The organism is Rossellomorea marisflavi, assembly GCF_022170785.1.
GTDB lineage: Bacteria > Bacillota > Bacilli > Bacillales > Bacillaceae_B > Rossellomorea > Rossellomorea marisflavi_B.
Genome location: NZ_CP081870.1, coordinates 2,941,839 through 3,057,181, shown reverse-complemented (window position 1 = coordinate 3,057,181; position 115,343 = coordinate 2,941,839). Strand labels below are relative to the sequence as shown.

General features: G+C 49.4%; 109 protein-coding genes, 2 tRNA genes, 1 riboswitch and 4 other annotated features (1 of these 116 only partly in view). Of the genes, 95 read left to right on the top strand and 16 right to left on the bottom strand.

Translation table 11 applies throughout. The features are described 5' to 3' along the window. Positions 1 to 334 precede the first annotated feature (334 nt). Together K6T23_RS15990 and K6T23_RS15985 are read left to right on the top strand one after the other, a co-directional pair. Positions 335 to 1,528, top strand: coding sequence for an acetate kinase (locus K6T23_RS15990; RefSeq protein WP_079516619.1), 1,194 nt, complete (start codon positions 335 to 337; stop codon positions 1,526 to 1,528). Positions 1,529 to 1,746: 218 nt separating this feature from the next. After that, complete coding sequence (locus K6T23_RS15985; protein WP_238281720.1) at positions 1,747 to 2,580, top strand: EcsC family protein; 834 nt, start codon at positions 1,747 to 1,749, stop codon at positions 2,578 to 2,580. Between the two features lie 37 nt (positions 2,581 to 2,617). Here the strand turns inward: K6T23_RS15985 and K6T23_RS15980 are convergent, their stop codons facing one another. Continuing rightward, a complete protein-coding gene (locus tag K6T23_RS15980) occupies positions 2,618 to 2,917 on the bottom strand; it encodes a hypothetical protein (protein ID WP_238281717.1) in 300 nt (99 codons plus the stop codon). Between the two features lie 172 nt (positions 2,918 to 3,089). Here K6T23_RS15980 and K6T23_RS15975 point away from each other — a divergent pair, with 172 nt between their 5' ends. Both K6T23_RS15975 and argH read left to right on the top strand, forming a co-directional pair. Continuing rightward, positions 3,090 to 4,304: an argininosuccinate synthase gene (locus tag K6T23_RS15975; RefSeq protein ID WP_056534915.1), complete on the top strand. Its 1,215-nt coding sequence runs from the start codon at positions 3,090 to 3,092 to the stop codon at positions 4,302 to 4,304. Then, complete coding sequence (argH, locus tag K6T23_RS15970) at positions 4,301 to 5,680, top strand: argininosuccinate lyase (protein ID WP_079516618.1); 1,380 nt, start codon at positions 4,301 to 4,303, stop codon at positions 5,678 to 5,680. The genes K6T23_RS15975 and argH overlap by 4 nt, the downstream gene beginning before the upstream one ends. A 40-nt stretch (positions 5,681 to 5,720) precedes the next feature. On the opposite strand, the gene K6T23_RS15965 is transcribed toward argH, so the two are convergent. Continuing rightward, entirely contained in the window at positions 5,721 to 6,176 is a 456-nt protein-coding gene (locus K6T23_RS15965; protein ID WP_238281715.1) for a universal stress protein, read from the bottom strand. Positions 6,177 to 6,281: 105 nt separating this feature from the next. Here K6T23_RS15965 and K6T23_RS15960 point away from each other — a divergent pair, with 105 nt between their 5' ends. After that, complete coding sequence (locus K6T23_RS15960; protein WP_159640757.1) at positions 6,282 to 6,425, top strand: hypothetical protein; 144 nt, start codon at positions 6,282 to 6,284, stop codon at positions 6,423 to 6,425. 12 nt (positions 6,426 to 6,437) lie between these two features. Here K6T23_RS15960 and K6T23_RS15955 read toward each other — a convergent pair whose 3' ends face one another. Then, the gene (locus K6T23_RS15955) at positions 6,438 to 7,751 is read right to left on the bottom strand and encodes a purine-cytosine permease family protein (protein ID WP_238284452.1); all 1,314 of its coding nucleotides are present in this window, start codon (positions 7,749 to 7,751) and stop codon (positions 6,438 to 6,440) included. A gap of 144 nt (positions 7,752 to 7,895) precedes the next feature. Between K6T23_RS15955 and ald the strand changes: the two genes are divergently transcribed. The 3 genes from ald (at position 7,896) to K6T23_RS15940 (ending at position 10,864) form a co-directional block, all read left to right on the top strand. Next, complete coding sequence (gene ald / locus K6T23_RS15950) at positions 7,896 to 9,014, top strand: alanine dehydrogenase (RefSeq protein WP_238281713.1); 1,119 nt, start codon at positions 7,896 to 7,898, stop codon at positions 9,012 to 9,014. Between the two features lie 200 nt (positions 9,015 to 9,214). Beyond that, positions 9,215 to 9,445 (top strand): hypothetical protein, encoded by a 231-nt coding sequence (locus K6T23_RS15945; RefSeq protein WP_079516614.1) that lies wholly within the window; start codon positions 9,215 to 9,217, stop codon positions 9,443 to 9,445. Between the two features lie 99 nt (positions 9,446 to 9,544). After that, positions 9,545 to 10,864, top strand: coding sequence for a DRTGG domain-containing protein (locus K6T23_RS15940; protein ID WP_056534925.1), 1,320 nt, complete (start codon positions 9,545 to 9,547; stop codon positions 10,862 to 10,864). Between the two features lie 43 nt (positions 10,865 to 10,907). On the opposite strand, the gene K6T23_RS15935 is transcribed toward K6T23_RS15940, so the two are convergent. Beyond that, on the bottom strand, positions 10,908 to 11,210 hold the full coding sequence (locus tag K6T23_RS15935) for a YtpI family protein (RefSeq protein WP_056534927.1): 303 nt from the start codon (positions 11,208 to 11,210) through the stop codon (positions 10,908 to 10,910). 85 nt (positions 11,211 to 11,295) lie between these two features. On the opposite strand from K6T23_RS15935, the gene K6T23_RS15930 reads away from it, so the two are divergent. Next, positions 11,296 to 12,234 (top strand): DHH family phosphoesterase, encoded by a 939-nt coding sequence (locus K6T23_RS15930; protein WP_238281710.1) that lies wholly within the window; start codon positions 11,296 to 11,298, stop codon positions 12,232 to 12,234. Positions 12,235 to 12,268: 34 nt separating this feature from the next. Here K6T23_RS15930 and ytrI read toward each other — a convergent pair whose 3' ends face one another. Both ytrI and ytrH read right to left on the bottom strand, forming a co-directional pair. Then, positions 12,269 to 12,772 carry a sporulation membrane protein YtrI gene (gene ytrI, locus K6T23_RS15925; protein WP_053426352.1) on the bottom strand — a complete coding sequence of 168 codons (504 nt, stop codon included), beginning with the start codon at positions 12,770 to 12,772 and terminating at the stop codon, positions 12,269 to 12,271. Continuing rightward, complete coding sequence (gene ytrH / locus K6T23_RS15920) at positions 12,769 to 13,104, bottom strand: sporulation membrane protein YtrH (protein ID WP_048006342.1); 336 nt, start codon at positions 13,102 to 13,104, stop codon at positions 12,769 to 12,771. Before ytrH ends, ytrI begins: the two co-directional genes overlap by 4 nt. A 132-nt stretch (positions 13,105 to 13,236) precedes the next feature. Here ytrH and dnaE point away from each other — a divergent pair, with 132 nt between their 5' ends. The 8 genes from dnaE (at position 13,237) to K6T23_RS15880 (ending at position 24,140) form a co-directional block, all read left to right on the top strand. Beyond that, positions 13,237 to 16,575: a DNA polymerase III subunit alpha gene (gene dnaE / locus K6T23_RS15915; protein WP_238281708.1), complete on the top strand. Its 3,339-nt coding sequence runs from the start codon at positions 13,237 to 13,239 to the stop codon at positions 16,573 to 16,575. A 139-nt stretch (positions 16,576 to 16,714) separates the two neighbouring features. Further along, positions 16,715 to 17,953 carry an NADP-dependent malic enzyme gene (gene ystJ / locus K6T23_RS15910; protein WP_053426354.1) on the top strand — a complete coding sequence of 413 codons (1,239 nt, stop codon included), beginning with the start codon at positions 16,715 to 16,717 and terminating at the stop codon, positions 17,951 to 17,953. Then, positions 17,950 to 18,615 carry a FadR/GntR family transcriptional regulator gene (locus tag K6T23_RS22215; protein ID WP_056534934.1) on the top strand — a complete coding sequence of 222 codons (666 nt, stop codon included), beginning with the start codon at positions 17,950 to 17,952 and terminating at the stop codon, positions 18,613 to 18,615. The genes ystJ and K6T23_RS22215 overlap by 4 nt, the downstream gene beginning before the upstream one ends. A gap of 129 nt (positions 18,616 to 18,744) precedes the next feature. Beyond that, complete coding sequence (accD, locus tag K6T23_RS15900; protein WP_056534936.1) at positions 18,745 to 19,614, top strand: acetyl-CoA carboxylase, carboxyltransferase subunit beta; 870 nt, start codon at positions 18,745 to 18,747, stop codon at positions 19,612 to 19,614. Beyond that, positions 19,608 to 20,588: an acetyl-CoA carboxylase carboxyl transferase subunit alpha gene (gene accA / locus K6T23_RS15895; protein WP_238281705.1), complete on the top strand. Its 981-nt coding sequence runs from the start codon at positions 19,608 to 19,610 to the stop codon at positions 20,586 to 20,588. The genes accD and accA overlap by 7 nt, the downstream gene beginning before the upstream one ends. A gap of 306 nt (positions 20,589 to 20,894) precedes the next feature. After that, positions 20,895 to 21,854, top strand: a complete 960-nt coding sequence (gene pfkA, locus K6T23_RS15890) for a 6-phosphofructokinase (protein ID WP_053426358.1) — start codon at positions 20,895 to 20,897, stop codon at positions 21,852 to 21,854. 30 nt (positions 21,855 to 21,884) lie between these two features. Continuing rightward, entirely contained in the window at positions 21,885 to 23,645 is a 1,761-nt protein-coding gene (pyk, locus tag K6T23_RS15885; protein ID WP_238281702.1) for a pyruvate kinase, read from the top strand. A 108-nt stretch (positions 23,646 to 23,753) separates the two neighbouring features. Further along, on the top strand, positions 23,754 to 24,140 hold the full coding sequence (locus tag K6T23_RS15880; RefSeq protein WP_053426360.1) for an FxsA family protein: 387 nt from the start codon (positions 23,754 to 23,756) through the stop codon (positions 24,138 to 24,140). Between the two features lie 252 nt (positions 24,141 to 24,392). Here K6T23_RS15880 and ytvI read toward each other — a convergent pair whose 3' ends face one another. After that, positions 24,393 to 25,505, bottom strand: a complete 1,113-nt coding sequence (gene ytvI / locus K6T23_RS15875) for a sporulation integral membrane protein YtvI (RefSeq protein WP_238281699.1) — start codon at positions 25,503 to 25,505, stop codon at positions 24,393 to 24,395. A 109-nt stretch (positions 25,506 to 25,614) separates the two neighbouring features. Here ytvI and K6T23_RS15870 point away from each other — a divergent pair, with 109 nt between their 5' ends. The 27 genes from K6T23_RS15870 to K6T23_RS15735 all read left to right on the top strand — a co-directional run bounded on the left by K6T23_RS15870 (position 25,615) and on the right by K6T23_RS15735 (position 52,577). Next, positions 25,615 to 26,100, top strand: coding sequence for a DUF441 domain-containing protein (locus tag K6T23_RS15870; protein WP_056534944.1), 486 nt, complete (start codon positions 25,615 to 25,617; stop codon positions 26,098 to 26,100). A 367-nt stretch (positions 26,101 to 26,467) separates the two neighbouring features. Further along, on the top strand, positions 26,468 to 27,586 hold the full coding sequence (gene citZ / locus K6T23_RS15865) for a citrate synthase (protein ID WP_056534946.1): 1,119 nt from the start codon (positions 26,468 to 26,470) through the stop codon (positions 27,584 to 27,586). A gap of 117 nt (positions 27,587 to 27,703) precedes the next feature. Continuing rightward, positions 27,704 to 28,972 carry an NADP-dependent isocitrate dehydrogenase gene (gene icd, locus K6T23_RS15860; RefSeq protein WP_056534948.1) on the top strand — a complete coding sequence of 423 codons (1,269 nt, stop codon included), beginning with the start codon at positions 27,704 to 27,706 and terminating at the stop codon, positions 28,970 to 28,972. 61 nt (positions 28,973 to 29,033) lie between these two features. Further along, positions 29,034 to 29,972, top strand: a complete 939-nt coding sequence (gene mdh / locus K6T23_RS15855; protein ID WP_048006330.1) for a malate dehydrogenase — start codon at positions 29,034 to 29,036, stop codon at positions 29,970 to 29,972. Positions 29,973 to 30,415: 443 nt separating this feature from the next. After that, complete coding sequence (locus K6T23_RS15850) at positions 30,416 to 30,892, top strand: MaoC family dehydratase (protein WP_148984684.1); 477 nt, start codon at positions 30,416 to 30,418, stop codon at positions 30,890 to 30,892. A gap of 246 nt (positions 30,893 to 31,138) precedes the next feature. Then, the gene (locus K6T23_RS15845) at positions 31,139 to 31,858 is read left to right on the top strand and encodes a response regulator transcription factor (RefSeq protein ID WP_238281698.1); all 720 of its coding nucleotides are present in this window, start codon (positions 31,139 to 31,141) and stop codon (positions 31,856 to 31,858) included. Next, a complete protein-coding gene (pnpS, locus tag K6T23_RS15840) occupies positions 31,855 to 33,642 on the top strand; it encodes a two-component system histidine kinase PnpS (RefSeq protein WP_056534952.1) in 1,788 nt (595 codons plus the stop codon). The genes K6T23_RS15845 and pnpS overlap by 4 nt, the downstream gene beginning before the upstream one ends. Before the next feature lie 226 nt (positions 33,643 to 33,868). Next, positions 33,869 to 34,834, top strand: a complete 966-nt coding sequence (hflK, locus tag K6T23_RS15835) for an FtsH protease activity modulator HflK (RefSeq protein WP_079516787.1) — start codon at positions 33,869 to 33,871, stop codon at positions 34,832 to 34,834. Then, positions 34,827 to 35,762 carry a protease modulator HflC gene (hflC, locus tag K6T23_RS15830; RefSeq protein WP_053426366.1) on the top strand — a complete coding sequence of 312 codons (936 nt, stop codon included), beginning with the start codon at positions 34,827 to 34,829 and terminating at the stop codon, positions 35,760 to 35,762. The genes hflK and hflC overlap by 8 nt, the downstream gene beginning before the upstream one ends. A 226-nt stretch (positions 35,763 to 35,988) precedes the next feature. After that, the gene (gene polA, locus K6T23_RS15825; RefSeq protein WP_238281696.1) at positions 35,989 to 38,619 is read left to right on the top strand and encodes a DNA polymerase I; all 2,631 of its coding nucleotides are present in this window, start codon (positions 35,989 to 35,991) and stop codon (positions 38,617 to 38,619) included. 15 nt (positions 38,620 to 38,634) lie between these two features. Then, the gene (gene mutM / locus K6T23_RS15820) at positions 38,635 to 39,462 is read left to right on the top strand and encodes a DNA-formamidopyrimidine glycosylase (protein WP_238281694.1); all 828 of its coding nucleotides are present in this window, start codon (positions 38,635 to 38,637) and stop codon (positions 39,460 to 39,462) included. Between the two features lie 63 nt (positions 39,463 to 39,525). Next, positions 39,526 to 40,161 (top strand): sporulation membrane protein YtaF, encoded by a 636-nt coding sequence (gene ytaF, locus K6T23_RS15815; protein ID WP_056534960.1) that lies wholly within the window; start codon positions 39,526 to 39,528, stop codon positions 40,159 to 40,161. Positions 40,162 to 40,192: 31 nt separating this feature from the next. Next, a complete protein-coding gene (gene coaE / locus K6T23_RS15810) occupies positions 40,193 to 40,795 on the top strand; it encodes a dephospho-CoA kinase (RefSeq protein WP_056538352.1) in 603 nt (200 codons plus the stop codon). Then, entirely contained in the window at positions 40,796 to 41,095 is a 300-nt protein-coding gene (locus K6T23_RS15805; protein WP_238284497.1) for a hypothetical protein, read from the top strand. Continuing rightward, positions 41,019 to 42,047, top strand: coding sequence for a glyceraldehyde-3-phosphate dehydrogenase (locus K6T23_RS15800; protein WP_056534962.1), 1,029 nt, complete (start codon positions 41,019 to 41,021; stop codon positions 42,045 to 42,047). Before K6T23_RS15805 ends, K6T23_RS15800 begins: the two co-directional genes overlap by 77 nt. A gap of 443 nt (positions 42,048 to 42,490) precedes the next feature. Continuing rightward, the gene (gene speD, locus K6T23_RS15795; protein ID WP_048006319.1) at positions 42,491 to 42,871 is read left to right on the top strand and encodes an adenosylmethionine decarboxylase; all 381 of its coding nucleotides are present in this window, start codon (positions 42,491 to 42,493) and stop codon (positions 42,869 to 42,871) included. A gap of 135 nt (positions 42,872 to 43,006) precedes the next feature. Continuing rightward, on the top strand, positions 43,007 to 43,387 hold the full coding sequence (locus K6T23_RS15790; protein WP_238281692.1) for a cytosolic protein: 381 nt from the start codon (positions 43,007 to 43,009) through the stop codon (positions 43,385 to 43,387). Positions 43,388 to 43,459: 72 nt separating this feature from the next. Then, on the top strand, positions 43,460 to 43,915 hold the full coding sequence (gene nrdR, locus K6T23_RS15785; RefSeq protein WP_056534966.1) for a transcriptional regulator NrdR: 456 nt from the start codon (positions 43,460 to 43,462) through the stop codon (positions 43,913 to 43,915). Positions 43,916 to 43,978: 63 nt separating this feature from the next. Continuing rightward, positions 43,979 to 45,364: a replication initiation and membrane attachment family protein gene (locus K6T23_RS15780; protein WP_316247365.1), complete on the top strand. Its 1,386-nt coding sequence runs from the start codon at positions 43,979 to 43,981 to the stop codon at positions 45,362 to 45,364. Positions 45,365 to 45,373: 9 nt separating this feature from the next. Then, positions 45,374 to 46,300 carry a primosomal protein DnaI gene (gene dnaI, locus K6T23_RS15775; RefSeq protein WP_056534968.1) on the top strand — a complete coding sequence of 309 codons (927 nt, stop codon included), beginning with the start codon at positions 45,374 to 45,376 and terminating at the stop codon, positions 46,298 to 46,300. A 637-nt stretch (positions 46,301 to 46,937) separates the two neighbouring features. Further along, the gene (gene ytxC, locus K6T23_RS15770; protein ID WP_056534970.1) at positions 46,938 to 47,786 is read left to right on the top strand and encodes a sporulation protein YtxC; all 849 of its coding nucleotides are present in this window, start codon (positions 46,938 to 46,940) and stop codon (positions 47,784 to 47,786) included. Positions 47,787 to 47,853: 67 nt separating this feature from the next. Next, positions 47,854 to 48,086 (top strand) — a binding site (T-box leader). Between the two features lie 83 nt (positions 48,087 to 48,169). Then, complete coding sequence (gene thrS / locus K6T23_RS15760) at positions 48,170 to 50,104, top strand: threonine--tRNA ligase (RefSeq protein ID WP_056534972.1); 1,935 nt, start codon at positions 48,170 to 48,172, stop codon at positions 50,102 to 50,104. A gap of 159 nt (positions 50,105 to 50,263) precedes the next feature. Next, positions 50,264 to 50,396, top strand: a sequence feature (ribosomal protein L20 leader region). 81 nt (positions 50,397 to 50,477) lie between these two features. Continuing rightward, positions 50,478 to 50,981: a translation initiation factor IF-3 gene (infC, locus tag K6T23_RS15755; protein WP_053426373.1), complete on the top strand. Its 504-nt coding sequence runs from the start codon at positions 50,478 to 50,480 to the stop codon at positions 50,979 to 50,981. A gap of 22 nt (positions 50,982 to 51,003) precedes the next feature. Continuing rightward, entirely contained in the window at positions 51,004 to 51,204 is a 201-nt protein-coding gene (gene rpmI / locus K6T23_RS15750; RefSeq protein ID WP_032087387.1) for a 50S ribosomal protein L35, read from the top strand. A 30-nt stretch (positions 51,205 to 51,234) separates the two neighbouring features. After that, positions 51,235 to 51,594, top strand: coding sequence for a 50S ribosomal protein L20 (gene rplT / locus K6T23_RS15745; RefSeq protein ID WP_048006313.1), 360 nt, complete (start codon positions 51,235 to 51,237; stop codon positions 51,592 to 51,594). Positions 51,595 to 51,656: 62 nt separating this feature from the next. Continuing rightward, a complete protein-coding gene (locus tag K6T23_RS15740; protein ID WP_056534974.1) occupies positions 51,657 to 51,929 on the top strand; it encodes a DUF1294 domain-containing protein in 273 nt (90 codons plus the stop codon). Between the two features lie 78 nt (positions 51,930 to 52,007). Beyond that, on the top strand, positions 52,008 to 52,577 hold the full coding sequence (locus K6T23_RS15735) for a TVP38/TMEM64 family protein (RefSeq protein ID WP_079516599.1): 570 nt from the start codon (positions 52,008 to 52,010) through the stop codon (positions 52,575 to 52,577). Between the two features lie 38 nt (positions 52,578 to 52,615). Here K6T23_RS15735 and K6T23_RS15730 read toward each other — a convergent pair whose 3' ends face one another. Next, entirely contained in the window at positions 52,616 to 53,005 is a 390-nt protein-coding gene (locus tag K6T23_RS15730) for a sigma-w pathway protein ysdB (protein ID WP_079516598.1), read from the bottom strand. 129 nt (positions 53,006 to 53,134) lie between these two features. On the opposite strand from K6T23_RS15730, the gene K6T23_RS15725 reads away from it, so the two are divergent. Together K6T23_RS15725 and K6T23_RS15720 are read left to right on the top strand one after the other, a co-directional pair. After that, on the top strand, positions 53,135 to 53,620 hold the full coding sequence (locus K6T23_RS15725) for a dUTP diphosphatase (protein WP_056534980.1): 486 nt from the start codon (positions 53,135 to 53,137) through the stop codon (positions 53,618 to 53,620). Between the two features lie 68 nt (positions 53,621 to 53,688). Further along, on the top strand, positions 53,689 to 54,774 hold the full coding sequence (locus K6T23_RS15720; RefSeq protein WP_056534982.1) for a M42 family metallopeptidase: 1,086 nt from the start codon (positions 53,689 to 53,691) through the stop codon (positions 54,772 to 54,774). 44 nt (positions 54,775 to 54,818) lie between these two features. On the opposite strand, the gene K6T23_RS15715 is transcribed toward K6T23_RS15720, so the two are convergent. After that, the gene (locus K6T23_RS15715; RefSeq protein WP_056534984.1) at positions 54,819 to 55,367 is read right to left on the bottom strand and encodes a cysteine hydrolase family protein; all 549 of its coding nucleotides are present in this window, start codon (positions 55,365 to 55,367) and stop codon (positions 54,819 to 54,821) included. 129 nt (positions 55,368 to 55,496) lie between these two features. Then, positions 55,497 to 55,712, bottom strand: a complete 216-nt coding sequence (sspI, locus tag K6T23_RS15710) for a small acid-soluble spore protein SspI (RefSeq protein WP_053426380.1) — start codon at positions 55,710 to 55,712, stop codon at positions 55,497 to 55,499. A 123-nt stretch (positions 55,713 to 55,835) separates the two neighbouring features. On the opposite strand from sspI, the gene K6T23_RS15705 reads away from it, so the two are divergent. The 3 genes from K6T23_RS15705 to pheT all read left to right on the top strand — a co-directional run bounded on the left by K6T23_RS15705 (position 55,836) and on the right by pheT (position 60,442). Further along, entirely contained in the window at positions 55,836 to 56,603 is a 768-nt protein-coding gene (locus K6T23_RS15705) for a TrmH family RNA methyltransferase (protein WP_238281688.1), read from the top strand. Positions 56,604 to 56,640: 37 nt separating this feature from the next. Beyond that, positions 56,641 to 56,873: a binding site (T-box leader), on the top strand. Between the two features lie 74 nt (positions 56,874 to 56,947). Continuing rightward, positions 56,948 to 57,985: a phenylalanine--tRNA ligase subunit alpha gene (gene pheS, locus K6T23_RS15700; RefSeq protein ID WP_048006304.1), complete on the top strand. Its 1,038-nt coding sequence runs from the start codon at positions 56,948 to 56,950 to the stop codon at positions 57,983 to 57,985. 45 nt (positions 57,986 to 58,030) lie between these two features. Next, positions 58,031 to 60,442: a phenylalanine--tRNA ligase subunit beta gene (gene pheT / locus K6T23_RS15695; protein ID WP_238281686.1), complete on the top strand. Its 2,412-nt coding sequence runs from the start codon at positions 58,031 to 58,033 to the stop codon at positions 60,440 to 60,442. Between the two features lie 718 nt (positions 60,443 to 61,160). On the opposite strand, the gene rnhC is transcribed toward pheT, so the two are convergent. Continuing rightward, the gene (gene rnhC / locus K6T23_RS15690; RefSeq protein WP_238281684.1) at positions 61,161 to 62,084 is read right to left on the bottom strand and encodes a ribonuclease HIII; all 924 of its coding nucleotides are present in this window, start codon (positions 62,082 to 62,084) and stop codon (positions 61,161 to 61,163) included. Positions 62,085 to 62,212: 128 nt separating this feature from the next. Here rnhC and zapA point away from each other — a divergent pair, with 128 nt between their 5' ends. From zapA to trxA, 11 genes are all read left to right on the top strand, one after another. Beyond that, a complete protein-coding gene (gene zapA, locus K6T23_RS15685; RefSeq protein ID WP_048006300.1) occupies positions 62,213 to 62,473 on the top strand; it encodes a cell division protein ZapA in 261 nt (86 codons plus the stop codon). Between the two features lie 7 nt (positions 62,474 to 62,480). Beyond that, entirely contained in the window at positions 62,481 to 63,020 is a 540-nt protein-coding gene (locus tag K6T23_RS15680) for a CvpA family protein (protein ID WP_053426387.1), read from the top strand. Between the two features lie 105 nt (positions 63,021 to 63,125). Then, positions 63,126 to 64,859: a DNA polymerase/3'-5' exonuclease PolX gene (polX, locus tag K6T23_RS15675; RefSeq protein WP_420493479.1), complete on the top strand. Its 1,734-nt coding sequence runs from the start codon at positions 63,126 to 63,128 to the stop codon at positions 64,857 to 64,859. 15 nt (positions 64,860 to 64,874) lie between these two features. Next, positions 64,875 to 67,229, top strand: a complete 2,355-nt coding sequence (locus K6T23_RS15670; protein ID WP_238281681.1) for an endonuclease MutS2 — start codon at positions 64,875 to 64,877, stop codon at positions 67,227 to 67,229. Between the two features lie 24 nt (positions 67,230 to 67,253). Continuing rightward, entirely contained in the window at positions 67,254 to 67,661 is a 408-nt protein-coding gene (locus K6T23_RS15665) for a DUF350 domain-containing protein (RefSeq protein ID WP_056534996.1), read from the top strand. A 290-nt stretch (positions 67,662 to 67,951) separates the two neighbouring features. After that, positions 67,952 to 69,649: an AMP-binding protein gene (locus K6T23_RS15660; protein ID WP_420493478.1), complete on the top strand. Its 1,698-nt coding sequence runs from the start codon at positions 67,952 to 67,954 to the stop codon at positions 69,647 to 69,649. Positions 69,650 to 69,782: 133 nt separating this feature from the next. Further along, positions 69,783 to 70,388: a fatty acid metabolism transcriptional regulator FadR gene (locus K6T23_RS15655; RefSeq protein WP_056538360.1), complete on the top strand. Its 606-nt coding sequence runs from the start codon at positions 69,783 to 69,785 to the stop codon at positions 70,386 to 70,388. A gap of 2 nt (positions 70,389 to 70,390) precedes the next feature. After that, positions 70,391 to 71,161, top strand: a complete 771-nt coding sequence (locus K6T23_RS15650; protein WP_056535000.1) for an enoyl-CoA hydratase — start codon at positions 70,391 to 70,393, stop codon at positions 71,159 to 71,161. A gap of 128 nt (positions 71,162 to 71,289) precedes the next feature. Next, the gene (locus tag K6T23_RS15645) at positions 71,290 to 72,063 is read left to right on the top strand and encodes an electron transfer flavoprotein subunit beta/FixA family protein (RefSeq protein WP_053426392.1); all 774 of its coding nucleotides are present in this window, start codon (positions 71,290 to 71,292) and stop codon (positions 72,061 to 72,063) included. A gap of 37 nt (positions 72,064 to 72,100) precedes the next feature. After that, positions 72,101 to 73,081 (top strand): electron transfer flavoprotein subunit alpha/FixB family protein, encoded by a 981-nt coding sequence (locus K6T23_RS15640; protein WP_238281679.1) that lies wholly within the window; start codon positions 72,101 to 72,103, stop codon positions 73,079 to 73,081. A gap of 226 nt (positions 73,082 to 73,307) precedes the next feature. Then, complete coding sequence (gene trxA / locus K6T23_RS15635; RefSeq protein WP_053426394.1) at positions 73,308 to 73,622, top strand: thioredoxin; 315 nt, start codon at positions 73,308 to 73,310, stop codon at positions 73,620 to 73,622. Between the two features lie 625 nt (positions 73,623 to 74,247). Here trxA and K6T23_RS15630 read toward each other — a convergent pair. After that, positions 74,248 to 75,620, bottom strand: a protein-coding gene (locus K6T23_RS15630) for an IS3 family transposase (protein ID WP_420493477.1) whose coding sequence is annotated in 2 segments (ribosomal slippage) — positions 74,248 to 75,158 and positions 75,158 to 75,620 — 1,374 coding nt in all. Because the reading frame shifts where the segments join, the coding sequence is not laid out codon by codon here. Between the two features lie 309 nt (positions 75,621 to 75,929). On the opposite strand from K6T23_RS15630, the gene uvrC reads away from it, so the two are divergent. Continuing rightward, entirely contained in the window at positions 75,930 to 77,732 is a 1,803-nt protein-coding gene (gene uvrC / locus K6T23_RS15625) for an excinuclease ABC subunit UvrC (protein WP_273546583.1), read from the top strand. Between the two features lie 43 nt (positions 77,733 to 77,775). Next, positions 77,776 to 77,954, top strand: a riboswitch (Lysine riboswitch). Positions 77,955 to 78,142: 188 nt separating this feature from the next. Next, the gene (locus K6T23_RS15620; protein WP_238281677.1) at positions 78,143 to 79,381 is read left to right on the top strand and encodes an aspartate kinase; all 1,239 of its coding nucleotides are present in this window, start codon (positions 78,143 to 78,145) and stop codon (positions 79,379 to 79,381) included. Positions 79,382 to 79,431: 50 nt separating this feature from the next. Here K6T23_RS15620 and K6T23_RS15615 read toward each other — a convergent pair whose 3' ends face one another. Next, complete coding sequence (locus K6T23_RS15615; protein ID WP_056535008.1) at positions 79,432 to 79,872, bottom strand: YslB family protein; 441 nt, start codon at positions 79,870 to 79,872, stop codon at positions 79,432 to 79,434. Between the two features lie 330 nt (positions 79,873 to 80,202). Here K6T23_RS15615 and K6T23_RS15610 point away from each other — a divergent pair, with 330 nt between their 5' ends. The 23 genes from K6T23_RS15610 (at position 80,203) to K6T23_RS15500 (ending at position 102,039) form a co-directional block, all read left to right on the top strand. Further along, positions 80,203 to 80,814, top strand: a complete 612-nt coding sequence (locus tag K6T23_RS15610) for a succinate dehydrogenase cytochrome b558 subunit (RefSeq protein ID WP_056535010.1) — start codon at positions 80,203 to 80,205, stop codon at positions 80,812 to 80,814. Between the two features lie 62 nt (positions 80,815 to 80,876). After that, positions 80,877 to 82,640: a succinate dehydrogenase flavoprotein subunit gene (gene sdhA, locus K6T23_RS15605; protein ID WP_056535012.1), complete on the top strand. Its 1,764-nt coding sequence runs from the start codon at positions 80,877 to 80,879 to the stop codon at positions 82,638 to 82,640. Continuing rightward, positions 82,640 to 83,407 carry a succinate dehydrogenase iron-sulfur subunit gene (gene sdhB, locus K6T23_RS15600; protein ID WP_053426397.1) on the top strand — a complete coding sequence of 256 codons (768 nt, stop codon included), beginning with the start codon at positions 82,640 to 82,642 and terminating at the stop codon, positions 83,405 to 83,407. The genes sdhA and sdhB overlap by 1 nt, the downstream gene beginning before the upstream one ends. A 115-nt stretch (positions 83,408 to 83,522) precedes the next feature. After that, positions 83,523 to 83,990: an acyl-CoA thioesterase gene (locus tag K6T23_RS15595; RefSeq protein WP_056535014.1), complete on the top strand. Its 468-nt coding sequence runs from the start codon at positions 83,523 to 83,525 to the stop codon at positions 83,988 to 83,990. A 132-nt stretch (positions 83,991 to 84,122) separates the two neighbouring features. Then, on the top strand, positions 84,123 to 84,347 hold the full coding sequence (locus K6T23_RS15590) for a helix-turn-helix domain-containing protein (RefSeq protein ID WP_048006283.1): 225 nt from the start codon (positions 84,123 to 84,125) through the stop codon (positions 84,345 to 84,347). A gap of 206 nt (positions 84,348 to 84,553) precedes the next feature. Further along, complete coding sequence (locus K6T23_RS15585; protein WP_238281674.1) at positions 84,554 to 85,006, top strand: MarR family winged helix-turn-helix transcriptional regulator; 453 nt, start codon at positions 84,554 to 84,556, stop codon at positions 85,004 to 85,006. A gap of 9 nt (positions 85,007 to 85,015) precedes the next feature. Then, on the top strand, positions 85,016 to 85,810 hold the full coding sequence (gene racE / locus K6T23_RS15580; protein ID WP_079516584.1) for a glutamate racemase: 795 nt from the start codon (positions 85,016 to 85,018) through the stop codon (positions 85,808 to 85,810). 119 nt (positions 85,811 to 85,929) lie between these two features. Beyond that, positions 85,930 to 87,009: a GerMN domain-containing protein gene (locus K6T23_RS15575; RefSeq protein ID WP_238281672.1), complete on the top strand. Its 1,080-nt coding sequence runs from the start codon at positions 85,930 to 85,932 to the stop codon at positions 87,007 to 87,009. Between the two features lie 134 nt (positions 87,010 to 87,143). Continuing rightward, positions 87,144 to 87,881 (top strand): ribonuclease PH, encoded by a 738-nt coding sequence (gene rph / locus K6T23_RS15570; RefSeq protein ID WP_056535020.1) that lies wholly within the window; start codon positions 87,144 to 87,146, stop codon positions 87,879 to 87,881. Between the two features lie 15 nt (positions 87,882 to 87,896). Beyond that, the gene (locus K6T23_RS15565; RefSeq protein ID WP_238281671.1) at positions 87,897 to 88,493 is read left to right on the top strand and encodes an XTP/dITP diphosphatase; all 597 of its coding nucleotides are present in this window, start codon (positions 87,897 to 87,899) and stop codon (positions 88,491 to 88,493) included. An 11-nt stretch (positions 88,494 to 88,504) separates the two neighbouring features. Further along, the gene (locus K6T23_RS15560; protein ID WP_238281669.1) at positions 88,505 to 89,008 is read left to right on the top strand and encodes a metallophosphoesterase; all 504 of its coding nucleotides are present in this window, start codon (positions 88,505 to 88,507) and stop codon (positions 89,006 to 89,008) included. A 139-nt stretch (positions 89,009 to 89,147) separates the two neighbouring features. Continuing rightward, positions 89,148 to 89,221, top strand: a tRNA-Arg gene (locus tag K6T23_RS15555). A gap of 231 nt (positions 89,222 to 89,452) precedes the next feature. Continuing rightward, on the top strand, positions 89,453 to 90,121 hold the full coding sequence (locus tag K6T23_RS15550; protein ID WP_238281667.1) for a hypothetical protein: 669 nt from the start codon (positions 89,453 to 89,455) through the stop codon (positions 90,119 to 90,121). A gap of 135 nt (positions 90,122 to 90,256) precedes the next feature. Further along, a tRNA-Arg gene (locus tag K6T23_RS15545) sits at positions 90,257 to 90,333 on the top strand. Between the two features lie 162 nt (positions 90,334 to 90,495). Beyond that, positions 90,496 to 91,485 carry a tetratricopeptide repeat protein gene (locus K6T23_RS15540; protein ID WP_238281665.1) on the top strand — a complete coding sequence of 330 codons (990 nt, stop codon included), beginning with the start codon at positions 90,496 to 90,498 and terminating at the stop codon, positions 91,483 to 91,485. A gap of 157 nt (positions 91,486 to 91,642) precedes the next feature. Next, positions 91,643 to 92,929 (top strand): trigger factor, encoded by a 1,287-nt coding sequence (tig, locus tag K6T23_RS15535; protein WP_056535036.1) that lies wholly within the window; start codon positions 91,643 to 91,645, stop codon positions 92,927 to 92,929. 374 nt (positions 92,930 to 93,303) lie between these two features. After that, the gene (gene clpX, locus K6T23_RS15530) at positions 93,304 to 94,575 is read left to right on the top strand and encodes an ATP-dependent protease ATP-binding subunit ClpX (protein ID WP_056535038.1); all 1,272 of its coding nucleotides are present in this window, start codon (positions 93,304 to 93,306) and stop codon (positions 94,573 to 94,575) included. Positions 94,576 to 94,724: 149 nt separating this feature from the next. Continuing rightward, positions 94,725 to 96,368: an ATP-dependent protease LonB gene (gene lonB / locus K6T23_RS15525; RefSeq protein ID WP_056535040.1), complete on the top strand. Its 1,644-nt coding sequence runs from the start codon at positions 94,725 to 94,727 to the stop codon at positions 96,366 to 96,368. Between the two features lie 132 nt (positions 96,369 to 96,500). Next, the gene (gene lon / locus K6T23_RS15520; RefSeq protein WP_238281663.1) at positions 96,501 to 98,825 is read left to right on the top strand and encodes an endopeptidase La; all 2,325 of its coding nucleotides are present in this window, start codon (positions 96,501 to 96,503) and stop codon (positions 98,823 to 98,825) included. After that, the gene (yihA, locus tag K6T23_RS15515) at positions 98,822 to 99,406 is read left to right on the top strand and encodes a ribosome biogenesis GTP-binding protein YihA/YsxC (RefSeq protein WP_048006270.1); all 585 of its coding nucleotides are present in this window, start codon (positions 98,822 to 98,824) and stop codon (positions 99,404 to 99,406) included. The genes lon and yihA overlap by 4 nt, the downstream gene beginning before the upstream one ends. A 431-nt stretch (positions 99,407 to 99,837) precedes the next feature. Continuing rightward, positions 99,838 to 100,572 carry a transporter substrate-binding domain-containing protein gene (locus K6T23_RS15510; protein ID WP_156450663.1) on the top strand — a complete coding sequence of 245 codons (735 nt, stop codon included), beginning with the start codon at positions 99,838 to 99,840 and terminating at the stop codon, positions 100,570 to 100,572. Between the two features lie 72 nt (positions 100,573 to 100,644). Continuing rightward, positions 100,645 to 101,292, top strand: coding sequence for an amino acid ABC transporter permease (locus tag K6T23_RS15505; RefSeq protein WP_048006267.1), 648 nt, complete (start codon positions 100,645 to 100,647; stop codon positions 101,290 to 101,292). A 12-nt stretch (positions 101,293 to 101,304) separates the two neighbouring features. After that, positions 101,305 to 102,039: an amino acid ABC transporter ATP-binding protein gene (locus tag K6T23_RS15500; protein WP_079516503.1), complete on the top strand. Its 735-nt coding sequence runs from the start codon at positions 101,305 to 101,307 to the stop codon at positions 102,037 to 102,039. Positions 102,040 to 102,556: 517 nt separating this feature from the next. Here K6T23_RS15500 and K6T23_RS15495 read toward each other — a convergent pair. Continuing rightward, positions 102,557 to 103,042 (bottom strand): LiaI-LiaF-like domain-containing protein, encoded by a 486-nt coding sequence (locus K6T23_RS15495; protein ID WP_056535050.1) that lies wholly within the window; start codon positions 103,040 to 103,042, stop codon positions 102,557 to 102,559. Positions 103,043 to 103,345: 303 nt separating this feature from the next. Here K6T23_RS15495 and hemA point away from each other — a divergent pair, with 303 nt between their 5' ends. The 7 genes from hemA (at position 103,346) to K6T23_RS15460 (ending at position 110,675) form a co-directional block, all read left to right on the top strand. After that, positions 103,346 to 104,698 carry a glutamyl-tRNA reductase gene (gene hemA, locus K6T23_RS15490; protein ID WP_238281662.1) on the top strand — a complete coding sequence of 451 codons (1,353 nt, stop codon included), beginning with the start codon at positions 103,346 to 103,348 and terminating at the stop codon, positions 104,696 to 104,698. A 15-nt stretch (positions 104,699 to 104,713) separates the two neighbouring features. Then, the gene (gene ccsA / locus K6T23_RS15485; protein WP_048006263.1) at positions 104,714 to 105,547 is read left to right on the top strand and encodes a cytochrome c biogenesis protein CcsA; all 834 of its coding nucleotides are present in this window, start codon (positions 104,714 to 104,716) and stop codon (positions 105,545 to 105,547) included. Between the two features lie 18 nt (positions 105,548 to 105,565). After that, positions 105,566 to 106,498, top strand: coding sequence for a hydroxymethylbilane synthase (gene hemC / locus K6T23_RS15480; RefSeq protein ID WP_238281660.1), 933 nt, complete (start codon positions 105,566 to 105,568; stop codon positions 106,496 to 106,498). Beyond that, positions 106,498 to 107,283: a uroporphyrinogen-III synthase gene (locus K6T23_RS15475; protein WP_079516499.1), complete on the top strand. Its 786-nt coding sequence runs from the start codon at positions 106,498 to 106,500 to the stop codon at positions 107,281 to 107,283. The genes hemC and K6T23_RS15475 overlap by 1 nt, the downstream gene beginning before the upstream one ends. Positions 107,284 to 107,305: 22 nt before the next feature. Then, positions 107,306 to 108,286, top strand: coding sequence for a porphobilinogen synthase (hemB, locus tag K6T23_RS15470; RefSeq protein WP_238281658.1), 981 nt, complete (start codon positions 107,306 to 107,308; stop codon positions 108,284 to 108,286). A gap of 22 nt (positions 108,287 to 108,308) precedes the next feature. After that, the gene (gene hemL, locus K6T23_RS15465) at positions 108,309 to 109,601 is read left to right on the top strand and encodes a glutamate-1-semialdehyde 2,1-aminomutase (RefSeq protein ID WP_238281656.1); all 1,293 of its coding nucleotides are present in this window, start codon (positions 108,309 to 108,311) and stop codon (positions 109,599 to 109,601) included. A gap of 414 nt (positions 109,602 to 110,015) precedes the next feature. Beyond that, entirely contained in the window at positions 110,016 to 110,675 is a 660-nt protein-coding gene (locus K6T23_RS15460) for a peroxiredoxin (protein WP_238281654.1), read from the top strand. A gap of 135 nt (positions 110,676 to 110,810) precedes the next feature. Here the strand turns inward: K6T23_RS15460 and K6T23_RS15455 are convergent, their stop codons facing one another. After that, positions 110,811 to 111,083 (bottom strand): DUF4306 domain-containing protein, encoded by a 273-nt coding sequence (locus tag K6T23_RS15455; protein WP_273546625.1) that lies wholly within the window; start codon positions 111,081 to 111,083, stop codon positions 110,811 to 110,813. Between the two features lie 348 nt (positions 111,084 to 111,431). Here K6T23_RS15455 and spoVID point away from each other — a divergent pair, with 348 nt between their 5' ends. Both spoVID and ysxE read left to right on the top strand, forming a co-directional pair. Further along, complete coding sequence (gene spoVID, locus K6T23_RS15450) at positions 111,432 to 112,616, top strand: stage VI sporulation protein D (RefSeq protein WP_056535069.1); 1,185 nt, start codon at positions 111,432 to 111,434, stop codon at positions 112,614 to 112,616. 76 nt (positions 112,617 to 112,692) lie between these two features. Then, on the top strand, positions 112,693 to 113,724 hold the full coding sequence (ysxE, locus tag K6T23_RS15445; protein WP_056535071.1) for a spore coat protein YsxE: 1,032 nt from the start codon (positions 112,693 to 112,695) through the stop codon (positions 113,722 to 113,724). 33 nt (positions 113,725 to 113,757) lie between these two features. Here ysxE and K6T23_RS15440 read toward each other — a convergent pair whose 3' ends face one another. Further along, positions 113,758 to 113,946: a hypothetical protein gene (locus K6T23_RS15440; protein WP_048006254.1), complete on the bottom strand. Its 189-nt coding sequence runs from the start codon at positions 113,944 to 113,946 to the stop codon at positions 113,758 to 113,760. A 163-nt stretch (positions 113,947 to 114,109) separates the two neighbouring features. Then, positions 114,110 to 114,329: a binding site (T-box leader), on the top strand. A gap of 67 nt (positions 114,330 to 114,396) precedes the next feature. Here K6T23_RS15440 and K6T23_RS15435 point away from each other — a divergent pair. Continuing rightward, positions 114,397 to 115,343, top strand: partial view of a valine--tRNA ligase gene (locus tag K6T23_RS15435; protein WP_238281650.1) — the start only. The gene runs 1,699 nt beyond the window's last position; 947 of the gene's 2,646 nt are visible here — the first part of the coding sequence; the start codon lies at positions 114,397 to 114,399; its stop codon lies off the right edge, out of view.

Here is a 115,343-nt window from a genome sequence, read left to right as displayed (position 1 = left end):
TGCCCACTATTCCCGTAGGAGTCGGGTGTCCTTCGCTGCGAGTCACTTTGTGGGGAAGAGGGAGGCTTGCCACCCTCCCCGCAGGAAAGCAAGTGCCCGTAGCGAAAAGGAACGATCCCTACACCCATTACACATCCATCCAGAACGATTTCGGCTCTTCCCACTCATTATTTAAATTTTGGGAAAATAATTAATTTAACATGTAACCGATGTCATTTCAAGCTTTTTCTTGAAATGGGGGTGGGCTAGTGATTAAATGAGGAATTGAGAGATAAAAATTCGTTCATGGAACAAAATAAATGAAGAGATTCAAACATAAAGGGAGCGATATACCGTGGCAAAAAAAGTCATTGCAATTAACGCTGGAAGTTCTTCCTTGAAATTTCAGCTTTTTGATATGCCGGAAGAAACCGTCATCACAAAAGGACTCGTTGAGCGTATCGGACTGAAGGATTCCGTCTTCACCATTTCTGTAAACGGCGAGAAAAACGAAGAAATCACCGATATCCCGAATCACGAAGTGGCTGTTAAAATGCTTTTGGACAAGCTCACTGGTTTCGGCATCATTTCTTCTCTTGATGAAATCGAAGGAATCGGTCACCGCGTTGTACACGGTGGGGAAGTATTCAATGAATCCGTCCTCATCACTGATGAAGTATTGGAGAAAATCGACGAGCTCTCAGAGCTTGCACCCCTTCACAACCCGGCGAACCTGACTGGAATCCAAGCGTTCAGGAACATCCTGCCTAATGTGCCGGCTGTTGCTGTGTTCGATACAGCTTTCCATCAGACGATGCCTGAAAGTTCATTCCTGTACAGCCTGCCATATGAGTACTACGAAAAATACGGAATCCGCAAATACGGCTTCCACGGTACATCCCATAAATATATTTCTGAGCGTGCAGCTGAGATGCTCGGTCGCCCGAAAGAGCAGCTTCGCCTGATCTCTTGTCACTTGGGTAACGGAGCAAGCATCGCCGCGATCGAAGGCGGCAAATCCATCGATACATCTATGGGCTTCACTCCACTTGCGGGTGTGGCAATGGGTACACGTTCAGGTAATATCGACCCTGCGTTGATTCCCTTCATTATGGAAAAAACCGATTCAACGGCTGATGAAGTGTTGAACGTTCTGAACAAAAAATCAGGGATCCTCGGTGTATCTGGATTCTCAAGCGATCTTCGCGACATCCAGGATGGAGTGGAAGCAGGAAACGAACGTGCTGAGCTTGCTCTTGACGTATTCGCCAACCGCATCCACAAATACATCGGTTCATATGCTTCTCGCATGAACGGTGTCGATGCCATCGTCTTCACTGCCGGAATTGGTGAAAACAGCTTGATCGTCCGTGAAAGAGTCCTTAAAGGCCTTGAATTCATGGGTGTGTACTGGGATCCTGCACGCAACACGACGCGCGGGGAAGAAACATTCCTAAGCTACCCTCACTCACCTGTAAAAGTCATGGTCATCCCGACCAACGAAGAAGTCATGATCGCCCGTGACGTTCTTGAAAAAGGCGACATCTGATCGCTCACCAGAGCCTTCACCCAGACCGGGTGAAGGCTCTTTTTTGTTCATCGGGACAAAAACTGATGGAAGAAAAAGTATGAAGATGGGATGAAGGAACGCCAGTATGTGTCAAAGGTGGAGTTGCCGGCTCATTTTCCACCGGTATTTTCAGGCTGATTTCCAAAATGAGTGTGATATACTTAGAACAAATCTAGTTTGTGCGAGGAGTGGATGGTGTGAGCTGGTCTGAAAGAGATCAACAGGTATGGGATTCTATCAAGGCTTGGAAACGTGATTTGTATGATTATGAAGCAAATGACCTGGAGTTTACATATGTGAAATGGCTGGATACGGCTTTTGCGGCGGTCCCTGAAGAGCTCCAGGAATCATTTTTTCAGCGCTTGGACGGATGGTTGTTTCAGCTTCACTCCCTAATTCAAGGGTCACAGATGCAAAACGATGCCAAAGAACGGATTTTGTCCACGGCCAGGACCTTTAACCCTGATATCCAGGTGGTGGATGATCTTGCAGCGCTGTCCATTGATCAGCTGCATTATATCGCTGAACAGCATGCGGGACGACATCGTCTCTATTCCCTTGTCCAAGGGGGGATCACCGGCACAGGGGGCTTGGTGGCGCTAGGATCTGATCTACCTGCGATGGCCGTCATCAATCTTCGTTCCATCCAGCTGATTGCTGCGTCCTATGGCTGTGACGTGCAGACGCCATTTGAAACCATGACTTCCCTGAAGGTGTTCCACGCGGCCACCTTGCCTGCAAGGCTGCAGGCCGAAGCGTGGGAAGATCTTCTTCAAGACCTGGAGAGCAGGGGTTCAACGTATTTCTTTGATGGTTCGGAGCAGCTGACGGATTATACGTGGCTTGAGGGGACGCTGAAGCAATCCATGAAGGCACTTGCGATTTCCATGTTCAAAGGCAAGAAATGGTCGGGGCTGCCCCTGATCTCCATGGCGATCGGGGCGGGATCGAATTATCAGCTGTCCCGGAGGATCACGGCATTTGCAGAGAAATATTATCAGTATCGGTATTTAAGGGTAAAGAAAAGCTAAAAGGAAAACGGCGGAGAATGGGATCTCCGCCGTTTTTTTATGCGTGGATTTCTGGGTTGGTCCGATACCAGATCCACAGATCGTTGATGGTTGAAGCGCGGTCGCTGATCCGTTCATTGATCATGCATGAGCGTTCAAAATCGTCTTCCTCCGACAGGTCGGTCAGGAGTTTTTCAATTTCCACTTCCAGTTCCTTTATGCGATCGGGGATGGTGCCGCGGATCTTTTCCCACTCCATCAGGATCTTTTCTTTCTCATGGGGAGTGTACCCGTTCCAATCCCGGGTCAGATCGGGCAGTCGGATCTTCAATCGCTCATCTGTTGAAAAGTTGATCATGATGATCCCTCATTTCGTTGATTCATTTCCATCGTACACGAATTCACTGAAGGAATCGAATAAGAATTTATACAAATTCATGAATAAGTGTTGAATAAATACACAATAGATGCTAATATTAATTCAACTTAAAGAATATTTATTCAATCGAGAAGATTTATTGGAGGGAATTATGTTGAATCAAAAAGTGGTTTTAGCCTACTCAGGTGGTTTAGATACGTCAGTTGCAGTTCAGTGGTTGAAAGAAAAAGGGTACGAAGTCATTGCATGTTGCCTGGATGTCGGGGAAGGAAAGGATCTTGATTTTGTTCAATCGAAAGCATTGAAAGTCGGCGCATCCAAAAGCTATGTGATCGATGCGAAACAAGAATTCGCGGATGAATTTGCCCTGTTGGCACTGCAAAGCCATGCTCTTTATGAAGGGAAGTATCCGTTGGTGTCGGCTCTGTCCAGACCCCTTATCGCCAAAAAACTCGTGGAGATCGCGGAGCAGGAGAATGCAACGGCAGTCGCTCACGGCTGTACGGGAAAAGGGAACGACCAGGTTCGTTTTGAAGTCTCCATTGCAGCATTGAATCCTTCACTTGAGGTTCTTGCACCGGTGCGTGATTGGAAATGGTCAAGGGAAGAGGAGATTGAATACGCAAAAGAAAAAGGGATTCCGGTTCCGATCAATCTTGACTCTCCGTATTCCATCGACCAGAACTTGTGGGGAAGAAGCAATGAGTGCGGAGTCCTCGAAGATCCTTGGGCAGCACCGCCTGAAGATGCGTATGATTTGACCGTGAGCATCGAGGAAGCACCGGATACAGCCGACACGGTTGAAATCACCTTCGACAAAGGGGTGCCGGTCGCACTGGATTCTGTTCCTTATCCCCTTCATGAGCTCATTGCCAAGCTGAATCTCCTTGGAGGCAAGCACGGTGTAGGCCGAATAGACCATGTGGAAAATCGCCTGATCGGCATCAAGTCCCGCGAGGTCTATGAATGCCCGGCTGCCATCACGTTGCTGAAAGCACATAAAGAACTGGAAGATCTGACCCTTGTGAAAGAACTTGCCCATTATAAGCCGGTCATCGAGAAGAAAATGACCGAATTGATCTATGAAGGACTATGGTTCTCACCGTTGAACAAAGCCTTGAAGGCCTTCCTCGATGAATCCCAGCAGTTTGTGAACGGGACGGTCCGTGTGAAATTGTTCAAAGGCCATGCCATCGTAGAAGGAAGAATGTCTCCGAATTCCCTGTATGACGAAAACCTTGCGACGTATACAAAAGCCGACCAATTCGACCATGATGCCGCTGTCGGATTCATCAAGCTCTGGGGTCTTCCGACGAAGGTATCATCCATGGTGAATAAACCGGCAAAGGAAAAGGTTTCTCTATGATGAAGTTATGGGGAGGACGTTTTACGAAAAAACCTGAGGAGTGGGTGGATGAATTCAATGCGTCCATTTCATTCGACCAGGAACTGGTCATGGAAGACATCGAGGGAAGCAAGGCCCATGTCACCATGCTGAAAAAATGCGGGATCCTGTCGGCTGAAGAAGCCGATCAGATCCTTGGCGGATTGAATGAACTGGAGGAGAAGGCTGCAGCAGGCAGCCTAGAGTTCTCCACCCAGTATGAGGATATCCATCTGAATCTTGAAAAGCTCCTCATCGATACGGTCGGAGAGGTTGGAGGGAAGCTTCATACAGGCAGAAGCCGGAACGATCAGATCGCTACCGATATGCATCTTTTCCTTAAGAAAAGGGTGGAAGAGGTCATCGGGCTGATCGGAGAATTCCAGGAGGCCATATTGAAGCAGGCCGAGGATAATATCGAGACGATGATTCCAGGGTATACGCATCTGCAGCGTGCCCAGCCGATTTCATTTGCCCACCATCTGATGACCTATTACTGGATGCTTGATCGTGATAAGGAGCGCCTGAGTGATTCCATGAAGCGTATTGATCTGTCCCCTCTTGGAGCAGGGGCGCTTGCGGGGACCACCTTCCCGATCGATCGGGCGTACTCGGCTGAACTCCTTGGATTCAGTGGGGTATACGAAAACAGCCTGGATGCTGTGAGCGACAGGGATTTCATCTTGGAGTTCCTCAGCAACAGTGCGATCCTCATGACGCATCTTTCTCGCCTGGCAGAAGAGTTTATCCTGTGGTCGACGGAGGAGTTCCACTTTATCGAGCTTGATGACAGTTTCACGACAGGAAGCAGCATCATGCCTCAGAAGAAAAACCCCGATATGGCAGAGCTTGTCCGCGGGAAGACAGGAAGGGTGAACGGAAACCTTCTATCGCTCCTTACCGTGTTGAAAGGGTTGCCTCTTGCCTACAACAAAGACATGCAGGAGGACAAGGAGGGGATGTTCGATACGGTGAAGACTGTGATTGGCTCCTTGAAGATCTTTACGGGCATGATGGATACGATGACGGTGAATAAAGACGTGATGGAAGAAGCGGTCGGGACCGATTTCTCCAACGCGACGGAGCTTGCCGATTATCTTGCTGCCAAGGGCATGCCGTTCCGTAAGGCACATGAGGTCGTAGGGAAGCTTGTGCTACATTGTATCGAGCAGGGCTACTTCCTGAAGGATGTGACTCTCGCTACGTATCAACAGCATTCAGAACTGATTGAAAGCGACATTTATGACATCATCGCCCCTTCTGCAGCCGTGAAGCGTAGGAATTCCTATGGCGGTACCGGCTTTGAACAGGTGAAGATTCAAATTGAAAAAGCCAAAGGTGCTTTGGTGACGAAATAAAGACATCCCCCTGAAGCGATTCAGGGGGATGTTGTATGTGTTACTCTTCTTCATCGGGCTCTTCGGTCCGGACCACAAGGACGTCGCATTTGGCGGCCCTCGTGATGTGTTCCGAAACGCTGCCGATCAGGAACCGTTCCACAGCGTTAAGACCGGTCGCCCCGCAAATGATAAGGTCTTTTCCTTTTTCGGAGGCTTTCTTCGGTATGACCACTTTGGGTGATCCGTATTCTACATAGGTGTGGATCTTGGTGAGGCCGCATCGTTCCGCATTGGTTTTATATTCACCAAGCAGCTCTTCTGCGTATTTGATGGCCCGTTCCCCGATGGTATGATCATAGGAGTCGATGGCGGCATAAGACCGAGTGTCAATGACGTGGAGCAGTGAAAGGACAGCACCATTCCTCTTGGCAATGGCAATTCCTTTTTTGAAGGCCCATTCCGCTTCTTTTGATCCATCTACAGCCACTAGAATATCACGATATTTCAAACCCATCTTCAACCCCTCCTTTTCTTTATCATACTATATTTTCCCACGTATTTCTGTAGCGAATTTTCAAACAATAAGGTGGAATTTCCTACGAATGGAGGAGGGATCATCTTGAAAAAGGATGAAAACAAACAGCTCACATATGATGAAGGAGCAAGCGAGCAGGTAAGTCAACAGATTATGGATTCATACACGAGCGGCGTTGTCGGTACTGAGGACGGACGCTATGATGCCGAGGAAAAAAAAGAGAATTAACAGGAGCCTCGATCACCCTGCCTGATGGGTGATCGAGGCTTTTTCTTTTTGGAGCCGATTCGCGAAAAAGTAGAGAGCCCCAGTACATAAGAAAGACAGGAAGCCTGGTGATAGGAAATCGGGAAGGAGCGCATACAGGGCGATGCCTGCGACCATCACGTAGATGGCTGTCTTGTTCGTTCCAGTCGTTCCTGCAGCGAGGGCGGCGAGGTCACTTTCGTGAAGACGTCCCTTCCTGAGAAGAAGGAAGTCGCTGACAATGATGGCCGATAAGGGCACCACCAGCATGCCAAGGAGGGAAATGAACCCTTCTGCCCCATAGACGAGCTGTGGGAACAGACTGAGAATGATCCCGGCGATGGAGAAGAGGAGTGCGCTCTGGATCCTGCTCAGGTGTGGAAGGGCATTGAGCAGACTGTAGCCTCCTGTATATGCATTGCTAAGGTTGATGGAAATCATGGAGACCAGGGCCGATATGGTGATGATCGACAGTAGCAACAAGGATGAGGTGAGTTCACCGGCTGTCACGAAGGGATTCAATCCCCCGTAAAGGCTGGCGCATATCCCGCCAAGAAGGGCTGTCATCATGAACCCGGTCATGTTTCCTCCAAGGACGCCCCAGAACCCCTGACGTGGACTCACGCTATATCGGGTCATATCGGATGCCGCACTCACACCGGAAATATACTGGACGAAGGCAAGGCTTCCGTAAAAGAAGAATGCTCCTGTCGAGAAGCTGCCCTGATGAACTGTTCCGCCTTGGTCTCCTGTAAGGAATAGGGCCAACAGGATGAACTGGCCGGCGATCAAGATGGGAATGAACCACTTGGTGGCACGTTTGACTGCTTCGAAGCCGACAAGGGCCAGAGCGGTCATCAAGAGGGCGAGGCCGAGTGCCACAGGGATGAACGGGATGGAGGCACCGGTCAATTTCTTGATCATGGAGGTGACGACCATCGTCCCGCCGATGGTCTGCACGCTGAACCAATAGAGGGATGTGAGGGTGCGGACCGGTGAAGCGACCCTCATGGAAAGCTTTTTACCAAGGACGGACCTGAGGACATACTGAGCCGGCAGCCCGTATCGGGAACCGGGAAGGGACAGCATGGATACGCAGAAGAAGGCCAGGAAGGCACCTAATACCGTCGAGAGGAATGCTGCATAAAAGGGAAGTCCGCCTTGGACCACGGCAAGTGCCGGTACAAGGAAGTTCCCCGAATTCACGGAAAATGCGAGCTGGATGATGAAGTATTCTTTCCAAGAGGTAGTCTTTTTAACTTGAGGGATGGATTCGAGTCCGAATCGTTCGATCATGGACGTTTTCATTTTCACATAAACTCCTTTATCTTTGGCGACACTGAACATATCTTATTGTAATGATTCCTGAGAGGAAACAGAAGCGTTTTCGTTGAATACCTTGGAGTATGGATCGAGGCTTTCGTGTTCATCAGGAAAGAAGGAGGAAGGATTATGCAGATCGGCATACCGAAAGAGATCAAGAATAATGAAAACAGGGTGGCTATGACTCCTGCTGGTGTCGTGAACCTGGTGGTGAATGGTCATGAGGTGTTCATCGAGTCGGGCGCAGGCAATGGGTCGGGCTTCGCCGATGAAGATTATGTGAACGCTGGAGGGAAAATCGTCGGCGGTGCAGAAGAAGCGTGGGCCAAAGAGATGGTCATGAAAGTGAAGGAACCGCTGCCAGAGGAATACGGATACTTCCGCGAGGGGCTGATCCTGTTTACATACCTCCATCTTGCACCTGAGCCTGCACTGACGAAGGCCCTGATCGAGAACAAGGTGGTGGGGATCGCCTATGAGACCGTCGAGGTGAACCGTTCCCTCCCGCTTCTCACTCCCATGAGTGAAGTGGCAGGAAGGATGGCGACCCAGATCGGGGCGCAGTTCCTTGAGAAGATCCACGGCGGGAAAGGGGTCCTTCTTTCCGGGGTTCCGGGAGTGAGTCGAAGCAAGGTGACGATCATCGGGGGTGGAGTCGCCGGGACGAACGCGGCCAAAATGGCTGTCGGTCTTGGTGCCGACGTCACGATACTCGATCTCAGCCCCGAGCGGTTGCGGCAGCTTGATGATATTTTTGGCCGTGATGTGACCACGCTCATGAGCAACCCCTTGAATATCGAGCATGCCGTGAAGGAATCGGATCTTGTGATCGGAGCGGTGCTCATACCGGGGGCAAAAGCTCCGAAGCTCGTGACCGAAGAGATGATCCGGTCCATGAACCCCGGCTCGGTCGTTGTGGATATTGCCATCGATCAGGGAGGGATTTTCGAGACGACGGACAGGATCACGACCCATGATCATCCCACCTATGTGAAGCACGGAGTTGTCCATTATGCGGTGGCCAATATGCCGGGTGCAGTGCCTCGCACGTCCACGATCGCCCTGACCAATGTGACCGTACCCTATGCCCTGCTCATTGCCAATAAGGGCTATAAGAAAGCCTGCATGGATCATGAGCCGCTGATGAAAGGAATCAATACATTGAACGGTTATGTGACCTACAAAGCGGTTGCGGAGGCCCACGATCTCGATTATTCCGATACCCACACCCAGTTGAAGCAGGTGTAAGGGTAAGGTAAAGGGCCTATTCCGGATCAGATGAAAAACTTTGATCCGGAGTTCTCCTACCCTCTGAGATTAGTCATAACACTAAAAGGATGGTGCCGGACCCGGCATCATCCTTTTTATATCATAAGACTTCTTCATCCTGGGACAACTTTCCCGAGATCAGTGCATATAGATGGGGTAAGCAGGAAGGAGTGGGATGAATGAAAAAGCAGCGATACGTCCTTTGTCTATTGATGACGGGGGTTTTACTCTATTATGCAGTACCGAGGCTGTCGATCTTTGCAGAGGGGATGGAAGGGTGGTTCTCCCTTTCATGGCTGATCCTTGCCATGTTCGTCCTTGCGGGGAACTTCGCAGCCGTGCTTTATTCACCGAAGAAAGGAAAGAAGGGCACGAGGCAGCCGGAGAGGAAGCGCGTACTCGGTCGATGACGGAAGGGGGAGTCGGGTATTCGATTCCCCCTGAGATTGAAACGGAGGGGGTCTTCACCTTATAATATGAATAGGACGATATAAAGAAGGGTGAACGAGTTGGCTACTAAACATGAACAGATACTAGAGTATATCGATACCCTCCCGGTCGGGGAAAAGATTTCCGTCCGTCAGATCGCCAAAGCCCTCAATGTCAGTGAAGGAACGGCATACCGCGCCATCAAGGATGCGGAAACAAAAGGCTATGTGAGTACGATTGAACGTGTAGGGACCATCAGGATCGAACAGAAGAAAAAAGAGAACATCGAGAAGCTGACCTATGCAGAGGTGGTCAATATCATTGACGGCCAAGTGCTGGGCGGGAAGACCGGCTTACATAAAATGCTGAACAAATTCGTCATCGGGGCCATGAAACTGGAAGCCATGATGCGCTATACCGAAGCCGGGAACCTCTTGATCATCGGGAACCGTTCCCAGGCGCAGGAGCATGCGCTCAGGGCAGGGGCGGCCGTGTTGATCACGGGAGGATTCGACGCAGAAGATCATGTGAAGCGACTGGCTGATGAGTTGGAACTTCCGATCATTTCCACATCCTATGATACTTTCACCGTCGCCACGATGATCAACCGGGCTATCTTTGATCAGCTCATCAAGAAGGAAATCATCTTTGTGGAGGATATCCTGACCCCCATAGAGGACACGGTCCATCTCCATATCGATGATACGCTGGAAGAATGGTATGAAAAGAACCAGTACACCTTCCACAGCCGCTTCCCCGTCGTCGATGGGAACAGGAAGGTCATCGGGATGGTTACCTCAAAGGATGTCATGGGGCAGGAAAAGCATATGGGGATCGACAAGATCATGACCCGCCATCCCATTACAGTCAACGGCAATACGAGCGTGGCCTCAGCCGCCCATATCATGATCTGGGAAGGGATCGAAGTGCTGCCTGTCGTGAATGAACACCATAAGCTGATGGGGATCGTCAGTCGTCAGGATGTGCTGAAGGCCCTTCAAATGATCCAGCGTCAGCCTCAGGTCGGGGAGACGATCGAAGACATCATCACCAACGGGGTACAAGCTGCCTCAGAGCGCAAAGGCGATAAGGAAACCTATCAGTTCGCCGTCACGCCCCAGATGACGACGGGGATCGGGACGATTTCGTACGGTGTCTTCACCACCCTGATGACAGAGGCGGCCAATCGTGCCCTCAAGCCGTATAAAAAAGGGGATATCGTCATCGAGAATATGACGATCTACTTCATCAAGCCCGTTCAGATGGAAAGCATGCTGGATATCCATCCGAAGGTACTTGATGTGGGAAGGAAATTCGGGAAAGTGGATGTGGAAGTCTATCACGATGGGGTGCTTGTCGGGAAATCCCTGATGATCTGTCAGCTCATCGATCGCCACTGATGCAACGAAAAGGGCCTGCCGGATGCCGGCAGGCCCAAAGGAATCACTGATTCAATTCTTCCGCTTCCCGCTGAGCATAGGGAAGGACATGTTTATAATAGCGGAACCCCATCCATAAACTCCCGGCTCCGATGAGGATGAAAAAGATCCCCACTACATACGTGACGGTGCCGGAGAATAGGATGAGCTGATTGATGCCGAAAAGGGCCACGAACAAGCCTAGTGCCATACTGGACTTGGCGGACAGCCATTTTTTCTCCATGGGCCGTTTTGTCCTTACCTGCTTCACCTTATAGAAGAGGTAGAAGGAAAACGCTAACACTACGAAAAATGCGAAGAAATACAAGATGGACAACCCCCGTTCAAGTTTCTCGCTCTTATTTTACAGATAATTCCCGCCATTGCCAATATAAATCACAAAGGAGATTTCCATGAAAGATCAAATCCTGAATCTTATCAAGCAATATGAAACCATCATCGTCCACCGCCATGTGAGACCAGACCCGGATGCCTACGGTTCACAGGGAGGCCTTGTGGAAATCCTCAAAGCTTCTTTTCCGGATAAAAGAATCTTTGCCGTCGGGGAAGAAGAGCCGACGCTCCATTACCTGAACCGTCTCGATGTAATCGAGGACCATGTGTTTGAAGGAGCCCTTGTTATCGTCTGTGACACGGCCAACGCCGAACGGATCTGCGACCTCCGTTACAGTCTCGGCGATCAGCTCGTCAAAATCGACCATCATCCGAACGAGGACCCATACGGAGATGTCCTTTGGGTAGACACGAGTGCGAGTTCGGTGAGTGAGATGATCTATGATTTCTATGAGTTCGGGAAGGACAAAGGACTGACCCTCCCGGACAGTGCAGCCCGTCTCTTATTTGCAGGGATCGTCGGAGATACGGGACGCTTCCTCTATCCGAGTACGACCCAAAAGACATTTGATATCGCTGGTGAACTCATACGCAAGGATTTCGACCGTAATGACCTGTTCAATAAAATGTACGAAGTCGATGCCAACGTGGTGAAACTGCATGGATACGTGCTCCAGAACTTCGAAATGGATGAGCTCGGATGCGGGAATATGATCATGACGAAGGAAATCCTTGAGGAATTCGATGTCGTTCCATCCGAGGCATCACTCCTTGTCAGCGTCCTCGGGAACATTAAAGGAATGAAGGCGTGGGTCTTCTTCATAGAAGAAGATGACCAGATCAGGGTCAGGCTCCGCTCCAAAGGCCCGGTCATCAATACAGTGGCGAAGAAATATAACGGAGGCGGCCACCCGCTGGCAGCAGGGGCGTCCATTCATTCGTGGGAACAAAAAGCCCATGTGATGGAGGACCTTCGGGACGTATGCAGGGAATCATGATAAAAAAGGACGCTTCTTTGTGAAGTGTCCTTTTTTATTCTTCGTATTTGAGGGCCAGGGTAAGGTCGGTGGTGGTGTAAAAGTAGATTTCCTTCACTTCAAGTCTGAAAGGCTTATCGTTCAGCTTGATGGTTTTGTTCTCGATGATCTTTTTGATGAGTTCTTTATTATCATGGGCTGTCTCCAGATTTTGATTTAGAAGACTCCTTAAATCCTGGCTCAAGGTTTCCTCTGCCCGGTGGAGGCTTAATAATTCCACCTTGGTTTTGGTCGGATTGAGGATCTTCACCCTCACTTCCTGGATCGTCAACTCGTCCTCATTCTCTTCATTTAATTCTTTATTTTCTTCCTGAAGATAAGATAAGGTGCTCGTCAGTTTATCGAGCTGTGTTTGCTGATCTAGTATTTTTTGAGTCTGCTTTTCATGCATGGAGCCGTACATGAAGATGAAGATCATCCAACTGACGATGCCGCCTATGACAGCACCGGCAAAGAATCGCTGAAAGGAAGGGAGCCTGTAAAAAGGCGGGATCCTCATGAGGAGACGTGCTCCTGCGTGAGCCAGCTGATGATCATGGCCCCCGTGTTGGCCCCGCCGAGTGCAGCAAGAATCAGAAGGAATTGCTTGAAGAGTTCTTTTGTCTCTCCGTTCAGGAATCCTTTTTCAAAACTGTACACCGTGTCAAAGGTGCCTCCGATGGCCGCGATGATGGCCCAGATGCGGAGGAAGTTGGACAGCCTCCACATTTCGATGAAAAGGGGCTGACCCATGGCGAATGAAGCGAGTCCGCCAAGGAGCGATCCCCCTAGAAGGACCCCCATGGCGATAAAGAAGCTTTTGAACAGTTCTGGGAAGAAAGCTTCTGTCATAACATCATCTCCCGTGCTTGTCTTTATGATATCTATATGGGATGAGGGGACAGGATATGAGGGAGAACATATTTTCTTTTTTATGTGAACATCCCTATAATGGAATTACTAAGGAATAAAGGGTGTGCAATCATGTCGTTCGTTCATTTACAGGTGGCAAGCTCCTTCAGCTTGCTTTCAAGCACGATTTCCATAAATGGACTCGTACATAAAGCGAAGGAACTCGGGTTCAAGGCCCTGGCCCTTACCGATCAAAATATGATGTATGGCGTCGTGCCATTTTATAAACAATGCCTGAAAGAAGGCATCAAGCCGATCATCGGCCTGACGGCGGATGTGGCCGTGAGCGATACGGAATCCTATCCGATGGTTCTCCTCTGTGAAAACATGCAAGGCTATCAGAACCTCATGAAAATCTCCAGCAGCATCGGAGCGAAGACCCCCGAAGGAATCCCGTTGAAATGGCTCCACTCCTATCACGAAGGTCTCATTGCCATCTCACCTGGCTTGAAGGGGGAAGTAGAGAGCCTGCTTCTGGCCGATGAAAAAGAGCAGGCCGTGGAGAAGATCCGTCTCTATCAAGATCTTTTCGGATCGTCATCCTTCTATCTCGGTCTCCAGAATCATGGACTGCCCGAAGAAGAAAAACTGCTCTCCATGATCCTAGCCGTTGCCAAAGAGACGGGAACGGAAGTGGTGGCCCTGAATGACGTGCGCTGTCTGGAAGAGGGCGAGCATTTCGCCCTGGAATGCTTGAATGCCATCCGTGACGGAGTGAAATTGGACGATGATGAACGGGTTGTTCTGAAGAGCAGCGATTATTATTTGAAGCCGAGGGAAGCCATGGTCGACCTATTCAGTGATGCTCCGGATGCCCTTGAAAACACATTGAAGATCGCGGAAAGATGCAGGGTGGACATTCCCTTTCATCAGCAGCTCCTCCCCAAATATCCCCTCCCAGAAGGTGTCGATGCCCTCTCGGAACTGACGAAACAGTGTGAAAGCGGATTGCATCGCAAGGTGGATGATGTAACGGATCTTTATCTGAACCGCCTGGATTATGAACTCAACGTCATCGGGGACATGGGCTTCAGCGATTACTTCCTCATCGTGTGGGATTTCATGAAATTTTCCCGGGAAAACGGGATCCTGACTGGACCGGGGAGGGGTTCTGCTGCAGGATCACTCGTTTCCTACGCCCTTGATATCACCGACGTCGATCCCCTCCGTCATGATCTTCTGTTCGAGCGGTTCCTGAACCCCGAACGTGTGACGATGCCGGATATCGACATCGACTTTCCCGATCACCGCCGCGATGAAGTGATTGACTACGTGGAAGGAAAGTACGGTAGCATGCACGTTGCCCAGATCATCACATTCGGTACATTCGCCGCCAAGGCAGCACTGCGTGATACGGGTAGGGTGTTCGGATTGAATATGAAGGAGCAGGAGCAGCTGTCGAAATTGCTTCCATCCAAACCGGGTTTGACCCTTGAGGGAGCGTACAAGGATTCAAAGGCCCTTCGTGACCTTATCGGAGGCTCCGACCTCCACCGCAGGATCTTCACTGTGGCCAAGCAGATCGAGGGGCTGCCGAGGCATACATCCACCCACGCGGCAGGGGTCGTGATCAGTGACGAGCCCCTTGTGAAGTGGGTCCCCATCCAGGGCAGTCCGACGGGCATCCACCTCACCCAGTTCCCCATGGATACGCTGGAGGAAATCGGGCTTCTCAAGATGGATTTCCTCGGCCTCAGGAATTTAAGCATCCTGGAGCGGATCGTCAAGAGCATCCAGCGGGGGAGCAAGAGGACATTCAAGCTGTCTACCATCTCCGACCAGGATGAGAAGACCTTTGAATTACTCTCTGCTGGAAGGACGAGCGGGGTATTCCAGCTCGAATCCGACGGGATGAGAAGCGTGCTGACAAGACTGAAGCCGAGCTCGTTCGAAGATATCGTGGCGGTCAACGCCCTCTTCCGGCCGGGCCCGATGGAGAATATCCCGATGTTCATCAGGCGGAAGCACGGGGAAGAGGTCCCGCATTATCCGATTCCCGAGATCAAGCCGATCTTGGAAGCCACCTATGGGGTCATTGTCTATCAGGAGCAAATCATGCAGATCGCTTCGAAGATGGCAGGTTTTTCACTCGGGGAAGCGGACCTTTTGAGAAGGGCCGTATCGAAGAAGAAGAAGGAAGTGTTGGACCGGGAGAGGGAGCATTTCGTTTCAGGGGCATTGAAGAAGGGATACGGAGAGGCCGCTGCCAATGATGTGTACGACCTTATCGTCCGGTTTGCAGACTATGGATTCAACCGGTCCCATGCTGTCGCTTACAGTAAGATTGCCTATCAGCTTGCCTATCTTAAAGCGCATTATCCCGCCTACTTCCTTTCCTCCCTGTTGACTGCTTCCGTTGGGAATGATGCGAAGATCGCCCACTATATCCGCGAGGCAAGGCAGACAGGAATCGAAATCCTTCCGCCGTCGATCAATTCGGGTCACTTCATGTTCCAGGTGGAAGGGGAAAATAGGATCCGATACAGTCTCGGGGCCATCAAGGGGATCGGAGCCGCTGCCCTGAAGGAGATCACAAGGGCGAGGCAGGACCGCCCATACGCGGATCTGTTCGATTTTGTCATCAGGGTATCCCTGAAAGTGATGAATCGCGGCATCCTTGAGAATTTGATCCTCGCGGGTGCCTTCGATGAATTCGGTGAAGACCGGGCCGTTCTTCTTGCAAGTCTCGATGTGGCCATCGAACATGCAGAACTCATCGGACCCGATGACGATCTATTCGCAGACGAAGAAGATTTCTTCCCCAAGCCGAAGACGGTCGAAGTGGAGGCGATGTCCCTGGACACCAAGCTGCAGTTCGAGAAGCAGGTTCTGGGACTCTACTTGTCCGATCATCCCGTGTCATCCCACCGGGAACGATTCGAAAGGCAGGGACTCCTACCCATTGCAGATGCGAAGGCAGGAGCCAGGGTGAAGATCGGTGCGTATCTGACGGTTGTGAAGACCATACGGACGAAAAAAGGAGAAGTCATGGCCTTTATTGAAATGGGTGATGAAACGGGGGATCTCGAAGGTGTGATATTCCCCAATATATATAAGAGGAATATGAATCTCCTGAAGGACGGGAAGGTCCTGATCCTCGAAGGGAATATGGAGGAGCGGAACGACCGCCTGCAGCTCATTGTGAATACAATCGGTGATGCATCAGAACTGAACGAGCCGGACGGAAAGCGTCTTTTCCTTAAAATCGGCAAAGGGGAAGATCAGGAGAGGATGCTGACACACATCAAAGGGATCGTGGCGGAACATGCGGGTGATACAGAAGTCCTGATTTACTTCGAGGAAGAGAAAAAGACGGTAAAGCTTCCCAAAGGCTTCAATCGCCGTTCCGCGGATGAAGCGATGGATTCCCTGAGAAAATTATTAGGGAATCGAAACGTCGTGTTGCAATAACGTCTTTACTTACATCTATATTTATATTATTGTTTAATAGAAAAAGGTGGTCTGACCACTAGGGTCAAGACCACTTTCTGTCCAGCACTTATTCTTTATCATTCAAACGTTATTCAATTTCTAAAGGAGATGAAGCGATTTGTCATTAAGAGAAGAAGCCCTTCATATGCATCGTGTCAACAAGGGGAAATTGGAATCAAAGTCTAAAGTGGAAGTCCGGAATGCGGAGGACCTTAGCCTTGCGTATTCTCCAGGAGTAGCAGAGCCCTGCAAAGATATCTATGATAAACCGGAAACGGTCTATGATTATACAATGAAAGGCAATATGGTTGCCGTTGTCTCTGATGGGACCGCCGTACTCGGACTCGGAAATATCGGACCCGAAGCAGCCCTGCCTGTCATGGAAGGGAAAGCGGTCCTATTCAAAAGTTTTGCAGGTGTTGATGCTTTCCCGATCTGTTTGAACACGACGGATGTCGAGAAGATCATCGAAACAGTCAAACTGCTCGAGCCGACATTCGGAGGAGTCAATCTTGAGGATATCGCTGCGCCGAACTGTTTTGAAATCGAAGAGCGTTTGAAGAAAGAAACGAATATCCCGATTTTCCATGACGATCAACATGGTACTGCCATCGTCACCGTAGCAGGTCTTGTCAATGCCCTTAAGATCGTCGGCAAGAAAATGAGTGAGATCAAGGTTGTCGCCAACGGGGCGGGAGCTGCAGGGATTGCCATCATCAAACTTCTTTATCGCTATGGGGTAAGGGATATCATCATGTGTGATTCAAAGGGTGCCATTTACGAAGGTCGCCCTGAAGGAATGAACAGCATCAAGGACGAAGTAGCGAAATTCACGAATCGTGACCGGATCGAAGGCGGCTTGAAAGAAGTCCTTCAGGATGCCGATGTCTTCATCGGTGTGTCCGTTGCAGGTGCATTGACAGAGGAAATGGTGTCATCCATGAAGCAGGATCCGATCATCTTTGCCATGGCGAATCCGATTCCTGAGATCATGCCGGATCTTGCGAAAGCAGCAGGTGCCAAAGTCATCGGGACAGGCCGTTCCGATTTCCCGAATCAAGTGAATAATGTCCTTGCTTTCCCTGGAATCTTCCGAGGGGCACTTGACGTCCGTGCGACCCATATCAACGAGAAAATGAAGCAGGCGGCCGTCGAGGCTATCGCTGAACTCATCAGTGAAGATGAGCTCAATGCCGATTATGTCATCCCGGCTCCATTCGATAAACGCGTCGCTCCGGCCGTGGCTGCAGCAGTAGCGAAAGCCGCCATGGAAACAGGCGTCGCGCGCTTGAAGGTAGACCCTGAAGAGATCCGTAAAAAAACGGAAGAGTTAGCGGTCATCGGGAAGGGAGAATGAAGTCCGACGTGAACCCCCTGAAGACCCATCCGAAAGTCTACATCGGGATCGTTCACCAGCTGAAGGAAATCATCTCGAATGACGGGCTCACCCCGGGCGATAAGCTTCCCTCTGAAAGGGAACTTTCCGAACGCTTGAATGTGGGGCGCTCCTCTGTAAGGGAAGCGCTCCGGGCACTCGAACTGTTGGGACTCATTGAGACCAGGAGAGGGGAAGGGACCTTCCTACGGGATTTCCGCGAACATCATTTGATCGATCTCCTCGGGATGTTCATCCTCGAAGATCATAAAACTCAAAATGATATTCTGCACATGAAGATCATGATTGAAAAAGAGGCCTTACGGGCCCTTTTCATTGAGAAGGAATCCTTGAAGGGGATGGCAGAGGAAGTCCAGGGCGCGGAAGATCTCTCCCTGGGTGATGTGCTCAGTGAGATCGTGCGTCATGCCCCGAATCATCTGGCTCATCGGATATGGAATATATTGAATGATTACGAAACACTCATATGCGGGAAAACCCCTCTTTGTAGCGATTTGAAAAAAGACATCCTGAGCATGCTAGAGGGTATCGGGAATCAGGACAAAGAGGCTGTGCAGGAAGCTTATAAAAAAGTGCGGAATAATGTCGACGAAGAGCTGACAGTTTCCAACATCTTTTTCTGATTCAATCCAGTAAACTGATAGACAAGCAGTTTTTTCGAATGCACGAATAGAGAGATAAGGCAGTCATCTCCTGCCCGTCACGTAGTGGTGGCCAGGGGATGTCTGTAATTGGTTAAGGAGGTTTTAGCCTTGCTGAAGGAACTATTTAATAAACCGAAAAAACGGAAATACGCAACAATCCCTTCCGAAGGTGCAAAACATGATGTACCGGAAGGAATCATGACAAAGTGCCCGGAATGCAAGAAGATCATGTACACGAAAGAGCTCCAAAAAAACCTTAAGGTCTGCCTGCATTGTGGGTATCACCATGGCATGAGCTCCCATGAACGGGTGGACAGCTTCATCGATGAAGGAACATTCACCGAACTCGATCGTGAGCTTGCATCCGTCAATCCACTCGGGTTCCCAGATTATCTGGAGAAACTTGATAAAGACCGTCAAAAGACAGATATGAACGAAGCCGTGCTGACAGGAAGCGGGAAGGTGAACGGCAATGAGATCGTCCTTGCCATCATGGATTCGCGCTTCCGTATGGGAAGCATGGGGTCTGTCGTCGGTGAAAAAATCACGAGGGCAGTCGAAGAAGCAGACAAGAGAAAGGTCCCATTCATCATTTTCACGGCTTCAGGTGGGGCTAGGATGCAGGAAGGGGTCCTTTCCCTCATGCAGATGGCCAAAACAAGTGTCGCCCTGAAGCGGTTCAGTGATAATGGAGGGCTCTTCATCTCCATCATGACCCACCCTACCACCGGTGGGGTGTCGGCGAGCTTCGCATCAGTCGGAGACTATAACTTTGCAGAGCCGGGTGCACTCATCGGATTCGCCGGTCGCCGGATCATCGAGCAGACGATCCGCGAAGATCTTCCTGAAGACTTCCAGACGGCTGAATTCCTCTTGAAACATGGCCAGCTTGATGACGTGTTGAACAGGCTGGACTTGAAAGATAAAATCGGTACGTTAGTTGATCTACATCACTGGGACGGTGACCTCTCATGGTAAATGAAATGGAATTTGAAAAGCCCGTATTCGAGCTGAAGAAGAAGATTTCCGAGCTGAAGGAGTTCACGAAAGACTCAGACGTGGATCTTTCCAACGAAATCGAAAAACTTGAAAACAGGCTTCAGAAGCTTGAACAGGATATTTATGAGAATATGAAACCGTGGGAAAGGGTTCAAGTCGCCCGCCACCCGAATCGTCCCACCACCCTCGATTATATCGAGAATCTTTTCTCTGACTTCATGGAGATGCACGGTGACCGGACATATGGGGATGATGAAGCCATCGTTTCCGGCGTCGGTCGTTTCCACGGGGTGCCCGTGACCATCATCGGACACCAGCGGGGGAAAGATACGAAGGAAAACATCAGGCGCAACTTCGGGATGCCTCATCCTGAAGGGTACCGCAAGGCGCTACGCCTCATGAAGCAGGCCGATAAGTTCAATCGTCCGATCATCTGCTTCATTGATACAAAGGGCGCATACCCCGGGAAAGCAGCAGAGGAGAGGGGTCAAAGCGAAGCCATCGCCAGGAATCTGGTTGAAATGGCCGGCCTGACCGTCCCTGTCATCTGCATCGTCATCGGTGAAGGGGGAAGCGGTGGTGCCCTTGCACTCGGAGTCGGGAATCATATCCACATGCTGGAGAATTCCACATACTCTGTCATCTCCCCGGAAGGCGCGGCAGCCATCCTTTGGAAGGATGCCACCCAAGCCAAAAAAGCAGCAGAATCAATGAAGATCACGGCACCGGATCTGAAAGAACTGGGCATCGTCGATGAAATCATCGAAGAAGTCAAGGGCGGGGCGCATAAAGATGTCCAAACCCAATCCGAGAAGATCGAGACCGTATTGAAACAATCCCTCAAAGAGCTGATCTCTATGTCTAAAGAGGAGCTCGTCCAGCATCGTTATGATAAATTTAAGGCAATTGGCGAGTATACTGTTTTAAATGATCGTATCGGGGTAAAATCATAAAGAATGCGGACTGACAAAGTGGATAAAGACTTTTGTCGGTCCTTTTCTCTTTCTGGATGGTATATGTCATAAAAAGGAATTTTAATCGGTTTCATTTAAGTGAACATTTCGTCTTTTGCATCGAGAGGGCGGAACTAGTTGAGAACGGCTATTCTTCATGGTATTTTAGAAATAAACCTTGTATCATTGGACCATAATAAGTAGGGAGATTGGCATATTTACCATTTTCCTGAATTATGTGAAAGCATTAACAAATGCGTATGTTCTTTTTACATAGATATGCATATAACTCAAGAGGTGATTGAAGTGAAAAAGATTGGTGTACTAACGAGTGGCGGAGATTCGCCAGGGATGAACGCGGCAGTGCGTGCCGTCGTCCGTAAAGCAATTTTTATGGATGTTGAAGTATACGGGATTTATCAAGGATATAACGGATTGATCAACGGGAACATCCAAAAGCTTGAGCTTGGTTCCGTCGGTGATATCATCCACCGCGGAGGAACGATGCTCTACACAGCCCGCTGTGAGGAGTTCAAGACAAAGGAAGGCCAGAAAAAAGGGATTGAACAGCTTGAGAAGTTCGGGATCGAAGGGCTTGTCGTCATCGGTGGAGATGGATCCTATCAAGGAGCCAAGGCCCTGACTGAGTGGGGTTATCCATGCGTGGGCGTTCCGGGTACGATCGACAACGATATTCCGGGTACGGAATATACGATCGGTTTTGATACGGCGCTGAATACGGTCATCGATGCCATCGATAAGATCCGTGATACGGCGACGTCACATGAGCGTACATTCATCATTGAAGTCATGGGCCGCAATGCAGGCGATATCGCCCTTTGGTCCGGTCTTGCAGGTGGTGCGGAAACCGTCCTCATCCCTGAAGAGAAATTCGATATGGATGACGTGATCACGCGTCTGAATAAAGGCCAGGAGCGCGGAAAGAAACACAGCATCATCGTCGTGGCCGAAGGCGTCATGTCAGGTAATGAATTTGCCGACCGTTTCAAGGAAGCAACCGGTATGGATACACGCGTTTCTGTCCTCGGCCACATCCAGCGCGGTGGAACCCCGACTGCATCTGACCGTGTGCTTGCAAGCAGGCTCGGTGCCAAAGCAGTGGAACTGCTCGTGAGTGGGAATGGCGGTCGTGCTGTAGGGATCGAAAAGAACCAGCTTGTTGATTATGATATCATTGAAGCATTGGCCAAACCACATCATATCGACCTTGAGATGTATAATCTTTCCAAAGAACTTTCTATCTAATAAAGAAGTACAAACCCAGGAGGTAACAAAATGAGAAAAACAAAAATTGTATGTACGATCGGACCTGCCAGTGAAAGCGTAGAGAAACTGTCACAGCTTATCGATGCTGGAATGAATGTAACACGCCTGAATTTCTCTCACGGTGACTTTGAAGAGCATGGACAACGGATCATCAACATCCGTGAAGCTGCTGCAAAAGCCGGTAAGAATATCGGGATCCTCCTTGATACAAAAGGACCTGAAATCCGTACGCACACAATGGAAAACGGCGGCCTCGAGCTTGAAAAAGGCAAGAACATCATCGTTTCCATGAAAGAAGTCGTCGGTACATTGGACAAGTTCTCCGTTTCGTATGAAGGCTTGATCGATGATGTACATGAAGGCTCTAAAATCCTTCTTGACGATGGTTTGATCGGACTTGAAGTCACTAAGATCGATAAAGCAAACGGTGAAATCCACACGGTCATCAACAACAGCGGTGCCCTTAAAAATAAAAAAGGCGTCAACGTACCGGGCGTTTCAGTGAATCTTCCTGGAATCACTGAAAAAGATGCTAATGACATTGTCTTCGGTATCGAACAAGGAATTGATTTCATCGCGGCTTCATTCGTTCGCCGTGCGTCTGACGTCCTTGAAATCCGTCAGCTCCTTGAAGAGCATAACGCATCTCACATCCACATCATTCCTAAAATCGAAAACCAAGAGGGTGTCGATAATATCGATGAAATCCTTGAAGTATCCGACGGTTTGATGGTTGCACGTGGAGATCTTGGTGTTGAGATCCCTGCTGAAGAAGTACCACTTGTCCAGAAAATGCTGATCAAGAAGTGTAACGCACAAGGTAAACCAGTCATCACAGCTACCCAAATGCTTGATTCCATGCAGCGTAACCCACGTCCGACACGTGCGGAAGCAAGTGACGTCGCCAACGCGATCTTCGATGGCACGGATGCCATCATGCTTTCAGGGGAAACGGCAGCAGGAAGCTATCCAGTCGAAGCTGTTCAGACGATGCATAACATCGCTTCAAGAGCGGAGCAGGACCTTGATTCAAGCGCGATTCTGTCTGCACGCATCAAAGATTGTGAGCACAACATGACCGATGCCATCGGACAATCTGTTGCTCATACAGCCATCAACCTTGACGTAAATGCGATTGTTGCTCCAACGGAAAGCGGACATACAGCACGTATGATCTCGAAATACCGTCCGAAGGCGCCGATTGTTGCTGTCACAAGCGATGATTCCGTTACAAGAAGATTGGCACTTGTATGGGGTGTATTCCCTACCATGGGTCAAAAGGCTTCCACAACGGATGAAATGCTTCAAATGGCAGTCGATGAGAGCATGAATTCCGGTTTGACTAAACATGGTGACCTGATTGTGATCACGGCTGGTGTTCCAATCGGAGAATCCGGAACAACAAACCTTATGAAGATTCACGTTGTCGGTGACATCGTAGCAAAAGGCCAAGGAATCGGACGCAAATCTGCATTCGGTAAAGCGGTCGTTGCTTCATCTGCTGAAGAAGCGGTAAGCAAGACAAAAGAAGGATCCGTCCTTGTGACAATCGGAACGGATAAAGAAATGATGCCAGCCCTCGAGAAATGCTCAGCATTGATCGTGGAAGAAGGCGGATTGACTAGCCATGCAGCCGTCGTGGGAATCAACCTCGGCATCCCTGTGATCGTTGGAGTGGAAAACGCTACTTCATTGTTCCAGGATGGACAGGAAATCACGGTTGATGCGACTCGCGGCGTCGTTTACAACGGTCAGGCAAGCATCCTTTAATCAATAGAAGGGCCGGAACCAATTGTTGGTTCCGGCCTTTTTGTATGGGTTCCGGCCAAACCTGTGCTATACTGGGTGAAACGACAAATCGTCTGGAGGAATCCATTCATGAAATACATTCTCGCTTCCCTCATCATCTTTCCGTTTGTTGAAATCAGCCTGTTGATCTGGTCGGGTCATCTGATCGGAGCTTTCCCTACCATCTCCCTTATGATCCTGACGGGAGTCCTGGGGGCGTTCCTTGCTAAAAAGCAGGGTCTTGATGCAATCCGGAAAGTCCAGCAGGATATCCAAAGCGGCCAAATGCCAGGTGGACACGTAACGGATGGCCTCTGCATTGCAGCAGGTGGCCTCCTCCTCATCCTGCCGGGATTTGTTTCGGACTTACTCGGTATCATCCTGTTGCTGCCGCCGACGCGCAGCATGGTCAAGCCTGTCCTCTTCAAACTGTTCAGGAGATGGGGAAGGAACCGGAATGTCATCATCTACCGCTAATCGTGTAAAAGAAGCTGGGACAAACGTGTTTTAGCCATAGTAAAACCCGAATTCAATTGCTTATCATGGGCAAATGAATTCGGGTTTTTACTTTGTTTCATGACCATCAATGTTTCCAGCGACAAGACGAGGCCTAGCAAATGTAAGACCTTGCAGGCTTGCCGGGGTGGCTCACGGACTACCATCGGAAAGCGGATCATGGGGATATAAGGAACCGATAGTGATCGTGTCCGTCAGTATCAATCCCTTATATCATTTTTCTCCGACGATGAATCGCCAAGTGTCCTTGAACACACCCGCACGGTGCAGCGTTTGGCCGATGACCAAGACGATGGGACCGACAATGAGTCCGAGGAAACCGATGAGCTTGAAGCCCACAAACAGAGCCACAAGTGTCGCAAGGGGGTCGAGTCCGATGCTTGAAGAAAGGATTTTCGGCTCCATGATCTGCCTTTGGACAATCACGACCACATAGAGGACAGATAACCCGATCCCGAGCCCCACATTCCCCGTGATGAATTCATAGGCAATCCATGGGACGAATACGACTCCTGTACCAAGGTAGGGCATCAGATCCACAAGCCCCGTTACCAGTGCGATGGTGATGGCGTAATCCACTTTCAGGATCAGCAGACCGATGAGCACCATGATAGCCGTGATGGAGATCAGGGTGAACTGAGCCCTGATGAAGCCGAACAAGGCCTTCTTCAAGTCGACAATGACCTTCCTGCCGCTCGTCATGGCTTTCCCGGGAATAAACCGTTCTGCCTTTGAGGATAATGTATACCAGTCCTTACTGATGAAGAAGGTGGCCAGTGCTGAGAAAATCAGGACAGTGGCAGCATTCGGGATCCACGAAACGAGCTGTGGGAGCCTCGTGAAGAAGTTTTGCAGAAAGTCCCCTGCAGAAGTGGCGATCCTCGTTCCTGCCGCCTGTATATTTTCCAAGACCGTATCCTGTTGTCCGGCATCGAGGTTTTTGAACAAACCGGACACCTGCTCATAGAACGGCATGACCTTGCCGGCTATAAGATCCTCCCCGTAATCCACGAGGGTTTCGACATGTTTAGGTAAAACTTCTGCCAAATAATTGGCTCCGGAGACAATTTCCGCAATCAGCAGGGTGATTAATCCTGCAAAACCTGATACAATCATGAGCAGGGAAAGGGTCACGGCCCAAATGCGCGGAAGCCTCGCCTTTTTTTCAAGAACATTGACCAGTGGGTTCATGAGGAAGGCGATTGCAATGGCAATCACAAAAGGGTAAGCGAGTTTCCATATGTAGAACAAGGCAATGAACGCAAAGCACACGATTGCTATGACAATGAGAAAGCGAATAATACGATTTAAATACTCCAGGTTCAACGTCATCCCTCCTAAAGCTATTCTATTCTATTTTAATCCAGGTAAGAACGGAAAGATAGTTTTCAACCAGGTTTGTTAACAGCTGTTGGTATGGTAGGATAACGTTTGAATGGAGACAGAGAGGAGGAAGGATGGCTTGTCCCAGCCTTTATTATTTTTACTGCTATTATTAGGGATCGGGTTCGTTGCCAAGAACCAATCCATCATCATTGCATCGGCCGTATTGATCATCCTCAGGGTCGTGGGAGCGGACGAGAAGATTTTCAGCACCATATCGGGAAAAGGGATCAACTGGGGGGTGACGATCATCACGATCGCCGTACTTGCCCCCATCGCCACCGGTGAGATCGGCTTCAAGGATCTCATTTCATCCATGAAATCCCCGTATGCCTGGATTGCGTTGATATCCGGGATGGCTGTGGCCATCATTGCCAAGAATGGCTTGACCCTCCTCGAAAACGATCCCCACATCACGACGGCGCTTGTGCTTGGTACCGTCATCGCCGTTGCCGTATTCAAGGGAGTCGCAGTAGGCCCCCTTATCGGAGCGGGGATTGCCTACCTTGCCATGAAGCTGTATGAAATGATTGTATAGAGAAGGTGTGAAAGCCCCATCCCATCAGGGACGGGGTTTTTTCTATGGTGATGAGGCGTGCCGGCACGTGGGAAAATCGAAGTGGTTTATTTTACTAGAAAAATATTTTGCACAAATTAATGCGTTTTCATTCACAAAAGTCTGAGTATTGTTTATAATAGGAAATGTAAGCGTATCCCAAGCTCACGGATCGTCATAATATGACAAAGATGTGGCGGGGAATCATTTTTTGCTGGCTGGGTGAGCAATCGCTCATTTCACGGTCAATCGTTCTTTTAAAGATCCTGAAGCCTTTCGCACGGCGATGGCTAGGGTTTTAAGCTCATAGGGAAATGGGTAGAAGTAATCAAACAAAGGAGAGATTATTATGACAGCGACTCGCGGATTAGAAGGAATTGTAGCTACTACGTCATCCATCAGTTCCATCATTGATGACACTCTTACATATGTAGGCTACAATATCGACGATCTAGCAAATAATGCTAGTTTCGAAGAGGTTATCTACTTATTGTGGCATCTTAAGCTTCCTACTGCAGGAGAGTTGGAAGAGCTATCCAACCAACTTGCAGAGAATGCAGCTCTACCACCTGAGGTGATCGAGCATTTCAAGATGTACAACACCAAGGAAGTCCACCCGATGGCAGCGCTCCGGACGGCGGTTTCCATGCTTGGCCTGTATGATGATAAGGCGGATGTCATGGATCCACAGGAAAACTACATGAAAGCCGTTCGCCTGCAGGCGAAGATCCCGACGATTGTCACGACATTCGCCCGCATCCGTAACGGACAGGAACCGATTGCCCCTCGCAAGGACTTGAACTTTGCGGCGAACTTCCTGTATATGCTGAACGGCAAAACGCCTGAGCCGGTTGAAATCGAAGCGTTCAACAAAGCCCTCGTCCTTCACGCCGACCACGAATTGAATGCGTCCACCTTCACGGCCCGTGTATGCGTTGCCACTCTATCAGATGTTTATTCTGGTGTGACGGCGGCCATTGGCGCGTTGAAAGGCCCTCTTCACGGTGGTGCGAATGAACAGGTCATGAAGATGCTCACTGAAATCGGAAGCGTCGACAAGGCTGAAGAGTACGTCCTTGATAAGCTGGAGAAGAAAGAAAAAATCATGGGCTTCGGACACCGTGTCTACCGTCAAGGGGACCCGCGTGCCAAGCATCTTAAAGAAATGTCGAAGCGCCTTACCGAGCTGACAGGTCAAGGGAAATATTACGAAATCTCCGAAAAAGTGGATGCAACGTTCACATCGAAGAAGGATCTTCCACCGAACGTCGATTTCTATTCTGCTTCCGTCTATCACAGCCTTGGGATCGACCACGATTTGTTCACGCCGATCTTTGCGGTCAGCAGGGTATCTGGCTGGCTTGCACACATCCTTGAGCAATATTCCGACAATCGTCTGATCCGTCCTCGTGCCGATTATATCGGGCCTGGAAAGCAAGAATACGTGCCGGTAAGCGAAAGAGGTTAATCACCGATATTTACAAACACTCAAAATATTGGTGTAATAGTAATAGATAAAGGGAATGACATGCTCACTGCGTTGGGCGTTGTTCCCTTTGATAATGAGTAAATGGAGGGTACATACATGACACAAGCTGAAAAAATCACGAATGAGAATGGCCAACTGAACGTCCCGAATCATCCGATCGTACCATTTATCGAAGGAGACGGAACTGGTCCTGATATCTGGGCTTCCTCTCAGCGCGTCCTTGATGCAGCCGTTGAAAAAGCGTACAACGGTGAGCGCAAGATCGAATGGAAAGAAGTATATGCAGGTGAAAAAGCATTCAACAAAACGGGTGAATGGTTGCCTGCAGAGACGCTTGACGCGATCCGCGAATATTTCATTGCCATCAAAGGACCACTGACAACTCCTGTAGGAGGCGGAATCCGCTCATTGAACGTAGCACTCCGTCAAGAGCTTGACCTGTTCACATGTCTTCGCCCTGTACGCTACTTCGAAGGCGTACCTTCACCGGTGAAGCGTCCTGAAGATACGGATATGGTCATCTTCCGTGAAAACACAGAAGATATCTATGCCGGTATCGAGTATGCAAAGGGTTCTGACGAAGTGAAAAAATTGATCAGCTTCCTTCAAGATGAGATGGGTGTTAACAAGATCCGCTTCCCTGAAACGTCCGGGATCGGGATCAAACCTGTATCAGAAGAAGGGACAAGCCGTCTTGTGCGCGCTGCTATCAACTATGCGATCACAGAAGGTCGCAAGTCTGTAACCCTTGTCCACAAAGGAAACATCATGAAGTTCACTGAAGGAGCCTTCAAAAACTGGGGCTACGAGCTTGCTGAGAAGGAATTCGGCGATAAAGTATTCACTTGGGCTCAATACGATAAGATCAAGGATGCTGACGGTCTTGATGCAGCCAACAAAGCACAAGCTGATGCTGAAGCTGCTGGTAAGATCATCGTAAAAGATTCCATCGCGGATATCTTCCTTCAACAAATCCTTACGCGTCCTGCTGAATTCGATGTTGTAGCTACCATGAACCTGAACGGTGACTACATCTCGGATGCCCTAGCTGCACAAGTCGGCGGAATCGGAATTGCTCCTGGAGCAAACATCAACTATGAATCCGGCCATGCCATCTTTGAAGCAACACACGGGACTGCACCTAAATATGCAGGCCTTGATAAAGTGAATCCATCTTCTGTCATCCTATCCGGCGTTCTTCTTCTCGAGCACCTCGGTTGGAATGAAGCAGCAGATCTGATCACGAAATCAATGGAAAAAACAATCGCTTCCAAAGTCGTAACCTATGACTTTGCCCGTCTCATGGATGGAGCAACAGAAGTGAAATGTTCAGAGTTCGGTACAGCCTTGATCGACAATATGTAATTCATTTACTGACAGGGGCAGAATTTGCTCCTGTCTTACATAAGAACAGGGGGAAGCAATGATGACAATCAAACGTAGAAAAGTTTCAGTAATCGGTGGAGGATTCACTGGTGCCACAACAGCATTGATGCTTGCACAAAAAGAACTTTCTGATGTGGTGCTTGTTGATATCCCGCAAAATGAAGATCCGACCAAAGGAAAGGCTTTGGATATGCTTGAAGCAAGTCCGGTACAAGGATTCGATTCGAACATCATCGGTACGTCGAACTATGAAGATACGAAGGACTCTGACATCGTCGTCATCACAGCTGGTATCGCGCGTAAGCCTGGAATGAGCCGTGATGATCTTGTTCAGACGAATCAAAAAGTCATGAAGTCCGTGACGCAGGAAATCGTGAAGTACTCACCAAACTGTTACATCATCGTATTGACGAACCCTGTGGATGCCATGACCTATACGGTGTTCAAAGAGTCCGGATTCCCTAAAGAGCGTGTGATCGGTCAATCGGGTGTGCTTGATACTGCCCGCTTCCGTACATTCGTTGCCCAAGAGCTAAATCTATCAGTGAAAGATGTTACTGGTTTCGTTCTTGGTGGACATGGAGACGATATGGTACCACTCATCCGCTATTCCTATGCAGGCGGAATCCCGCTTGAAACATTGATCCCGAAAGATCGCCTCGATGCCATCGTGGAGCGCACGCGTAAAGGCGGTGGGGAAATCGTCGGTCTTCTTGGAAACGGAAGTGCCTACTATGCACCTGCAGCCTCACTCGTTCAAATGGTTGAAGCGATCCTCAAAGATCAACGCCGCGTCATCCCTGCCATCGCCTATCTTGAAGGCGAATACGGATATGACGGCATCTACCTCGGTGTACCAACGATCCTTGGTGGAAACGGTCTTGAGAAAATCATCGAGCTTGAACTGACGGAAGAAGAGAAAACAGCACTCGGCCAATCGGCAAGTGCCGTCAAAAACGTCATGGAAGCATTGGTTTAAACCTAGCCCCTTAGGCTGGAACAAACATGGTTCAGTCATAGTGAAACCCGAATTTATTTGTCTGAAATAAGGCAAATGAATTCGGTTTTTTCATTTATTTCACAAACATTTTTCTATCGTTTCTAGCGGTTGATTGGAGTGCAAGACGAAGACTCCAGCGGGAAGTGTAGCTGATGTGAGACCCCTCAGGCCTGCCGAGGAGGCTCACGGGCTACCCGCGAAAAGCGAAGTCTTGCACGGAAATCATAAGCGGTATAAAGAAACTATACGATTGTGTTCGTCATTTCATGGCATCTTTTTCGTTTTGTACGACCTTTTTTCATGCACTGAATCGCTTTTGAAATTCTACTAAAAAGTCCTTTGTTTGGGCACAATAGAAATGATACTATATTAATAGACAGACTATTTAAAAATGTAAGTGTTTACATTCAGGAGGTGCGTCCATGTTACTGGGTAAAAAAAGAAAACCGGGAAGAAAAATCGAAGATATGACCATTGGTGAGAAGCTGACGCTTACAGAGAAGATCGAGGACAATGAACTCCTTCTCTATCTTGGTTTGACGAATGATGCCAATCCTTTATATATTCAGCACGACTATGCATCGCAAACGCCTTTCAAGAAGCCGATCGTCCCATCCATCATGCTGACGGGAATCATCACATCAGCTGTCTCAAAATACCTGCCAGGACCCGGCTCCCATATCACCGAACAATCGATCCAATTCCATAAGCCAGTCTATCACTATGCCACCGTCCGCTTCCTGTTCGAAGTGAAGGAGATCGATCTGAAGGCCCATTCCGTCATCATCGAAGTCACTGCAGACAACGAAGACGATGAAAGGGTCGTGACGGGAAGAATCAGCGTATGCCCGCCACATCGGTTGGAAAAGATGAATAGTCACGCGTTGGAAAATTTTTGAGCCGCTCCCTTTAGAGGGAGTTTTTTTATTCTGAGTCGCGAACCCTCCCGACACTCAAAATGGGCGCGGTCCCATTCCTACGCATCCTTTCTGAAATGCCGGATGGAAGAGGGGACATTTAGCCCGACTATTCTCTAAACGCCGAATAGTAGTGGTAACAAGACAAAATTATATTATAATAAAAGTACAATTACATAATGCTAATGGATGAAGGGGTAAATTCATTCTCTTGGAGGCCTATAATCAATGAGCAAAAACATTCTGGTAGTGGATGATGAACAATCGATCGCAACATTGTTAAAATACAACCTGGAACAATCGGGTTATGCTGTCATGACGGCACATGACGGGGAGGAAGGCTTGAATAAGGCCGTCTCTGAATCACCCGATTTGATCATCCTTGATCTGATGCTTCCATCCATGGATGGGATCGAAGTATGCAAAGAACTGCGCCAGCGCAAGATCAGTACGCCGATCCTCATGCTGACGGCTAAGGATGATGAGTTCGATAAGGTTCTGGGGCTTGAGCTCGGTGCCGATGACTATATGACGAAACCTTTCAGTCCCCGTGAAGTAGTGGCAAGGGTGAAAGCGATCCTGAGAAGGAGCCAGGCATCCGCTGCCGTGAAAGAACAATCCGAAGGCCAAGACGTGGACTACAAGGAAGTCGGAGAATTGAAAGTGTACCCCGAACAATATGAAGCGTATTTCCAAGGTGAACTACTTGAACTGACGCCGAAGGAATTTGAACTTCTTCTCTACCTGACAGACAACCGGGGAAGAGTGTTGACGAGAGACCAGCTCTTGAGCGCCGTGTGGAATTATGATTTTGCAGGCGACACGAGGATCGTGGATGTGCATATCAGCCATCTCCGTGAGAAAATCGAGACCAATACGAAGAAACCGATTTACATCAAGACCATCAGGGGTCTTGGCTATAAATTAGAGGGTCCCAAATCCTCATGACCAAGTATAGGACGAAGCTTCTTCTGGCGCTCATCACCCTCATCATCGGCGTGTTGATCGGGCTGGGCCTTCTGCTTGGACAAATCTTCAAGAATTTTTATCTGGAGACGCTGAACTCCAGGATCCAGAAAGAAGCAAGACTTCTTGCCAATTCAATAGAAGAAAACGGACCGCTCCAGGGAACGAATCCTTCCATCATCAATGAGCTCAGCGATATTCTCGATGTTCGAATCACCCTGCTGGATGAGGACGGGAAGGTCATTGACGATACGAAAAGACCGAATTCCCTCGGGAATCAGAAGCAGAAGGAGATCATCGCATCCATCAAGGATGACTGGGATGTGAAGGATCGTCACAAGAAGGTGGTCGATGAAGGCAGGGAGTTCCGTTACTATTGGTATCCCCTCAATCAGAAAGGGAATCAATCCGACGGACTCCTCATCATGAGTACCGAGGTGGATGAATTCGAAGAAGGGAATCAGCAGATTTGGCTGGTCCTGACGATTTCCCTCGTACTCGCCCTTGTTCTGATCATCATCCTGGGATCAAGGATCACCGTACGATATACAAAACCGATTGAATCGGCCACCAATGTAGCCATGGAGCTTGCGAAAGGGAATTATCGTGCCAGGACCTTCGAGGATCGACTCGATGAGACCAGCATGCTGAGTTCATCGATCAATATCCTGGCCCGTAACCTTCAGGAAATGGTCAATGCCCAGGAAATGCAGCAGGACAGACTCACCACCCTGATCGAAAATATGGGAAGTGCCCTTCTCCTCATCGATCATCGCGGGTTCATCGTATTGACCAACCGCACCTTCCGGGAATTTTTCGATTTGGAGGAAAAGGACCTGCGGAAGGTCCGCTATCATGAAGTGATCCATTTTCAAGAGGTGAATCGATTGGTGGAGGAGATCTTCATGACAGAGAAGCGGGTCCGGAAGCAGATCCTTCTTCCTTACCAGATCGAGCGGAGGCACTACGAGGTATACGGGGCTCCGATCATCGGGCATAACAATGTGTGGAAAGGGATCGTCGTGGTCTTCCATGATATCACGGAACTAAAAAAGCTCGAGCAGATGAGAAAAGATTTTGTCGCCAATGTGTCGCATGAATTGAAGACGCCGATCACATCGATCAAAGGCTTCTCTGAAACCCTCCTCGATGGGGCGATGAAGGATGAAGACACCTTGAGGAATTTCCTCGACATCATCCTGAAGGAAAGCGACCGTCTTCAATCACTGATCCAGGATCTCCTTGAGCTATCAAAAGTGGAAAAGAGCGGGTTCGAGCTCTCCCTTCAAAAGGAGTCCATATCCGGTCTCATCGAAGAGATCTTACCAATACTGAACGAGCGTGCCAGGGAAAAGGGCATCACCCTGGATGTGCACAATGAATCCCCGGTCCTCGCAGAGGTGGACAGCTACCGGTTGAAGCAGGTGTTCATCAACCTGATCAGCAATGCGATATCCTACACTCCCCAAGGCGGGATCGTGGAAGTCGGAGTGGAGGATGCAGGCAAGCAAGTGCTTGTCTCCATAAAGGATAACGGGATCGGAATCGCCCAAGAGGAGATTCCGCGTATATTCGAACGCTTCTATCGGGTTGATAAAGCAAGGAGCCGGAACTCTGGAGGAACCGGTCTGGGCCTTGCCATCGTCAAGCACATCCTGGAGGCCCATGAGGCGAAGATCGAAGTCGAGAGTGAACTGAATCAGGGGACGACATTCAAGGTCCTATTGAACAAACAATTTCATGAGGGCATCCATGAAGGGGAATGATGGTTTTTTTACAAACCATTTACAAAGTGTTAAATTCCGGTTAACATACCGGTGATACGATACTAAGTGAAACCCCTTCATCCAAGGTGTTGATGAAAAGACGAGAACCGACCCCGTTCTCGTCTTTTTGCATGGAATTTTTCCCACCATTGTAATATTCCTGAAACTTTTCAGGGGAAGGACCGTATAGATTAGTAGAATGGGTCAGACAAAATGGGGGGATTTCATGAGCTTGAAGCAAACGTATAAGGTGACGGGGATGGTGTTGGGAGCACTGATCCTCATCGCGGTACTGGTGACGTCGTGGTACACGGTGGATGAGTCGGAACAGGCGCTTGTCCTTACATTCGGGAAGGCAGGGGATCCCGTAGTGGAACCGGGCCTGCACTTTAAGATGCCTTGGCCGATCCAACAGGTAGAAACGCTATCAAAAGAAACGTTCACACTTCAATTCGGGTATGAAGAAAGCGAAGGGGAAATCAAAAATTTCCCGAAAGAAACCAAAATGATCACGGGTGATGAATACATCGTCCTGGCCGATTTAGTTGTGCAGTGGAAAATCACCGATCCCGAAGGCTATCTCTTCAATGCCGAAAACCCGAAGGAAATTCTCTATGATGCCACATCCTCATCCATCAGGAGCATCATCGGCAGTTCGCTGATCGATGATGCATTGACCTCGGGAAAGGCCAAGATCGAAGGCGATGTCAGAGACCTTCTGACCAATCTGATAGAAGACTATGATATAGGGATTTCCATCATCGGTGTAAAGCTGCAGGACGTGGAACTGCCGAATGAAGATGTGCGCTCCTCCTTCACGGCCGTAACCGATGCGCGTGAAATGAAAAATACAAAAACCAATGAAGCCAAAAAGTATCAGAATCAGCGCATGAATGAAGCACAGGGAGAGAAGAAGGCGATCATGTCCAAGGCAAAGGGCGACAAGATTGCAAGGATCGAACAGGCACGTGGGGATGTGGCCGTTTTCGATAAACTCTATGATCAATACAAAACCAACCCGGATATCACACGGAAACGTCTGGTTCTTGAAAGCCTTGAAACCGTCCTGCCAAATGCCGAGATCTACATTATGAAAGATGACGGGGAAACCCTGAAGCACTTCCCGATCCGACCGATGGAAGGGAAAGCGAAGGCGGAGGCGGAAGAAAAGGAGGCGAAGGCCGATGAGTAATCCTAACGTCTATCAATTCGAGAAGAAAGAGCGGCCTCCGACAGACTGGAAGCCTTACGTCAGGACAGGGATATTCCTGGTGGTACTCCTTGCACTTCTCCTGGTTGCCTTCACCTCCGTATATATTGTGAAAGAAGGAGAATACAAGGTTGTCCGCCAGTTCGGTGAAGTGGTGCGGATCGACGAAGAGCCGGGCCTGAAGGTGAAGGTTCCCTTCATACAATCAGTGACGACGTTGACGAAGCGGCAGATGACATCGGATGTGACAGAAGCTGAGATCAATACAAAGGATAAAAAGCGGATGCTCATCGATAACTATGCCGTATGGCAGATCACCGATCCTTTGAAGATGATCTCCAATGCACGGAATGTCATCAACGCAGAGGCGAAGATGGAGGATTTCATCTATTCCGTGGTCAGGGCAGAGCTTGGTAAACTGGAATATGAAGAGGTCATCAATGATGAGAAGTCATCGAGAGGGAGCCTGAACGACCAGATCACCGATAAGGTCAATGAACTTCTTGAAAACCAGCAGTATGGGGTGGTGGTCAAAGATGTGCGGATCAAACGCACCGACCTGCCTGAGGCCAATGAGAAGTCCGTCTATACCAGGATGATTTCGGAGCGGGAATCCAAGGCGCAGGAGTACCTTTCCCAGGGGGATGCGGAGAAACAGAGCATCACGGCCGAAACGGACCGTGAAGTGAAGGAGCTCATCGCAAAAGCAGAAACGGAGGCCAATGTGATCAGGGCTGAGGGGGAATCCGAAGCGGCGGTGATTTATAATAAATCATTCTCTAAAGACCCTGAGTTCTATGATCTTTACCGTACGCTTGAAACCTACAAAAAGACGATCGACGATGAAACTGTGATCGTCCTTCCATCCGATTCACCTTATGCCCGCCTGCTGATGGGCTATACTGAATGATCGAAAAGCCTCCTGTCCGGAGGCTTTTGTTGTGCGATGGGAGACTCCAGCCGTTAGCCAGTATGGAAGGGAGGGTCCTCACCCGTTTTCAGCACGATGGGCAGGGCCGGACACCGTGTCCCTCATGGCGGTCAGGGGTGGGGATTTTTCCTTTCAATCCCGGTCATGGTAGAATGGGTATAGAGAAGGTTCATCCTTATGTGATGAACGTACAGGAGGTACCGCCATGTCAAAAAAACTAGTCTTGATCGATGGAAACAGTATCGCATATCGCGCATTTTTTGCCCTGCCGCTGTTGAACAACGATAAAGGTGTACATACGAATGCCGTCTATGGCTTCACTACGATGCTTCAAAGGATCCTCGAGGATGAGAAACCCTCGCATATCCTGGTTGCATTCGATGCCGGAAAGACCACTTTCAGGCATGAAACATTCAAGGAATATAAAGGGGGCAGACAAAAGACCCCGCCCGAGCTATCGGAACAGTTCCCCTACATCCGGGAGCTTTTGGATGCATATGGGATCAAACGATACGAGAAGGAGAACTACGAGGCCGATGACATCATCGGGACCCTGTCACTGAGGGCCGAAGCGGAAGGCTTTGACGTGAAAGTGTTTTCGGGAGACAAGGATCTCACGCAGCTCAGCTCGGATAAAACGACGGTGTGCATCACCCGTAAAGGGATCACGGATCTTGAAATCTATACCCCTGAACACGTGAAGGAAAAGTGGGAGATCACGCCTGACCGTGTCATCGATATGAAGGGCCTCATGGGTGACAGCTCGGATAATATCCCTGGTGTGCCGGGTGTCGGTGAGAAGACGGCGATCAAACTGTTGAAGCAGTTCGGAACGCTTGAAGAGCTTCTCGCTTCCATCGATCAGGTGAGCGGAAAGAAGCTGAAGGAAAAGCTTGAAGAAAACAAGGAACAGGCCATCATGAGCAAGGAACTGGCGACAATCCTCCGTGAAGCGCCGGTGGATGTGGGCCTTGACGACCTCCACTATGATGGGGAGGAAACCCAGGAACTGAAAGCCGTTTTCAAGGATCTCGGCTTCAATTCCCTTCTCGAAAAAATGGGGGAAACCGTCGAGGAAGAAACGGTGGAACAAGAGGAGATTTCATTCGACGTACTGGACGAGATCAACGAGGATCATCTTGCACGGGAGAGCTCCCTCTATATCGAAATGCTCGAGGATAATTATCATACAGGCAAGGTCATCGGGATCGGTCTTCACAATGAAAAGGGAACCTATTTCTTTTCCATGGAAACAGCTGTTGCCTCCCCTGCGTTCAAAGAATGGGCGGAGGACGGTGAATCCGTCAAGCATGTCTACAACGCTAAAGAAACGATCGTATCCTTCTTACGGGAGGGCATCGAAATCGAGGGGATCGACTTCGACCTCTTGCTCGCCTCTTATATCATCAATCCTTCTGAATCGAGTGAGGATTTTGCCACGATTGCCAAAGGACACGGACAGGCCGGCATGAAATCCGATGAAGCCGTCTTCGGCAAAGGGGCGAAACAGAAGGTACCGGATCTTGAGGTGCTGTCTGAACACATCGCAAGGAAGGCGTTCGTTCTCTGGACCTTGAAAGGGACATGCATGGACGAGCTCGAGGAGAACAATCAACAAGAATTGTTTACCGATCTTGAGCTTCCTCTCGCCCTGATCCTGGCCGAGATGGAACACACCGGTGTGAAGGTGGACTGTGATCGTCTGAATGAAATGAAGGATGAACTCGCCGAACGTCTTGTTGAACTGGAGAAGAAAATCCACGAGCTCGCAGGGGAAAGCTTCAATATCAATTCTCCCAAGCAGCTCGGCGTAGTCCTGTTCGATAAGCTCGGTCTGCCTGTCATCAAGAAGACGAAGACCGGCTACTCCACGTCTGCCGATGTATTGGAGAAGCTGCAGTCGAAGCATGAGATCATCGACTACATCCTCCACTATCGTCAGCTTGGCAAGCTGCAGTCCACGTACCTTGAAGGGTTGCTGAAGGTGGTTCATGAGGAAACCGGGAAGATCCATACGCGCTTCAATCAGGCTCTCACTCAGACCGGGCGCCTCAGCTCGACGGATCCGAACCTTCAGAACATCCCGATCAGGCTGGAAGAAGGTCGTAAAATCAGACAGGCATTCATTCCATCAGAAGAGGGCTGGGTGATGTTCGCGGCCGACTACTCACAGATCGAGCTTCGCGTCCTTGCCCATATCGCTAAAGATGAAAAGCTGATCGAAGCCTTCCGGAACGATATGGATATCCATACAAAGACGGCGATGGACGTCTTCGGAGTGGCAAAAGAAGACGTTACATCGAATATGAGGCGTCATGCGAAAGCCGTCAACTTCGGGATTGTTTATGGGATCAGTGACTATGGTCTTTCACAGAGCCTGGATATCTCTCGGAAAGAAGCCGGTGAGTTCATCAACAAATACCTTGAAAGCTTCCCTGGGGTAAAGGATTATATGGAAGACATCGTCCAGGATGCCAAGCAGAAAGGCTATGTCACGACCCTGCTCAAGCGCAGGAGATACCTACCTGAAATCACGAGCAGGAACTTCAACCTGCGAAGCTTTGCGGAGCGTACAGCCATGAACACCCCGATTCAAGGAAGTGCAGCCGATATCATCAAAAAAGCGATGATCGATATGGCAGCCCGCCTTGAAAAGGAAAATCTGAAATCTCGCCTTCTCCTTCAGGTGCATGATGAACTGATCTTCGAAGCGCCGAAGGATGAAATCGAGATCCTGGAAAAAATCGTACCTGAAGTCATGGAACAGACAATGGAGCTTGAAGTGCCCCTCAAGGTGGACTATTCCTATGGCGACACATGGTACGATGCCAAATAGAGAGGAGTAGGACCGGTGCCTGAACTTCCAGAAGTAGAAACAGTCAGAAGGACATTGGAGGTCCTTGTAGTAGGAAAGACGATCAAAGAGGTGGCCGTGAGCTGGCCGAAGATGATCAAGCAACCATCCGAGACGGCTCAATTCACCGACTCCCTTAAAGGTCAGGAAATCCTTGCGATGGGACGACGGGGGAAGTTTTTGATCTTTTACCTGAATGATGTCTCCCTTGTCTCCCATTTGAGGATGGAGGGGAAGTATGCCCTTCATCAAAAGGATGAGCCCGTGGAGAAGCATACCCATGTGGTATTCACGTTCACGGATGGGACGGAATTGAGATACCGCGATGTACGGAAATTCGGGACGATGCACTTGTTCAAAAAAGGGGAAGAACTTCTTCATCTGCCCCTCCTGCAGCTTGGACCCGAACCGTTTGAAGAAGCGTTCACGCCTGACTACCTTCACGGCAGGTCTGCCGGAACCTCAAGGATCGTCAAGGCCGTTCTCCTCGACCAAACCGTCATGGTGGGACTCGGGAATATTTATGTCGACGAAGCGCTATTCCGTTCGGGTATCCATCCCGACCGGAAAGCATCATCCCTGACAGTTGATGAAGTCGGGAATCTGCATCAAAGCATCATCGCCACCCTCAGGGAAGCGGTGGATATGGGGGGGAGCACGATCCGCTCCTACGTGAACTCCCAGGGACAAATGGGGATGTTCCAGCAAAACCTGTATGTGTACAGCAGGAATGGCGAAGCTTGCAGACAATGCGGTACGCCGATCGAGAAGAAAGTATCCGCAGGAAGAGGGACGCATTATTGCCCCCACTGCCAGCGCCTTTAACATTTAACATCTGATAAGCCCATACCATATAGTATTGTATTGATGATTGGGAGGGCTATCAGAATGAACACACTTTTCTCCTTACTACTACTGGCATTTGCTGTAAGCCTTGATAATTTCAGTACGGGACTGACATATGGATTACGAAAAGTCAAAATACCTATAAAATCAATCACCATCATTTCCTTATGCTCTGCATTATGCTTATTGATCGCCATGTTCATGGGTCAAGCGATCTCTGTCATCCTTTCACCCGAATGGGCAGGAAGGGTCGGAGGGTTGATCCTGGTGGCCATCGGACTCGCGGTGCTTTATCAGTTTTTCAGACCGGAGAAGGACACACCCGTGGAAGAGAAAGAAAAGACCTTGATCAATGTGGAAATCAAATCGATCGGCCTCGTGATCCAGATCATGAGGCGTCCGTTGACGGCCGATTTCGACCGCTCCGGAACCATTACCGGCGTCGAAGCATTCATGCTCGGCATCGCCCTTTCCCTTGATTCGTTCGGTGCAGGGCTGGGGGCCGCGCTTTTGAATTATTCTCCTTTTCCACTTGCCATCGCCATCTTCTCCATGAGTTTCATCTTCCTCACCTGCGGATTGCAGTTGGGCGTCTACTTCTCTCATATCAGATGGATCCAGCGGGTCGCCTTCCTGCCTGGCGTCCTATTGATTTGTCTGGGGATCATGCGGTTCTAGGGAATGGTGCTGAACGAAAGGATCGATGAAAGTGGCAAACATCATTGGACTGACGGGCGGCATTGCAAGCGGTAAAAGTACAGTATCGGCATTACTACAAGAAAAGGGGTATACCATCATCGATGCAGATCTTGCAGCACGCATGGTGGTGGAAGTCGGGCAGCCCGCGTACCTCGCCATCGTCGAAGCATTCGGCAAGGGCATCCTACAGGAAAACGGCCAGATCGACCGTGCAGGTCTCGGGGCCATCATCTTCAATGACCAGACGAAACGGAATCTTCTCAATGGAATCGTGCATCCGGCTGTAAGGAGCATGATGCTCTCCCATAAAGACGAGGCCGTTGAAAACGGGAAACAGACCATCATCATGGATATTCCCCTTCTATTTGAAAGTGATCTGACATGGATGGTGGATCGGACGATCGTCGTCACCGTGGAAAAAGACGTTCAGCTCAGCCGATTGATGAAGCGGAACAAAATGACCGAAGAAGAGGCAGCGTCCCGCATTTCCTCTCAGCTCCCCTTGAGGGAAAAAGTAGAGAAGGCAGACGCAGTCATTGATAATAATGGTTCGGTGGAAGATACCTTGAAGCAGGTGGAAGAACTCCTGACTGCATGGGGATTGAAGCCGTGAATGGAAAGTCGCCGGAATTTGTCCGGCGGCTTTTCTATTTTTCCGGGGAGCTTAGTGGACTTTAACCAAGCTGTAAGAAATATGAATAAAAGAAATCGTTATCAGAATGTTACAACATTTCGACTATATGCAAAACTTGGTGGTCAATTCCGTTCAATATGTTATACTATTTTTAGAAAACAAACATATGAGTATAACATTAATATAGAGGGGAGCAGGATATATGATGGCGAGAGTGGCAATCAATGGATTTGGTCGAATTGGGAGAATGGTATTTCGGAAGGCGATTATGGAGGATGACTTGGAAGTCGTGGCCATCAATGCCAGCTATCCGGCAGAAACACTGGCGCATCTGATCAAGTATGATACCAACCACGGTACATTTCAGGCAGATGTGGCAATCGGGGAGGATTCACTGATTGTCAATGGGAAGACGGTAAAGCTACTGAGCAACCGCGATCCGGCTGCCCTTCCATGGAATGAATTGAATGTGGATATCGTCATCGAAGCCACAGGCAAGTTCAATTCTAGGGAGAAAGCTGCCCTGCATCTGGATGCTGGTGCAAGAAAAGTGATCTTGACGGCCCCGGGTAAAAATGAAGACGTTACCATCGTGATGGGGGTCAACGAAGACGCTCTCAAAATCGACGAACATCATGTGATTTCCAATGCATCATGCACCACCAATTGCCTGGCACCTGTGGCAAAAGTGCTTCATGAGCAGTTCGGGATTGAAAACGGTCTGATGACCACGGTGCATGCCTATACGAATGATCAAAAGAATATCGATAACCCCCATAAAGACCTTCGGAGGGCGAGAGCGTGCGGCCAATCCATCATTCCGACGACGACTGGAGCAGCAAAGGCGTTGGCTCTCGTCATGCCGGAATTGAAAGGCAAGCTTCACGGGATGGCACTTCGTGTCCCGACTCCGAATGTATCTCTTGTGGACCTTGTGGTCGATGTGAAAAGGGATGTAACGGTCGATGAAATCAATGATGCATTCACGGCTGCCTCAATGGGCTCCATGCACGGAATCGTTGAATTCACGACGGAGCCACTCGTGTCAATCGATTTCAACACCAATCCCCACTCTGCCATCATAGATGGTCTTTCCACCATGGTGATGGACGATCGCAAAGTCAAGGTGCTTGCATGGTACGATAATGAATGGGGCTACTCCTGCCGGGTCGTCGACCTAGTGAGGTTCACGGCATCCAAGATGGAAGCGGCAGCCGGGGTGAATGTTTGAAAGAACCAATATAAAAAGAACGAACGAACATAGGAACGCATCGAGGATGCGTTCTTTTTTCGTGCTTAAATGGCCTGCCAGGAACCGGAAACCTGCCGGGGTCCACCAGCCTTCTGACCATATCAAAACCCATAGGCACCGTCTGGGCCCTCCACACAAGAAGTACTGGTCCGTATGCAGGCTTTCACGTCGGGAAAATCCATATCCCTGCACACTGGATGCGAGATCGGACCCATGAAAAAACTTTTGAAAATTTATTGCAAATGGGGTTTAAACCAAGTATACTATTTTTCGTGAACTTCTTAACAGCAAATGATTACTGAGTTAACTACTTAAAGGGTTAGGACCTCTTCGGACTAACTTTCCCCCGTGGTGGTTAAGATTTTGCCAAGGGACTTGTTCATTTTGACGAAAAAAATTATGTCAAAGGGGGAAACGATCAAATGGAAACAATGGGTCGTCATGTAATCTCTGAACTATGGGGTTGCGATTTTGAAAAGTTGAATGATGTAGTAGGAATTGAAAAAACGTTTGTGGACGCAGCTCTTAAATCAGGTGCTGAAATCCGTGAAGTGGCCTTTCACAAATTTGCTCCACAAGGCGTGAGCGGAGTGGTGATCATCTCTGAATCCCACCTGACCATCCACAGCTTTCCTGAACATGGATATGCCAGCATCGATGTGTATACATGCGGAGATCTAGATCCGAACATCGCTGCAGAATATATAGCTGAAGCATTGGGTGCTGATACCCGTGAAACAATCGAACTTCCGCGCGGCATGGGACCTGTACAGGTTAAGAAATCACAGGCTCAGGCGCTCTAATAGTTGAATCTTCAAGAGGTGCATGACTCATGCATCTCTTTTTTTTATTTGGAGTTGTTCCCGCTTTCAATGTCTCCATTTTCAATCCTCCGTTTTTCGTGTAAAATGGGGATATACAAAGGGAGGAAAATGATCATGAGCGGAATCAAGACCTTGCTGAAACGTTTTCAATCGGAATGTGAAACATCGGATAAGCAGGAAGAAGAAGTCCTGCAGACCCATTATTATAAATCCATGCAAAGTGGGACATTCAATGCCGTCCTCGAATTGTTCTCCTCTTCCCAGTACGATATCCTGTCCGAATCAAAGGACAGGGGAGAGATCACGATCCGGAAGAACGGGACCCCGCAGCTGTTCATCGTGGCCACGGTCATCGGGGTAAGGCCCCTCGAGACGGCGGTCGATTTCAAACTGAGTACGGATAAGGGGAAGATCCTCGGTACGTATTCCGTCCTGAAGGCGCAGATCAAGAATTATTATGAAGTCCTGGACGGGAAATTAACGAGGGTAAGATAGCGAGAACTTGTGGTGAGCACCACTTTTCTATATCATAAGTGTAAATGAGTTTAGCATAACGGAGCTGATAGTATGAAATGTCCGTCCTGCCAGAATAATGGCACCCGGGTGGTGGATTCGCGTCCGGCTGATGAAGGGCGTTCCATCAGGAGAAGAAGAGAATGTGAAGTGTGCGGGTTCCGGTACACCACGTTCGAAAAGGTGGAAGAACTGCCTTTGATTGTGGTGAAGAAGGAAGGCCTGCGAGAAGAGTTCAGCAGAGAAAAGATCCTCCGTGGTCTTATTAAGGCATGCGAGAAACGTCCTGTCCCATTGGAGACGCTCGAGAAGCTTTCCCTGGATATTGAAAAGGACCTCCGCAATCAGGGGGTGTCCGAGGTCGAGTCCGTGAAAGTGGGAGAGATGGTCATGGATCGCCTGGCGCAGGTCGACGAAGTCGCTTACGTCCGGTTTGCTTCGGTATACAGACAATTCAAGGATATCAATGTGTTCATAGATGAATTAAAAGAACTGATCAAAAAAGAGTGAAAGACCGAGCTGAAGAGTCCATCTTTGGCTCTTTTTCTCTTATGTGTCGAAAGGTAGAGGTCAATGATGAAGAATCACTGGAATGAAATTCAGCCTGTGGATCATTATACGGTCTGCACCAACGGGCTCCTGCAGGAATTTGAGAGGAAGATCATCACATTCTTATATCAGCCCCTGATCGGTCCCGTTTCTTACAGCCTGTATATGAGCCTGTGGGGAGAGGTGGAAGAAAGCAGGCTATGGTCGGCACCTTCCAACCATTATCATCTCATGAATATCCTGTCCATGAATCTCCAGGAAATCCACGAAGCGCGCATGAAGCTTGAGGGGATCGGCCTGCTTAAGACGTACGCGAAGAAAGGGGAGGGCGAGCGGAGCTTCATTTATGAACTTCAGCCCCCGCTGCTGCCCAATGATTTTTTCACAGATGGCATGCTGAATGTGTATCTGTTCAGGAAAATTGGACGGTCCCACTACCTGCGCCTGAAAGAATCGTTCACTGATCGCGGGATGGAAGCGGATAGCTTTACAGATGTCACCCGATCGTTTCAGGACGTATTCTCCTCGGAGAACAGCATCGACTTCCTTCGCCATGAGGCCAATGACGGCTCATTGACGAACGAAGCGAAGGCGTATATCGGCTATGGGAAGAACGATGGCCCTCCCATGGATGATATCGACTTTGATTTCAGCCTGTTGCTCAACGGACTTTCAGAATCCATGGTGCCGAGAAGGGCTTTCACCCCTCTCGTGAAAGAGACGATCCTGAAGCTCAGCTATCTATACGGGATCGGTCCCCTTCAGATGAAAAACATCCTATTGGGTTCCCTCGATTCAGATGAAGCGATTGATGTAGAGCAATTGCGGAAATCAGCCCGTGATTGGTATCAGCTGCAAACCGGCGATGAACTGCCCGATCTGACGCCGAAAGCGAAACCAGTGAACAAAGAAGCCTCCAAACCGTTGACGAGGGAGGAGGAGCTTCTGGAGTATCTTGAAAGCACATCGCCAAAGGATGTCCTCGCTGATATCTCCAATGGAAGTGCCGCATCGAAGTCGGATCTTCAGGTTGTTGAAGAGATTGTCATGACGCAGAAACTGCCCCTTCCCGTCATCAATGTCCTCATTCAGTATGTGCTGCTGAAGACGGATATGAAGCTGACGAAAGGGTATATGGAGAAGATTGCTTCCCATTGGGCCAGGAAGAAAGTGACCACGGCCGGAGAAGCGATGGAGCTTGCAAAGAATGAACATAAGCAATACATGGAGTGGGCATCCGGTAAAAATGAAAAGCGGACCACCCGTAGGAAGCCGATCAGGACGGAGAAACTGCCTGATTGGTTCCAGGAAGATGAGAAAGTCGAGGCGAAAAGTCAGAACGGGGAAACCTATGACCTGGAAGCCGAAAAAAGAAAACTAGAAGAAGAATTGAAGAATTTTCGGAAGTAGGTGAAGGAGATGGAAAGAATCAACCATACACTCAAGAGGCTTGCTGCATCCGGTTCTTTTCAAGAGCGGTATGACGCCATGAGAAAAGAGATCCTGGCGAACCCCGATGTGAAGGATTTCGTCAGGAAGGAGGATGTACCTGGGGATGTGATCGATGCGAATCTGATGAAATTATATGAATACATCTCCCAGAGTAAGGAATGCAGCGGATGTCCTTCCCTGGCTGAATGCAAGAATATGATGGAAGGGTATGAGCCCCATCTTGTTGTGAGGGGACGTGTCATCGATATCGAGTATCATCGTTGTCCGAGGAAAGTCGTGCACGACGAACGGACAAGCTCCCAGCGTTTGATCAAAAGTTTATACGTGCCGAAAGATATCCTTCATGCCTCTTTCGATGAACTTGAGCCCGACTCCAAGGGGAGGGTGGAAGCAATCCGTCAGGCCATGGCCTTCGTACGCGATTACGAAGAAGGCAAGAAGATGAAGGGCCTTTATTTCTACGGAAAGTTCGGTGTAGGGAAGTCGTATCTCCTCGGTGCGATCGCCAACGAGCTCGCCGAGAAGAAGATCTCGTCCATGATTGTCTATGTTCCGGAGTTCTTCCGCGAGATCAAGCAGTCCCTCGGTGATCATACAACCAATGAAAAACTGGATGCCGTCAAAACGGCGCCGATCCTCATGCTCGATGATATCGGGGCGGAAACGATGTCAAGTTGGGGGCGGGATGAAATCCTCGGTACGATCCTGCAGTACAGGATGCTTGAAAACCTGCCGACCTTCTTCACCTCCAACTTCAATCATAGCGAGTTGACCCATCACCTTACCTATTCACAGCGCGGGGAAGAGGAAAAACTAAAAGCCGCGAGGATCATGGAAAGGATCAAATACCTGGCCGCACCCGTTCTGATCGATGGACGTAACAGACGGGAATAGAGTGGCTTGTGCAACCGTGTAGCGAAGAGGCTAAGACAAATATGTTTTAGTCATAGTAAAACCCGAATCGTGCCTACGATAAAGCAAATGATTCGGGTTTTAAATTCGTTTAATGAACATTTAAATTTCATCGTTTCCAGCGGTTGATCGGAGTGTAAGACGAAGACTCCAGCGGGAAGAGTAGCTGATGTGAGACCCCGGAGGCGTGCCGAGGAGGCTCACGGGCTACCCGCGGAAAGCGAAGTCTTGCACGGAGATCATGAGCGGTAGTAAGATCCTATACTGATCGTGTTCGGCATTAAAGGGGCCTCTTTTAGTTTTGTCCCATCCTCTTTTTCAATTGTCCAATGATTACAGAAGTGCCTGCGGTTGATCGGAAGACTCCAGAGGAAAGAGCAGCATGCCAGCCGACTACGATCACGCATACCCCGTCTCGCAAGGGAACGATGGGAAGACCCACATGGATTGTCTTGGTAAAAAATAATCCCTTTTCGTGTTGTCCAGACCTCCTTTGCAGAGTCCCGAAAACGTGCCCGACCCGGACCCGTCCTGTAAATTTATTCGCCCCCCACTTCTAAATTGGCCAGGCCCTCCATATACATAAAGCAGGGAAATGGCTTTAAGGAGGCGGGATCGATTGGTAGAATTGATTTTCAGACGAAAGGCTGATGCACTGCGATGTCAGAAGCATCTGTGCGCACCATCCTGGATAAAGGAAACGCAGATTCAAAGATGCAGCCACTATGCAATTTCGATAGAAGTGAAGACCGACCGTGATAGAATCAGTCTTGGAACAAGCCTGACGACCTTCATCATCAACGAGATGTGGAAGGGGTGGACGGAAGAGACCCTTAAAGCGGATTATTATTACAATGATCCGGAGGAAGTGGACCAGATCTGCGCCATCATTTCAGAAATGAGGAGCGGGGAACGACCGGAACTGACGGAATTCTTGACCGACTGGGATGAGAGTGGGCTCGTGTTGGGAGAAGTTCAGAACCTCCTCTGCCATCCGGCACCTGTCACGTTCGATTCCTTTGCGACATTCAGGTTGAAGAACCTCCATGATAAATGGAGGGAGATGCTCGGACTTGCCATTGATGAGTACAAGATGGAGCAGGAATATCAAGTGTTCATCCAGATGCTGAGGGAGTATCTCGCCATCAGGGGAGAGAGGACCGATACCATCCACTTGTATCCTTCGAGGACAGGCTTCCGTTTTTTCGATGGTCACTATACGGAAGTGACGAAGGAAGAGCTGATGAACGCCATCGATAAACGATTGTTCTTTCAGCACCCCCTGTATGTAGATTCCTCCACCATCGCTCCGTTACTGTCGCTTGCACCGAAAAGCATTTTTGTATATGGAACGGAAGAGGAGAAAATCGTCACCACCCTGAGAAATATATTTGAAGACAGACTGGATATCCTTCCGGTCAGCTACTTCCCCGATCCGTGCATCCCCCTGGATCTTGCCAACGAATAAGATAGGATGGCGCCCTCTTGCTTTTCCGGACATAACCGATTATAATACCTACATACTAAGTGCATACAAACAGGTTATGATGAGGACAACAATCTTCCGGACGGGATTACAGAGAGGGAAGCCGAATGGCTGCAAGCTTCCTATCAGCAAGGATGAATTGACCACCTCTGAACTTCGATTGCGAACGGGGCTATCCCCAGTAGTCATCGACGGCGAAACGTCGTTATCAAGACAATGAAGTCATTCCCGTGATGGGGATGAAAAGTTGGGTGGAACCGCGAGTACAACCTCGTCCCTTCGTATATTTACGGAGAGACGGGGTTTTTTGTTTTTTATTCGGCCGATTCTTGGCCAATGATGAATCATAAAAGGAGTGATATGCTATGTCAGAAGTAGTGAAAATGCAGTTCCCTGATGGGAATGTGAAGGAGTTCCCAAAAGGGACAACAACAGAGGAAATCGCAGCCTCGATCTCACCAGGTCTGAAGAAAAAGGCATTGGCAGGGAAAGTGAATGGGAATCTGATTGATCTCCGGACAGGAATTGAAAGCGATGGAAGCATCGAAATCATCACTCCACCAGGTGAAGACGCCCTGGAAATCTTGCGCCACAGTACAGCCCACTTGATGGCTCAGGCGATCAAACGCCTGTATCCCGAAACGAAACTCGGCATCGGACCGGTCATCGAAGGTGGATTCTACTATGATGTCGATTCCGAGCATACCTTCACACCTGAAGATCTTCCTTTGATCGAAAAGGAAATGAAAAAGATCACCGGTGAAAACCTCGAGGTCATCCGTAAAGAGGTAAGCCGTGATGAAGCCCAGCGCATTTATGAGGAAGTCGGCGATGAATATAAGCTCGAGCTTCTTGAAGCCATCCCTGAAGGGGAGCAGGTATCCATCTACGAACAAGGCGAATTCTTCGACCTTTGCCGTGGGATCCACATCCCGTCGACCAACAAGATCAAGGAGTTCAAACTCCTCAGCATCGCAGGTGCCTACTGGCGCGGAAACAGCGACAACAAAATGCTGCAGCGGATCTATGGTACAGCTTTCTTCAAGAAAGAAGACCTGGAAGAGCATCTCCGCCTGCTTGAAGAAGCGAAGGAACGCGATCACCGTAAAATCGGGAAGGAACTGGATCTGTTCATGACGTCCCAAAAGGTCGGTCAGGGTCTGCCGATGTGGCTTCCGAAAGGGGCAACCGTCCGCCGCATCGTCGAACGTTATATCGTGGATAAAGAGGAGCGCCTGGGCTACAACCACGTGTATACTCCGGCACTCGCAAGCGTCGAGCTTTACAAAACAAGCGGTCACTGGGATCACTACCAGGAAGATATGTTCCCGATCATGGAGATGGACAACGAAGATCTTGTTCTCCGTCCGATGAACTGCCCACATCATATGATGATTTATAAAAACAGCATCCACAGCTACCGGGAGCTGCCGATCCGTATCGCGGAATTGGGTCTCATGCACCGCTATGAAATGTCCGGTGCCCTCTCTGGCCTCCAGCGTGTACGTGGAATGACGTTGAATGATGCCCATATCTTCGTCCGCCCGGATCAGATCAAGGATGAATTCAAGCGTGTGGTCCATCTTGTACAGGAAGTATATAAAGACTTCGATATCAACGAGTATTCCTTCCGCCTGTCTTACCGCGATCCGGAAGACAAAGAGAAATACTTCGATGACGACGAGATGTGGAACAAGGCTCAAGGCATGCTGAAAGAAGCCATGGATGAGCTGGAAATCGACTATTTCGAAGCAGAAGGGGAAGCGGCTTTCTACGGACCGAAGCTTGACGTTCAAGTGAAGACTGCCCTCGGCAAAGAAGAGACCCTTTCCACTGTCCAGCTGGACTTCCTTCTTCCGGAACGTTTCGATCTCACTTATGTAGGGGAAGACGGGAAGCAACATCGTCCGGTCGTTATCCACCGCGGTGTCGTATCGACAATGGAACGCTTCGTGGCATTCCTCATCGAAGAGTACAAAGGAGCATTCCCGACATGGCTCGCACCGACTCAGGTACAGGTCATCCCGGTATCGCCGGATGTGCATTTCGACTATGCCAAAGAAGTACAGGAAAAATTGCAGGCTGAAGGCCTCCGTGTCGATATTGATGACCGGAATGAAAAAATCGGCTACAAGATCCGTGAAGCCCAGATGAGCAAGGTGCCATACATGCTCGTTGTCGGGGATAACGAAATCAAAGAAAAAGCCGTCAATGTCCGCAAGTATGGTGAACAGAAGTCAGAAACGCTTTCCTTCGATGCCTTTGCTGATATGGTGAAATCCGAAGCGAAACGCGGATAACGTCTTTCTTTTTGCCGGTTAGCATGCATCTTTCGGGAAAACCTCAAAAAAAGGTTGCACTCTACCGAGATGAATGCTATCATGAAATACGTTGTGACAAACCGGTTTGACTTTGGTATTGTCTTATGGTATAGTATCTAAGGTGAATTGAATACAGTTTGGTACAAGTAGAGGCATCCCGCTTCTCACCTGAATGACGCGTTTTGCAGTTACCAGGTAACTTTCATGATAATTAAGCGATGTGCTTTATAATCAGATGCGGGTGTTTCGACACTCGCATCTTTTTTGTTTCTGAAATGAAGGTCGGGTGCTGCAAACCGATACCGCGTATTCTTTTAAATTACCTTGGAGGTGGCTAGTTATTAGCAAAGACATGATCTTAAACGAAACGATTCGTGCCCGTGAAGTGCGTCTGATCGATCAGAATGGTGAACAGCTTGGAATCAAAACCAAGAACGAAGCCCTTGAAATCGCAGAACGCGTCAATCTTGATCTTGTTCTCGTTGCTCCAACTGCAAAACCACCCGTTGCCCGTATCATGGACTACGGAAAGTTTAAGTTCGAACAACAGAAGAAAGAAAAAGAAGCCCGTAAAAATCAAAAGATCATCAATCTGAAAGAGGTTCGCCTGAGCCCGACGATCGATGACCATGATTTCAATACGAAACTTCGCAATGCTCGTAAGTTCCTTGAAAAAGGAGACAAAGTTAAAGCGTCTATCCGATTTAAAGGCCGTGCGATCACGCACAAAGAGATCGGCCAACGTGTACTCGATCGTTTCTCCGATGAGTGCAAAGACGTTGCAACCGTTGAATCAAAGCCTAAAATGGATGGTCGCAGCATGTTCTTGGTGCTCGCACCAGTCAACGAAAAATAATCGACCCGAGGAGGAAAAGCACATGCCAAAAATGAAAACTCACCGCGGCTCAGCTAAGCGTTTCAAGAAAACAGGTTCTGGTAAACTTAAACGTTCTCACGCTTACACAAGCCATTTATTCGCTAATAAATCTACTAAAGCAAAACGTAAGCTACGTAAAGCTGCTGTTGTCTCTAAAGGAGATTTCAAACGCATTCGTCATATGCTTGACAACCTTAAATAAAAAGCAAGTAAGAAATAGGAGGGAATTATTATGCCACGCGTAAAAGGCGGAACAGTAACTCGCAGACGTCGTAAAAAAGTTCTTAAATTAGCCAAAGGTTATTTCGGTTCAAAACATACTCTTTATAAAGTAGCAAACCAACAAGTCATGAAATCATACATGTATGCTTATCGTGACCGTCGCCAGAAAAAACGTGACTTCCGTAAGCTTTGGATCACTCGTATCAATGCAGCTGCACGTATGAACGGTCTTTCTTACAGCCGTTTGATGCACGGACTTAAGCTTGCTGGTATCGAAGTGAACCGTAAAATGCTTGCTGAGCTAGCGGTTTCTGATATCAATGCGTTCAACCAATTGGCTGACGCAGCAAAAGCACAATTGAACAAGTAATCTTGTTGAGGGATCGGCCCACGGTGGCCGGTCCTTTTTGCATAGAGAGAAAGGGAGATTGCATGGAAACATGGGTCATCGCATTGAATCTGTATCTCATCGTGATCAATATCGCCGGTTTCGTCCTGATGGGTCGCGACAAAGAAAAGGCAAGGCGGGGGGAGTACCGGATCAGCGAACGGACGCTGTGGCAGGTGGCGATCCTAGGGGGGAGCGTCGGCAGTTACTTCGGCATGCGCATCCATCGCCATAAGACGAAGCATGTTGCGTTCAGGCTAGGCTTCCCATTGCTGGTCATCCTGCATGGGGGACTTTATATCTGGTTTGTCTTGTGAGTTCTGACAGGAGGGGGCGTCTCATAGGATAGAATAGCTCGTGAACATCATCAGAGGCATAGTAGGGGGTTTTGCATCATGGATGATCGTTTAGTCGCTGCATTTGCCGTCATGGAAGCGAGTGGTTTTATCGCCCCTTTCCTGTTCATTCTGTTCCACATCTTAAGGCAGTTCCTCTTCATCCCTGTCGCACTGGTCTGCATGGCGGGAGGTCTATTGTTCGGAAGTGTGTTCGGGACGATTTATTCCCTGATCGGGTTGACGCTCTTATCTGTTCTTTTCTTCTTTGTCATCAAAGGGGTTCCGACGTTTGCCGAAAGGCTCCTGAAGCTGAAGGAAAAGTGGTTCGGCCGGAATGCCGTATTGACGACCGGTCAGATCGCGGTGTTGAAGCTGATCCCGTTCGTCCACTATCAGCTCCTCAATCTGTGTCTCCTTGAGCGTCACAGGGAATTCAAACCTTTCCTCAGGGCGGCTTTCCTCTCGAACATTCCCCTGGCATTCTTTTATACGGTATTCGGTCAATACATCACCACGTTCTCCCCGCCGATCATCGTCATGATCATCCTGTCCCTGGCTGTCCTGTTTTATCTTCTCAGGGAAAAGGTGCGGGTCATTTCATGGAATGAATTCTTTCCGAGCAAATAAGAAAGGGGGCCGTCCTGGTGGACGCCCCCTTTGCTGTGCTACCGTTCTTTTTTCTTCAGGAGTTCATGTATGGGACTCTTCCAGTCGATCTTGGCGGCAGGATACCGCTCCTTGATTTCATTCTGGACGTAGTGGAAGTCTTCCGTGTTCAGCCCTTTCAGGGTCGCGATGTTCTCCGCCCATACGAAGATCGAGACCACCTCGAAGGAATGGTCGGTGGACCCCATATACTTTTCCCCTTCGAACAGGACCCCTTTGTAGGTGACATGAAAGTTCTTGTGCACATTTTCCTGATCATCCAGGAAATAAAACCTGCGCTGTTCCTTTGCCAGTTCAAGCTTTCTTTTCGGATTGAGGATATATTTCACACAGCGGTACAGAAGATAGATAATGAGCAATAAAAGGACCAGTCGGATCAGTAAAAACATGAAGATTACCTCCGTAGGCATATGGATTCTTCATGTACATACGGATGGATAAAAAAAAGGTTTCGTTTTATTTAAAATTCCTCTGAAAATTTGTCATACTAGATAGTGTAGAAAGGAAAGGTGAGCACAATGGATTGGAATCAGCTATTGAATATGCAGAATGAACTGGATCGGCACATCGAAAGTGAGCACGGACTTCAAGACGCCGACCTGGTCGATAAAAAAATCCTGGCCCTCCTCGTCGAACTCGGGGAATTGGCGAATGAAACGAGGTGCTTCAAGTTTTGGAGCAAGAAGGCCCCTTCCGAGCAAGAGGTCATCTTGGAAGAGTATGTAGACGGAATCCACTTCATCCTCTCCCTTGGAATCGACATCGGCATCCGTTCCATCGATGAGCCCGAGGTACTGGAAGAGGGGGATCCGACAGAGGAATTCCTCAAGGTGTACAGTGAAGTGAACCGATTCTCGGAGGAGCGCTCCATTGAGAACCTTCTCGCACTCTTCCAACAGTTTCTTCAGCTTGGACGGGTCCTCGGGTTCAAGTCGGAAGACATCTTTAAATCCTACCTGAAGAAGAATGAAGTGAATTATCAGCGTCAGCAAGAAGGGTATTAATGAATATTTTGATGAATCTGAAGCTTTCAAGTATAATAAAGGTGACTATTATTTAGGGGGGCGAAACAATGACGAAACTTGACGAAACGTTGACGATGCTCAAGGATTTGACCGATGCCAAGGGAGTACCGGGAAATGAACGCGAAGTGCGGAACGTGATGAAAACATACATAGAGCCATTTGCCGATGAAATCACTACGGATAACCTGGGAAGCCTGATTGCGAAGAAGACCGGTTTGGAGAACGGTCCGAAGATCATGGTGGCCGGTCATCTGGACGAAGTAGGCTTCATGGTGACCCAGATCGACGGCAGGGGCTTCCTGCGTTTTCAAACCGTCGGAGGCTGGTGGTCCCAGGTAATGCTTGCCCAGCGGGTGACCATCGTGACCGATAGCGGGGAAATCACGGGTGTGATCGGTTCAAAGCCACCTCATATCCTTCCTCCTGAAGCGCGTAAGAAGCCGGTTGACATCAAGGATATGTTCATCGATATCGGTGCTTCCAGCCGCGAAGAAGCAGCGGAATGGGGAGTCAAACCGGGAGATATGGTGGTTCCATACTTCGAGTTCACGGTGATGAACAATGAAAAGATGCTCCTTGCAAAAGCATGGGATAACCGCATCGGCTGTGCGATTGCCATCGATGTACTGAAAAACCTTAAGGATGCCGATCATCCGAATATCGTGTACGGTGTCGGAACGGTCCAAGAGGAAGTCGGACTCCGCGGTGCCCGCACATCTGCTGCGAAAATCCAGCCGGACATCGCCTTTGGTGTGGATGTCGGGATCGCCGGTGATACACCGGGAATCTCCGATAAGGAAGCATCAAGTAAAATGGGAGATGGCCCACAGATCATCCTATATGATGCGTCCATGGTTTCCCATAAAGGCCTGCGTGATGCCGTCACCAGAACGGCAGACGAACTGGGCATCCCGTATCAATACGATAGCATCGCCGGGGGAGGGACCGATTCAGGTTCGATCCATCTGACGGCGAACGGGGTACCGGCCCTGTCCATCACCATCGCCACCCGCTACATCCACAGTCATGCTGCCATGCTTCATCGTGATGACTACGAAAATGCGGTGAAACTCATCACGGAGGTCATCAAGAAGCTCGACCGTGAAACCGTCGATAAAATTACGTATGATTGATCAAAAAGAGGCGCCCGCGGGCGCCTCTTTTTGCATGCTAATGATCAGTGATTGAAATCGACCTTGTGGGAGTCGGTCAGATCTGCCCCGATCGTCTTGGTGATGATCCGGAAGGCATTATCATTATCTTCAGTCGTCTCTGAAGCGACACAGTCGGTCGGGATGGAAAGCTCATATTCTCTCATATATGCATCATTCGCCGTATACAGGACGCAGATATCCCCCGCGATCCCCGTCAGGATCAAGTGCTGGATATCCAGCTGGTGAAGGAGGATTTCAAGCTGTGTCCCGAAGAAACAGGAATGCTTCGGCTTGATGATGAAGTAATCATCTGTGTCGGGGTGAAGCCGCTCGATGACTTCTCTACCCTTCCCTTTTTTGCAGTGCTCGATGATATCGTTCATATTGTCCTGCCATAGACCATAATTATCGTTGACATAGATGATGGGGATACCCGCATCTTTCGCCTTTTTCTTCAGATCCCGGATCGGATCGACGACGTCAAGGGTATGGTCAAGCAGGTTTTCCCCTCCGTCGAAGTCGAACGTATTGATCATATCGATCACGAGGAGTGCTCTGTTATCTTTACCCATTTGGTTCCTTCCCCTTTCGAAGCTTTTAGCCTTTCTTTACCACTCACGATTTCACTCAAACGTCCACGGGATGGGGCTTTTGGAGTGAAATGAAAAACGCGCCTTCTGCATGAAGGCGCGCCATTCGTTTTAATGAGGCTGTTGAAGGGAATTCTCAAGCTTTTCAAGGACCATCTTCTGTTCGTTCGGATCAGCGTTCTGCCAGAAAACCTCGAGGAGTACACCCAGTCCTGGGAGCGTCTTCTCTTCGCCTCCCTGAATGGCGTCTACGATGGTATCTCTCAGTTCATCCTGTGAATTGCCCTGCACATTGTGTATGATCGCTTTGCGTAAGTTCAAGCTCATTATGCCCAGCTCCTTTATGGTTGATGAGGAATTCATTGTTATCGTCTCTCAAATCCCGTATATTATGTATGGAAGTTGAGGTATAATGGACATTTGAATAGAACGTTGAAGGAGCGGATACGATTGAAGTATATTCAATCCTCAAAAAACCCCATCGTGAAACAATGGAAGAAGCTGTTGACCAAAAAAGAACGGGATCTCACCCGTACCTATATCATCGAAGGATTCCATCTTGTAGAGGAAGCGTTGAAGCAGGATGGTGTCGTGCAGGAACTGGTCGTCGTGGAAGGAGTGGAGGTGCCTAGGATCTTTGAGGCCGAATCCATCACCACCGTATCAGCTGAGGTCGGAAGCCTTCTCGCCGATACGGAGACCACCCAAGGGATCTTTGCCATCTGCCGGCAGCAGGAACGGGAGGAAGACATAGTCGAAGCGAGTACCTTCCTTCTCCTGGACGGGCTCCAGGATCCCGGTAATATCGGGACCATCATCCGGACGGCTGATGCGGCAGGGATCGACATGGTCGTCCTCGGGAAGGGGACGGTGGATCCTTATAACCAAAAAGTCCTTCGCTCTGCCCAGGGCAGTCATTTCCACCTGCCGATCGTGCGGATGGATCTTGACGAGCTGATCCCGGAGCTGCAGGAGCGTGGGATCCCGGTTTATGGCACGGCCCTTGAGAACGGGGTGGAATACACAGGCGTCGAGCCTGCTGCATCATACGCCCTTATCATGGGGAACGAAGGAAACGGAATGTCCCCCCATACATTGAAGATGACGGATCAAAATCTCTACATCCCGATTTTCGGGCAGAGTGAATCATTGAATGTGGCTATTGCTGCAGGCATCCTCATGTATCATTTTAATCAGAAGACACCGAAAAGGGTTTGAATTCTCCCCGATAATTCACTATAATAGTTCTCATATACGAAAAACGTTGAAAGAGGAAAGTAGCATCTGGAATTCCTCCAGGGAGAGAGTGCCTCGACTGAAAGCACTCTTATGAAGGACAGCTGTGAAATTTCACCTCTCGAGTTGGCATCGGGACCATTGCCCAAGCAATGTAATGATGTACCGGCGTATGCCGTTATCCGAATGAAGTGAGTGGGCGAACGCTGCCTGCTTATAAGGGTGGTACCGCGATCAAACCTCGTCCCTTTCCGGGATGGGGTTTTTTTATTTGGTCAAAAAAGGACCGGTCCACTGAGACCGCAAGATAAAAAGGAGGATGTTCCATGGAGGAAACATTACGATCCCTTCAACAGGAAGCAATCGAAAAAGTAAATGAAGCACAGGATTTAAAAGCGCTGAATGATGTGCGCGTTGCCTATCTCGGCAAAAAAGGCCCCGTGACAGAAGCGCTGAAAGGCATGGGGAAACTCTCTGCAGAAGAGCGTCCGAAAATGGGTGCCCTCGCCAATGAGGTCCGCGGAGCCATCACCGAGACCATCGAAGCGAAGCAGGCCATCCTTGAGAAGGAAGCAGTGGAGAAGAAGCTCCAATCGGAAACAATCGACGTGACCCTCCCAGGACGCCCTGTGAAAAGCGGGAATCACCATCCCCTTACCATGATCGTCGAGGAAATCGAAGATCTGTTCATCGGTATGGGCTATACGATTGCCGAAGGTCCCGAAGTGGAGAAGGACTACTACAACTTCGAAGCGCTTAACCTGCCGAAAGGACACCCGGCCCGGGATATGCAGGATTCATTCTATATCTCGGAAGAAACGCTCCTCCGCACCCATACGTCCCCTGTACAGGCAAGGACGATGGAGATGGCAGATGGAAAAGGACCGATCAAGATCATCTGCCCTGGGAAAGTGTATCGCCGCGACACCGATGATGCGACCCATTCCCATCAGTTCACACAGATCGAAGGGCTTGTCGTCGATGAACACATCCGCATGAGTGACCTTAAAGGAACGTTGAATGTATTTGCCAAGAAGATGTTCGGGGAAGACCGGGAAATCCGACTACGTCCAAGCTTCTTCCCATTCACGGAGCCTTCCGTCGAAATGGATATCAGCTGTAAGATCTGTGGCGGTGAAGGATGTCGCGTATGTAAAGGGACCGGCTGGATCGAGATCCTCGGTGCTGGAATGGTCCATCCGAATGTACTGGAAATGGCCGGATTCGATTCAAGCAAGTACTCAGGGTTCGCCTTCGGGATGGGACCTGAACGGATTGCCATGCTGAAGTACGGAATCGATGATATCCGTCACTATTACACGAACGATACGCGTTTCCTCAAACAGTTCAGCGAGAAGGAATAAACGGGGGCGCATGACGCACCGGACAAATCGATAGGAGGTACAAGAATGTACGTTTCATATAAATGGCTGGAAAACTACGTGGACCTGTCAGGTGTCACACCTGAAGAACTTGCCGAAAAGATCACCCGCAGCGGGATCGAGGTAGAAGGAGTGGAGCGGATCGGGGACGGCATCAAGGGTGTCGTCGTCGGCCATGTCCTCACATGCGAACAGCATCCCGATGCGGATAAACTGAATATCTGCACCGTGGATGTCGGAGAAGAAGAACCCGTTCAGATCATTTGCGGGGCACCGAATGTCGCCAAAGGCCAAAAAGTGGCCGTTGCCAAGGTAGGCGCTGTCCTTCCCGGCAATTTCAAGATCAAGAAAGCGAAGCTCCGCGGAGAGGTTTCCCAAGGGATGATTTGTTCCCTTCAAGAGCTCGGCGTGGAAAGCAAGCTTGTCCCGAAGGAGCATGCTGACGGGATCTATGTATTCCCTGAAAGTGAAGAAGTCGGAGCCGATGCAGTGGAGCGCTTGAGCTTGGATGATTCCATCCTTGAACTCGGACTCACCCCGAACCGCTCGGATTGCTTGAGCATGCTTGGTGTTGCCTACGAAGTGGCAGCCATCCTTGACCGTGATGTGAAGCTTCCGGAACCCTCCGTAAGCGGGTCCGGCGAGAAAGCGTCAGACTACGTGTCTGTCCGCGTGGAAGCGAAAGATGACAATCCACTGTACGGAGCAATGATCATCAAGAACGTGAAGATCGGCCCATCACCAGCATGGATGCAGCACGCCCTCATGGCAGCGGGCATCCGACCGCATAATAATGTCGTCGACATCACGAACTACGTACTCCTTGAGTACGGTCAGCCACTTCATGCCTTCGACTATGACCGATTCGGATCAAAAGAAGTCGTCGTCCGCCGTGCGCATAATGGCGAGAAGATCGTGACACTCGATGATACGGAGCGCACACTGTCTGATGATCAACTTGTCATCACGAATGGCAAGGCACCAGTCGCCCTCGCCGGCGTCATGGGCGGAGCAGACTCTGAAGTCCAGCAGGACACCACCACCGTCCTATTGGAAGCAGCGTATTTCACAGGCGCCATTGTGAGGGGGGCTTCCAAGCATCACGGGCTCCGCAGTGAAGCGAGCACACGTTATGAAAAAGGCGTCGATCCCGAGCGCGTCCTGAAAGCGGGAGAACGTGCCGCCGAGCTCATGGCTGAGTATGCCGGAGGAGAAGTCCTCGAAGGCACGGTCCTCTTTGATGAAATGACCGTCCACCCGGCCCGCGTATCCATCACCCTTGAGAAGATCAACGCTTCACTCGGAACAGCCATCACCGCTGAGGAAGTGGAAAGCATCTTCCGACGTCTCGGATTCCCTGTTGAAGTAAGCGGTGATACCTTCCACGTGACGGCTCCGACAAGAAGAGGCGACATCACGATTCAGGAAGATCTATTGGAAGAAGTGGCACGCCTCTACGGCTATGACCACATCCCGATGACCCTTCCTCAAGGGGCATCCACAGCAGGAGGTTTAAGCCCATATCAGGCGAAACGTCGCGCTGTCCGCCGCTACCTGGAAGGAGCAGGTCTCCTTCAGGCGATCACTTACTCCCTGACGAACGACAAGAAAGCGACTCAATACGCACTTGATGTGAAAGAGCCGGTCCGCCTCCTCATGCCGATGAGTGAAGAACGGAGCAACCTGCGCCTGAGCATCGTCCCGCAGCTTCTTGAAGTCATTTCGTACAATAAGGCCCGTCAAAACGACAGCCTCGCGTTCTATGAAGTCGGAGCCGTGTTCCTGAACGAAGGGGAAGAACTTCCACGGGAAGAGGAGCACATTGCAGGGGCCCTTGCCGGTCTGTGGCATTCGCATCTTTGGCAGGGTGAGAAGAAGCCTGTTGACTTCTACGTGGCAAAAGGGATCCTCGAAGGAATGTTCGAGAACCTTGGCGTATCTGATGCCATCAGCTACCGTCAAGCCGTCATCGATGGATTACACCCAGGACGGACAGCGGAAATCCTCTTGAACGATGAAGTCATCGGTTTCGTCGGTGCCACCCATCCGGAAGTGGAAAAAGACCTTGATCTCGACGCAACCTACGTATTCGAACTGAAGGCCGCACCGGTATTCGGATATGATAAAGCACCACTCGGCTACTCACCGATCCCGCGTCATCCATCGATCACGAGGGATATCGCCCTCGTCGTCACACAGGATGTGAAAGCAGGAGACGTTCAAGCCATCATCAAAGAAGCAGGAGGAAAACTTCTCAAAGAAGTCTCCGTCTTCGACCTTTATGAAGGAGAGCATATGGAACCAGGCAAGAAATCCCTGGCCTTCTCCCTCAAATACTTCGACCCGGCCAAAACCCTGACCGATGAAGAAGTCGTGAAAGTCCATAACAAAGTCTTAGAAGCCGTCAAAGCGAAAGCCGGAGCGGAACTTAGGGGATAAATAAAGAAAGATGCCGGGAGTGGTTCCGGCATCTTTTTTTGGCTTTTCCACTAGACTTATCTCTTACATGATCATGCATGATCCCATTGCGGAGCGATTCACTATTAATCCTCTCGTTTTTCTTACAGGAACAGTCGAGAGAACTCAGGATGATGAAAGAAATCCTCCTGCCCTTTGTCCTCCATCAAATCTTTCATCTGCAAAACATCTCAATACATGGGAAGGCTGTCTCATGTCAGTATGCAGGAAGTGGATAAAGACATAAATGGCGATAATGATATCTATCTACCCAAACTGACAACCAAGAAAGAAATGAAGCACTTTACCTCTCCTGTGCTTTTTTCCTGAAGATCGAGTAAGTAAAAGAGCTCAAGAGATCATTACGAATGTAAGTCATATTATATGGGCCACTTTCCTTCCGAAGAGCATCTGGTGAAAATACATCATGATACAGGCATTTTAAATTGCATATAACGGACTACTTCTATCCGAAAATCCCCCGGAGCGGAAGGCAGCCGACTCCAACGGGAAAAGCGGGCAGGGTGAGACCCTGCAGGCCTGCCAAAGCGGCTCACTGCACGCCCCGTGGAAAGCGGCTGCCTGGAGCGGAGAGGCACGGACCCTTTTTAAAGTGGATCTTTCTTCGTATATTGAGTGATCTGTTATATAGAAACAATCAACAAAAAAAGATGCCATCCCAAAAGGATGACACCTCCCTCTACTTCCTCGAAATCTTGATTGCCTTATCACTATTGGCAAAATGCCACTTAGTCATATTCTTCAGGGAGTCAACACCCCTGCGCTTGATGATCTTGGCCGCAGCGATATCAACGGCGCTTCCGGCACCCTTCGGGATCGTCACGCCGGCCTTCTCACTCAGCTTGTCCATCTCCTTCAGGAACGCATAGCGGGCTATGATCGATGCTGCCGCGACGGACAGATGCATGCCTTCACCCTTCGTACTGAAGTAAACCCGGTCCCGCTGGATCTTTTTCTGTGAAGCAATATGTTTGTAGTACGTATTTTTTTCCACAAACTGATCGATCAGGATCCCTTCCGGCTGTTCGGGGGAGATTTTGTCCATCAGATTCAGGATCGCTTTATTGTGAAGCAGGGCTTTGATCTTCCCTTGGGTCATCCCGCTTTCCTGCAGCTCATTGTATTTCGGGTTATGAAGGATGAGGAGACTGTAAGGAATCGTCTGGATCAGGTCCTTGGCGATGCGCTTGATCGTCTCGTCCGTCAGGTTTTTGGAGTCCTGGACACCAAGTTCCTTCACGAGTTCGAGATGCTCCCGTTTTACATAGGCGCTGACAACCGTGATCGGTCCGAAGAAATCCCCGGTCCCGACTTCATCCGATCCGATCACCGACCACGAAGCAAAGTCTTCGGGAAGGGTGGTGGTCTTTTTGTCGATCTTCTTTACTTTAGGAGCAACCTTCGATCCCCAGCGTGATGCTTCCTCTTCGCCCCGGGACCCTTGGAAGAGGACTTTTCCCGATTTATAGGCCGTGACGGTGCATCCTGCAGGCTTGGCAGAGAATACTGCACCGGGTGGCACCTTGCCTGTGAGGACGGAAGAATAGTGTTCTTTCATTTTATGTATCTGATCAGATGTCGTTTGAATGACGGTATTGGCCAAAACGGATCTCTCCTTCTTTACAAGTATGGTACGATGGAAATGAGTTCATATGACAATGTTCTACCATTCTCAACAGGTACATGGTATGATAGTGTGTAGAATTTTTAAGTGAACGGGGGTCTTTCGGATTGTCTGAAGCAGAAAAAAATCGCATTACCGTGGATATATATGGTCAGCATTATACGATCGTCGGGACAGAGGCGCCTGATACGATCCGCTTCGTCTGCTCCAAAGTGGATGACAAAATGAGAGAAATCAACTCTGCGAACCCGTATCTCGACACGGGAAGACTTGCTGTCCTGACAGCCGTGAACGCCGTGAACGATTATATCAAACTTCAAGAGAAGTACGAAGACCTCGAACGGCAAATCAAACAATTAAAGGATTGAAGTAACTATGTTGGATATCATACTGCTCGTACTCCTGCTTTTTGGATTCCTCATCGGATTGAAACGGGGATTCATCCTGCAGGTGATACATATATTCGGTTTCATCGCTTCATTCATTGTAGCATATTTGTATTATGATCAGCTTGCTCCCAAGCTGACTTTGTGGATTCCTTACCCGAATCTTGACGACCAGATGGCATTGAAGATGATCTTCCAGGCGGGGAATATGGAAGACGCCTACTACCGGGTGATCGCATTCACCATCATTTTCATCGCAGTGAGGATCATCCTTCAGATCATCGGCTCCATGCTTGATTTTGTCGCCCACCTTCCAATCTTGAAGCAGGTGAACAAACTGGGCGGGGGAGTGCTGGGATTTGCGGAAACGTATTTGATCCTGCTCATCCTGCTGTTCATCGGGGCCCTCCTGCCAATGGATTCCGTGCAGTCAGCCATTCAAGGATCCTTCCTTGGACAGGGCATGGTCAAAAACACCCCGATCTTCTCCGATATGATTCAATCATGGTGGATGGGGAAATCAGCTTGATAACAGGACTGGGTCCAGGAACCGAAGCATTCGATGCCGTTCCGGATTCAGTCTTTTTCTTTTGATGCGGAGTTTGCTACTATAGAGAGTGGAGAAACCATTTTCATGATGGAGAAGGTGATTGACGTGAATAAAAAAGATATCATTAAACTATTAGAAGAGATTGCTATCTATATGGAGCTCAAAGGCGAGAACTCATTCAAAATCTCGGCTTATCGCAAAGCAGCTGCAGCTCTTGAAAATGATGATCGCAGCTTAAGTGAAATAGATGATTTTACAAAAATCAGTGGAATAGGAAAAGGGACGGCAGGGGTCATCCAAGAATACGTGGAAGAGGGCTCTTCATCGGTATTGGAAGAGTTGGAGGAACAGGTTCCTCCCGGACTCGTTCCCCTTCTTCAACTTCCCGGACTAGGTGGGAAGAAGATTGCGAAGCTGTACAGCGAGCTTGGCGTGAAAGGAATCAAAGATCTGGAAGAAGCGTGCCGGAACGAAAAAGTCCAGGCCCTGGCCGGTTTCGGGAAAAAGACGGAAGAGAAGATCCTCGCCGCCATCGAGCAGGTTGGCAAGCGGCCGGACCGCCTTCCCATCGGCTTCATGGAAGGAGTGGCAGTCGAGATCGAATCCTTCCTAGGCAATATGGACAGCATCAGAACCTACTCCCGTGCCGGCAGCCTGCGGAGGGGACGCGAAACCATCAAGGATCTTGATTTCATCCTCTCCACTGATGAGCCGTCACAGGTGAAGGAAGCCCTTCTGAAGTTCCCCGGTATCGTGGAGACCATTGCAGCGGGAGACACAAAAGTATCATTGACGCTCCGTTACAGCTGGGATGTGAGCGTCGATTTCAGGATTGTCGAACCGCAGGAATTCGCCACGGCCCTCCATCATTTCACGGGTTCGAAAGATCACAACGTCCGGATGCGACAGCTTGCGAAAGAGCGTGGAGAGAAGATCAGCGAATACGGGGTGGAGAACGCTGAAACGGGTGAAGTGACGACGTTTGAAACGGAAGAAGAGTTCTACGATCACTTCGGTCTCCCTTTCATCCCGCCTGAACTCAGGGAAGACGGCCGCGAGGTTGAAGGGTTCACGAAAGACTACCCATTGATTTCCCTTGAAGCCATCAAAGGAGACCTTCATATGCATACCACCTGGTCCGACGGCGCTTACTCCATTGAAGAGATGGTGGAAGCCTGCCGGGCAAAAGGGTATGCCTATATGGCCATCACGGACCATTCCCAATACTTGCGGGTAGCCAATGGCCTCAGTAAAGAACGATTGCTGAAACAGATTCAAGAAATTAAAGAAATCAATAAGCGCTATGATGATATCGAGGTGCTTGCGGGAATCGAGATGGACATCCTGCCTGACGGGACGCTCGATTATGACGACGACGTCCTGAGTCAGCTTGACGTGGTCATCGCATCGATCCATTCGAGCTTCTCACAGTCACAAGACAAAATCATGGACCGGTTGAAAACGGCACTGGAGAACCCCCATGTGGACTTCATCGCCCATCCTACGGGCAGGATCATCGGCCGAAGGGAAGGATATGCCGTCGACATGGATGCCCTGATCGACCTTGCGGCAGAAACCGGAACCGCACTGGAGCTCAATGCAAACCCGAATAGGCTCGATCTGTCGGCAGAACATGTGCGAAAAGCTCAGGAACGCGGTGTTCCCCTGGTCATCAATACGGACGCACACAGCCATGACCACCTTGAGTCCATGGGGATCGGCGTCTCGACTGCGCGAAAAGGATGGATCAAAACCGATTCGGTCCTCAATACGAAAGATACAGACGAACTCATGAAGTTCCTGAAACGAAACAAATGATAAAGGTGGAGTATCGTGAATTCCAAAGTACTGAAAACATTAGAGTTTGATAAGATCAAAGAACTACTGAAAGAATATGCGGCATCTGCACTGGGCCTTGCCAAGGTGACCGCCCTGACACCATCCGTGGACTATGACGAAATCCTGGCCCTCCATGAAGAAACGGATGAAGCCATGACGATCCTCCGCCTCAAGGGGCACGCCCCACTCGGAGGGATCTTCGATATCAGGCCCCATGTGAAGCGTGCCCAGATCGGTGGCATGCTCTCTCCCGCCGAACTTGTGCAGGTGGCGAGCACAATCCGTGCAAGCCGTAAGCTGACGCGCTTCGTTGAAGAACTGAAGGAAGAGGAAGTGGAAATCCCACTCCTGCAGGAGAAGATGGAATCCGTCACACCGCTCCCACACCTTGAGCAGGAAATCCGTCAGGTGGTGGACGAAAACGGAGGCATACTCGATTCTGCCAGTGATTCCCTACGTAACATCCGCACCCAGCTCAGAGCAAATGAAGGAAGGATCAGGGAGAAGCTTGAGCGGATGATCCGTTCCTCTAATGCCCAGAAGATGCTGTCGGATGCCATCATCACCATCCGGAACGATCGCTACGTCATCCCAGTGAAGCAGGAGTATCGCGGCCATTATGGCGGCATCATCCATGATCAGAGTTCCTCCGGTCAGACCCTCTTCATTGAGCCTGAGGCCATCGTGCAGCTCAATAACCAACTCAGGGAGTTGAAATTGAAAGAGCAGACCGAGATTGAAAAGATCCTGCTGGCCATGACGGAAAAGGTGCATGAATTCTCAAGTGAACTTTTCTACATCGTATCGGTCCTGACCGATGTGGACTTCATGTTCACCAAGGCGAAGTTCGGTCGTTCCATCAAGGGGACGAAACCGGTTGTCAATCAGGATAAGCGTGTCAAACTGAACAAAGCCCGCCACCCACTTTTGCCAATGGATGACGCCGTGGCCAACGATATAGAGCTCGGGGATGATTTCTCTGCGATTGTCATCACCGGACCGAATACTGGGGGGAAAACCGTCACCTTGAAAACACTCGGTTTGACGACCCTCATGGCACAGGCAGGCCTTCCGATCCCGGCGCTGGATGGTTCCGAGGTAGGGGTCTTCAAGACCGTGTATGCCGATATCGGGGATGAGCAGTCCATCGAACAGAGCTTGAGTACATTCTCCTCCCATATGGTGAACATCGTCGGGATCCTCGATAAAGTCGATTTCGACAGCCTTGTCCTCTTTGATGAGCTCGGGGCGGGGACCGATCCCCAGGAAGGGGCGGCACTTGCCATCTCCATCCTTGATGAAGTCCACGCAACCGGAGCGAGAGTGGTCGCAACGACGCATTATCCAGAACTGAAGGCATATGGCTATAACCGTGAAGGCGTCGTGAATGCAAGCGTCGAGTTCGACGTCGAAACACTGAGCCCGACCTACCGACTCTTGATCGGGGTACCGGGACGGAGTAATGCATTCGAGATCTCCGAGCGCCTGGGACTATCCGAACGCGTCATCACGCGTGCCAAATCCCATATCGGGACCGACAGCAAGGAAGTCGAGAACATGATTGCTTCCCTCGAAGACAATCGCAGGCAGGGTGAGCGCGAGCTTGAAGAAGCGCATGAGCTCTTGAGGCAAGCGGAGAAAATGCACAAAGACATGCAGAAACAGATGATGGAGTACTACGAGAAGAAGGACTCCCTTTATGAAAAAGCACAGAAAAAAGCATCCGAAGTCGTCGACAAAGCGAAAGCGGAGGCGGAAGAAGTGATCCGCGACCTGAGAAGGATGCAGAAAGAAAGCTCATCCGGGATCAAGGAGCACCAGCTCATCCAGGCGAAAAAACATCTCGAGGAAGCAGCGCCGAACCTGCCTCAGTCGTCGAAACCGAAAAAACAATCGACGGAACGCACATTGCAACCGGGAGATGAAGTGAAAGTCCTAAGCTTCGATCAAAAAGGCCATCTCGTTGAGAAGGTATCCAATAAAGAATGGCAGGTCCAGATGGGGATCATGAAGATGAAAGTGAAGGAATCCGATCTTGAATTCATCCAATCCCAGCAGAAGGTGGAAACCAAGCCTCTTTCTACGGTGAAGGGAAAGGACTTCCATGTGAATCTTGAACTCGATCTCAGGGGCGAACGCTATGAAAATGCTTTGGCCCGTGTCGATAAATACATCGATGATGCTCTCCTAGCAGGCTATCCGAGGGTTTCCATCATCCATGGGAAGGGCACCGGTGCCCTTCGGCAGGGCGTCCAGGAATACCTGAAGAATCATCGTGCCGTCAAAAAGGCACGATTCGGTGATGCCAGTGAAGGCGGCACCGGGGTAACGGTCATCGAATTCAAGTAGTAGAGGAGAGAAGGGGGATTCCTAGTGGAGAAAATCTGGGAGAATGTGTTGGTGAAGACCGCTGCGAACTACAGCGTCGTCATCCTCTGCCTTGTTCTTTTCCTGGCGGTCTTTGAACTTGTCACGAAGTATAAGAACTGGGAAGAAATCAAGAAGGGGAATCTTGCTGTGGGTATGGCTACCGGAGGGAAGATCTTCGGGATTGCCAATATCTTCAGTCATTCCATCGATCATAATGATACGATCATCACGACGATCGGATGGGGTGTCTACGGCTTTTCCCTCCTGCTGATCGGGTACTTCATCTTTGAGTTCCTGACACCTAGATTCAAGATCGATGAAGAAATAGCCAATGATAACCGCGCTGTAGGATTCATTTCCCTCGTCATTTCCGTCGGACTATCCTATGTCATCGGCGCAGGAATTTCATAAGGAGAGGGAATATGGAGAAACTGGCGAAAGTATTATTGGTCCTTTGCGGAGGATTCATCGTGGTGGGTATCATTTATATGGTTTTCTTTGCTTGACCGCCTTAATATTGAAAGGAAGACTGTCATACAGTAGTGGTGACAGTCTTTTTTATATGGGATGACTCCTAACAAGGGAGGATGACCATAGGCTAAAAGAAGGACTGGGAATCGAATACAAATTGTATCTGAAGTCCTGATGTTTTATAATGGGAATAGAATAAATTTTCAAACAATTAGACGGGAGGGATCAGTATGAACAAACCCTGGCTCACTGAATACCCCGAGCAGATTCCAAGGGAGTTTTCGCTGGTGGAGAAACCGCTTCAGAGCTATCTGACTGATGCGGCGGAGAAATATGGTGGGAAAACGGCAATCCATTTCATGGGCAAGGAATTGAGCTATAGTGAGGTGCACGAAGCGGCACTCAAATTCGGCTCTTATCTCCAGGGGCTCGGGATCGAAAAAGGAGATCGTGTGGCCATCATGCTTCCCAACACGCCGCAGTCGGTCGTTGCCTACTACGGCATCCTCTATGCTGGAGGAGTCGTCGTGCAGACGAATCCACTTTATATGGAACGGGAGATCGAGTATCAAATGAAGGATTCGGGTGCCAAGGTGATGCTCACCCTGGATATCCTTTATCCGCGGGTCACGAAGGTGATGAAGGAAACCGAGCTTGAACATATAATTGTAACCGCTATCAAGGATTGTCTCCCCTTCCCCAAAAACCTGATTTATCCATTCATCCAAAAGAAGCAGTACGGCATCGTCGTGAAAGTGGAGCCGTCGGAAACCATCCATCTCTATACGGATATCATGAAGAGAAGCGCAGGAGGACTTGCGGAACCGGAGGGGTTTGATTTTGCAGAAGACCTTGCTCTCCTTCAGTATACGGGAGGGACGACGGGGTTCCCGAAAGGGGTCATGCTCACCCATCAAAATCTGGTGGCCAATGCGTCCATGTGCGATATCTGGCTTTATAAGTGCCGGAAGGGTGAAGAACGGGTCCTGGGCATCCTCCCATTCTTCCATGTCTATGGGATGACAGCCGTCATGGTGCTATCCATCATGCAGGGGTATACCCTCATCCTCCTCCCGAAATTCGATGCCACCACGACCCTCAAGACGATCCAAAAGCAGAAGCCGACCCTGTTTCCCGGAGCTCCGACAATCTATATCGGATTGTTGAATCATCCGGATCTCAAGAAGTACGATCTCTCCTCCATCGATTCATGCATCAGCGGAAGTGCATCGCTCCCCGTCGAGGTGCAGCAGCAGTTCGAAGCGATAACAGGAGGAAAGCTGGTCGAAGGATATGGCTTGACGGAGTCATCACCGGTCACGCACTCCAACTTCCTGTGGGATAAAGAGAGGGTGAAGGGGAGCATTGGCGTCCCTTGGCCGAATACCGACAGTGTCATCCTGTCCATGGAAACAGGGGAAACGTTGCCGCCGAATGAAATCGGTGAGATTGCAGTGAAGGGTCCGCAGGTGATGAAAGGATACTGGAATCGACCTGAAGAAACTGAGCAGACGCTGAAGGATGGTTGGCTCCTTACGGGAGACGTCGGCTACATGGATGAACGCGGATACTTTTTCGTAGTGGATCGCAAGAAGGATATGATCATTGCCGGAGGCTTCAATATTTACCCGCGGGAAATCGAAGAAGTCCTGTACGAACACCCTGCCATCCAGGAGGTCGTCGCAGCCGGAGTGCCTGATGCCTATCGGGGCGAAACCGTAAAAGCATATGTGGTCCTCAAGGAAGGTGCGTCCCTGACAGAAGAAGAGCTCAACGTGTATGCGAGGAAATATCTTGCCGCATATAAGGTCCCGAGGATTTATGAATTCAGGAAAGAGCTGCCGAAAACAGCTGTCGGAAAGATCCTCCGCAGGGCGCTGGTGGAAGAAGAACGCGTCAAGCTGGAAGAAGAGGAGAAATTAAGTTAAACTATTGAAGGAGAATCCTTCCTTCTTTTTTGTTGGCGGATGGTACAGGCTGTTGACAATCACAGGAGAACCTTATAATATAGAAACATGAATGAATGGTCATTCATTATTCTATAAGGCAGGTCAAAAACCTATGAAGCGAAATAAACCAAAATATAAACAGATCATCGATGCCGCGGTCATTGTGATTGCAGAAAACGGCTACCATCAGGCGCAGGTTTCCAAGATTGCCAAGCAGGCAGGAGTGGCAGACGGGACGATCTATCTTTATTTCAAAAACAAAGAAGACATCCTGATTTCCCTCTTCAAAGAAAAGATGAGCCTGTTCGTGGATAAAATCGAGGAAGTTATTGCAGGAAAACAGACAGTTTCAGAGAAATTATTAGTAATGATTGAAAATCATTGTAAGATCCTGTCGGATGATCATCACCTCGCCATCGTGACGCAGCTGGAGCTTCGACAATCCAATAAGGAGATTCGCCTCAAGATCAATGATGTCCTGAAAGGATACCTGAAGCTGATCGATACCATCCTGGTCAGCGGAGTGGAGTCAGGTGAATTTTCAGCAGATCTCGATGTAAGGCTTGCACGGCAGATGATCTTCGGAACGCTGGATGAAATGGTCACCACCTGGGTGATGAATGAACAGAAATATGATCTGACGGCCCAGGTACCCACCATCCACAAGCTGCTGCTTCAAGGATGCGGCGGCAGGAACACAATCAGTTTAGGGGGATGAAAATGGAGAATCTTTCGTGGACACTGGAAGGGAATGTAGCATCCGTGCTCATTCAGAGACCCCCTGCCAATGCGTTGGCAAGCGGGCTCATTTCTGAAATAGATGCTCTATTGAATGAGCTTGAGGGGAACCGGGACGTCCGGGTCATCCTCTTGAAGGGAGAAGGTCGATTCTTCTCTGCGGGAGCCGATATCAAGGAATTCACCACCATCGAGACCGGAGAGGAGTTCTCGAAGCTTGCCGGACGGGGGCAGGAAGTGTTCGAGCGCATGGAAAACTTCCCGAAACCGATCATTGCCGCCATTCACGGCGCTGCACTGGGAGGCGGACTCGAGCTCGCCATGGGATGTCACATCCGTCTTGTGAGTGAAAACGCAAAGCTCGGCCTTCCTGAACTACAGCTCGGCCTTGTGCCAGGTTTCGCCGGTTCACAGCGTCTGCCTAAATTCGTAGGACGCGCCAAGGCAGCGGAGATGCTCCTGACAAGTGAGCCGATCTCTGGTGTCGAAGCGGTACAATGGGGCCTTGCCAATAAAGCGTATCCTGAAGAGGAGCTTTTTGAAAAGGCTTCGGAGCTTGCGGCAAAAATCGCCAAGAAGAGTCCCGTGGCCATGAAGGCTGCTATCGAATTGCTCAGCTACACAAAAGATGACCGATTCTATGCAGGCGTGAAACGTGAAGCCGATATGTTCGGTGAAATCTTCGTCTCAGAGGATGCCAAGGAAGGGATATCAGCCTTCATTGAAAAACGCGAACCCCATTTCAAAGGGTAGGTTCCAGGATAGCGGGTGTACATCCGCTATCCATTCTTCGGAACGTAATTGTCCGAATCTTCCTAAGAGATGCTGTATTTAAAACATTGTTTCGATTATCATAGTCAAATACCAGGAGGGACTGCAGAATGAACATCTATGTATTGTTGAAAAGAACGTTTGACACGGAAGAGAAGATCTCGATCCAGAATGGGCGCATAGCGGAAGACGGCGCCGAATTCATCATCAATCCTTATGATGAATATGCCGTGGAAGAAGCCATCCAGGTCCGTGACAATCACGGCGGAGATGTAACCGTTATCACAGTTGGAGGGGAAGAGAGCGAGAAGCAGCTCAGGACCGCTTTGGCCATGGGGGCCGATAAAGCCGTCCTCATCAATACAGAAGATGATCTCGACCATGGTGACCAGTTCACGACTGCGACGATCCTGGCGCAATACCTGAAAGATCAGGAAGTCGATCTGATCCTTGCGGGCAATGTGGCCATCGACGGCGGATCCGGACAGGTTGGGCCAAGGGTGGCAGAGCAACTGGATATCCCGTTTGTCACCACCATCACAAAGCTTGAAATCGCTGGTGAAACCGTAACCGTGACGCGTGACGTTGAAGGGGATTCGGAAGTGATCGAAACGTCCCTTCCCCTACTTGTAACAGCGCAGCAAGGGTTGAATGAGCCGCGCTACCCTTCACTTCCAGGAATCATGAAAGCCAAGAAAAAGCCTCTCGAAGAGCTTGAATTGGACGATCTTGATTTGGAAGAAGAGGACGTGGAAGCGAAAACGAAAACAATCGAAATGTATCTTCCGCCGAAAAAAGAGGCCGGCAGGGTGCTCGAAGGAGATGTAGCCGTACAGGTGAGCGAACTGGTACAGCTTCTCCGCACGGAAGCGAAAGTCATCTAATCGACCAGCATACCAATACAATCAGGGGGTTATAAGCATGGCAAGAAAAGTAGTAGTACTTGGTGAAGTTCGGGACGGATCATTGCGTAATGTATCTTTCGAGGCCATTGCGGCAGCGAAGACGGTAGCGGAAGGCGGAGAAGTCGTAGGCGTGCTCGTCGGCCAATCGGTGAGCAGCCTCGGGGAAGAGTTGATTCAATACGGAGCTGACCGTGTCATCACTGTTGAGGATGAAAAATTGGCTCAATATACACCGGATGGCTATTCACAGGCGTTGATGGCAGTGATCGGACAGGAATCCCCAGAGGGGATCATCTTCGGCCATACGGCACTCGGGAAGGATCTTTCACCGAAGCTCGCAGGCAAGCTGAAGACCGGTCTTGTATCCGATGCAACGGACTTGGACCTCGCAGGAGGGAATCTTGTTTTCACCAGACCGATCTATTCTGGAAAAGCCTTCGAGAAAAAGATTGTAACGGACGGAGTCATCTTTGCGACGATACGCCCGAATAATATCGAACCATTGGCCAAGGATGAGTCCCGCACAGGTGATGTGGCCTCCTTATCCGTTGAAATCAAGAATCTGCGAACGATCATCAAGGATGTCGTCCGCAAAGCAAGCGAAGGGGTCGACTTGTCAGAAGCGAAAGTCATCATCGCAGGAGGACGTGGCGTGAAGAGTGAGGATGGGTTCAACCCCCTCAAAGAACTCGCCGACGTACTGGGCGGTGCAGTCGGGGCCTCAAGGGGTGCATGTGATGCCGACTACTGTGATTATTCCCTCCAGATCGGTCAAACCGGTAAAGTCGTCACACCGGACCTTTACATCGCCTGCGGAATTTCCGGAGCGATTCAGCATCTAGCCGGAATGTCCAATTCCAAGGTCATTGTCGCCATCAACAAAGACCCGGAAGCGAACATCTTCAATGTAGCCGACTACGGGATCGTAGGGGACCTCTTTGAAGTGGTACCACTCCTCACGGAAGAGTTCAAAAAGCTGAAAGTTTCTTCTTCCTGATCACTCCCTGTAAAAAGGACTGGGTGTCAGGGTGGAATTTCACCGCATGAACACATAGGATAAGAAAAGAAGAATAAGGAGTGGCGGATGCTTGCTCCTTATTTTCATGGAATGGGGTATAAACCTCTACCGGCAGGGGGAAAGTAGCTACGAGCAGATTTATAGCATCCTACCGGTTACGGTGATATACTTACGATACATTTTAAGATTTGGGAGGCACATTTAAATGGCTATTACACATGCAACTGATCAAAGCTTCACAGCTGAAACAAACTCTGGTCTCGTACTTGCGGACTTCTGGGCTCCATGGTGTGGACCTTGTAAAATGATCGCTCCTGTACTTGAAGAATTGGACAGCGAAATGGGCGAAAAAGTTAAAATCGTCAAAGTAGACGTAGACGAAAACCAAGAAACAGCAGGAAAATACGGCGTAATGAGCATCCCGACTCTCGTTATCCTAAAAGACGGCGAAGTCGTAGATAAAGTCATCGGTTTCCAACCGAAAGAAGCACTTGCTGAACTAGTCAACAAACACGCGTAAGCACGCCACAAAAAAGCATCCGGCCCAAAGCCGGATGCTTTTTTGATTTATTTAAACCAATTGGTATGGGGAACATTATGTGAAGGATGATGCAAATCCGTTTGATTTAGACAGGCGTTTTATCCTTTAAATACGAGAAATATTCAGAGTGAAAAAGCGGTCCACATTCCTTCTGAAAATCAAAAAAGAATTAAAGAAACCTAAAGCGATTCATTAGATAGTCCCACAGTAAGATAAATACCGCACACCCCAATGAAGAAAGAGCGCACAATATTGAACCACCAAAGAGTGGAATGGAGCGAAGGGCACTTGACTCCAACGGGAATAGAGGAAAGACCGAGATCCCGCAGGCGCAGCCGAGGAAGCTCGACTTCCTCCCCGTGGAAAGCAAGTGCCCGAAGCGTAATGGAACGGTCTACTTTCTCCTGATACCCCAATCCTTGAAAGGAACCGAAAATGATTTACCTGATATCCTGTCCCATAGTAGGGGAATACCCGCACACCCCATTGTAGAAAGAGTACACAATGATCAACTACCAAAGAGTGGAATGAAGCGAAGGGCGCTTGACTCCTATGGGAAAAGAGGGATGATCGAGACCCCGCAGGCCTGTGCACTGGACCCAAATTATTGGACACCCACTTTTTGATTGATTCGTTGTGTGTACAGTCGGTATTCTACCGGGCTCTTTTTACCGAGCGTAGACTTGATTCGCAAGTGGTTGTAGTAATTCATGTATTCTTCTAATTTAATGTGGAACTCCTTGAGGTTCCGAAAGGTTTCTCTGTAGAGAAACTCCGATTTCATGATGCCAAAGAAATTCTCCATCACGGCGTTGTCATAACAGTTTCCCTTGCGAGACATACTCTGAGTGATGTGATGGTCCTTGAGTATCCTTCGGTACTTAGGCATGCGATAGTGCCAGCCCTGATCAGAGTGAAGGAGAAGGTCATCACCTTCACGTAGACGTTCGACCCCTTGAAGTAACATCGTTTCCACTAAATCAAAGCTAGGTTTCGTGTGAAGCGTGTACGTAATGATCTCTCGATTAAACAGGTCTAACATCGCGGACAAGTACAGTTTCTGTCCGGCAATCTTGAATTCTGTCACATCCGTTACCCATTTTTGGTTCGGTTTCGATGCCATGAACTTTCGGTCAAGGGTGTTGGGCGCCGCTTTTCCAACTTCCCCTTCATAAGACCGGTATTTCTTTTTTCTTACCAGGCACTGGAGCCCTAAGGCTTTCATAATGCGAATGACTTTCTTTTTATTGATGTCATACCCTTTTGCCTGGAGTGCATCCGTAATCCGACGGTAGCCATAACGGCCTGAATGCCGGCGAAAGATCAATCCAATTCTTCTTTTCCATTTTCGATCAGGATCCGGTTGGTCCCACTGTTTTTTGATGAAGTAATAGGTGCTTCTAGGGAGGTTCGCTACTTTAATGAGCTGAATCACCGGGAACGCATTCCTTAGTTCAAATACTACTTTCGCTTTGATCTGTTTGGTGATGATTCCTCCTGAACTAAGGCTCTCAGCTTTTTTAAATAAGCATTCTCCATCTCTAAATAGGCGGCGTGTGCTCGTAGCTCTTCGGGAGTCATATCTTCTAATTTCTTATGTTGATTGGGTGGTTTGGGAGTCATCATCAAGGCCCTCATTTCGTTTGATTCGAAGGCATCTCGTCCCCTTTTCTCCCACTTTCTCAACCACCTGCGCACAATACAGGGATCAGGAAGGTGGAAATAGGCAGATGCCTCTCGAATGGAGTAATTCTTGTCCGTAATATAGTGAAGTACCTTTAGTTTAAAGGCAGGAGAATAGGATGTATAGGGAAAAGAAAAGGCTTGATCGCCATGATGGCGAACCAACTTGACCCAATAACCCAACGCAGCAGCGTCCACGCCTTCTTGAGAAGCTAAATCTCGAAAACTAACCGTTTCATCCTCCAAGTAGCGCTTGGCCAGTTGAAGTTTAAACGTACGGGTGTGCTTGTTCATTTAAAACCCCTCCTTTTAGGATTGGGGTGTCTAGTAATAAGGGGGCAGCACACCTGCCGAGGAGGCTCGACTTCCTCCCCATGGAAAGCAAGTGCCCGTAGCGCAATGAAACGGTCCACTTCCCAACCGCGCTCCTCATCCTAAACAGGACTTGGGATCCAATAAGAAAGTACACTCTTTATGAAAAGTGAACTGAACCCCTCCCCAAAGCCCCAATCATAGAAGTGCTCCGCCAATTCGTGTATACTTCAAGTAAAAGGAAACAACTGATCGACAACCATGAACGATCGTAAGAAAGGGAGAGCGACCGTGAATACAATGATTTCAAATAAATTGGCCCTCTTGCCCGATCAGCCCGGCTGCTACCTCATGAAAGATCGTCAAGGGACGATCATCTACGTAGGAAAAGCCAAAGTGCTGAAGAATCGGGTTCGGTCCTACTTCACCGGGTCCCATGATGCGAAAACCCAGCGCCTCGTCGGTGAAATCGAGGACTTTGAATACATCATGACTTCATCAGACCTTGAAGCACTCGTGCTCGAAATGAACCTGATCAAGAAGTATGACCCGAAATACAACGTCATGCTCAAAGATGATAAAAGCTATCCGTTCATCAAGCTGACCAACGAGCGTCACCCTAGGCTCATTACCACCCGCAAGGTACAGCGCGGCAAGGGACGGTACTTCGGTCCGTATCCGAACGCTGGAGCCGCGAACGAAACGAAAAAACTGCTCGACCGTCTGTATCCACTTCGGAAATGTACCACGCTGCCGGACCGTGCATGCCTGTACTACCATATGGGACAATGCCTGGCACCGTGCATCAAGGAAGTGAATAATGAAACCTACCGCGAGATGACGGATGAAATCGCCCGTTTCCTGAATGGCGGGTATAAGGAAATCAAGGAGCAGCTCTCCGTAAAGATGCAGGAAGCATCTGAAAAGATGGAATTCGAGCGTGCCATGGAATTCCGTGATCAGATCCAGCATATCGAGGCAACGATGGAAAAACAAAAGATGACCATGACGGACTTCACCGATCGCGATGTGTTCGGCTACGGCATCGACAAAGGATGGATGTGCGTCCAGGTATTCTTCGTACGGCAAGGGAAGCTCATCGAACGGGATGTTTCCCTGTTCCCGATCTATAATGAACCGGAGGATGAGTTCCTGACCTTCATTGGACAGTTTTATTCCAAGTCCAATCACTTCAAACCGAAGGAGATTTTCCTCCCGGAAGGAATCGATGTGGAACTCGTGGAGAAACTCCTTGACGTGAGGACCGTCCAACCGAAGCGCGGAAAGAAGAAGGAACTGGTGCGCCTTGCTGAGAAAAATGCCAAGCAGGCATTGAACGAGAAGTTCGCCCTGATCGAACGGGATGAAGACCGTACGATCAAAGCGGTGGAAAGACTCGGGGAACAGATGGGCATTTATACTCCGTTCCGTATCGAGGCATTCGATAACTCCAATATCCAGGGATCGGATCCCGTTTCGGCCATGATCGTGTTCCTAGACGGGAAGCCCGCAAAAAAGGAATACCGAAAGTACAAAATCAAGACCGTCACCGGACCGGATGATTATGAATCCATGAGGGAAGTGATCCGGAGAAGGTATGCAAGGGTGCTGAAGGAAGGACTGCCCCTCCCCGACCTGATTGTCATCGATGGAGGAAAGGGGCAGATCGAAGCGGCCCGGGAAGTGTTGGAGAACGAATTGGGTCTCGATGTGCCTCTGGGCGGTTTGGCAAAGGACGATAAGCATCAGACCTCGGAACTGCTGTACGGGAATCCCCTCCAGATCATCCCATTAGAGAAACGGAGTCAGGAATTTTATTTGCTTCAGCGCATACAGGATGAAGTCCACCGGTTCGCCATCACCTTCCATCGCCAGCTCAGGGGGAAAAGTGCGTTCCAATCCATGCTGGATGATATCGACGGAATCGGTCCGAAGCGTAAAAAACAGCTGTTGAAGCATTTTGGATCGATGAAACGGATGAAAGAAGCAACCTTGGAAGAGTTCAGGGAACTTGGGATCCCGGAGCGAGTCGCTATGGAACTTCATGAAAAACTTCATGATAATGGGGAAAAGGATGTTGATACCCAAAAATGATTGTGCTATAATGAACAAAAATTAAAAACATTATCACTTTTTAAGTGGTGATAGAGGTGCGGACTTCAATAGTACAGTTCACGGAAGGGTATGAGCCCTGGAGATGTGACTGGAAAGGGGAGGACCGCCGAAGTGAAGCCGCACTCATATCGGCTGCGCTGGTTCTGCATTTAATAGATGCAGGATTGTCAAGATGATTCATCTTGGAGAGCTATCTCACAATGCCGACTGAACCTTTTTTGTTCGTATGCAGTGTTCAAAAAGCAATGAGATGCTTCGTCTCATTGCTTTTTTTTATACCTGCTGCATGACGGTGTCCCCGGCATGGGGATGCCAAAAGCCGGAATCAGATAGTAGCTCTAATCCATCAGGGTGCTCCGCATCCAATCAAGAAGAAAGAGGGAGAAGCATTGGGTATAATCGTTCAGAAATTTGGCGGAACTTCGGTGGGATCAGTGGAACGGATTCAGCATGTGGCTTCACGTGTGGTGGAAGAGAAGGAAAAGGGGAATGACGTCGTCGTCGTCGTTTCCGCAATGGGAAAAACGACGGATGCCCTTGTAGGCATGGCAAAGGAAATCTGCTCGCAGCCGAGCAAACGTGAAATGGATATGCTTCTGTCTACAGGAGAGCAGGTGACCATCTCACTCTTGACGATGGCCCTCATCCAGGTCGGCCAGGACGCGATTTCGTTTACGGGCTGGCAGGCCGGGATCGAGACGGAATCCATCCACAGCAATGCCAGGATCACCAATATCCACACGGAAAAATTGGCATCCCATCTGAATGAAGGGAAGGTCGTCATCGTGGCCGGATTCCAGGGAATGACTGCATCAGGTGAGATCACCACCCTTGGCCGCGGCGGATCCGATACGACGGCCGTCGCCATCGCAGCAGCCCTGAAGGCGGAACGCTGTGACATTTACACAGACGTAGACGGGGTCTACACATCCGATCCCCGTTATATAAAAGCAGCAAGGAAGCTTTCCAGCATCTCCTATGACGAAATGCTGGAGCTTGCCAATCTTGGGGCGGGCGTCCTCCATCCGAGGGCCGTGGAATTTGCCAAAAACTATCAGATTCCATTGGAAGTCCGTTCAAGCATCGAGAGGATCGAAGGTACTTATATTGAGGAGGAAGCAAGCATGGAACAAAATCTAGTTGTACGCGGCGTAGCGTTCGAGAATGAAATCACAAGGGTGACGGTCTTCGGTCTGAATAATGCGTTGAAGGGGCTATCTTCGATCTTCACCACGCTAGCGGAGCATCACCTGAATGTTGATATCATCATTCAAAGTCAAACAGAACAGAATACGACCAATCTGTCGTTCTCCATCAAAGGACATGATCTTGAAGAGACCCTCGAGGTCCTCGAACAGCATAAAGAATCCCTTGGCTTCACCCATGTGGAATATGAAGGGGGACTGTCGAAGGTATCCATCGTCGGCTCAGGCATGATCTCGAATCCGGGTGTCGCAGCAGAGATGTTCGAAGTACTGGCAGATAACGGGATCACCATCAAGATGGTGAGTACATCTGAAATCAAAGTCTCCGTCGTCGTGGATGAAGATCTTATGAATAAAGCGGCACAGGTGCTGCATTCCTCTTTCCATCTTGATGAAGTGAAAGTGGAAGAAATCACCCTGTGATCATCAAAAAGCAGGCCCGCTCCTCATGGGAGCGGGCCTGCCTTCTGTGGTCATTCGACCCTGTCTTTGTCATCCCAGACGGCCGTGATCTTGACGGTCTGGTTTCGCTTATGTAGTTCATCAGTCGCTTCGGTGACGAATTTGTACTGCATTTGGACAAATTCGGCAAGAAAGCCCGTTTCCAATTTGAAGGAGGCATCCGATTTCAATGAATTGCGGCGCTTGACGAATTCCCCGCTGAGTTCGAACGTGATTTCGTTCTTCTTCTGCTCAACGATGGCGAGATCTCCCCATCCGGCTTCACGGAAGAATGAAATCAGTTCATCATTGGATGGAAGGGGGAATTTCCTTGCAAGCTGTTTACCGCCCCAGTACAGAATATCGGGTGTGTGTTTCCCGAGGATATCGGGTAGCAGCAGATCGCGTATCAGTTCATATCCGAAGACGGGAACGGACTGGGACTCTACGACTTCTTCTTTTTTCTGTTCCAAATATATCCCCTCTTTCTATAAAACTATTATATACATGAGAGGGAAATTAATCATCCCATACTCGAAAAAAAGTGGGCATGGGATATTTTGGCGCTATAACAAATCCTGTTTGTTTTGATTGAATTTTCTTACGATTTTGTGACAAATGCGGGACTAAATTATTTTTCCGATATTGTCGAATTTATGTATACGTTTTCTTGACGCTGTCACTCCATGGGAGTAAAATGGATGTGTCACATAATTGTTACAATATAAAATATGAATAAAAATCTAATTTTTATGCGGAGATTAGTTGGAAGATTCATATTTTATGATTAAGGGGGGTAAATCATGGCTGGAAATCGAGAGTTTAATTTTCGCAGGCTTCATTCATTACTAGGTGTGATTCCGGTTGGATTATTCTTAACGCAACATTTAGTGGTGAACCATTTTGCCACTGGCGGGGAAGAATCGTTCAATCAGGCAGCACATTTCATGGAAAGTCTACCTTTCCGCTATTTCCTGGAGATCTTCATCATTTTCCTTCCATTGTATTTCCATGCGATCTATGGAATCTACATTGCGTTCACGTCCAAGAATAACGCCAGCAGATTCGGATTCTTCCGTAACTGGATGTTCCTTCTTCAACGTGTATCCGGCGTCATCACGTTCATCTTCGTCACATGGCATATCTGGCAGACACGTGTCGCTGCATTCTTCGGCGCGGAAGTGAACTTCCAAATGATGGAGGAGATATTCTCCAACCCGTTCATGGTCGCATTCTACGTGCTGGGTGTCCTGTCTACGATCTTCCACTTCGCCAATGGCCTATGGTCATTCTGCGTCAGCTGGGGAATCACGGTCACACCGCGTTCGCAGCGCATCGCTACATACGTGACAATCGGGATCTTCCTTGCGCTTTCCATCGTGGGCATGCGCGCCATCTTTGCTTTTATCGTATAAGGAACACATTCAATAGATCATGCAAGTGCTCTGAAGTTTGGTAGGAAAAGGAGTGAAGGACGATGAGTAAAGGGAAAATCATCGTAGTCGGTGGTGGCTTAGCCGGTCTGATGGCCACCATCAAAGCAGCAGAAAAAGGCGCACCGGTCGATCTATTTTCATTGGTGCCAGTTAAACGCTCCCACTCCGTTTGCGCACAGGGTGGCATAAACGGAGCGGTCAATACAAAAGGAGAAGGGGATTCTCCTTGGGAACATTTCGATGATACGGTCTATGGAGGCGACTTCCTGGCAAATCAGCCGCCAGTCAAGGCCATGACCGAAGCAGCACCAGGCATCATCCACCTTTTGGACCGTATGGGCGTCATGTTCAACCGGACACCGGAAGGCTTGCTTGACTTCCGTCGCTTTGGTGGAACACAGCATCACCGTACTGCGTTTGCCGGTGCAACAACCGGTCAACAGTTATTGTACGCATTGGACGAGCAGGTTCGCCGCCATGAAGTGGCAGGGCTCGTGAATAAATATGAAGGATGGGAATTCCTCGGTGTCATCATCGATGACGAAGGGAAGGCACGCGGAATCGTCGCCCAGAACCTTCAAACGATGGAGATCCAGTCATTCCCGGCCGATGCCGTCATCATGGCAACGGGAGGACCCGGCATCATCTTCGGAAAATCAACGAACTCCGTCATCAATACAGGATCCGCTGCTTCCATCGTCTATCAGCAGGGTGCGTATTATGCGAACGGTGAGTTCATCCAGATCCATCCGACAGCGATTCCAGGGGACGATAAGCTGCGCCTCATGAGTGAATCGGCACGTGGGGAAGGCGGACGCGTCTGGACGTACAAAGACGGAAAGCCTTGGTACTTCCTCGAAGAGAAATACCCGGCTTACGGAAACCTCGTACCACGTGATATCGCAACGCGTGAAATCTTCGACGTGTGCGTGAACCAGAAGCTCGGCATCAACGGGGAGAACATGGTGTATCTTGATCTTTCCCATAAGGATTCCAAGGAACTCGACATCAAGCTCGGCGGCATCATCGAAATCTATGAGAAGTTCATGGGTGATGATCCACGCAAAGTGCCGATGAAGATCTTCCCTGCGGTCCACTATTCAATGGGCGGCCTGTGGGTCGATTACGATCAGATGACGAATATCCCTGGACTGTTCGCTGCCGGTGAGTGTGATTACTCCCAGCATGGTGGGAACCGACTTGGAGCCAACTCCCTCCTTTCCGCGATCTATGGCGGTATGGTGGCCGGACCGAATGCAATCAAGTACATCGAGGGGCTTGAAAGCTCAGTCGAAACCGTACCTGCATCCGTATTCGAGCGCCATGTGAAACAGGAGCAAGAGAAATGGAACGAGATCATGAGCATGGACGGAACCGAAAACGCGTACGTGATCCACAAAGAGCTTGGCGAGTGGATGACAGATAACGTGACCGTGGTCCGTCACAATGACAAGCTTGTGGAAACTGATAAGAAAATCGTAGAGCTCATGGAGCGCTATAAAAAAATCAATATCAATGACACGGCGAAGTGGAGCAATCAGGGTGCCATGTTCACGCGTCAGCTTTGGAACATGCTACAGCTTGCACGCGTCATCACCATCGGTGCACTGAACCGGAATGAAAGCCGCGGTGCCCACTACAAGCCGGAATTCCCTGACCGTAATGATGAGGATTTCCTCAAGACGACCATGGCGAAGTTCAATGCTTCCGCCAATGCGCCGGAATTCCATTACGAAGAAGTGGATACATCGTTGATCCAACCGCGTAAACGTGACTATTCTAAGAAAAAAGGGGGTTCTAACTAATGGCTGAGAAAAAGATCCGTTTTGTCATCACCCGTCAGGAAGGCCCGGATGCCGCCCCTTATCAAGAAGAATTCTCCCTTGATTATCGCCCGAATATGAACGTGATCTCCGCTTTGATGGAGATCCGTCGTAACCCGGTCAATGCGAAAGGGGAAGGCACGACACCGATCAACTGGGATATGAACTGCCTTGAGGAAGTATGTGGAGCCTGCTCCATGGTCATCAACGGGAAACCGAGACAATCCTGTACGGCCTTGATCGATCAGCTCGAGCAGCCGATCCGTCTTGAGCCTATGCGCACCTTCCCGGTCGTCCGCGACCTGCAGGTGGACCGCAGCAGGATGTTCGACAGCCTGAAGAAAGTGAAAGCTTGGATCCCGATCGACGGTACGTACGATCTTGGACCTGGACCGCGTATGCCAGAGAAAAAGCGCCAGTGGGCATATGAACTTTCAAAATGCATGACATGCGGTGTTTGCCTCGAAGCTTGCCCGAATGTTAACAGCAAGTCGGACTTCATCGGTCCTGCTCCCCTATCTCAAGTACGCCTCTTCAATGCGCATCCGACGGGTGCCATGAATAAGGATGAGCGTCTTGAAGCCATCATGGGCGACGGCGGACTGGCGAACTGTGGGAACTCTCAAAACTGCGTGCAGTCTTGTCCGAAGGGAATCCCTTTGACAACCTCCATCGCAGCGTTGAACAGGGAGACCACTTTCCAGATGTTCAAGAACTTCTTCGGAAGCGACCACATGGTGGATTCATAAACAACATTGAAAAGCACTTTCCCGATGGAAAGTGCTTTTTTTAACCGTTCAAATCGAAGAAAGCATCCTTGTTGGGGGATATGCGCCACATAAATACGTGAATGGAGGAGCCAAAATGAAGAACGTTACATATATTGAGGATGTAAATACGTGGAAGGAAGGGTTTTCATTTTTCATCGATGTCAAGGTACGGTTTTCAGAGGTGGATATGTTCGGCCATATGAACAATACCGTTCCATTTGTTTACTTTGAACAGGCAAGGATCGATTATTTCAAGAGCCTTGGATTCATGCAGGACTGGGTGAAGCCCGATCATGAAACGATGATCGTCGTGGCGGATCTTCAGTGTGATTTTGCGAGGCAGGTTTATTTCGATGAGCATATCAGGCTCTTTGTGAAGGCTGGGGAGATCGGGAATTCCTCTGTCGACCTCCATTATATGGGTCTGAACGCCAAGGATGACATCTGCTTCGTCGGAAGAGGAACCATGGTCCAAATATCAAAAAGGACCGGGAAAGGTGCTCCATGGACGGATGAAATGAAGAACAGGTTCAATGAGAGCCCTTCAGGATCGATTTCATAACGGCTGCCTATTTTTTCTGAGAGTCGTTCCTCCATGTCACTCTGACCCAGCTCTTCACATATGATATTTTGACGACCGACAATACCCATCCCCGCGGTTTAAAGCTGGCGAAGGCAAGGAGGGTTACCATAATTGAAGGACAATGATTTTACACACAAACCGTTGCTCACCAAAAGAGAGAAAGAAGTATTCGAACTGTTGGTACAGGACAAAACCACCAAGGAAATTGCCGGTGATTTATTCATCAGTGAAAAAACAGTTCGGAATCATATTTCCAACGCCATGCAAAAGCTTGGAGTGAAGGGGCGATCTCAAGCTGTTGTAGAGCTTCTTCGCATGGGGGAACTAAAGCTTTAACCATAAGAGACTGATTCGGACGGCAAACGATTCGTGGGATTGTTTGGAGGGGAGTCAGTCTCTTTTCATATGGTGACAGGTAAGACATCCGGCTTCTTAAAAGCTACTCCTTGAAATTTTCGCAAAAAAAGGTGAAAATGCTTATAAGGATGTGTACGCTGAAATCGGATGTACATACGAGACGTTAACGATAAAGGGGAATTGGAATGGAAAATGTGAAGGATGCCGCCGTAGCCGGAGTGGTAGCGGATATTGAAAAAGATCTTAGGTACATCTCGTCCATCATCAAACAAAAAGGGCGTGAAATCCTCAGTCAGTATACGATCACACCTCCTCAGTTCATCGCCCTTCAGTGGCTGTTTGAATTCGGCGATATGACGATCGGTGACTTATCGAACCGGATGTATCTTGCCTGCAGTACGACGACCGACCTCGTGGACAGGATGGAAAAGAATCAGCTCGTCGAACGCGTCAGGGATGAGAAAGACCGGCGTGTCGTCAGGATACATATGCTGAAAGAGGGCGAAAGGATCATTGAAGAAGTGATCAATAAAAGGCAGAATTATTTGGAGAGCGTGCTGTCGGATTTCTCATACGATGAAGTGCTTCAGCTTCAGCAAAACCTCTCGAAATTACATCTAGAAATCAAACCAGAATGAGGGAATAACGTGATTCAACCTATAGGCGTGATCGACTCTGGCGTAGGTGGCCTGACGGTGGCCAAGGAAATCATGCGCCAGCTGCCGAAAGAAACCATCTATTATCTAGGGGATACAGCGAGATGCCCGTATGGTCCAAGGACCGTGGAAGAAGTCAGGCAGTTCACCTGGGACATGACCCGGTACCTGCTGCAGTATGATATGAAAATGCTCATCATTGCCTGCAATACGGCAACGGCCGCGGCCCTGGATGAAATCCAGACGCATCTGGATATTCCCGTGATCGGGGTCATCCATCCGGGAGCAAGGGCAGCGATCAAACGGACGCGCAACAAACGGGTAGGCGTACTCGGTACGATCGGGACCGTAAACAGCAAGGCCTATCCCGATGCCTTGCACTCCCTTCATGGGGGGCTCGAGGTATCATCCCTCGCCTGTCCGAAGTTCGTACCTCTCGTGGAGAGCGGGGAATACGGAAGCGACGTGGCCGATCGCATCATCAGTGAAACCCTTGAAGAACTCAAGGGGCTCGATCTTGATACCTTGATCCTGGGCTGCACCCATTACCCGCTTCTGCAGCCGAAGATCCAGGCATTCATGGGTCCTTCTGTGAGTGTCATCAGCTCGGGTGATGAGACGGCGAGTGAAGTGAGCACGATCTTGGACTACTACAATCTACTATATAGAGGGGTCCATCCCCCTGAGCACCGTTTCTTTACAACGGGCTCCTCTACGATCTTCTCCGGGATCGCCTCCGACTGGCTCGACGGGGAAATCAAAGCCGAAACCATCCGCATTGACTAATGCGGGTGTTTTTTTATGGCCATTTTCAAAGAAAGGAAGTTTTTAAGAAAGTTTCGGTCTATTTTCCCGAAGGGCTCGTATACATAGTAGTACAAACTGTCTTTCTAGGAGGTTTACCGATGGCGAAAAAAGCGAAAGTGTCCATTGCAGTAACGGTATTAGCATCTTCTGTGTATCTGTCGGGGTGTGGGTTGTTCAGTTTTGGGGATAAGAAGGAAAAGATCGACCCCCCTCAGGATACCTCGTACTTAAAAGAAGGTGAGAAAGTAGATACAGCCAAAAAAGAAGAAGGCAAGGAAACCTCTGCCAAAAAAGAAGAAGCAACTGAAAACAGCGTCATGACGGAGCTTTATCTCATCGATAAAAACGGGTACGTCGTCTCCCAGTCCATCCCGCTGCCGGGGAAAGAAAGTGTCGCCAAACAGGCGCTTGAGCATCTCGTCGTGAACGGTCCGGTGCAGGAAGTGCTACCGAACGGATTCAGGGCGGTGATTCCGGCTGATACGCAGGTATCGGTGGACATCAAGGACGGGGTGGCGGTAGCCGATTTCTCTTCTGAATTCAAGGAGTATCAGCCTGAAGACGAGCAGCGGATCCTCGAGTCCATCACCTGGACACTGACTCAGTTTGATTCCGTTGAGAAAGTGGAGCTTCGCGTAAACGGCTATCCGCTGACGGAAATGCCGGTTGCCGGAACGCCGATCAGTGAGGATGGCTTGACTCGGAAGACCGGTATCAACGTCGATACGAGCGGGGTTGCCGACCCGACAAGCACCAAGCCATTGACCGTATACTATGTGTCCCAGACCGATAAGGAAACGTATTATGTTCCGGTCACGAAGCGGGTGAGTTCGAGTGAAACCGATAATGTGAAAGCGGTGGTGAATGAGCTCATCGAAGGACCAGGGTATGCATCCTCCCTCGTCAGTGATTTCACAGGGGCGGAACTTCTCGATGATCCGAAGATCAAAGATGGGAATGTAACGTTGAACTTCAATGAAAGCGTCTACGGGAGCGTGGAGGAAAAACTCGTATCCGAGCATATGCTGAACGCCCTCGTCCTCTCATTGACGGAGCAAAAGGACATCAAGGGCGTATCCGTTGAAGTGAACGGGGAAGCGGCCTCTGTCGCCAAGGATGGAGAAGCTGTGACAGAACCGGTGACCCGACCGGAAAATGTCAATGCGATTGGTTTCTGACCGTGCATTTTTGATATACTATAGAAGAAGCTAACATGTAGAGGTGGGCATTAGCCGCCTCTTCTCTTTTTTATTTGAAAAACAGCAGTACATATACTCCCAATGGGAGGAAGCACGAAACAGGAGGGACTTCAATGAGATACGATGGAAGACAGAAGATGGAGCTTAGACCGGTTGAAATCGAGACGGGTTATATCAAGCATCCGGAAGGTTCGGTGCTGATCACGGTAGGAGAGACGAAGGTGATTTGCAACGCAAGCATCGAGGACCGCGTACCGCCGTTCATGCGAAACAGTGGAAAGGGCTGGATCACTGCCGAATACTCCATGCTGCCGCGAGCGACCGACACTCGGAACATCAGGGAATCGTCCAAAGGAAAGATTTCCGGGCGAACGATGGAAATTCAGCGTCTGATCGGACGGGCCCTGCGTGCCGTCGTGGATCTGGAAGCGCTGGGTGAACGTACGATCTGGATCGACTGTGATGTCATCCAGGCGGACGGCGGGACAAGGACCGCTTCCATCACGGGAGCGTTCGTCGCCATGGCCCTTGCCCTCGGAAAACTTCAGGATCAGAACAAAATCAGCAGCTTCCCGCTTAAAAGCTTCCTCGCTGCGACCAGCGTCGGAATCGTGGAGGACCACGGGGCAGTGCTCGATCTGAACTATGTAGAAGACAGCCAGGCCATGGTGGATATGAATATCATCATGACGGGCGAAGGGGAATTCGTCGAGCTTCAAGGGACAGGGGAGGAAGCAACATTCACGATGAATCAGCTTCAGGAACTCCTTGAACTCGGTCAGACCGGGATCCGTGAACTATTCGACATTCAAAAAGACGTACTGGGTGAACTCGCAGACAGAATACAGTAAGGGATGGAGAAAACTATGGCAAAGAACGTCATCATCGCAACCAAGAACAGGGGAAAAGCGAAAGAATTCGAACTCATGTTTAAGCCATATGGTTATGAGGTACAGACATTACTAGATTTACCACATATTGAAGACGTGGAAGAGACTGGTGTCACATTTGAAGAGAATGCGATCCTGAAAGCCGAAACAGTGGCAAAAGAACTCGACTGTCTTGTCATATCTGATGATTCGGGACTGAGCATCGACGCACTGGACGGCCGTCCGGGCGTATATTCCGCACGCTACGCCGGGGAATCGAAAAGCGATGAAGCGAATATGGAAAAGGTCCTTTCCGAACTCCAAGGAGTGGACGATGCAAATCGCACGGCCCGCTTCCATTGTGTACTGGCCATCGCCGGACCTGGGCGGAAGACGGAGACCGTAAACGGAACGTGTGAAGGCGTCATCCTCGAAGAGAAGCGGGGAAGCAATGGATTCGGTTATGATCCGATCTTCTTCGTCCCGTCACTCGGCAAGGCCATGGCAGAGCTCACGCCAGATGAGAAGCGGAGCATCAGCCATCGCGGACACGCACTGGATCAATTGAGAGAGAGACTATCCGACTTCGTGTAAAGGGTGAGTAGATGAACATTTTAGTTGTAAGCGATAGCCACGGGTCCAAGGAAGAACTGACCGACCTGTCCAGAATGTATGCGGGAAAGATGGACGTCATGATCCACTGCGGGGATTCCGAACTGCGGGCGGATGATGAAGTCCTGGACCACTTCAAAGTGGTCCGCGGCAACTGCGACATGGATCAACGATATCCCGAGACTCATCTTGAGGAAGGGGACGGCAAGCGGATCCTCGTGACCCACGGGCATTTATACGGAATTAAGATGTCATTGATGAAGCTGAAGTACAAAGCGGAAGAACTGGGAGCCGATATGGTCTTCTTCGGTCATTCCCATGAACTGGGGGCGGAGCTGATGGACGGGATCCTTTTCCTGAATCCAGGCAGCATCCTCCTGCCAAGGGGAAGGCACGAGAAAACGTACGCCCTCATCGAAACAACGAAGCACAAGATCCACGTGAAATTCCTGTCGGAAAAACACGAACTCGTCGAAGAAATCGAATTCGACATGTAAAGGGAGGGCCTGCCATGCAGGCTCCTTTTTACTCCAAATGAATACCCGAAGTTTTTTTGAAAAACCGTTGACTTTCCTTTGATATACGAATATAATAATAAATGTCCTTAAGAAACACGGACGCTTACATAATGCACATGTCCCAGTAGCTCAGCTGGATAGAGCAACGCCCTTCTAAGGCGTCGGTCGGGAGTTCGAATCTCTCCTGGGACGTACGACAAACATCCTGTGTTGAATCTTCAACACAGGATGTTTTTTTGTTGTCTATCTGGTTTTCTGTGGATGCAACAAAGATATCTTTAACAGGAAGAGCTGGTTTGCTTATCGATCTGCCGTCCCCCTAGAAGAATATGTGAATACGGTCAGGGTCCTCCCAATATACTAGTTCCATCAGCCGTGCCATTCGTACCGTTTCGTATGGCCGGAGTGGAGGGGGAAGCGAGGGTGAAGGGTTTCGGGTGGATCAAGAAGTGGCAGGTCTGGGTGGGAGTCGTGAGCGTCCTTGTTCTTATGTCGCTTTGTGCATGGATAGGATACAGTAGTGCACAAACGGAAGTGGACGGCGTGAAGAAATCGTATGATGAAATCCTTTCTTCCCTTGAAGGGAAATCAGGGGAATTGGAAAGGGTAGAGGGAGAGCTGTCCACTCAAACAGATGAGCTTGAACGTGTGATGTCGTCTCTGAGTGAAAAGAAGGAAGAGGCAGCGGAGGCAGCTTCCATGATCGATGAAGCGAATAAAAAAGCGGGAGAAATCGATTCTCTTAAGAAGGAAGCGCAGGCCCTGGATGACCAGATTAAAGAGAAGAAAACCAAAATCGCCGGTTTGGATAAAGACATCAAGTCAAAGAAAGGCGAAATCAAGAAGCTTGATGCCGCTCCCGTCACGCTGCCTTCCGGTACCTTCATCGTCGGCAAGGATGTAAAGGCTTTGAGGTATTCTGCCAGTGCAGCCGGGCAAAGTGGTAACTTCGTTGTTTACAGTAGCTTTGGTGATCTTAAGGTCAATCAGATCCTCGGATCGGACTACGGGGTTTCCGAGCATATCTTCTTTGCCGATGAAGGTGACATCATCGAATCCACCATGCCCACGATCCTGACGCCGGTCGAGTGAACCCTCATGCTGATGGGGTTTTTTTATGACCAATTTTGACTGAATCACAAAAAAATAGATTGAAAGAAGAAAAAATCCTTGAATTCCACTCTGTTCTGGGGTATTCTATTACTTGCACTGCTTGAAACGAAAGCTGTCCCAGTAGCTCAGCAGGATAGAGCGACAGCCTCCTAAGCTGTAGGTCGTGAGTTCGAATCTCGCCTGGGACGCCATCTATCATACATACTGCAGTCGGATGACTGCATTCGTTACGTACCCCGCCCATCGGCGGGGTATTTTTTATTTATCAAAAAGGGAGTTTCAGCCGCCATTTTGTGCTCCAACAGCAATCATGCTACACTTAAAGCAATTCTAGTGTTAGGCAGGTACGAATTATGACAAATCAAGATGAGTTCGGGAAGGTGATTGCCTTTCCCGGTCTGAAGGACCGATTATTCGAAAAAGGGGTCGAAGCCTTGGAGGAGGGGGATGCGCATGCAGCATGCGATCTTCTTTCACAGGCCTACGAGCTTGAATCGTTGAATCCCGAAATCAGCACGGCCCTCGTCCTAGCCCTCTATGAGTGCAAGGAGTATGAGGAGGCGCAGGGAATCTGCCGGGAGATGCTCCTTGAAGGTGTCGGTGATTACTTCGAAACGGTCGACATGTACCTCATGATCCTCATCCAGCTGCATGAGCATCAGGATGTGGTGGATACACTCCATGCCCTCTTTGATGAAAAGGAAGTCCCGTTTGAGAAGGAAGAGCATTTCAGAAAGCTCCTTCAGTTCAGCGAGAAGATGTTGAATGCACCGGTGGAAGAAGCGGAGGAAGAAGCCCATGGATCGCCCCTTCTCGAAGGAAAAAGCCTTGAAGAACAAATCATTATCACAGCTGGATTGGTCCAGCGGAATATCAGGCCGTACAGGCAGGAACTCGAAAACAGCCTGCAGGATGAAGACATGCATCCCTTCGTCCAGACCATGATCGTGAATGTCTTGAGGGAGCATGGGGTAGCAAGTGAGATCCTCGTGAAAAAGCTTGGAAGGGAAGGAGTCGTGGTGCCGGAGAACCTTCCGGAGGTTTTCACCTCGGACGCATTCCGTGAAGCCGTCCTTTCACTGGAGGAACTCCTCCTTCAGGACAGCCCGTCCTTGATCCGGCATGCAGAAGAAGTGCTGAAGCGCCATGCCTTCCTTCTCTATCCCTTCGACATGGAATGGGATCCCGATGACATCGCCCTGGCCTATGGTCACTATGCGGCAGGCATCCTCGGGGATGAAGACTTGGAGAAGGATCTGCAGGACAAGATGGATGAAGGAGAGAGCAAAACGATCCTTGCTTTCATTCACGAACTTGAAGAAATTTCTTCACCGAATATTTAAGTGCTACTTCTTGAAAGACAGAAGCTGTATGTTATAATGTAGTGGTTGTAATGTAAAAGTCTTTCATATAATTACGATGATAGTGCTAGATTCAATCGGGACTATCTACTACTATGCGTAAAATAAAAATCAATTATAGATTGTTGGAGGGAACTGTATGTCTGCAAAATGGGAAAAGCAAGAAGGGAACCAAGGTGTTCTTACAATTGAAGTAGAAGCAGCTAAAGTGAACGAAGGACTTGACGCAGCATTCAAAAAAGTTGTGAAACAAGTAAACGTACCAGGATTCCGTAAAGGTAAAATGCCACGTGGCATGTTCGAAAAACGTTTCGGCGTAGAATCTCTTTATCAAGATGCTTTGGATATCATCCTTCCTGAAGCATATGCTAATGCGATCGAAGAAACTGGAATCGAGCCAATCGACCGTCCAGAAATCGACGTAGAGCAAATGGAAAAAGGAAAAGACCTTGTCTTCACAGCGAAAGTTCAAGTGAAACCTGAAGTGAAGCTTGGCGATTACAAAGGTCTTGAAGTAGAAAAAGTGGACGACGAAGTAACAGCTGAAGATGTAGAAGCTGAACTTACTTCCCTTCAAGAAAAACAAGCTGAGCTTGTTGTGAAAGAAGAAGGCAAAGCTGAAGAAGGCGACACAGTAACAATGGATTTCGAAGGATTCGTTGACGGTGAAGCATTCGAAGGCGGCCAAGCGGATAACTACTCACTTGAACTTGGTTCAGGTCAGTTCATCCCAGGCTTCGAAGAGCAGCTTGTAGGCGTTGCAGCAGGCGAAGAAAAAGACGTTGAGGTAAGCTTCCCTGAAGAATACCATGCGGCAGAGCTTGCTGGTAAAGCAGCTACATTCAAAGTGAAAATCCACGAAATCAAAGCGAAAGAACTTCCAGCACTTGATGATGAGTTCGCTAAAGATGCAGACGAAGAAGTGGAATCACTTGCTGAACTGAAAGAAAAAATCGAAAACCGCCTGAAAGAGTCTAAAAAGACTGAAGCGGAAACAGCAGTACGTGAAGCACTGGTAGAAAAAGCCTCTGAAAATGCTGAAGTGGAAATCCCGGACGTCATGGTTGACGCTGAAGTGGACCGCATGATGCAAGAATTCGGTCAACGTCTTCAAATGCAAGGCATGACCCTTGAGCTTTACTTCCAATTCTCTGGTCAATCAGAAGAAGATCTTCGCGGTCAAATGAAAGAAGATGCTGGAAAACGCGTTCGCACAAACCTTACGCTTGAAGCGATCGCCGCAGCAGAAAATCTTGAAGTGACAGACGAAGAAGCTGAAGAAGAAGTGAACAAAATGGCTGAGCAGTACAACATGTCAGCTGACAACATCAAGCAGGCCCTTGGCGGACTTGATACGTTGAAAGCAGACCTTAAAGTGCGCAAAGCATTGGAATTCCTTGTAGACAACAGCAAAACAGTAGCATAATCATTATATGATAGTAGGGACAAGGCGCTCAGTGCGCCTTGTTTTCTACCCTCTTTTAGGAAGTTTAGACGAGCGGCTCTTCGGGGAAATATCTCTATGAAGAATAAGAACCCCCGGTTTTGGATAAACCTTAAGAAGCAGGGGTTAAAAAAATCCTTCATCCCGTTTCGATCTTCCCGCTTCCGGCTATGTAAATAATTTGCTAAAATCCTCAATACATAATAAGATGATTGATAAGAATCGTATCAATTTCGTTACGGACATATAATGTGATAGAATGCAATACATAACTCATGGTAATTGGAAAGCAGGAAATCGTTCGTGTGATGGAACATTACGATTTTTACTAAGCTCAAACGAAGGGGTGAACGTCATTGTTTAAATTCAACGATGAAAAAGGGCAGTTGAAATGTTCTTTTTGCGGTAAAACACAAGACCAGGTCCGTAAGCTGGTAGCTGGACCGGGCGTATATATTTGTGACGAATGCATCGAGCTTTGCACGGAAATCGTGGAAGAAGAGCTCGGTACAGAAGAAGAAGTGGAATTCAAGGATGTTCCGAAACCACGTGAGATCCGTGAAATCCTTGACGAATACGTCATTGGACAGGATCAAGCGAAGAAATCCCTTGCTGTAGCCGTTTATAATCACTACAAACGGATCAATTCAAACAGCAAAGTGGATGACGTGGAACTATCCAAAAGTAATATTGCCATGATCGGTCCGACAGGTAGCGGTAAGACGCTTCTTGCTCAGACTCTTGCACGCATCTTGAACGTTCCATTTGCCATCGCGGATGCAACGTCCCTCACCGAAGCCGGTTATGTAGGGGAAGATGTTGAAAACATCCTATTGAAGCTGATCCAAGCTGCGGATTATGATGTGGAAAAAGCGGAAAAAGGAATCATCTATATCGATGAAATCGATAAAGTGGCCCGTAAATCCGAAAATCCGTCCATCACGCGTGATGTATCGGGTGAAGGTGTGCAGCAGGCTCTCTTGAAGATCCTTGAAGGAACCGTTGCAAGCGTTCCGCCACAAGGTGGACGTAAGCATCCTCACCAGGAATTCATCCAGATCGATACGTCCAATGTTCTCTTCATCTGTGGTGGGGCATTCGATGGAATCGAACAGATCATCAAACGCCGTCTTGGCCAAAAAGTCATCGGGTTCGGATCTGATCCGAAGACCGCTGAAGTAAAAGAGGATAAATCCCTCCTTGCCAAAGTCGTTCCGGAAGATCTTCTCCGTTTTGGTCTGATCCCAGAGTTCATCGGCCGTCTTCCGGTCATCTCAAGCCTTACTCCTCTTGATGAGGAAGCGTTGGTTGAGATCTTGACCAAGCCGAAGAATGCTCTTGTGAAGCAGTACCAAAAAATGCTTGAGCTGGACGATGTAGAGCTTGATTTCACTGAAGAGGCCCTATTCGAAATCGCGAAAAAAGCGATCGAACGTAAAACAGGTGCCCGTGGACTGCGTTCCATCATTGAAACCATGATGCTCGACGTCATGTTCGAACTTCCGTCCCGTGATGACATCAAAAAATGCATCATCACGAAGGAAACCATCCTTGAGGATGCAGCTCCTCATCTGATGCTCGAAGATGGCACGATCATTGATCCGAATGAAGAAAAAACATCCGCATAATCGTATTCCAAAAGCCGGTAATCACCCCAGGGGATTACCGGCTTTTTTCGTGATTCTGCAACGCTGCCTCCTCCAAATTTTATGGTTATTCCCAAACGGACGGGGAGATACTAACCCGTAACAACTTGAACCAACTGGAGGATGACTATATGAGCTTTACAAGTATCGCGCTGTTTATCCAGCTTTTTTTCGGCATCATCATCGGACTGTATTTCTGGAATCTCCTGAAGAACCAACGAACTCAAAAAGTATCCATCGACCGGGAATCGAAGAAGGAGATGGAGGAGCTGAGGAAGATGCGCTCGATTTCCCTCTCCGAACCCCTTTCTGAAAGGGTTCGCCCGGCAAGCTTCGACGATATCGTCGGTCAGGAGGATGGGATCAAGTCCCTGAAGGCAGCACTGTGCAGCCCGAATCCACAGCATGTGATCATCTACGGTCCTCCAGGGGTCGGGAAGACGGCAGCTGCGCGACTTGTATTGGAAGAAGCGAAGAAGAACATGAAATCCCCGTTCATGACCTCGGCTGTATTTGTAGAGCTTGATGCGACGACCGCACGATTCGATGAGCGTGGCATTGCGGATCCCCTGATCGGATCGGTTCATGACCCCATTTATCAGGGGGCGGGTGCCATGGGACAGGCCGGAATCCCGCAGCCGAAGCAGGGGGCGGTGACCAATGCCCATGGTGGCGTACTCTTCATTGATGAAATCGGAGAATTACACCCGATTCAAATGAATAAGTTATTAAAAGTTCTGGAAGACCGCAGGGTTTATCTTGAGAGTGCATATTATAATGAAGAAAATCATCAGATCCCTAGTCACATCCACGATATTTTCAAAAACGGCCTCCCGGCAGATTTCCGTTTAGTCGGGGCCACGACGAGGACGCCGAATGAAATTCCACCGGCGATCCGTTCCCGCTGCATGGAAGTATTCTTCCGTGAGCTTGAGAGGGAAGAAGTGAAAGAAATCTGTGCAAGGGCAGCCAAAAAGGTGAATATTTCCGTGAGCAAGGAAGGGTTGGAGATCCTTGCGTCCTATGCAAGGAATGGCCGTGAAGCTGTGAATCTGGTTCAGATCGCGGCCGGTCTTGCCATCACGGAAAATCGCGATCATATTGCCGATCATGAATTGGAATGGATCATTCAATCGACTCAGATGTCCCCGAGGCATGAGAAGAAAATCAACAGGGAGGCGACAGTCGGCCTCGTCAACGGCCTCGCCGTGACAGGTCCGAATTCGGGGTCCCTGCTTGAAATCGAAGTCACCGTCATCCCGGCGGCGGAAAAGGGCGGGGTCAATGTAACGGGGATTGTGGAAGAAGAGAGCATCGGTGATAAAGGCAAATCGATCCGCCGGAAAAGCATGGCCAAAGGATCGATCGAGAACGTCATCACCGTCCTGCGATCCATGGGGGTCCCGGCAGACCAATACGATATCCACGTGAATTTCCCAGGTGGAGTCCCGGTGGACGGACCTTCGGCAGGTATCGCCATGGCACTCGGCATCTACTCGGCGATCTACAGGCTTCCCGTCAGGCATAACATCGCACTTACGGGTGAAATCAGCATTCACGGGAAGGTGAAACCCGTCGGTGGGGTGTATCCGAAGATCAAAGGAGCCAAGGCGGCAGGGGCGGATCTCGTCATCATTCCACACGAAAACGAACAGTCCCTCCTTCATGAAGTGGGTGGCATCGAAGTGATTCCCGTCAAAGAGTTCAAAGAAGTGATCGAGCTGGCCCTTGTCAAAGACGTCATGGACGATGCAAAAAACAAGAAAAGCATGTAAGTATGGCCGATCCGGGTGATTCCCGATCGGCTTTTCCTCAGTACATCCGGCAAGTCCAATTTAATAGACACTACCTAGTAAATAAGATAGAATTGTACAAAGGCTTAGAGCATAAATCCGGAGGTGTAAGATATGGCAAATCAAACAAAACGAACAGTTCCCCTCCTCCCATTAAGAGGCCTGTTGGTTTACCCGACGATGGTCCTGCACTTGGATGTCGGGCGTGAGCGCTCGGTGCAGGCTTTGGAAAAGGCCATGATGGATGATCATATGATCTTTTTGACCACTCAAAAGGATTCTGATATAGACGAACCGACCCAAGATGATTTTTACGAGATGGGGACCCTTACGAAGGTGAAGCAGATGCTGAAGCTTCCGAACGGAACGATCCGCGTCCTTGTGGAAGGACTCAACCGCGGGACGATCTCTTCCTATTCCAATGACCAGGGCTTCTATGAAGTGGAAGTGGATGAATACAGTGACTCCGAGCAAAAGGATTCTGAACTCGATGCCCTGATGAGGACGTTGCTGAACTATTTCGAACAATACATAAAGCTTTCAAAAAAAGTATCCGCTGAAACCTATTCCACTGTAGCGGATATCGAAGAACCGGGCAGGCTTGCGGACATCATCGCATCCCATCTGCCTTTGAAGATCAAAGAGAAGCAGCATATCCTCGAAACACAGGATATCAAAGAGCGCCTGCAGATGGTGATCGAGATCATCAACAATGAGAAGGAAGTCCTTTCATTGGAGAAAAAGATCGGCCAGCGCGTCAAACGCTCCATGGAACGGACTCAGAAGGAATACTATCTGCGCGAGCAGATGAAGGCAATCCAGAAGGAGCTCGGTGATAAGGAAGGCAAGACCGGCGAAGTGGAAGACCTTACGATGAAGATCGAAGAAGCAGGCATGCCGGAAGACATTGAAGCGACTGCTTTGAAGGAGCTTGCGCGCTATGAAAAGGTGCCTTCTAGCTCTGCTGAAAGCTCCGTCATCCGCAACTACATTGAATGGCTCGTTTCCCTTCCATGGACGAAGGAAACAGAAGACCAGCTCAATATCAACCGTTCTGAAATGATCCTCGACCGGGATCATTACGGACTGGAAAAAGTGAAAGAGCGTGTCCTTGAGTACCTTGCCGTCCAGCAGCTCACACGCTCCCTGAAAGGACCGATCCTTTGTCTTGCAGGCCCTCCTGGCGTCGGTAAAACCAGTCTCGCCAGGTCTGTGGCCGAATCCCTCGGGCGCAATTTCGTCCGGGTATCCCTTGGTGGCGTGCGTGATGAATCAGAGATCCGTGGTCATCGCCGTACGTACGTCGGAGCCATGCCGGGCCGGATCATCCGCGGCATGAAGAAAGCCGGAACGGTGAATCCTGTCTTCCTTCTTGATGAAATCGACAAGATGAGCAGTGATTTCCGTGGGGATCCATCCAGTGCTATGCTAGAGGTGCTGGACCCTGAACAGAACGCCAATTTCAGTGATCATTATATAGAAGAAACCTATGATCTTTCCAAGGTCATGTTCATTGCAACTGCCAATGATCTTTCCACGATTCCGGGACCACTTCGCGATCGTATGGAAATCATCACGATTGCAGGTTATACTGAGATAGAGAAAGTGAATATCGCCAAACATCATCTATTGCCGAAGCAGCTCAGTGACCATGGACTGACGAAATCCAAGCTGCAGCTTAAGGATGAGGCATTCGTGGATATCGTCCGTTACTACACGCGTGAAGCGGGCGTCAGGAGCCTTGAGCGTCAGCTTGCGGCCATCTGCCGAAAAGCGGCGAAGATCATCGTCTCCGGAAGCAAGAAACGCGTGACGATCACGTCCAAGAACATCGAGGAATTCCTCGGCAAGAAAAAATTCCGCTACGGTCAGGCGGAGCTTGAGAATCAGGTGGGCGTATCCACCGGACTTGCGTACACCTCTGTAGGTGGAGACACGCTTCAGATCGAAGTCTCCCTGGCACCAGGTAAAGGCAAGCTTGTCCTCACAGGGAAGCTTGGAGATGTGATGAAGGAGTCGGCCCAGACGGCCTTCAGCTTCGTCCGTTCGAATACGAAAACCCTTGGAATCGATGAAAAATTCCATGAGAAGTACGACATTCATATCCATGTTCCTGAAGGCGCCGTGCCGAAGGATGGACCCTCTGCCGGCATCACGATCACGACGGCATTGGTATCGGCCCTCACGGGTAAGTATGTGGACCGCGAAGTCGGCATGACCGGGGAAATGACCTTGAGGGGGAGGGTCCTCCCGATTGGTGGACTCAAAGAAAAAACCCTCAGCGCACACCGTGCCGGGATCAAGACCGTGATCCTGCCGAAGGACAATGAAAAAGATATCGACGATATACCGGAAAGCGTCCGTGAAGAATTGACCTTCATCCTCGTTTCCCATATCGATCAAGTGTTAGAGAAAGCATTAGTAGGTGAAAAGAAGTGAAAGTAAATCAAGTTGAGCTAGTGATCAGTGCCGTCAGGCCAGAGCAGTACCCGGAAGGTGATCTTCCGGAGTTTGCCCTGGCGGGGCGTTCCAACGTCGGGAAGTCCTCTTTCATCAACAAGATGATCGGCCGCAAAAGCATGGCGAGGATCTCATCGAAGCCGGGTAAAACCCAAACGTTGAATTTCTATAAAATCGAAGAGACCCTCTACTATGTGGATGTTCCCGGATATGGATTCGCGAAGGTATCGAAGAAGGAGAGGGAAGCCTGGGGCAAGATGATCGAAACGTATATCACGTCCCGAGATCAACTCAAGGCCGTCCTCCTCATCGTCGACCTCAGGCATCCGCCGACCAATGATGACGTCATGATGTACGGATTCCTCAAGCACTACGAAATCCCTTGCATCATCGTCGCCACCAAGGCCGACAAAATCCCTAAGGGCAAGTGGCAGAAGCATCTCAAAATCACCCGTGATACGTTGAAGATGGAAGAAGGCGACGAATGCGTCCTCTTCTCTTCTGAAACAGGACTCGGGAAAGATACGGCATGGGATGCCATCAGAGCACGATATAAGTAAATCGAAAGCGGTCCGGATTTGATCCCGGATCGCTTTTTTTTAGAGTTTTATTTGAAGCGCTTGAGTAGAAGGTGTAATCGCCTGATACCCAGGCGTTTTTTACATAATTGCTCAAATATATGAAAGGGATACGACATCCATCTAAATGTCCTAGTATAATAGCTCCACTTTCAATCCCGAGAGAGGCAATAAGCACTAATGGGGGCGAGGGATATAAAGCATCCTAAAGGATCCGGGCGGATACTTGTCTTTACAGAAGGTGGGTTTATCTCAAGTTAGTATAGGGTAAAAAATGGAATGATATCATGATATTTGAATTTTGTGAATATTATTTATTGTTGATACAATTATTCAGAGTAGTGAAAAAAAGAGGGGGACGTATACACGTGAAAATTTGGACAAGACTGACGCTTTTCATTGCACTCGCCGTGATGCTCACGGCATGTGGTTCAAAGGCAACAACCGAAGGCGGGGCCGACCTCGTAAAAGCGGATACCTTCACCTTCTCTGCATCTGGTGAATTCAAGCCTTTCAGCTATACGAATAGCGAAGGGAAGATGGAAGGCTTCGACATCGACGTGGCGGAAGCCGTCGCCAAGGAGCTGGGACTTAAACCTGATCAGAAGAAATTTAAATTCGCCGGGATCGTGGAAGGCGTAAAATCCGGACGATTCGATGCAGCAGTCGCTTCACACACCATCACGGAGGATCGTGCCAAAGAAGTCGACTTCTCGACACCGTATTATTATTCCGGGCCACAGATTTTCGTGAGGCCTGATAGTGACGTCGAAACGCTCGACGATCTGAAAGGAAAAGAAATCGCGGTTTCCAAAGGTTCATCCTACGCCAAGGAAGCAGAAGCCGTCACTGATAATATACCGCAGTACGATAGTGATGTCGTCGCACTGGAAGCATTGAGCAAGGGCAAGCATGATGCTGTCATAACGGACTTTGTCACCGGTAAGGAAGCGATTTCGGCTGGAATGAAGCTGGATGCGAAGGAGCTCCTCGGACGGAGTGAACAGGCTATCGCCGTGAGTAAGGATAATCCCAAGCTCTTGAAAGAGATCAATGCCGCCCTCGAAAAACTGAGGGACGATGGAACGCTGAAGAAAATCAGTGAAAAATATTTTGACTCAGATATTACGACAGATCCAAGTGAGTAAAGCGTAAGCGTGGGACGGATGCGCAGTTCATGCGCATCCGTCTTTTAAATGAAACAGCCGGGAGGAAAGCATATGGATTTTTTGAAGATCGTAATCGACACATACCCCATCTTCCTGAAGGGGATGCTGCTCACATTTCAGCTCACCGCCATCGCGGTACTCATTGCCATCGTCATCGGGTTGTTTTTCGCCTTTTTAAAGATTTCACCTGTGAAAATCCTCCAGTATATCGCGGACTTATATATTTTCGTCGTCCGGGGGACCCCATTGATCGTCCAAATCTTCATCTTCTACTATGGCCTCACCTCAATCAACCTTCCGAGCTTCTGGGCGGTTGCACTGGGGCTTGCGTTCCACAACGGGGCGTATATCGCAGAGATCTTCAGGGGATCGATCCAGTCGGTGGATCGCGGCCAGATGGAGGCAGGGCGTTCCCTCGGGATGTCCATGAGCCTGACCATGAGGAGGATCATCCTCCCGCAGGCGTTCAAACGGGCCCTCCCGCCACTCGGGAATCAGTTCATCATCGCCGTGAAGGACTCATCTCTAGCTTCATTCATCGGTATGTACGAACTATTCAGCGTAGCGACGACGCTCGGCTCCAATAATTTCGATTATATGACGTACCTGCTTGTTGTCGCGATTTACTACCTTGTACTAGTATTCGTGTTTACAATCATTGTCAACATCATTGAGAAACGACTATCGGTAAGTGATTAAGGGGGGATACTCATGAGTAAAGAGATGATCAAGGTGGAGAAATTGAATAAATCGTTCGGTGATCTCCATGTTTTGAAAGATATTGATATGAGCGTGAATGAAAGCGACGTCGTCTGTCTCATCGGAGCAAGCGGATCAGGTAAGAGTACACTGCTGCGCTGCCTCAACTTCCTTGAACTGAAGGATGGGGGGAGAGTCGTCATTGAGGGTGACGACATCGATCAGAAGACGCATGATTTGAACAAGATCCGTGAGAAAGTGGGGATGGTTTTTCAGCACTTCCATCTGTTCCCCCATAAAACGGTCCTTGAGAATGTCATGGAAGCACCAGTCCATGTGAAAAGGATGGACCGTGACAAAGCAAGGAAGTCAGCAAAGGAACTTTTAAAAAAAGTCGGACTTGCCGATAAGGAAGGGGTTTATCCATCGAAGCTCTCCGGAGGGCAGAAACAGCGTGTGGCCATTGCGAGGGCCCTCGCCATGAAGCCTGATATCATGCTGTTCGATGAACCCACCTCTGCTCTTGATCCCGAATTGGTCGGCGAGGTTCTGGCCACGATGAAGCAGCTTGCCCACGAGGGGATGACGATGATTGTCGTCACTCATGAGATGGGATTCGCAAGGGAGGTGGCCGACTGGGTCGTCTACATGCACGACGGACGGATCGTCGAAGTCGGGCATCCCGAGGAAATGTTCGGTTCACCTAAAGAGGAGAGGACAAAGGCATTCCTTGATGCGGTATTATAAGAGAATGCTGGGAGAATAACGCTAGTCATAGTATAGAGGCTGAGACAAACATGTTTTAGTCATAGTAAAACCCGAATCATTTGCCTACGATAAAGCAAATGATTCGGGTTTTAAATTCGTTTATAAATTACATCGTTTCCAGCGGTTGATCGGAGTGCAAGACGAAGACTCCTGCGGGAAGAGTAGCTGATGTGAGACCCCGCAGGCGTGCCGAGGAGGCTCACGGGCTACCCGCGGAAAGCGAAGTCTTGCACGGAGATCATGAGCGGTATTAAGATCCTATACTGATTGGGTTCGGCATTAAAGGGGCCTCTTTTAGTTTTGTCTCATCCTCTTTTCATTGTTTCATGACCACGTTTCCTGCGGTGGACTGGCGTAAAAGACGAAGACCCCTGCGGGGAGGAGCTGATGTGGCCTGCCGAAGAGGCTCACGTGCTAACCCACGGTAAGTGTAGTCTTGCACGGTAATCATGAGCGGCATAACGGATCTACACGGATCGTGTTTATGTACGTACGCTTACTTCCTCTTGAAGAAGAGAAGGAACGCCCCTATGAGGATGAGGACGAACGGCCACAGGCTGACGATGGAACCGACCTTTCCTCCAAGGAAGCCGAACCAACCGGCTGTTCGATCTGAGAACAGCATGAGGATCGACAGGATGAGGAATAGCCCTCCCTGGAACATGCCTGTGCCCGTCTTCTGATAGCGCAGAAGGAAGCCGAGGGCGAGGATCAGGACGAATACGCCCATGTGATCCGGCCAGACGGGCATCCGGTTGACGAGATGGAAGTGCAGGCCGAATCCAACGAGGATGGTCCCAGGGAGGATCGCTTCATGGTCCTTCCCGACATACCCTTGAGCCAGAAAGGCGATGCCTACAATCATGAGCAGGGTCGGCCAGGTGAAAAATTCGCTGAATAAGATGATATGCGCCTGTTGAAGATAGAAGTAGGCACCGAATCCCAGGAGGATGACTCCGGGGAAGATCCGTTGTTGCTTCATATGGTTCCTCCGTCTTATGGAATGACTGTTTTTCGTGATTCACTCACTTGATTCTTATAGTGTGATTTGATACTCTACATAGGTGGGACTTGTCGAAAGTCCGTCTTTTTTGCAACGGAATGTAAATGCTTTCAGATTGAAAGAAGAACCCAATTATACAGTAAATCAAACCATGGGTAAGTTTCAAGCAATCAGCTTTCCATGGCAAACATAGGATTCATTTTCTGTTCACATTTTATCCTGAGTGATGCAGTAGGACATGTTATAATAAGAATGATTTTAATTTGGGGGTGTCACGCACTTATGCATACAATCGTAGTTGGTTTAAATTATAAAACGGCCCCTGTAGAGATTCGTGAACGACTATCTTTTAATGAAACTGATCTTGCTTCGGCCATGAAGGCGCTGAAGGAGAAAAAAAGCATCCTGGAAAATGTGATTGTTTCCACATGCAACCGCACGGAAGTATATGCGGTGGTCGATCAGCTTCATACAGGCCGCTATTATATTAAAGATTTCTTATCCAAATGGTTTGATATAGATAAAGAGGAATTCTCCCCTTATTTGTTCATTTATGAACAGGAGGGAGCGGTGGAACATCTCTTCAAGGTGGCTACCGGCCTCAACTCCATGGTTCTCGGTGAAACGCAGATTCTTGGGCAGGTCCGCTCAAGCTTCCTTCTTGCACAAGAGGCGGGAGCGACCGGTACGGTCTTCAATCATCTATTCAAACAGGCCGTCACTCTCGGGAAAAAAGGCCATGCCGAAACCGAGATCGGGTCCAACGCCGTATCCGTCAGCTATGCGGCCGTCGAGCTTGCCAAGAAAGTATTCGGCAGCCTCAACAAAAAGAACGTCCTTGTCCTAGGTGCAGGAAAGATGGGGGAACTGGCCATCAAGAACCTTCAGGGAAGCGGTGCAACACAGATCACCATCATCAACCGCACGTTCGAAAAAGCCGAAGCACTTGCCGGTAAGATCGATGGACAGGCGAAGACGCTGCAGGAGCTCCAATGCTCCCTCGTTGAAGCCGATATTCTGATCAGTTCTACCGGATCGAAGGATTTTGTCCTTTCGAAGGAAACAATGGCCCATGTGGAGCGCATGAGGAAAGGCCGTCCCCTCTTCATGGTGGACATCGCCGTGCCTCGTGATCTCGATCCGTCCATTGCGGAACTCGAGAGCGTCTTCCTCTATGATATCGATGACCTCGAAGACATCGTCGAAGCCAATCTGGCCGAGCGTCAAAAAGCCGCCGAGGAGATTGAAATCATGATCGAAGGGGAAATCCTCGCTTTCAAAGAGTGGCTCAATATGCTGGGCGTCGTTCCGGTCATATCCGCTCTTCGTCAGAAAGCCCTGTCGATCCAGGCCGAAACGATGGTCAGCATCGAGCGCAAGATGCCGAATCTTACCGACCGTGAGCGCAAGGTGCTCAATAAGCATACAAAGAGCATCATCAACCAGCTGCTGAAGGATCCGATCCTCCAGGCGAAGGAATTCGCCGGGAAATCTGACGCATCAGAAAAACTGGATCTGTTCATCGATATCTTCAACATCAAAGAGCAGGTGCTCCAACAGAAACAGGCCAAAGAGTCGGAAGAAAAGAATGAGAGCAGTCACTCGCTATCACCGCAACCTTCTTTTCAATTTTAAGGAGGGTTGGAGTCTATGTTTGAACAAACGATGACCAGACTGCATGAACTGATGATCGTCCTTTATGCCATTAGCATTCTTTTTTACTTCATCGATTTTTTAAACAAAAACCGGAAGGCCAACACAGTGGCCTTCTGGCTCCTTGCGATTGTTTGGGTCCTTCAAACAATTTTTTTATTTCTCTATATGATGGACACAGGAAGATTTCCGGTCCTTACGATATTTGAGGGGTTATATTTCTACGCATGGATCCTGATCACCCTGTCGCTGGTGATCAACCGGTTCCTCCGCGTCGATTTCATCGTCTTCTTTACCAATATCCTAGGATTCATCATCATGGCGATCCATACGTTCGCACCCGTGCAGATCGAATCTCAGGCCATGGCGGAGCAGCTGGTATCGGAACTGCTCCTCATCCATATTACGATGGCGATCCTCTCTTATGGAGCGTTTTCCCTGTCATTCGTCTTTTCCCTCCTTTACCTTTTGCAGTTCAAATTGCTGAAGGAGAAGAAGTGGGGGCAGCGGCTTTGGAGGATCACGGATCTGTCGAGGCTTGAGATGTTTTCGTACATACTGAATGCCATCGGGGTGGCCATGCTCCTCCTCAGTCTCATCTTGGGGCTGCAGTGGGCATATATACGGCTTCCGGACTTTGTCTGGTATGATCCGAAAATCATCGGCTCATTCATCCTCCTCATTCTATACGGGATCTTCCTCTATCTGCGACTGAAGAAAAATGTATTCGGCAAGAACCTAGCACTCCTGAATGTGGCAGCCTTCCTGATTATCTTGATCAACTTCTTCCTGGGAAGCAGACTGTCATCATTCCATTTCTGGTATTCTTAAGTTTTTGGGGAGGTCATTATGAGAAAAATCATTGTAGGCTCTAGACGTAGTAAACTAGCACTCACCCAGTCCAATTGGGTGATCGACCAACTGAAGGCACTCGATCCTTCATTCGATTTCGAGCTGAAGGAAATCGTCACAAAGGGAGACCGCATCCTTGATGTCACCCTATCTAAAGTCGGGGGAAAAGGTCTTTTCGTTAAGGAAATCGAGCAGGCGATGCTCGACGGTGAGATCGACATGGCCGTTCACAGTATGAAAGATATGCCTGCGGTCCTACCGGAAGGACTGACCATCGGATGCATCCCGGAGCGTGAGGATTTCCGCGACGCCTTCATCAGCAAAAATCATGTGCGCCTGAAGGATATGCCGTCCGGATCCATTATTGGGACAAGCAGCCTTCGCCGCGGAGCCCAGCTTCTTTCCGTCAGACCGGACCTTGAAATCAAATGGATCCGTGGGAATATCGACACACGCCTCTCAAAGCTCGAAACAGATGGATATGATGCCATCATCCTGGCAGCGGCCGGACTATCACGCATGGGGTGGACCAGGGACGTGGTAACAGAGTTCCTCGATCCCGATCTTTGCCTTCCGGCTGTTGGCCAAGGGGCATTGTCCATCGAGTGCAGAGAGAGTGATTCAGAGCTCTTGGCGCTCCTCGAGCAGTTTGCCTGCGGGGAAACGACCAGGACGGTCACGGCAGAGCGTGCGTTCCTTCATAAGATGGAAGGCGGGTGCCAGGTTCCGATCGCCGGTTTTGCGGAAGAAAAGCCCGACGGATCCATCGCTCTCACCGGTCTTGTAGCTTCACCAGATGGGCAGACGATCTACAAGGAGTACATTGTCGGCCATGACCCAGAGGAGCTTGGTGAGGCAGTGGCTGAAAGTTTGACGAATCAAGGTGCCAAGGCGCTGATCGACCAGGTGAAAGAGGAGCTTGACCAGTAATGAGCGGGGGTAAGCCTTTAGATGGTGTAAAGGTCCTCATCACCCGCGGTCAGTCCGGGGCCAGTGAAACGGCTTCAAGGATTCAAGCGGAAGGGGGCATCCCGGTTGTGGTGCCCCTCTTGAAGTTCGAAGCCCGGATCGATCCCTCGGAGAAAGAATGGGGGGGTTCCCTACATACATACGATTGGATTCTCTTCACAAGTAAGAACGGGGTTCATTTCTTCCTGGAGGCGATGGACCGCATGGGTGTCTCCCTGTCGGCTTTGGAAGTGAGATGTGCAGCTGTCGGGGAGAAGACCGCCTATTATTGTGAAAAACGGGGAATCCCGATTGATTTCATTCCAACGGAATACACGGGTGATGCCTTCGCCAGTGAGTTCATTCAAGCGATGGACGGGAATGCCAAGGTCCTTGTGCCAAAAGGCAACCTCGCCCGGAACGTGATCAGCGAGGAGCTGAATCGTTCCGGAATGACGTGTCACGAATGGATCGTCTATGAGACGGTGCTTCCCGAGGAGAGCGGTGATATCCTTAAACATGTCCTTGAACGGAAGGAAGCGGATATCATCACATTCACAAGCTCGTCCACCGTCCATCACTTCATGAAGGTGGTCAAATCCCATTCCCTCGGGCATTTCATCGAGGGCGTCCCCATGGCCTGTATCGGTCCGATCACAAAAGAAACGGCCGAACAGTACGGATTACATGTAAAAATCAGCCCAAAGGTTTATACTGTAAATGAAATGGTAGAAGCCATTAAAACCTATATCCAACAGCACGACTGATTTCCTTTAGGAGGGTTACACTATGTCTGAATTACAATTCAATCGTCACCGCCGCCTGCGTCAAACCGAAAACATGCGTGCGCTTGTGAGGGAGACGCATTTGCGGAAAGAAGATCTTATCTACCCACTATTCGTTGTAGAAGGGGAGAACATCCGCCGTCTTGTCCCTTCCATGCCGGATGTCTATCATATATCCTTGGACAATCTCCAAGCCGAAATGGACGAGATCGTCTCCCTTGGTATCAAATCCATCATCCTCTTCGGCGTCCCTGCCGAAAAAGATGAAGTGGGCTCACAGGCCTACCATGATCACGGCATCGTCCAGCAGGCGACCCGGTTCGTGAAGGAGCGCTACCCGGAAATCGTGGTGGTTGCAGATACATGCCTGTGCCAATACACGAGCCACGGTCACTGCGGCATCGTCGAAGGCGGGAAGATCCTTAATGATCCGACTCTTGACCTGCTTGCGAAAACGGCTGTCAGCCAGGCAGAAGCGGGTGCCGATATCATTGCACCGTCCAATATGATGGACGGATTTGTAGCAGCGATCCGTCACGGTCTCGATGAAGCGGGCTTCACCGATGTTCCCATCATGTCCTATGCCGTGAAATATTCATCCAGCTTCTACGGTCCGTTCCGTGATGCTGCCCATTCAACTCCTCAATTCGGAGACCGCAGGACGTATCAGATGGATCCGGCGAATCGCCTGGAAGCATTACGGGAAGCGCAGTCGGATATAGAGGAAGGTGCCGATTTCCTTATCGTTAAACCTGCCCTTTCGTATCTTGATATCATGCGTGATGTGAAGGATCGCTTCAATGCCCCTGTTGTCGCCTATAACGTGAGTGGTGAATACAGCATGGTCAAAGCGGCCGCACAAAACGGCTGGATCGACGAGAAAGGCATCGTCATGGAGAAATTGGTGAGCATGAAGCGCGCAGGAGCCGACTTGATCGTCACCTATCATGCCAAAGACGCAGCAAGATGGTTATCTGAATCTTAATTGGAACGGGAGGAATGGAACGATGCGATCGTATGAAAAATCAAAGCAAGCCTTTCAGGAGGCATTAAAATTGATGCCGGGCGGAGTGAACAGTCCGGTACGTGCATTTAAATCCGTTGACATGGATCCCATTTTCATGGAACGTGGTAAGGGCTCCAAAATCTACGATATCGATGGGAATGACTACATCGATTATGTCCTTTCCTGGGGACCGCTGATCCTTGGACACGCTAACGACCGCGTAGTGGAAGCAATCAAGAAGGTAGCCGAAAATGGAACTAGCTTCGGTGCACCTACCGAGATCGAAAACGAACTGGCGAACCTCGTCATCGAGCGTGTCCCGAGTATCGAAGTCGTCCGGATGGTTTCTTCGGGTACGGAGGCGACCATGAGTGCCCTCCGCCTCGCACGCGGGTACACCGGACGCAATAAGATCCTGAAGTTTGAAGGCTGCTATCACGGCCATGGCGATTCCCTCCTTATCAAAGCGGGGTCCGGTGTCGCCACACTCGGTCTTCCAGACAGTCCTGGTGTTCCTGAAGGGATTGCGAAGAATACCATCACCGTTCCGTATAACGACCTTGACAGCATCCGCTATGCGTTCAAACAGTTCGGTGATGACATCGCCGGCGTGATCGTGGAACCTGTTGCCGGGAATATGGGGGTTGTCCCTCCGAAACCCGGTTTCCTTGAAGGACTCAGGGAAGTAACAGAGCAGTACGGCTCCCTTTTGATCTTCGATGAGGTCATGACCGGGTTCCGTGTCGGATACAACTGTGCACAAGGGTATTTTGGCGTCACACCTGACTTGACTTGCCTTGGTAAAGTCATCGGTGGAGGTCTTCCAGTCGGTGCGTACGGTGGTAAAGCGGAAATCATGGAGCAAATCGCTCCTAGCGGTCCGATCTATCAGGCGGGTACGCTTTCCGGAAACCCTCTTGCCATGACAGCTGGACTTGAGACATTGAAGCAGCTCACACCTGAGAGCTATGAGGAATTCGGACGCATTGCCGATCGACTTCAAGATGGGTTGAGCCGTCTTGCTGAGAAATATGATATCCCTCATACGATCAATCGCGCCGGCTCCATGATCGGATTGTTCTTCACCGATGAAGAAGTGTCCAATTATGAAGGAGCCAAGTCATCCGATCTTGAGATGTTCTCGAACTATTATCGTGAGATGGCCCACAATGGTGTCTTCCTCCCGCCTTCTCAGTTCGAAGGATTATTCTTGTCTACTGCACACAGTGACGAGGATATCGACAAGACCCTTGAAGCGGCAGAAGCGGCTTTCAAGAAGATTCAACAAAAGTAAGTCAGTAAAGAGTCTGGGACAACCGTGTTTCAGTCATAGATTAACCCGAACGATTTTGCGATCAGGCAAAATCGTTCGGGTTTTTTATTTGGTTCATGCACTTGACCATTTCAATGGATCCAGCGGTTGATTGGAGTGCAAGACGAAGATTTCTGCGGGAAGAGTGGCTCCCCGCAGGCATGCCGAGGAGGCTCAAGGGCTACCTGCGAAAAGTGAAGTTTTGAACGGAAATCATAAGCGGGATAAAAAATCTATACGGATTGGTATTCGTATTGAAATGGTCCCTTTTTTCGCACCCTATTTTTGATTGAAGCAGGTTTCATCCTACTTTCGTTCCATTTTCTGGCGATGGCGATTGATGCCATGTGTGAGGTGGTACAGTACTTGTAATCAGAAGATAGGGAGGCAGATACAATGGAAGGAAGCTCTACAGAAACTCAGGAATATACCATGCCGCGTATCGGTGACGATGCACCTGGATTCACGGCCGCCACGAGCAGGGGGAACGTCAGCTTGTCTGATTACAGGGGGAGGTGGGTGGTATTGTTTTCTCATCCCTCGGACTTTACCCCTGTATGCACGACAGAGTTCGTCGCATTCCAGGAGATTTACCCTGAACTGCAAAAGATGGATACCGACCTGTTGGGGCTTAGCGTGGATAGTGTATCGTCCCATATTGCTTGGATCAGAAGCATTGAGGAAAACTTCGATATAACCATCGAATTTCCCATCATTGCCGATCTGGACAGGGAGGTAGCCATGAAATATGGCATGATCATGCCTGGGGAGAGCCAGGTCGAGACGAGCCGGGCAGTCTTCGTGATCGACAGCAGTCAGACGATTCGCTCCATCATCTATTACCCTCTCACTACAGGACGCAATATGAAGGAAATCGTGCGTCTCGTCCAAGCCCTGCAGGCGACGGATGAACATGGTGTATCAACCCCTGCCGACTGGGAGCCGGGTGACAAAGTCGTGGTCTCTCCACCTGAGACACAGGAGGAGGCCGCAGAACGTGCGAATGAAGAGGGGATCGAGTATATAGACTGGTATATTTCTAAAAAATCGCTGTAGTGAAAAGTACCGTCCGCATGGCGCGGGCGGTTATTTTTTATGTAAAATTCATTCCTCATGCCACAATCCTTGAACGGTTTGGTTACATGGGATATATGGTGGTGAGTCACATTGGATGCGGGACCGTCATGATGCTTAATTTGTGGATTGATACTTAGTGAGAAGGATTCGCCTGAGGATTATGACGATCAGGAAGAGTGCATACAAGAAACTTACCATCATCAGAATTGTCACTACCAGTGGGGCATGCTGGAACCCGTAGATCAGTTTATCAAGTTCGGAAATATCCTGTGGGGTCATGGCGTCTTTGCTGAATATGAGCATTTCACTCCAATTGTCCTCCAGCATCAAGTAACTCGCTGCCCAGCCGAAGGTGAAAAAGGTGTATGAAAAAATCCCCAATGACAATATCAACTGAAAAAATAAGAATGGTTTATTCAAAAAGATCCTCCGCTCAAACTTTCATTCTTTTGTTTAAATTTACCATTATTTAATGGGAGGTGCAATCTGCTTTTTTCTGCATGGATGGAGTGTCTTGCAGCGAGAATAGGGACAAATGACTTCACTTGGCGTCATCTCAAAGAAAAGCACAAATGCCATTTCCTCTTGAACCTCTACCGTGCAATCAGTATTTATGAAAAGGAGCTTTCGGAATTTCCGGAACTTCACAAACAGTATCATATTCTTTCAGGGAAGCCCATATAGTGATAATGGCATTGTTTGTTATTTCTTTGCTTAATGAAAGGAGGAATTTCTTTGTCGCAGCAATCGAGTCTACGATTTTCCCTGGAAGAATCAATTTGGTTTAAAAAAGGACAGGAAGTTGAAGAGTTATTATCCATCTCCTTAGATCCACATATAACGATACAAGAACAAGAGCAGTATATCCTCATCAGAGGTAGCCTGGATCTATCCGGTGAATACCTTCCGTCCTCGGTGAGGGATGATGATGAAGCCTATGAGGTGGATGAAATCCTGGAGGCGAGTGGAAAGTACGTCCAGATGGTGGAAAGCCGTGAGAAAGGGGAGCTCGAGTTCATTCATTGTTTCCCGGTGGATGTAACGATCCCGAAAAACCGGATCGAGAATCTGGAAGACATCGATGTATATGTGGAAGCATTCGATTATGCCGTGCCTGAAAATGCCTGCATCAGGCTGAATGCCGACCTGACCATCACAGGGATCTTCGGTGAACAGCAGGTGCAGACGCCTGTCGAAGAAGAGCTGTATGAACCGATGTACCGTGCCGTCGACACAATGGAAGAAGTGGAGGCGGAAGAAGCAGCGGATGTGACGATGGAGACGGTCGTACCTGATTACGTTGAGGAGCCTCCTCGGGAAGAAGAATATGATGTTTTCTCCCTCTCTCCTGTCTATGATGAAGTGGAAGATGAGGAGGAGCAGGAGGAAACGGAACCTTTCGTTCTTGAAGGAAGGGTCACGCCTGAAGAGGAAGAAATCCCGGTCCAGATCCAGTATGAATCGTTCCCTGAACCCGAAGCGATGAGAAGCGAGAAGGTGTTTGAACTCCCGGAGCACGAGCTCAGTGAATCCTCAGAGGATCAGTCTTATCAGCACTACGCGCAGGAGTCGGTCCAGCCTCCGGTTCAACTTCCCGTCCAAGAGGTCATGGAGGCAGAAGAAGAGGAAGAGGAGGAATCTTCTTCAAGCTCCGAGGTCGAAGCGGCGAAAAAAACCAAAGGCAAGAAGAAGAAATATGAATCGATCTCCCTTACGGATTTCTTTGCCCGGAAGGAAGAGGAGCGGGGTGCCACGCTTCGGGTATGCATCGTCCAGGATGGGGATACCCTTGATTCCATCGCAGAGAAGTATGAACTGACGATCCCGCAGCTGCTGAGGGTGAATCAGCTTGAGGCCAATCAGGACGTGTACGGCGGTCAAGTGCTGTATATCCCGCCTGAGGAGCCCGCTTTTAGGTAAGGGTGCAAGGGAAGCCGGACTGACGCGTTAGGGTTGGTCCGGCTTTTTTAGAGTATACAGGCAGAAGGTGATTAACATGGAACAACCCCTGGAAGCATTGAGGCCCGTACTCCAGCCATATGGCGTCGAACCTTATTTTGTCGAGAGCTTCGGTAAGATCTCCAAGGTGTTTTCGAATAAAGGGACTCTTGCCGTCAAAAAACTCTCTCCTCAAAACGGGGTGGATTTCGTCCGCAACATCCAGACCCTTTTCCAAAGGGGCTATAACCGCATCGTGCCGATTTATCCTACGCTTGACGGCCGCTATGCGGTGTGGAATGAAGGCAGTCTGTTCTACGTGATGCCCTGGCTCATCAATCAGGACAGGGAAGACCGCTTCGAGAAGCATCAGAAGCTGTTCAGGGAGCTTGCCCGCCTTCATACCCTCTCCTCCCAAGACGTGAAGATCGATAAAGAAGAGAGGGAATCCCACTACGAGTTGCTTACCACACGATGGGAGAAAGAACAGCAGTTCCTCGATGAGTATATCGATACATGTGAGCGGGTCACATATATGTCGCCGTTTCAATACCATTACTGTATGTATTATAAAGATGCGTCGCAGGCGTTGAAGTTTTCGAGAAAGATGCTTGATGAGTGGTATGAGGAAACGAAGGAGCTCGAGAAAGTTCGGACGGTCATCACCCACGGGAAGGTGTCTTCCGAGCACTTCCTATATGATGACAGGGGGATGGGGTATTTTCACAACTTCGAGCAGTCCAAGGTCGCCTCCCCCTTCCATGACCTCCTCCCGTTCCTGTCAAGGACGCTGAAGACGTATCCGAAGTATTATGAAGAATGCGTGGAATGGCTCACGACCTATTTTCATCATTTTGCCGTCCGGAATGAGGAGCGACAGCTGTTCATGAGCTATCTTGCCTATCCGAGCTCCGTGATCGCCGTGGTGGAGAAATATTTCCATACCCCGAAGCATAAACGCAATGAGCGCAAATCACTGAAGAAGCTTCAGCGTCACTATTGGCTTCTGAAAAATACAGAGTACGTGGTCATGCGGCTGGATGAAATGGAACGGCAGAAAAAAGAAGCAGAAGAAGCATCCTCTTCATAAGAAACGCCCCGGACAGGATCCGGGGCTTTGTTTTTATATCCAGTCGAAATAGATGGCAGCGGCTATCGCAAGGAAGAGGGTCAGTAAAAGGACGTCGAACGTGGATGGGATCAGGATCGTCCGTATCCCTTGGAATATGGTGAAGGGGACGATGAATTGCTTACATATGGCGCGGGTGTTCCTCAGCCAGGGGGGCTGGGTATGGGAGCTGAATTTCTTCATACCGGTCACTCTCTTTCCTGGGTGATTTCACTACTTTATCCTATGAAGGGGGAGGGAAATGGTGTCAGACGGGCCTTCTGATGAATATTTTACGGCGAAATGGGCGATAATGATTGACGAACCTGAATCAAATCTTATACTATAATAAATAACTATATAACATGTAAATGCAATGAACAGGAAGAGTACGTTGAACCTGGCATTCAGAGAGGGAGGCATAAGCTGAGAGTCTTCCATGCCAAGACAATGGAATGTCGCCTGAGAGCAGTTCCCGTGAACTTTTAGTAGTGGGAACCGGTGAAAAGCCGTTATGGGTCTTTGAGAGCCTGGGGAAACCCGGGAATTAAGGTGGTACCGCGAATGAGAGATCCTTCGTCCTTTTTTATAGGACGGGGGATCTTTTTATGTGTATCAAAGGCCCGCATGCATGCACGAAATGGAGGAAAACCAATGGAAAATCAAGAATTATCAATGCCGACAAAATATGATCCGAAGGCGATCGAGGATGGCCGCTACAAGTGGTGGATCGATGGGAAGTTCTTTGAAGCGACACCTGATGAAGGAAAAGAACCTTACAGCATCGTCATCCCGCCTCCGAACGTAACCGGAAAGCTTCACCTTGGTCATGCGTGGGATACGACACTTCAAGACATTCTGACTCGCATGAAGCGTATGCAGGGCTACGACGTCCTCTGGCTACCGGGGATGGACCACGCGGGGATCGCGACACAGGCAAAAGTAGATGAGAAGCTGCGAAATCAGGGCATCTCACGCTATGACCTCGGCCGTGAAAAGTTCGTGGAGGAAACATGGAACTGGAAAGAAGAATATGCTTCCCATATCCGCGAGCAGTGGGCGAAGGTCGGTCTCGGACTCGATTACAGCCGTGAGCGCTTCACCCTTGATGAAGGATTATCCGATGCCGTACGTAAAGTATTCGTCGACCTTTACAACAAAGGGCTCATTTATCGCGGTGAATACATCATTAACTGGGACCCGGCAACGAAAACGGCCCTTTCGGATATCGAGGTTATCCACCAGGACGTTCAAGGTGCCTTCTACCACATGCGTTACCCATTGAGCGACGGTTCCGGTCATATCGAAATCGCCACGACGCGTCCTGAGACGATGCTCGGTGACACAGCCGTTGCCGTTCACCCTGAAGATGACCGCTACAAGCATCTCATCGGTAAAACCGTGATCCTTCCGATCACAGGGCGTGAGATCCCGATCGTCGGAGACGACTATGTGGACATGGAATTCGGTTCGGGTGCAGTGAAGATCACACCTGCCCATGACCCGAATGACTTCGAAATCGGCAACCGCCATGACCTGCAGCGCATTCTCGTGATGCATGAAGACGGGTCCATGAACGAAAAAGCCGGCAAGTACTCTGG

Bases quoted from the DNA above. Each gene is read 5' to 3' on its own strand.
- K6T23_RS15980 (WP_238281717.1), bottom strand. From the start codon at position 2,917: ATGATCAACTTTTCAACAGATGAGCGATTGAAGATCCGACTGCCCGAT.
- K6T23_RS15975 (WP_056534915.1), top strand. From the start codon at position 3,090: ATGTTGAATCAAAAAGTGGTTTTAGCCTACTCAGGTGGTTTAGATACG.
- argH (WP_079516618.1), top strand. From the start codon at position 4,301: ATGATGAAGTTATGGGGAGGACGTTTTACGAAAAAACCTGAGGAGTGG.
- K6T23_RS15965 (WP_238281715.1), bottom strand. From the start codon at position 6,176: ATGGGTTTGAAATATCGTGATATTCTAGTGGCTGTAGATGGATCAAAA.
- K6T23_RS15955 (WP_238284452.1), bottom strand. From the start codon at position 7,751: ATGAAAACGTCCATGATCGAACGATTCGGACTCGAATCCATCCCTCAA.
- ald (WP_238281713.1), top strand. From the start codon at position 7,896: ATGCAGATCGGCATACCGAAAGAGATCAAGAATAATGAAAACAGGGTG.
- K6T23_RS15945 (WP_079516614.1), top strand. From the start codon at position 9,215: ATGAAAAAGCAGCGATACGTCCTTTGTCTATTGATGACGGGGGTTTTA.
- K6T23_RS15930 (WP_238281710.1), top strand. From the start codon at position 11,296: ATGAAAGATCAAATCCTGAATCTTATCAAGCAATATGAAACCATCATC.
- ytrI (WP_053426352.1), bottom strand. From the start codon at position 12,772: ATGAGGATCCCGCCTTTTTACAGGCTCCCTTCCTTTCAGCGATTCTTT.
- ytrH (WP_048006342.1), bottom strand. From the start codon at position 13,104: ATGACAGAAGCTTTCTTCCCAGAACTGTTCAAAAGCTTCTTTATCGCC.
- dnaE (WP_238281708.1), top strand. From the start codon at position 13,237: ATGTCGTTCGTTCATTTACAGGTGGCAAGCTCCTTCAGCTTGCTTTCA.
- K6T23_RS22215 (WP_056534934.1), top strand. From the start codon at position 17,950: ATGAAGTCCGACGTGAACCCCCTGAAGACCCATCCGAAAGTCTACATC.
- accA (WP_238281705.1), top strand. From the start codon at position 19,608: ATGGTAAATGAAATGGAATTTGAAAAGCCCGTATTCGAGCTGAAGAAG.
- pyk (WP_238281702.1), top strand. From the start codon at position 21,885: ATGAGAAAAACAAAAATTGTATGTACGATCGGACCTGCCAGTGAAAGC.
- K6T23_RS15880 (WP_053426360.1), top strand. From the start codon at position 23,754: ATGAAATACATTCTCGCTTCCCTCATCATCTTTCCGTTTGTTGAAATC.
- K6T23_RS15870 (WP_056534944.1), top strand. From the start codon at position 25,615: ATGGAGACAGAGAGGAGGAAGGATGGCTTGTCCCAGCCTTTATTATTT.
- citZ (WP_056534946.1), top strand. From the start codon at position 26,468: ATGACAGCGACTCGCGGATTAGAAGGAATTGTAGCTACTACGTCATCC.
- icd (WP_056534948.1), top strand. From the start codon at position 27,704: ATGACACAAGCTGAAAAAATCACGAATGAGAATGGCCAACTGAACGTC.
- mdh (WP_048006330.1), top strand. From the start codon at position 29,034: ATGACAATCAAACGTAGAAAAGTTTCAGTAATCGGTGGAGGATTCACT.
- K6T23_RS15850 (WP_148984684.1), top strand. From the start codon at position 30,416: ATGTTACTGGGTAAAAAAAGAAAACCGGGAAGAAAAATCGAAGATATG.
- K6T23_RS15845 (WP_238281698.1), top strand. From the start codon at position 31,139: ATGAGCAAAAACATTCTGGTAGTGGATGATGAACAATCGATCGCAACA.
- pnpS (WP_056534952.1), top strand. From the start codon at position 31,855: ATGACCAAGTATAGGACGAAGCTTCTTCTGGCGCTCATCACCCTCATC.
- hflK (WP_079516787.1), top strand. From the start codon at position 33,869: ATGAGCTTGAAGCAAACGTATAAGGTGACGGGGATGGTGTTGGGAGCA.
- hflC (WP_053426366.1), top strand. From the start codon at position 34,827: ATGAGTAATCCTAACGTCTATCAATTCGAGAAGAAAGAGCGGCCTCCG.
- polA (WP_238281696.1), top strand. From the start codon at position 35,989: ATGTCAAAAAAACTAGTCTTGATCGATGGAAACAGTATCGCATATCGC.
- ytaF (WP_056534960.1), top strand. From the start codon at position 39,526: ATGAACACACTTTTCTCCTTACTACTACTGGCATTTGCTGTAAGCCTT.
- K6T23_RS15805 (WP_238284497.1), top strand. From the start codon at position 40,796: ATGGAAAGTCGCCGGAATTTGTCCGGCGGCTTTTCTATTTTTCCGGGG.
- K6T23_RS15800 (WP_056534962.1), top strand. From the start codon at position 41,019: ATGATGGCGAGAGTGGCAATCAATGGATTTGGTCGAATTGGGAGAATG.
- speD (WP_048006319.1), top strand. From the start codon at position 42,491: ATGGAAACAATGGGTCGTCATGTAATCTCTGAACTATGGGGTTGCGAT.
- K6T23_RS15790 (WP_238281692.1), top strand. From the start codon at position 43,007: ATGAGCGGAATCAAGACCTTGCTGAAACGTTTTCAATCGGAATGTGAA.
- nrdR (WP_056534966.1), top strand. From the start codon at position 43,460: ATGAAATGTCCGTCCTGCCAGAATAATGGCACCCGGGTGGTGGATTCG.
- K6T23_RS15780 (WP_316247365.1), top strand. From the start codon at position 43,979: ATGATGAAGAATCACTGGAATGAAATTCAGCCTGTGGATCATTATACG.
- dnaI (WP_056534968.1), top strand. From the start codon at position 45,374: ATGGAAAGAATCAACCATACACTCAAGAGGCTTGCTGCATCCGGTTCT.
- thrS (WP_056534972.1), top strand. From the start codon at position 48,170: ATGTCAGAAGTAGTGAAAATGCAGTTCCCTGATGGGAATGTGAAGGAG.
- infC (WP_053426373.1), top strand. From the start codon at position 50,478: ATGATCTTAAACGAAACGATTCGTGCCCGTGAAGTGCGTCTGATCGAT.
- rpmI (WP_032087387.1), top strand. From the start codon at position 51,004: ATGCCAAAAATGAAAACTCACCGCGGCTCAGCTAAGCGTTTCAAGAAA.
- rplT (WP_048006313.1), top strand. From the start codon at position 51,235: ATGCCACGCGTAAAAGGCGGAACAGTAACTCGCAGACGTCGTAAAAAA.
- K6T23_RS15740 (WP_056534974.1), top strand. From the start codon at position 51,657: ATGGAAACATGGGTCATCGCATTGAATCTGTATCTCATCGTGATCAAT.
- K6T23_RS15735 (WP_079516599.1), top strand. From the start codon at position 52,008: ATGGATGATCGTTTAGTCGCTGCATTTGCCGTCATGGAAGCGAGTGGT.
- K6T23_RS15730 (WP_079516598.1), bottom strand. From the start codon at position 53,005: ATGTTTTTACTGATCCGACTGGTCCTTTTATTGCTCATTATCTATCTT.
- K6T23_RS15725 (WP_056534980.1), top strand. From the start codon at position 53,135: ATGGATTGGAATCAGCTATTGAATATGCAGAATGAACTGGATCGGCAC.
- K6T23_RS15720 (WP_056534982.1), top strand. From the start codon at position 53,689: ATGACGAAACTTGACGAAACGTTGACGATGCTCAAGGATTTGACCGAT.
- K6T23_RS15715 (WP_056534984.1), bottom strand. From the start codon at position 55,367: ATGGGTAAAGATAACAGAGCACTCCTCGTGATCGATATGATCAATACG.
- sspI (WP_053426380.1), bottom strand. From the start codon at position 55,712: ATGAGCTTGAACTTACGCAAAGCGATCATACACAATGTGCAGGGCAAT.
- pheS (WP_048006304.1), top strand. From the start codon at position 56,948: ATGGAGGAAACATTACGATCCCTTCAACAGGAAGCAATCGAAAAAGTA.
- pheT (WP_238281686.1), top strand. From the start codon at position 58,031: ATGTACGTTTCATATAAATGGCTGGAAAACTACGTGGACCTGTCAGGT.
- K6T23_RS15680 (WP_053426387.1), top strand. From the start codon at position 62,481: ATGTTGGATATCATACTGCTCGTACTCCTGCTTTTTGGATTCCTCATC.
- polX (WP_420493479.1), top strand. From the start codon at position 63,126: ATGATGGAGAAGGTGATTGACGTGAATAAAAAAGATATCATTAAACTA.
- K6T23_RS15660 (WP_420493478.1), top strand. From the start codon at position 67,952: ATGAACAAACCCTGGCTCACTGAATACCCCGAGCAGATTCCAAGGGAG.
- K6T23_RS15655 (WP_056538360.1), top strand. From the start codon at position 69,783: ATGAAGCGAAATAAACCAAAATATAAACAGATCATCGATGCCGCGGTC.
- K6T23_RS15650 (WP_056535000.1), top strand. From the start codon at position 70,391: ATGGAGAATCTTTCGTGGACACTGGAAGGGAATGTAGCATCCGTGCTC.
- K6T23_RS15645 (WP_053426392.1), top strand. From the start codon at position 71,290: ATGAACATCTATGTATTGTTGAAAAGAACGTTTGACACGGAAGAGAAG.
- K6T23_RS15640 (WP_238281679.1), top strand. From the start codon at position 72,101: ATGGCAAGAAAAGTAGTAGTACTTGGTGAAGTTCGGGACGGATCATTG.
- trxA (WP_053426394.1), top strand. From the start codon at position 73,308: ATGGCTATTACACATGCAACTGATCAAAGCTTCACAGCTGAAACAAAC.
- K6T23_RS15610 (WP_056535010.1), top strand. From the start codon at position 80,203: ATGGCTGGAAATCGAGAGTTTAATTTTCGCAGGCTTCATTCATTACTA.
- sdhA (WP_056535012.1), top strand. From the start codon at position 80,877: ATGAGTAAAGGGAAAATCATCGTAGTCGGTGGTGGCTTAGCCGGTCTG.
- sdhB (WP_053426397.1), top strand. From the start codon at position 82,640: ATGGCTGAGAAAAAGATCCGTTTTGTCATCACCCGTCAGGAAGGCCCG.
- K6T23_RS15595 (WP_056535014.1), top strand. From the start codon at position 83,523: ATGAAGAACGTTACATATATTGAGGATGTAAATACGTGGAAGGAAGGG.
- K6T23_RS15585 (WP_238281674.1), top strand. From the start codon at position 84,554: ATGGAAAATGTGAAGGATGCCGCCGTAGCCGGAGTGGTAGCGGATATT.
- K6T23_RS15575 (WP_238281672.1), top strand. From the start codon at position 85,930: ATGGCGAAAAAAGCGAAAGTGTCCATTGCAGTAACGGTATTAGCATCT.
- rph (WP_056535020.1), top strand. From the start codon at position 87,144: ATGAGATACGATGGAAGACAGAAGATGGAGCTTAGACCGGTTGAAATC.
- K6T23_RS15565 (WP_238281671.1), top strand. From the start codon at position 87,897: ATGGCAAAGAACGTCATCATCGCAACCAAGAACAGGGGAAAAGCGAAA.
- K6T23_RS15560 (WP_238281669.1), top strand. From the start codon at position 88,505: ATGAACATTTTAGTTGTAAGCGATAGCCACGGGTCCAAGGAAGAACTG.
- K6T23_RS15540 (WP_238281665.1), top strand. From the start codon at position 90,496: ATGACAAATCAAGATGAGTTCGGGAAGGTGATTGCCTTTCCCGGTCTG.
- tig (WP_056535036.1), top strand. From the start codon at position 91,643: ATGTCTGCAAAATGGGAAAAGCAAGAAGGGAACCAAGGTGTTCTTACA.
- lonB (WP_056535040.1), top strand. From the start codon at position 94,725: ATGAGCTTTACAAGTATCGCGCTGTTTATCCAGCTTTTTTTCGGCATC.
- lon (WP_238281663.1), top strand. From the start codon at position 96,501: ATGGCAAATCAAACAAAACGAACAGTTCCCCTCCTCCCATTAAGAGGC.
- K6T23_RS15510 (WP_156450663.1), top strand. From the start codon at position 99,838: ATGCTCACGGCATGTGGTTCAAAGGCAACAACCGAAGGCGGGGCCGAC.
- K6T23_RS15505 (WP_048006267.1), top strand. From the start codon at position 100,645: ATGGATTTTTTGAAGATCGTAATCGACACATACCCCATCTTCCTGAAG.
- K6T23_RS15500 (WP_079516503.1), top strand. From the start codon at position 101,305: ATGAGTAAAGAGATGATCAAGGTGGAGAAATTGAATAAATCGTTCGGT.
- K6T23_RS15495 (WP_056535050.1), bottom strand. From the start codon at position 103,042: ATGAAGCAACAACGGATCTTCCCCGGAGTCATCCTCCTGGGATTCGGT.
- hemA (WP_238281662.1), top strand. From the start codon at position 103,346: ATGCATACAATCGTAGTTGGTTTAAATTATAAAACGGCCCCTGTAGAG.
- ccsA (WP_048006263.1), top strand. From the start codon at position 104,714: ATGTTTGAACAAACGATGACCAGACTGCATGAACTGATGATCGTCCTT.
- hemC (WP_238281660.1), top strand. From the start codon at position 105,566: ATGAGAAAAATCATTGTAGGCTCTAGACGTAGTAAACTAGCACTCACC.
- K6T23_RS15475 (WP_079516499.1), top strand. From the start codon at position 106,498: ATGAGCGGGGGTAAGCCTTTAGATGGTGTAAAGGTCCTCATCACCCGC.
- hemB (WP_238281658.1), top strand. From the start codon at position 107,306: ATGTCTGAATTACAATTCAATCGTCACCGCCGCCTGCGTCAAACCGAA.
- hemL (WP_238281656.1), top strand. From the start codon at position 108,309: ATGCGATCGTATGAAAAATCAAAGCAAGCCTTTCAGGAGGCATTAAAA.
- K6T23_RS15460 (WP_238281654.1), top strand. From the start codon at position 110,016: ATGGAAGGAAGCTCTACAGAAACTCAGGAATATACCATGCCGCGTATC.
- ysxE (WP_056535071.1), top strand. From the start codon at position 112,693: ATGGAACAACCCCTGGAAGCATTGAGGCCCGTACTCCAGCCATATGGC.
- K6T23_RS15440 (WP_048006254.1), bottom strand. From the start codon at position 113,946: ATGAAGAAATTCAGCTCCCATACCCAGCCCCCCTGGCTGAGGAACACC.